Source organism: Streptomyces sp. NPDC028308 (assembly GCF_055565855.1).
The window spans coordinates 340,109-453,058 of record NZ_JBVHTO010000010.1; the positions used below are offsets into that span (position 1 = coordinate 340,109).

Consider the following 112,950-nt stretch of genomic DNA (forward strand, 5'->3'; position numbering starts at 1 on the left):
CCCAGCACAAGCTCGTCGTCGACTACTCGACCGGCATGCGCAAGAAGATCGGCCTGGCCTGCGCCCTGCTGCACAATCCCGAAGTGCTCTTCCTGGACGAGCCGTTCGAGGGTGTCGACCCGGTGTCCGCGCAGATCATCCGGGGCGTCCTGGAGCGCTTCACCGCCTCCGGCGCCACCGTCGTCTTCTCCTCCCACGTCATGGAGCTCGTCGAGTCGCTGTGCGACTGGGTGGCGGTGCTGGCGGCCGGGCGGATCCGTGCGCACGGCCCGCTGGCCGAGGTCCGCGGTGACGCCCCCTCGCTCCAGCACGCCTTCCTCGAACTCGTCGGCGCGCACGGCCGGGACGCCGGGTCCGACCTCGACTGGCTGGGCGGCGGCGCGCGATGAGCACGACCGCCTCCACGGAAAAATCCGCGGGATCTCCGGCGGGCGGCGCGCCCGCCGTCCCCGTCACCGCCGTCTTCGTACGCCTCAAGCTGTCGCTGCTGCGCAACGGGCTGCGGCAGTCCGCGGGACGACGGGCCGCGTACGTCACCTCGACCGTCCTCGTGCTCCTCGTCGCCGCGCTCCAGCTGATCGGCCTGATCGCCCTGCGCGGGGACGCCCACGCCGCCACCGTCACCGTCGTGCTGACCGCCGTCCTCGCGCTCGGCTGGGCCGTGATGCCGCTGTTCTTCCCCAGTGGCGACGAGACCCTCGACCCCACCCGGCTGGTGATGCTGCCGCTGCGCCCCCGGCCCCTGGTGCGGGCCCTGCTCGCGGCCTCGCTGGTCGGCATCGGGCCGCTGTTCACGCTCTGCCTGCTCGTCGGCTCCGTGATCGCCGTCGCGCACGGCCCGGCGGCCCAGGTCACCGCGGTGGTGGCCGTGCCGCTCGCCCTGCTCGTCTGCGTGGCCCTCGCACGGACCGTCGCGGCCGCCAACATCCGGCTGCTGACCAGCCGCCGGGGACGCGACCTCGCGGTGCTCAGCGGGCTGGTCGTCGCCGTCGGCGCGCAGCTCGTCAACTTCGGCGCGCAGCGGCTCGGTTCGGCGGGCGGGCTCTCCGCGCTTGACCCGGCGGGCGAGGTGCTGGCCTGGGTGCCGCCCGCCTCGGCGATCGGCGCGGTGGACGCCGTGAGCGAGGGGTCGTACGGCGTCGCGGTCGCCCGGCTGCTGCTCGGCGTGGCCGCACTGGCGGGGCTGCTGGCCTTCTGGTCACGGAGCCTGACCCGGCTGATGACCTCGCCGGACGGCTCGACGCTCCAGGCGGCCGAGCCCGCCGCCCGGGAGCGCGGGACGAACAGGCTGCTCCGGCTGCTGCCCACGGGGCGCACCGGGACGGTCATGGAGCGGAGCCTGCGCTACGTGTGGCGGGACCCGAAGACCAAGGCGGCCTGGGTGACCTCGCTCGCCATCGGGCTGATCGTGCCGGTGTTCAACGCCCTCCAGGGCACCGGCTCGGTGTACTTCGCGTGCTTCGCGGCCGGGATGCTCGGCATCCTGATGTACAACCAGTTCGGGCAGGACACGTCCGCGTTCTGGATGGTCGCGATGACGATCTCGTCCTCCCGGGACGCGTACGCGGAGCTGCGGGGGCGGGCGCTGGCGCTGCTGGTGATCACGCTGCCCTACGCGACCCTCGTGACCGTCCTGACGACCGCGATGCTCGGCGACTGGCCCCGGCTGCCGGAGGTGCTCGGGCTGTCCTTCGCGCTGCTCGGGTCGATGCTGGCGACCGGTGCCTGGTCGTCGGCCCGCTTCCCCTACTCGATCCCGCAGGAGGGCTACAAGAACGTGGCCCCGGGCCAGGCGGGGCTGGCCTGGATCTCGATCTTCGGCGGGATGGTCGCCGCCGCGCTGCTGTGCGCCCCGGTCATCGCCCTGACGATCTGGCTGAACGTGGCGGCGGACGCCGACGCGTGGACGTGGCTGCTGCTGCCGGTGGGCGCGGGGTACGGGACGCTGATCACGCTGCTCGGCCTGCGCCTGGCGGCACCGCGCATCGCACGGCGGCTGCCGGAGATCCTGACGGCGGTGAGCAAGGGCTGAGCCCACGGGCGGGCGGGACGGCGGTGGGTCCCGCCCCCGGGGCCGCCGGGTGCGAGGGCCGCCGGGGTGCCGGGCCGGCTTGCGGGGTGCCGGACCGGCTTGCGTGATGCCGACCGCGGGCGTGGCACCGGACGGCGGGCGTGATGCCGAACTGGCAGGCGTGATGCCGAAGCGGCAGGCGCGGTGCCGACCAGGGACGTGGTACCGGACGGCAGGCGGGATGCCGGACGGCAGGCGTGACGCCGGACGGCAGGCGTGACGCCGGACGGCAGGCGCGGCGCCGGACGGCGGGCGTGAGGTCAGCCGGGGAGGCTGTGCGCCCGGGGGCGCAATCGTTCCCCGGGGGCGCTCACTTGGTCAGGACGCTGTCCATGAACGGCTCGATCGCGGCGCGCCAGGCGTCCGGCTGGTCGTAGTGCACGAGGTGCCCGGCGTCGGCGACCTCCGCGTACTGGCCGCGGGGCAGGACGCGGACCATCTCCTGGGACTCCGCGCGGCCCAGCTCGCCGTCCAGGCCGCGGACGACCAGGGCGGGGCACTGCACCTGGGTCAACTCCTCCCAGTGCGCGTCGTACACCCAGGTCTCCCGGGACTTGAGCATCTGCTCCGGTTCGAAGACGGGGCGCCAGCCGTCCGCCGACTCGGACATCACCTCGGCGTAGAACTCCCCGCGGGCCGGGTTCGGGCGCTCCACCCAGGGGTCGTCCTCGCCGAACCACTTGCGGACGTCGGCGAGCGTGGCGAACGGAACCGGCCAGGCCTTGAACCAGTCCTCCCACTCCCGCTGCGAGGCACCGCCGAGGGCCGAGGCCCGCATGTCGCAGATGACCAGTCCGCAGACCAGGTCGGGGCGGCGGGCGGCGAGCTGCCAGGCGGTGAGGGCTCCCATGGCGTGGCCGATGACGACGGCCGGGGCGAGGCCCAGCTGTTCGAGAGCGGCCTCGGCGTCCTCGACGTAGGCCTCACGCGTGTAGAAGCCCTCCGGCGGCTTGTCGCTCTGTCCGTGGCCGCGCTGATCGAGCGCCACGGCGCGGTGCCGCTCGGAGAGCCAGCGGGCGGTCGACGCCCAGTGCGAGGCACGGCCCATCAGGCCGTGCAGTAACAGCACGCCGGGGCCGCGTTCGGCGCGCTCCCCCGGTGCCCGCCCGGGGCCGCCCTGCGCGGGCACGGTCCGGGCCGGCTCGGCGGCCCGCGCCGGATCACCCTTGGGAGGGTCGCCGAACTCCCAGGCCGCGAGCCGTACGCCGCCTGCTCCGGTCACGTCGATGCGCCGCACCATAGGTCCTGGCACCCCCCTGGCTCGCTCGGACCGCTCGCTCCCGCCGGTCCACTCTCGTACCGCTGGTCGTCCCGCTGCTCCTGCTGGGTCCTGCCGTCGCACACTGTTCACGTCGTGATCGCACACCCGCTCGTACAGCGCGCGTCACCGAGAGATCGTCACCCCCACGCTATCGAATAGGGATTCGAAAATACGGGTCCGGGCGCCAACACCCCTCGTTCGAGTGACCTCTCTCAGGGATTGACCGCCGCTGCCGAGGGGAGATCTTCAACGGGGAACGGACCGCTCGGGGAAAAGGGTCCGGAGGGGATGACCCTGGGAGCTCGGGGCTCCGGGTCAGCACAGGGGAGGACAGGCCCCGGCGCCACTCGGCGCCGGGGCCCTCTCCACGTCTGCGGCACATCTCCCGCCCCCTCCCCGGCCCGCGTGACATCGCTGTCGGACGACGGCCAAGAGCCCCTCGGTCATATGCCTCACGCGACAGCGTCGCACGCAAACCGTCGCGGCGCTGCGATTCGGCGCACTGGATCTCGAAATCGACGGGATCCACACCGTGCCACAACTGCCCCTGCGGTCGCGGGAGTTGACACCCGGCCGGGGCCCGGGTACCGGCGTCGGGGAGGTCAGCGCTTGGCGACGAACACGTGGGAGGCCACGTCCGCCTCCAGCTCCGCGGCCTCGCCGCCGCTGCCGACCAGGACCCCGCCGGGCGACTCCGTGACGCTCACGACCGAGCCGGGCTGCACGCCCGCGCGCCGCAGCGTGTACATCAGCTGCGCGTCCGTCTGGATGGGCTCGCCGATCCGCCGGACGACGACGGTCTTGCCGTCCGCGCCCGGGTCCAGGTCGGCCAGCGACACCATGCCGGCGTCCAGGAAGGGGTCGGCGCCGTCCTTCTCGCCCAGCTCCTCCAGGCCCGGGATCGGGTTCCCGTACGGGGACTCGGTGGGGTGGCGCAGCAGTTCCAGGACGCGGCGCTCGACCGCCTCGCTCATCACGTGCTCCCAGCGGCAGGCCTCGGCGTGCACCTGCTCCCACTCCAGACCGATCACGTCGACGAGCAGACACTCCGCGAGCCGGTGCTTGCGCATCACGCGGGTGGCGAGGCGCCGGCCCTCCTCGGTGAGCTCCAGGTGCCGGTCGCTGGCCACGGCAACCAGGCCGTCGCGCTCCATCCGCGCCACCGTCTGGCTGACCGTCGGTCCGCTCTGGTCGAGCCGCTCGGCGATCCGGGCGCGCATGGGGACCACACCTTCCTCCTCCAGCTCCAGGATGGTGCGGAGATACATCTCCGTGGTGTCGATCAGTCCGGACATACGTGCCCCTTGATTGCTCTGCCGGGAACTGGACCGCTCTCCGGCGCGTGCGCTGGCCCTGGACCCAATTCTGACGCATCGCGCTGACAACCGTGCCGCGCCCGGACAACCGCGCACCGGCCGGTGCCCCGCGCCCGCCCCGGCGCCGGGCGCGCGGGCCGTATTGACAGGGCACTGGTCCAGACCGCAACGTGATCCGCGACACGACGGGAGCGGGGTCCTGCCGGGCCTGGCGGTCACCCGGTCCCGGGCGGCCGCCGCACCGGTCGTGCCGCCACCGACGCGAATCGAAGGGGCTTCGCCGATGAGCGAGAGCAAGCTGGCCGGGCAGTTCTTCGACGCCGCCATCGGCCTGCTCCAGCGGGTCCGGGACGAGGAGGCCGACGCCGTCGCCGCGGCGGGCACGCTCGTCGCCGACACCGTCGCCGCGGGGGGCCGGCTGTTCGCCTTCGGCGCCGGGCACTCCTCGCTCGCCGCGCAGGACGTCGTCTACCGCGCGGGCGGCCTCGCCCTGATGAACCTGCTGGCGGTGCCCGGGGTCGTCGGCGTCGACGTCATGCCCGCCACGCTCGGTTCCGCGCTGGAGCGCGTCGACGGCCTCGCGAGCGCCGTCCTGGACTCAAGCCCGGCGCGCTCCGGCGACCTCCTGGTGATCGTCTCCCTGTCCGGACGCAACGCGCTCCCCGTCGAGATGGCGATGAACGCCCGCGCCCTCGGCCTCAAGGTCGTCGGCGTCACGTCGGTCGCCTACGCCTCCGAGACCAAGTCGCGGCACGTCTCGGGGACGTACCTCAAGGACCACTGCGACATCGTGCTCGACTCGAAGATCGCGGTCGGCGACGCCGAGCTGACGGTGGACGCCATCCCGGCGCCCTTCGCGCCCGCCTCGACGGTGGTCACCTCCGCGCTCCTCCAGGCGGTGATGGCGACGGCGGCCGGCGCCCTGGCCGAGCGCGGCATCGAGCCCCCGCTGCTGCGCTCGGGCAACGTCGACGGCGGCCACGAGTGGAACGGCCGCGTGCTGAGCGAGTACGGGGACCGGATCTTCTACCGGCACTGACGGAGCGGCCGCCGGACGGCTCCCAGGCGTGTCCGTGCGCGGACACGCCCTAGGGGGCGTCCAGCAGGTCCGCGAGGTCCAGGAGTGCGGCGATGCGGACGGCCACGTCCTCCGCGTATGTCGCGTCGGCGCGCTCGAACTGGCTGCGCCCGGCGCCCCGCAGGAACGTGACGACGCCCAGCGTGCGGCCCCGGCTGCGCAGCACCGCGCACAGGGCGTGGACGGCGTCCGCGGGCCACTGCCGGCCGACGGCCCAGTCGCGGGCCTTCTCCGGCGCTGCGGTCCCCGCACTGGCCCGCACCGACCCGGAGCGCTCCACGCACTGCAGCGCCGGATGGCTCTCCGCATACCGGACGGGGATGCCGGCCTTCCCGGCGGGCAGGCTCGGCCCGGGCGCCCCGGCGGGCGTCGCCGCGTCCCGCACTAGCCGCACCGGACCCTCGCCGTCGGCCACCGGGCCGCCCGCGACCCGGTCGATGAGGGCGTGGTCGGCGAACCCGGCGAGCGCGAAGTCCAGATGGACGGTGGCCGCCTCGGCCGGGTCCTCGCACTCCGCGGCGGCCCGCCCGGCCCGGTGCAGCTGGTTGGCGCGGAACCGCAGCTGGGCGGCCTCCTGTTCCGTCTGCTTGGCCTCGGTGACGTCCTGGAAGAGCCAGCCGACCCCGAGCGGGACCGGCTCCTCGGCGAGCGGCGAGGCCAGCCGCAGGAACCCGCTGCGCCAGCAGCGCCGCTTCTCGCCCTCCGCGGTGCGCACGCTCACCCACATCTCGGCGGGCGCGGGCGGGGCGCCCTCCGCGAGCACGTGCGTCAGCGCGCTCTCCAGCTCCTCGACGCCCTGGGCGAGCAGTTCGCCGAGGGGTCGGCCGAGGACGGAGGTGCGTCCGATGCCGAGGGCCCGGGCGGCGTGGGCGTTGACCACGGCGGGCCGCAGGTCGGCGTCCACGAGCACGACGCCCCAGCTGGCGTCGTCAAAGAGGGCCTCGCTCAGGGCGATGGAGCGCTCCAGGTCGATCTGGGTGTGCACCTCGCTGAAGGCGCAGTAGACGCCGGCGGGCTTGCCGTCGGGGCCGCGGACGGCCGCGGACTGCGTCCGTACGAGGACCCGGCCGCCGTCCTTGGTGACCAGGGCGAACTCGTGGACCTGACGGCCCGGGGCCTCCATCGCGGACATCAGCCGTTCCGCGACCTCCGCCGCGTCCGCGGTCCGCACGGCCCACCCGGCGAACCCGCGCCGGCCGACGGCCTCGGCCGCGGTCCAGCCGAGGATGCGCTCGGCCTCGCGGTTCCAGTGCGTGACGACGCCGTCGGCGTCGAAGGCGCACAGCGCCGCGTCCATCCCGTCCAGCAGCGCGGCAAGAAGATCCGAACCGTCGTGCTCGGGCTCCTCGGGCCCCAGCTCGTCGGTGGTCCCACTACGCCGGGAAGCACTCACCTGAACCCCCTGCAGGCTGCGTCCGCACGTACGGCGCGTCGGTTCGCTCACTCGTCATCATTCAACTGGAACGTGACTCAGCCCACACCACGTTCCCCGAAGTTCGGACGAAATCGTTGTAGGGCGAATCTCCGTCTCCGGTCCTCGGCGGCCCCGTGCCGCGCACATTCCATGGTCCCTCGCCTGCCCGCGATGCCCAACCGCAGGCGTGGCGAAAAACCGGTTGAGCCGCGCGGTGCGGGTTCCTAGGCTGGGCGCACGCTGAGAAAGGAGGTGATCCGGCAGATGTATGAAACCCGGACGAGCGAGGTGGCTGCGGGCTAGCGGCCCGCCACCCCATGCAGTTGCGGTGCCGGACCAGCGCGTGAACGCAGCGTGCAGCCGGCCGAATTTCCACGCAGTCACCCGACCCGCGGGCTCGCCGGTACGTCCGGCCGGCCTCCTCGCCAGGCGCGAGGGGACCAGAGCCCGCGGGTCGCCTGCGTGTACGGGCACGGGCGCCGCGCATCGCGGAGGGCGGACGTGACGCGCGTCACGTCCGGACCGGGCCGGGCGCAGTAGTCTGGCCCCATGGTTCCGCTCGTACGACGCCGCCACGTGGACTACGTCCGCGTCACGAGCACGGGCTGTCGACGGTCCTTCTGACCCCGGCCCCGCGTCGTCCCCCGGTTCTCCTCCCGGGACCGCGCGCCTCTCCTTCTCCTCGCCCACCCGGCACCCGCGGCCCCGCCACACCCCCGGCGGTGCCCGGGGACCCGTAGACCCCTGCGGACACTCCCATGACGAACGCCGCGACGAATCCGTCGTACCAGCAGCTCCCGATCATCGATCTCTCGGCCGCGGGCCGCGGCCCCCAGGCCCGTGCGCTGCTGCACGCGCAGCTGCACAGCGCCGCCCACGACGTGGGCTTCTTCCAGCTCGTCGGGCACGGGGTGACCGAGGCCGAGACCTCCGCCCTGCTCGGCGCCATGCGCCGGTTCTTCGCCCTCCCGGAGGCCGACCGGCTGGCCCTGGACAACGTCAACTCCCCGCACTTCCGCGGCTACACCCGCACCGGGGACGAGCGGACGGGCGGCGGCCGGGACTGGCGCGACCAGCTCGACATCGGGCCCGAGCGGCCCGCCCGCGCACCCGCGCCGGGCGAACCCGCCTACTGGTGGCTGGAGGGCCCCAACCAGTGGCCGGCCGCGCTGCCCGAACTGCGCACCGCGGCGCTCGCCTGGATCGACCGGCTCTCCTCCGTCGCGGCGCGGCTCCTGCGCGAGCTGCTGACCGCCATCGGGGCGCCAGGCGACTTCTACGAGCCGGTCTTCGGGGAGCGGGCCCATCCGCATCTGAAGCTGGTGCGCTACCCGGGCAGCGCGGGCGACGGCGCCGACCAGGGGGTGGGCGCGCACAAGGACTACGGGTTCCTGACGCTGCTGCTCCAGGACGAGGTGGGCGGGCTCCAGGTGCAGCGCGGGGACGGGCTGTTCCACGACGTGCCGCCGATCCCGGGGGCGTTCGTCGTGAACCTCGGGGAGCTGCTGGAGGTGGCGACGAACGGGTACCTGGTGGCGACGAACCACCGGGTGGTGAGCCCGCCCGGGGCCACCGAGCGGTTCTCGGTGCCGTTCTTCTACAACCCGCGGCTGGACGCGCGGGTGGAGCCGCTGCCGTTCCCGCACGCGGCCGCCGCGCCGGGCGTCACGAGCGACCCGGCCAACCCGCTCTTCGCGGAGTACGGGCGCAACGAGCTGAAGGGCAAGCTCCGGGCGCATCCGCTGGTCGCCGCCCGCCACCACGCGGAGCTGCTCGTGCCCGCGTGACGGCGGCCGGCGTACGCGGCCCGGGTCAGGACGCGATGTCCCCGTAGCCGGCGATCTCCTGGGGGCCGCGCGAGCCGGGGCCCACGTAGCGCGCCGACGGGCGGACGAGCCGGCCGGTGCGCTTCTGCTCCAGGATGTGCGCCGACCAGCCCGCGGTGCGGGCGCACGTGAACATCGAGGTGAACATGTGCGCCGGCACCTCGGCGAAGTCCAGGACGATGGCCGCCCAGAACTCGACGTTGGTGGCCAGCACCCGGTCGGGGCGGCGGGCGTGCAGCTCGGCGAGGGCGGCCTTCTCCAGGGCCTCGGCGATCTCGAAGCGGGGGGCGCCGAGTTCGCGCGCGGTGCGGCGCAGGACGCGGGCGCGGGGGTCCTCGGCGCGGTAGACGCGGTGGCCGAAGCCCATCAGGCGCTCGCCCTTGTCGAGGGCCCGCTTGACGAAGGCCTCGGCGTCGCCGGTGCGCTCGATCTCCTCGATCATGCCGAGGACGCGGGAGGGGGCGCCGCCGTGCAGCGGTCCCGACATCGCGCCCACCGCGCCGGACAGCGCCGCGGCGACGTCCGCGCCGGTGGAGGCGATGACGCGGGCGGTGAAGGTGGAGGCGTTCATGCCGTGCTCGGCGGCGGAGGTCCAGTAGGCGTCGACGGCGGCCACGTGCTTGGGGTCGGGCTCGCCGCGCCAGCGGATCATGAACCGCTCGACGACGGACTGGGCCTTGTCGATCTCGCTCTGCGGGACCATGGGCAGTCCCTGGCCGCGGGCCGACTGGGCGACGTACGACAGGGCCATCACGGCGGCGCGGGCGAGGTCGTCGCGGGCCTGTCGCTCATCGATGTCCAGGAGCGGTTTGAGGCCCCAGACCGGGGCGAGCATGGCGAGCGCGGACTGCACGTCGACGCGGATGTCGCCGGAGTGGACCGGGATCGGGAAGGGCTCGGCGGGCGGCAGTCCGGGGTTGAAGGCGCCGTCGACGAGGAGGCCCCAGACGTTCCCGAAGGAGACGTGGCCGACCAGGTCCTCGATGTCGACGCCCCGGTAGCGGAGTGCGCCGCCCTCCTTGTCCGGTTCGGCGATCTCCGTCTCGAAAGCGACGACTCCCTCAAGCCCGGGTACGAAGTCGGACATCAGGCGGCTCCTCGTGATGGGTACGGCAGACGGTGTGCGGGGTTCGGCGACCGGTGCCGGACGGTGGCGGGGCTGGTCCCGGTCCGGTTCCACGTCCGTGTACCGAAGACTCGTGCAGGACTGCCCGAAAGTCTGCGGCGGCTCGCGGTCCGAAGCGGTCACCCCGGTGATGCCCCGTGCGGTCGGCGGTCACCCAACCGGAACGGCAGCAGCACGATATCCCCGGGTGCCACCTTTGGGGAGGGTCCGCGGCACTCAGTGCCACACAGTGACGAAGCGCACCCCTCCGGGAGCGCGGGCGCATACGGCAGGATGGCCGCGTGACCGACCGCCTCCCGGATGAATCCGCCGCCGAGCCCCTCGTCCAGCGCGCGGCACGGGCCGCCGAGCCCGTCGCCGGGGAACCGGCCCCCGACCCCGCCGCGATGCGCGCGCACTACCGCGCGGAGGGCCTCGCCGAGCCGGACCTCGCGCCCCACCCGATGGACCAGTTCGCCCGCTGGTTCGGGCAGGCGGCCCAGGCCGCCGTCCAGGGCATGGTGTACGAGCCGAACGCGATGATCGTCTCCACGGCCGACGCGGAGGGCCGCCCCAGCTCGCGCACGGTGCTGCTGAAGCAGTACGACGAGCAGGGCTTCGTCTTCTACACCAACTACGACTCCCGCAAGGCGCGGGAGCTGGCCGCGAACCCGTACGTCTCGCTGCTGTTCCCCTGGCATCCGATGGCCCGCCAGGTGATCGTGCGGGGAGTGGCACGGCGCACCGGACGCGACGAGACGGCGGCCTACTTCCGCACCCGCCCGCACGGCTCCCAGCTCGGCGCCTGGGCCAGCGCGCAGTCCTCGGTGATCTCCTCACGCGAGGAACTCGACGCCTCCTACGAGGAGTTGAGCGCCCGCTATCCGGAGGGCGAGCGGGTGCCGGTGCCGCCGCACTGGGGCGGTTTCCGGGTCGCCCCGCAGTCGGTGGAGTTCTGGCAGGGCCGCGAGAACCGGCTGCACGACCGGCTCCGGTACGAGGCGGAGCCGGACGGCGGCTGGCGGGTGGAGCGGCTCAGCCCGTGACCCCGTGCGTGGCGGTCCGTGCCGTCAGCCGAGCGCCTCGTCGAGGAGCGCCCCCCACTGCGCGACGACCCGCTCGCGGCGCGCGCCGTCGTCCGTGAGCAAGTTCGCCAGGCCCAGTCCGCGGGCCATGTCGAGCAGCCCCTGGACGCTCTCGCGGACGCCGGGGCGGGACTCGTCCGCGCCCAGCAGGTCGACGGCGATGCGGTGGGTCTCGCGGCCCACGCGGCCCTCCAGCTCGGTGACGCGGGGGCGCAGCTGCTCCTCGTCGGAGGCGGCGACCCACAGGTGCAGGGCGGCGCGGAAGAGGGGGCCGGTGTAGAGGTCGACGAGGGCCGCGACGACGGCACGGCGGTCGGCGGCACCCTCCGGGAAGAGGGCGCGCAGGGCCGTGGAGCGCTCCTCGGCGACGTACTCGACGGCGGCGGTGAACAGGTCCTCGCGGGTGGGGAAGTGGTGCTGGGCCGCGCCGCGGGACACCCCGGCGCGCTCGGCGACGACGGAGACGGTGGAGCCCGCCCAGCCGCGTTCGGCGAGGCAGGCCACGGCGGCCGCCAGGAGCCGCTGCCGGGTGGCCCGGCTGCGGTCCTGCTTGGGGGCGCGGTCGACGCCGTTCGCGGTCACGGCACCCGCTTCGGGGCGCGGCCGGCGCCGGTCGTCGCGGTCACAGCACCCATGCGGGATCCCGTCGTTCCAGAAAGGCCGTCATCCCTTCGCGGGCGCCGGCGGAGGCGAACAGCCGTGCCGAGAGCGCGGTCAGCGCGGCGCTGTCCCGGTCGAAGGTCTCCAGCACCCTAGCCGTGAGCAGCCGCTTCGTCTCGGCCAGGGCCTCGGGCGACGCTCTGCGCAGGCCGTCCAGGATCGGTGCGAGGGCCTCGTCGACGTCCTGCGCGGCCTCGGTGAGCAGACCGCCGCGCGCCGCCTCGGCCGCGCCGAAGCGCTCGCCGGTGAGGTAGTGGCGGGCGGCGGCGCGCGGGTCCAGGCGGGGCAGCAGCGGCATGGAGATGACGGCTGGCGCGACCCCGATGCGCACCTCCGAGAAGGCGAAGGTCGCCTCGGGTCCGGCGACCGCGATGTCGCAGGCGCCCACCAGTCCGAGCCCGCCCGCGCGTACGTGGCCGGTGACGCGGGCGACGACGGGCCTGGGCAGCTCCACGACCTGGCGGAGCAGCGCCACGAAGGCGCCGGGGTCCGGCGGCTGCCTGAGGTCGGCGCCGGCGCTGAAGGTGTTCCCGGTGTGGGTGAGGACGACGGCCCGTACGGCGGGGTCCTCGCCGCAGGCGGTCAGGGCGTCGGCGAGGGCGGCGACCAGTGCGGCCGACAGCGCGTTGCGGTTGCCCGGCGAGTCAAGGGCGAGGGTGGCGACGCCCCGCTCGTCGGTGCGGACGACCGGCGTCACGACTCCTCCCGCGGCGCGCGCAGTTCCCGGCGCAGGATCTTGCCGGAGGCGGCCCGCGGCACGCCCTCGACGAAGGTCACCCCGCGCACCCGCTTGTAGGGGGCGACGCGCTCGGCGACGTACATCATGACCTCGCCCGCGGAGAGGTCCGGCGCGGTGGGCTGGCGCACCACGTAGGCGTGCGGGACCTCGTTGTTGTCGTCGTCGTAGACGCCGACGACGGCGGCGTCGGCTATGCCGGGGTGGGTCAGCAGCAGGGCCTCCAGTTCGGCGGGGGCGACCTGGAAGCCCTTGTACTTGATGAGCTCCTTGACGCGGTCCACGACGAACAGCCAGCCGTCGCCGTCCACGTGGCCCACGTCGCCGGTGCGCAGCCAGCCGTCCGCGTCGATCATCGCGGCGGTGGCGTCGGGCCGCCCGAGGTAGCCCTTCATCACCTGGGGGCCGCGGATGGCGATCTCGCCCGGTTCGCCGACGCCGAGGTCCTTGTCCGGGTCGTCCAGGGACAGGATCCGCATCTCGGTGCCCGCGATGAGCTTGCCGACCGTCCCAGGGGGCGGGTCCACGGCGTCCAGGGGGACGACGTGGGTGCCGGGCGACAGTTCCGTCATGCCGTAGGCCTGGCCGACCGGCGGGAGGCCGAGGCGGCGGGAGCAGGCGGCCGCGAGGGCGGCGTCCAGGGGCGCCGCGGCGGAGATGACGTAGCGCAGCGACGACAGGTCGTAGCGCGCGACCGCCGGGTGCTTGGCGAGGGCGAGGACGATCGGCGGGGCCACGTACAGGCCGGTGATGCGGTGCTCCTGGATGGCGGCGAGGAAGGTGTCGAGGTCGAAGCGGGGCAGCACGACGACGGTGGCGCCCTGCCGCAGCGGGGCGTTCATGAGGGCGGTCAGCCCGTAGATGTGGAAGAACGGCAGCACGGCGAGGATGCGGTCGCCGGGGCCCATCGGCAGGGTCGGCGCGAGCTGCGCGAGGTTGGTGGCGATGGACCGGTGGGTGAGCATCACGCCCTTGGGGACGCCGGTGGTGCCCGAGGAGTACGGGAGCGCGGCGACGTCCTCGGCGGGGTCGATGTCGATGCGCGGTTCCGGGGCGGTGGAGCCGAGCATGTCGATGAGCGAGCGGTGGCCGGGCGCGCTGTCGCAGACGAAGATCTCGCGCACGCCGCCCGCCTGTGCGGCCGCCGCGCGGGCGGTCTCCAGGAGCGGTGACACGGTGACGATCCAGCGGGCCCCGCAGTCCCGCAGCTGCTTGGCGAACTCCCCGGCCGTGGCGAGCGGATGGACGGTGGTGACCGAGGCGCCGGCGCGGGTGGCGGCGTAGAAAGCGGTCGGGAAGGCGACGGTGTTCGGGCTGTGCAGGGCCAGCACGTCGCCCTTGGTGACGCCCGCCTCGGCGAACGCGGCGGCGAGCCTGCGGTGGAGGCGGTCCACCTGCTCGTAGGTGAGGGTCGTGCCGTCCACGCCGTCGACGAGCGCGGGGGTGTCACCGCGCTCGGCCGCCCGGCCCAGCACGGCCTCGTGGATGGGGAGTTCGACGGCCGGGACGTCTGCGTACTCGCTGCGGAACACGGTTCCTCCTAGTACGACTTGGGCAGGCCCAGGGTCTGGTGGGAGACGTAGTTCAGGATCATCTCCCGGCTCACCGGCGCGATACGGGCCACGCGCGAGGCCGTGATGAGCGAGGCGAGGCCGAACTCGCGGGTGAGGCCGTTCCCGCCGAGGGTGTGCACGGCCTGGTCGACGGCCTTCACGCAGGCTTCCGCCGCCGCGTACTTGGCCATGTTGGCGGCCTCCCCGGCGCCGATGTCGTCCCCGGCGTCGTACAGGTGGGCCGCCTTCTGCATCATCAGGCGGGCCAGCTCGATGTCGATGTGGGCCTGCGCGAGCGGGTGGGCGACGGCCTGGTGGGCGCCGATGGGCTGCTTCCACACCGTGCGCTCACGGGCGTACTCGACGGCCCGGGCGAGCGCGAAGCGGCCCATGCCCAGCGCGAAGGCGGCCGTCATGACGCGTTCGGGGTTGAGCCCGGCGAACAGCTGGAGCAGCCCGGCGTCCTCGTCGCCGACCAGCGCTTCGGCGGGCAGCCGCACGTCGTCGAGGGTCAGCTCGAACTGCTTCTCCGCGCTCTGGAGTTCCATGTCGATCTGCCTGCGGCCGAAGCCCTCGGCGTCGCGCGGGACGATGAACAGGCAGGGCTTGAGGCGGCCGGTGCGGGAGTCCTCGGTGCGTCCCACGACGAGGGTGGCGTCGGCGATGTCGACGCCGGAGATGAACACCTTGCGGCCGGTCAGCAGCCAGTCGGCGCCGTCCCGGCGGGCGGTGGTGGTGATCCGGTGCGAGTTGGAACCGGCGTCGGGCTCGGTGATGCCGAACGCCATCGTGCGGGTGCCGTCCGCGAGGCCCGGGAGCCACTCCCGCTTCTGCGCGTCGGTGCCGAAGCGGGCGATCACCGTGCCGCAGATGGCGGGCGAGACGACCAGCATCAGCAACGGGCAGCCGGCCGCGCCGAGTTCCTCCAGGACGATGGAGAGTTCGGCTATGCCGCCGCCCCCGCCGCCGTACTCCTCGGGGAGGTTGACGCCGAGGTAGCCGAGTTTGCCCGCGTCGGCCCAGAGTTCGGTGGGGTGGTCGCCCTCCGCCAGGGTGCGGGTGAGGTAGGCGCGGCCGTAGCGTTTGCCGAGGGCGGCGACGGCGGAGCGCAGGGCACGGTGCTCTTCGGTTTCGAGGGTGACGCTCATGCGGTCTGTTCCTCCTGGACGACGGCGAGCAGGGTGCCGACCTCGACCTGGCGGCCGGGGGCGGCGTGCAGGGCGGTGAGCGTGCCCGAGACGGGCGCCGAGACGCGGTGTTCCATCTTCATCGCCTCCAGCCACAGCAGCGGCTGTCCGGCCTCGACGGCGGAGCCCTCGGCCAGGCCCTCGGCCACGCGGACGACGGTCCCGGGCATCGGGGCCAGCAGGGACCCGGGGGCGCGGTCCGCGACCGGGTCGGGGAAGCGGGGCAGGGCGGTGAGCACGGTGGCGCCGACGTGGATCCGGTCGCCGTAGCGGTCGACGGGGAACTTCCGCCGTACGCCGTCGATCTCCAGGACGACGAGGGCGGCGTCGGCGTGGACGACGCGCACACCCTCGGCGGTCAGGCCGTCGCGGGTGTGGTGGTAGCGGACCTCGTGCTCGGTGCCGTCCATCAGGTACCGCCTGGTCTGCGGCTGCGAGGGCAGGTTGCGCCAGCCGCCGAAGCGGGAGCGGCCGTGGGCGTCGGCGAGCGCGGCGGCGAGCGGCGCGTACGGCTCCGGGACGGCCCCGGTGAGGCCGTCCAGGTGCCGGCCGAAGAACCCGGTGTCCATACGCCCGCTGGTGAACTCGGGGTGCCGCAGGGACCGTACGAGCAGGTCCCGGTTGGTGACCGGGCCGTGCACCAGGGCCCGTTCCAGAGCGCCGGCGAGCCTGCGGACCGCCTCCGCGCGGGTGGGGGCGTGGGCGATCACCTTGGCGAGCATCGGGTCGTAGTGGACGCCGATCTCGTCGCCGTCGGTGAAGCCGGTGTCGAGCCGGACGCCGTCCGGGACGGCGAGGCGGTGCAGGGTGCCGGTCTGCGGGGCCCAGTCGCGGGCCGGGTCCTCGGCGTAGAGGCGGGCCTCGACGGCGTGGCCGCGCGCGGCGGGCGGCTCGGGTTCCAGGGCGGCGCCCTCGGCGACCTGGATCTGCAGGGCCACCAGGTCGACGCCGAACACCGCCTCGGTGACGGGGTGTTCGACCTGGAGGCGGGTGTTCATCTCCAGGAAGTGCGCCCGGCCGTCCGCGACCAGGAACTCGACCGTGCCGGCGCCGGTGTAGTCGACCGCGCGGGCCGCGTGCACCGCCGACCCGTGCAGTTCCGCGACGAGTTCGGGGGCGAGCCCGGGGGCGGGCGCCTCCTCGACGACCTTCTGGTGGCGCCGCTGGAGGGAGCAGTCCCGGGTGCCCAGCGCCCACACCGTGCCGTGCGTGTCGGCGAGGATCTGCACCTCGACGTGCCGGCCGCCCTCCAGGTACGGCTCCACGAACACCTCGCCGTCCCCGAACGCGCTCAGGGCCTCGGCGCGCGCGGCCGTCAACTCGGCCTCCAAGGCGGCGAGTTCGCGGACGACGCGCATACCGCGTCCGCCGCCGCCCGCCGCCGCCTTGACGAGCACCGGCAGGTCGTCCCCGGTGACGCGCTCCAGGGGCTCCAGCCCCATCAGCTTCTTGGCGCGCGTCTTGGACGCCATCGCCTCGATCGCCTCGGGCGGCGGGCCGATCCACACCAGGCCCGCGCCGGTCACCGCCCGCGCGAAGTCCGCGTTCTCGGACAGGAAGCCGTACCCGGGGTGCACGGCGTCCGCCCCGGCGTCCAGGGCGGCCTTCACGATCAGGTCGCCGCGCAGGTACGTGTCCGCCGGCGCCGCGCCCGGCAGCCGTACCGCCGCGTCCGCCTCGCGTACGTGCAGGGCGTTCGCGTCGGCGTCGGAGTGCACCGCGACGGTCCGGATGCCCAGCTCCCGGCAGGTGCGGAAGACACGGCAGGCGATCTCGCCGCGGTTGGCGACGAGGACTGAAGTGATCACTCGGGGGGACCTCACATCCGTCATGGCCGTCACATCCGGAAGACGCCGAAGCCGCCGCGCGCGCCCTCGTAGGGCGCCGTGTGGATCGCGGACAGGCACAGGCCGAGCACGGTGCGGGTGTCGCGCGGGTCGATGACCCCGTCGTCGTACAGCCGCCCGGACAGGAACATCGGCAGGGACTCCGACTCGATCTGCTGCTCCACCATCGCGCGCAGCGCCGCGTCGGCCTCGTCGTCGTAGGGCTGCCCCTTGGCCGCCGCCGACTGCCGGGCGACGATCGACAGGACGCCCGCGAGCTGCTGGGGGCCCATGACGGCGGACTTGGCGCTGGGCCAGGCGAACAGGAAGCGCGGGTCGTACGCCCGCCCGCACATCCCGTAGTGCCCGGCCCCGTACGAGGCGCCCATCAGCACGGACAGGTGCGGGACGCGGCTGTTGGAGACGGCGTTGATCATCATCGCGCCGTGCTTGATGATGCCGCCCTGCTCGTACTCCTTGCCGACCATGTAGCCGGTGGTGTTGTGCAGGAACAGCAGCGGGATGTCGCGCTGGTTGGCGAGCTGGATGAACTGGGCGGCCTTCTGCGACTCCTGGCTGAACAGGACGCCCTGGGCGTTGGCGAGGATGCCGATCGGGTAGCCGTGCAGGCTCGCCCAGCCGGTCGTCAGGCTGGTCCCGTACAGCGGCTTGAACTCGTCGAAGTCGGAGCCGTCGACGATGCGGGCGATGACCTCGCGCGGGTCGAAGGGGTGCCTGAGGTCGCCGGGGACGATGCCGAGCAGTTCCTCGGGGTCGTACTTCGGCGGGGCGGCCGGACCCGGATCGGGGTACGCCTTGCGGTGGTTGAGGCGGGCGACCACACGCCGGGCCTGCCGCAGCGCGTCCCGCTCGTCGACGGCGAAGTGGTCCGCGAGTCCGGACACGCGCGCGTGCATCTCGGCGCCCCCGAGCGACTCGTCGTCGCTCTCCTCGCCGGTGGCCATCTTGACCAGGGGCGGGCCGCCGAGGAACACCTTCGCCCGCTCCTTGACCATGATCACGTGGTCGGACATGCCGGGGACGTAGGCGCCGCCCGCGGTCGAGTTGCCGAAGACGACCGCGACGGTCGGGATGCCGGCCGCGGAGAGCCGCGTGATGTCGCGGAAGATCGCGCCGCCGGGGATGAAGATCTCCTTCTGCGACGGCAGGTCGGCGCCGCCGGACTCCACCAGGCTGACGCAGGGCAGCCGGTTGGCGAGCGCGATGTCGTTCGCCCGCAGCGCCTTCTTCAGGCTCCAGGGGTTGCTGGCGCCGCCGCGCACGGTCGGGTCGTTCGCGGTGATCAGGCACTCGACCCCCTCGACGACCCCGATCCCGGTGACGAGGGAGGCGCCCACCGTGTAGTCGCTGCCCCAGGCCGCGAGCGGCGACAGCTCCAGGAACGGCGTGTCCGGGTCGAGCAGCAGCTCGATGCGCTCCCGGGCGAGCAGCTTGCCGCGTCCCCGGTGCCGGGCCACGTACTTCTCGCCGCCGCCCGCGAGGGCCTTCGCGTGCTCGGTGTCGAGCTCGGCGAGCCGGGCGAGCATGGCCGCGCGGTTCGCCCGGTGGTCCGGGTCGGTGATGTCCAGGGCGGACGGGATGACCGTCACAGCAGGGCCTCCGGTATGTCCAGGTGGCGGGCGCGCAGCCATTCGCCGAGGCCCTTGGCCTGCGGGTCGAAGCGGGCCTGCGAGGCGACGCCCTCGCCGAGGATCCCCTCGACGACGAAGTTGAGGGCGCGCAGGTTCGGCAGTACGTGGCGTACGACGGTCAACGGGGCGGTCTCCGGGAGGAGTTCGCGCAGCCGGCCGGCGGTGAGGGTGTGCGCGAGCCACGGCCAGGCGGCCTCGTCGCGCGCCCACACGCCGATGTTGGCGTGGCCGCCCTTGTCTCCGCTGCGGGCTCCGGCGACCAGGCCGAGCGGGGCGCGGCGGACCGGGGCGTCCGCCAGGGGCGGGTCCGGCAGCGGCGGCTCGGGCGGCGTCTCCAGGGCGAGGCTGTCCGCGGGCGGCGCGACCGCGATCCGGCGTCCGTCGTCGAGGACGGCCACGTGGTCCACGGCCGCCCGGTCGACGTACACGTCCTCGAAGACCCCGTAGGGCGCGCCCTTCCCCGGCGGTGCCAGGACGTGGAAGCCCGGGTAGCTCGCCAGTGCCAGCTCCACGGCCGCCGCGCCGAGCGTCCGCCCCACGGCGTCCTGTCCGGGGTCCCGTACGACGAGCCGGAGCAGGGCGCTCGCCGTCTCCTCGGTCGCCGCGTCGGGGTGGTCGGTGCGGGCGAGGTCCCAGCGCACCTCGGCGGGACGGGACCCGGCGGCGTCCAGCGCGGCCTCCATCTGGTCCCGGACGAGCGCCGCCTTCCGCTCGATGTCGAGGCCCGTCAGCACGAAGACGACCTCGTTGCGGAAGCCGCCGAGCCGGTTCAGTCCGACCTTGAGGGCGGGCGGCGGCGCCTCCCCGCGCACGCCGTCGATCCGCACCCGGTCCGGGCCGTCCTGGGTCAGCCGCACGCTGTCGAGCCGGGCGGTGACGTCCGGTCCCGCGTACCGGGCGCCCGAGGTCTCGTAGAGCAGCTGCGCGGTGACCGTGCCGACGTCCACGACCCCGCCGGTGCCGTCGTGCTTGGTGATCACGGCGGTGCCGTCCGCGTGGAGTTCGGCGAGCGGGAAGCCGGGGTGGCGGAGCAGGGCCGGGTCGAGCTCGGCGAAGAACGCGTAGTTGCCGCCGGTCGCCTGCGCGCCGCACTCCAGGACGTGCCCGGCGACGACGGCGCCCGCGAGCCGGTCGTGGTCGTCCGGCGCCCATCCGAAGTGCGCGACGGCGGGCCCGGTGACCAGCGCCGCGTCGGTGACCCGGCCGGTGACCACGACGTCCGCGCCCTCGCGCAGGCAGGCGGCGATCCCGCCGCCGCCGAGGTAGGCGTGCGCTGCCAGGCTCCCCGGGTACCGCGCGGCGAGGTCGTCGCCCTCGACGTGGGCGACCCGGACGGGGACGCCGAGCCGCGCGGCCAGCTCCCGTACGGCGGAGGCGAGTCCGGCCGGGTTCAGGCCGCCCGCGTTGGCGACGATCCGCACGCCCTTGTCGTGGGCCAGTCCGAGGCACTCCTCCAGCTGCCGCAGGAAGGTCTTGGCGTACCCGAGCGAGGGATCGCGCAACCGGTCGCGGCCCAGGATGAGCATGGTCAGCTCGGCGAGGTAGTCGCCGGTCAGGACGTCCAGCGGGCCGCCGGTGAGCATCTCGCGCAGGGCGCCGAAGCGGTCGCCGTAGAAGCCGGAGGCGTTGCCGATCCGCAGGGGGGCGGGCGGCGGGGTCACGGGGTCCCGCCCTTCGCCGGTCGTCCGCCGCCGGGCGGTCCCGCGAAGGCCTGCGCGATGTCGAGCCAGCGCTCGGCGTCGGCGCCCTCGGCACGTACGGCGAGGTCGGCGCGGTGGGCCCGCTGGGTGACCAGCAGGCAGAAGTCGAGCGCGGGTCCGGTGACCCGCTGCCGGGCGTCCTCGGGCCCGTACGTCCACAGCTCCCCGGACGGCGCGACGACCTCGACCCGGAACTCCTCCGGCGGCACCGCCAGCCCGCGAACCCCGAACGCGAAGTCCCTCGCCCGTACGCCGATCCGGACCACGTGCCGCAGCCGGTCCGTGGGAGCGCGGACCACGCCCAGCGCGTCGGCGACGTCCTGCCCGTGCGCCCAGGTCTCCATCAGGCGTCCGGTGGCCATGGAGGCGGCCGACATGGGGGGCCCGTACCAGGGGAAGCGGGTGCCGGCGGGTGCCGCGCGCAGGGCGTCTTCGAGCGCCGCGCGTCCCTGCCGCCACCCGGCGAGCAGCCGGTCGGGCGGCAGTGCGGCTCCCGCGTCCGCACCCTCGTCGACGAAGCTGTCGGGGGCCGCCAGCGCCTTCTCGACCTCGGCCGCGAAGGCCGGCGCGTCGGTCACGGCCAGCACGGCGGAGTGGTCCGTCCAGGCGAGATGCGCGATCTGGTGGGCGACGCTCCAGCCGGCGGCGGGCGTGGCGAGGGCCCACTGGCCCGCGTCCAACTCCCCCACCAGCCGGTCGAGTTCCTCGCTCTCCCGGTGCAGATCGTCAATCACGGACGACGGATCGGACACGATGCGCTCCCCTCGGGGACGACGGCGTGCAGGGAGCATGGCAGCGGCACCAGAAACAATCAAGCGTGCTTGCATTAATTCGTTCGAGGCGGGTGCGGGTGCCGCGCGGGGTGCGTGCGGTTTGCCACGTGCCGGAGGACGCGCGGGACGTGCGGGGTTCGCCGCGTACGGGGGACGCGTGTTGCACGCGGGACCTGCGGGGTTCGCCGCGCGCGGGGGACGCGTGTTGCGTGCGGGGCATGTGGAGCGCGCGGGGCGCGCAGGTACGGCCAGCTCGTCCGGTACGCCGACCGCGCCGAGGCGTGGGACGGCCGCGCTCCCCGTCTCACGCCTCCTCGGTGACGGGGAGGGCGGAACGGGGAGCGCGGCTGCGGGGCTGGGCCGTGGGGGCGCGGTCGTGGGGCGATCCGGTGGTCAGCGCCCCGGGGTGCGGATGCCGGTCAGGAGGGTTCCAGGCCCTTGGCCTTGCCCCGGCCCACCTGGGTCCGTACGGCGCCCATGCTCGCGGCGATGACGAGGGCGATGGCGAGCGCCTCGAAGAGGGAGAGCGCCTGGTCCAGGACCAGGAACCCGGCGGTGGCCGCTACGGCCGGCTCCAGGCTCATCAGGATCGCGAAGGTGGAGGCGGGCAGGCGGCGCAGCGCGAGCAGTTCGAGGGTGTACGGCAGGACGGAGGACAGGATCGCCACGCACGCGCCCAGCGCGACGGTGGTCGGCACCAGGAGGTCGGAGCCGGACTCGGCGATGCCCAGCGGCAGGAACAGCACCGCCGCGACCACCATGGCGAGCGCCAGCCCGTCGGCCTGCGGGAAGCGACGGCCGGTGCGCGCGCTGAAGACGATGTACGCGGCCCACATGGCGCCCGCGCCCAGCGCGAAGGCGACGCCGGCCGGGTCCAGGCTGGTGAAGCCTCCGCCGCCGAGCAGGAAGACGCCGGCGAGGGCGAGTCCGGCCCAGACGAGGTTGATCGCGCGGCGGGAGGCGAGCACGGACAGGGCGAGCGGGCCGAGCACCTCCAGGGTGACGGCGGGGCCGAGCGGGATGCGGGCGACCGACTGGTAGAACAGCCCGTTCATCGCGGCCATGGCGATGCCGAAGACGACGACGGTGCCCCAGTCCGCGCGCGAGTGTCCGCGCAGTTTGGGCCGGCACACCGCGAGCAGCACGATCGCGGCGACGACGAGCCGCAGGGTCACGACGCCGAGCGCTCCGGCGCGGGGCATCAGGCTCACCGCGAGGGCGCCGCCGAACTGCACGGAGATCCCGCCCGCGAGGACCAGGCCGACGGGCGCGAGGGCGCCGCGGCCCCGGCTGCCGCCCTCGGTCGCGGACCCGGCGGCCGCGGCGAGGGACGGCTCGCTCGCCGTCGTGGCCGCGGCGACCACGGAAGGCTGGTCGGCGCTGGGGAGAGTCACGGGGGCCGTCCAAGGGATCGATCGGTGAGCGTGCATCACGCTGAACTTTCAAGTCCAGAGTAATGGACTCCGTCAGGGTTGTGAACCTCTTTTGCAGCTTACGACTCGGTGCGACACGTCACCTCCGAGCCTCGGCGGTTTCCGTCCGCCCGGCGCCCCCCGGTCGACCGGCTCTCCCCGGGGCCTCCTTCCCGGCGCCGGGCCGGCCGACCGGCGCTCCCCTGCACGCACGGGCGCGCGGCCCGAGTACCCGCCCAGGCGGGCAGCGCCCACAGGCGGGGATGCGGGTGCGAACGCAGACGGAGCTTCCCTGCGGAGGGCCGGCAGCACCCGCGCCCACGGCTCTCCTCCGCCGGTCCAGCACCGCGGGCGCCGCCCCTGCGGGCGCCTGCGGCCAGAAGCAGCACCCTCGGGGCCCGACGGGGGCGAGCGGGCGGGCGCGGACGCCCCGGGGCTTCCGCGCGGGAACCGGCAGCACCCGCGCGCCCGGGAGGCCCCCCTCCGGCCCGCCCCCTTCCGGCCTCCGGCCCGCCCCAGGCCGCGTCGGTCAGCGGACGCCGGGCGTCGCGTCCGGCGGTCCGTCCGGAGCGGCCGGGGTGTCGTCCGGCCCGGTCAGGGTGTCGTCCGGTCCCCTCGGGGTGTCGTCCAAGGCGTCCGCCAGCACCTCCGCGAGGTGTCTGCCCCGGCGCCCCGCGAGCTGGTCGAGCTGGGTGCGGCAGGAGTAGCCGTCCGCGAGGACCACCGCGTCCTCGGGGGCCGACCGCACGGCGGGCAGCAGCCGCTCCTCCGCGCAGGCCGCCGACACCTCGTAGTGGCCCTTCTCGAAGCCGAAGTTGCCGGCCAGGCCGCAGCAGCCACCCGTCAGGGTGCCGGTCAGCCCGGCCGCCTCGCGCAGCCGCCGCTCCGCCGCGTCGCCGAGGACGGCGTGCTGGTGGCAGTGGGTCTGGCCGACGGCCGGACGGTCGACGCGGGGCGGACTCCAGTGCGGCGCGTGCCGTTCGAGGGCCTCGGCGAAGGTGACCACGGCCGTCGCCAGCCGGGCGGCGCGGGGGTCGTCGTGGAGGAGTTCCGGGAGGTCGGTGCGCAGGGCGGCGGCGCAGCTCGGCTCCAGGACGACCACGGGCAGCCCGGCATCCAGGACCGGTTCCATCAGGTCCAGGGTGCGCCGCTGCACCGCGCGGGCGTGGTCGAGCTGGCCGGTGGAGACGTACGTCAGGCCGCAGCACACCCGCCCCGGGCGGCGTCCGGCGAATGTGCCCGGGCGGATCGGCCCCCGTGTCCTCCCGTCCCCGACCGGGGACGCCTTCGGCCGCACCCCCGGCGGGAGCACGACGGTGAGTCCGGCCGCCTCCAGGACGCGTACGGCGGCCCGGCCCACGGCGGGCGAGAGGTGCTCGGTGAAGGTGTCGGGCCACAGGACGACGGTGTCCAGCCCGGCGCCGGGCAGCGGCTCGCGCCCCTCCCGGACGAGGTCCCGCGCCCGGTCGCCGAACCGGCGCGACCACCAGCGGCTGAACGGCACCGGGGCCACCCGGGGCAGCCGCCGCTCGGGGGCGATGCCGCCGAGCCGCTTGGCGAGGGCCGCGAACGGCCGTACGGCGGCGAGGGAGTTGACGAGGCGGGCCGTGCGGGTGCGGGCGACGAGTTCCAGCCATACCGGCAGCCGGCCCATCGCGTAGTGCGCCGCCGGACGCCTGCGCCCGGCGTAGTGGTGGTGCAGGAACTCCGCCTTGTACGTGGCCACGTCGACGCCGACCGGGCAGTCGCTGCGGCATCCCCGGCAGGACAGGCACAGGTCCAGCGCGTCCCTGACCTCCGTGGAGCGCCAGCCGTCCGTCACGATCTCGCCGGCCAGCATCTCGTGCAGCAGCCGGGCCCGTCCGCGCGTGGAGTGCTCCTCCTCCCCCGTCACCCGGTACGAGGGGCACATCACCCCGGGACCCGGCTCCTGCGCGCGGCACTTGGCGACGCCCACGCAGCGCCGTACGGCCGCCCGGAAGTCCCCGCCGTCCGCCGGGTACCCGAAGGCCACGTCCACCGGCTCGCGCGGCAGCACCGCGAAGCGCAGGTTCCCGTCCAGCGGGCGGGGGCGCACCAGCATCCCGGGGTTGAGCAGGTCGTCCGGGTCCCAGACGGCCTTCGTCCGCTCGAACAGCGCGACCATCTCGTGGCCGTACATCCTCGGCAGCAGCTCCGCCCGCGCCTGCCCGTCCCCGTGCTCGCCCGACAGCGAGCCGCCGTGGGACACGACCAGCTCCGCCACCTCCTCGGAGAAGCGCCGGAAGCGGGCCACCCCGGCGCTCGTCAGCAGGTCGAAGTCGATACGCACGTGGATGCAGCCGTCGCCGAAGTGGCCGTAGGGCGTGCCCCGCAGCCCATGGGCCGCGAGCAGGCCGCGGAAGTCCCGCAGGTACGCGCCGAGCCTGGCCGGTGGCACCGCGCAGTCCTCCCAGCCGGGCCAGGCCTCGCCGCCGCCCGCCGTCCGGGTCGCCGTGCCGCTCGCGTCCTCGCGGATGCGCCACAGGGCGCGCTGCCCGGCCGGGTCGGTGACCACGAGGGCGTCCAGGACGTCCGCGGCCCGCACGATCGCGTCGGCCCGCGCGCGGGCCTCCCGCGGGTCCGCGCCGCCGGTCTCCACGAACAGCCAGGCCCCGCCCCGGGGCAGCCCCGCCTCCGAGCGCACCAGGTCGGCGGCCATGCCCTCCACGGTCAGCGGCCCGTACGGCAGCAGGCCCGCGGCGGCCTCCGCGGCCGCGCTCTCGTCCGCGTACGCGAGGACGGCGAGCGCCCGGGCGCGCGGCGCCTCCACCAGGCCGACGACCGCTTCGGTGAGGACGCCGAGCGTGCCCTCGGAGCCGCAGAAGGAGCGGGCGACGTCCGCGCCCCGCTCGGGGAGCAGAGCGTCCAGCGCGTAGCCGGAGATGCGGCGCGGCAGGTCGGGGAAGCCGGTGCGCAGCCGGGCCCGCTCCGCCTCCACGAGCGGGCGCAGTCCGTCGGGGGCGCCCGCCCAGTCGCGGCCGGGGCGCAGCGCCCGGCCGCGGGCCGTGAGGACGGACAGCTCGCGCACGTTGTCCGCCGTCGTCCCCCAGGCGACGGAGTGCGCGCCGCACGAGTTGTTGCCGATCATGCCGCCGAGGGTGCAGCGGCTGTGGGTCGAGGGGTCCGGGCCGAAGCGGAGGCCGTGCGGGGCCGCCGCCTCCTGGAGCCGGTCGAGGACGAGGCCCGGCTGGACGACGGCCGTGCGGGCCTCGGGGTCCAGGGCGAGGAGGCGGTTCATGTGCCGGGTGAAGTCGAGGACGACGCCGCTCCCGGTCGCCTGCCCGGCGATGGACGTGCCGCCGCCCCGGGGCACGACGGGCACGCCGTGGGCGCGGCACACGGACAGGGCGGCCGCCACGTCGTCGGCGTCCCTCGGGGCGACGACTCCCAGCGGTACGCGGCGGTAGTTGGACGCGTCCATGGTGTTCAGCGCGCGTGCCGTGGCGTCGAAGGAGACCTCGCCGCGTACGGCCGCGGCCAGCGCCTGCCGCAGCTCTCCCGGGTCCGCCGCGTCCGGTCCGCCGGGACCCCCCGGTCCCTGTCCCGCGGGACCCTTCCCGCCCTGCCGCCCGAGCTCCGTCATGTCTCCAGGATGCCTCCGGCCACCGCCCGCGGCCGGGCGCCGCGCGCCGTGCGGACGCCCCGCGCGCGCCGCGTGCCCGCCCGCGCATGCCACGAACCCGTCGAAATGCGGCCGGATTCCGAGACCAGAAACGGAACCTTCCCAATTCGATCACGAACTCTCATATAGTGACCGGCTGTTGGGCATCAGGTGTCGCTTCACGCGCAGAACAAGACTCTCGCCCAGAACACGACCGAGGCCCCGACCGAGGACACGATTCATGACCGCGCCCCTCCCCCCAGGCGATCGGCCCACCTTCCGCACGGTCGCGCCCGCCCCGCTGCTCACCGCCGCGCTCTCCGCCCTCGTGGTCGTCGGCGCGGTCGTCCTCGCCCCGGACTCCGTGCGCACGCCCCTCGCCTGGGGCGCCGGCGCGGGCGCCGTCCTGCTGTGCGCGGCCGTCGCCGTGGCCACCCGCGCCGCGCAGACGGCCAAGGTGCTGCGCCGCCGTATCGACGCCGTGACGGCGGACACCGGCCGGCTGCTGCACGAACGGGCGCGGCAGGCCGAGGAGTTCGCGCAGGAGCGCGGGCGCCTGGCCGGCGAGCTCGCCCAGGACCGCGCCCGGCTCGCCGAGGACGCGGCACGCGAACGGGTGCGCCTGACCGAGGAGTTCGCGCAGGAACGCGCGCGGCTCACCGAGGAGTCCGACCGTGAGCGCCGCCGGCTCACCGAGGACCGGGCCCGGCTCGCCGAGGAGAACGCCCGCCTCGCGGAGCGCGCCCGGCAGGCCGAGAACGCCCGCGACGCCGCCGTCTCCGCCACCGCCAACGCGGCCGGCCGGATGCAGGCCCTGGCCACCGGCATGCTCGCCGACCTGCGGGCGATGGAGGAGCGGCACTCCGACGAGGAGGTCCTCACCGACCTGCTGCACCTCGACCACCGCACCGCGCAGGCGGGCCGTCTCGCCGACTCCGTCGCGGTCCTCGCGGGCGCCCGCTCCGGACGCCGCTGGGCCCGCCCGATCCCGATGGAGTCCATCCTGCGCGGCGCGATGGGCCGTATCAGCGGCTACCAGCGCGTGCGGGTGCACTCCGCGAGCGAGGCCGCCGTCTCCGGCCACGCCGCCGAGGGCGTCATGCACGCGCTCGCCGAACTCCTCGACAACGCCGCCAACTTCTCGCCGCCGACCGCCGAGGTGCACGTCTACGTCGAGGAGGTGCCGGCCGGTGTCATCGTCTCCGTCGAGGACAGCGGCCTGGTGATGGGCGACGTCCAGCTGCGCCGCGCCGAGAGCGCCGTGTCCGGCGAGGTCGCCGGACTGGGCGGGCTCACCGGCACCCGGCTCGGACTCGCGGTGGTCGGCCGGCTGGCCCGCAAGCACGGGCTCAAGGTGTCCTTCCGGCCGTCCGCGCGCGGCGGCACCGGCGTCCTGGTGCTCATCCCGCAGGACCTCCTGACGCCCCAGGCCGCCCCCGCCGGCGCCCGCCCGGCGGCCCTCGCCGGGTCCGCGGCGCAGGACGCACCGGCCACGACCCCGGCCCACGCACCGGCGGCCATCACCCCGGCCGCGTCCGGGAGCGACGGGTCCGCGGAGCAGCCCCCGGCCCGGCCCCCGGTGTCGTACGCCGCCGCCCGCGCCGGCGCGGACCTCGACCCGGACCCGCTGCCCACCCACGAGTCGCCCCGCGCCGGACAGGACACCGGGGCCGGCGCCACCGGGGGGCTGCCCAAGCGCCGCCGGGGCCGCACCCTCGCCGCCGCCGAGCGCCGCGCCCAGGGTGCGCACGGCCACGGCCGGACCGACCGCGAGATGCCGTCCGCCGACGACACCAAGGCCCGCGTCGCCCGCTTCGGCAGCTTCCGCCAGGCGGTCCGCGGCACGGCCGGGGACCCGGGCTCCGCGCCGGGCGCCGCACCCGCCGACCACACCGCCGGCGACACCGGCCGCGCCCGGACCGGCCACGGGGACGCCCCCGTGGCCGCCCGCCCGGAGCCGGCCCGCTCCGCCCCCACCGACCCCGAAGAGGCCGTACGGGACTCCGCGCCCGCAGCGGCCGACGCCCCCGCCAGCCCCTCACACGCGCACTCCCCCTCGCACCCGGAAGGCGACACCACTCCATGACCGGCACCACCACCGCCGACGAGAAGCTCACCTGGCTCATCGAGGGCCTGCTGGAGCGCACCCCGGGAGCCCGGCACGCGCTCGTGCTCTCCCGCGACGGCCTGAAGCTGTGCCGTACGCCGGAGCTCTCCGTCGACCAGGCCGACCAGCTCGCCGCGATCGCCGCGGGCATCCAGTCGCTGTCCCACGGCGCCTCCGTCGAGTTCGGCGACGGCAGCGGCGGCGTGCGCTCGGCGATGGCCGAGTTCTACGGCGGCGTCCTGTTCATCGTGGAGGCCGGCGAGGGCGCGCACCTCGCCGTGGTCACCGGTGAGGACGCCGACGCCGGGCTGGTCGGGCACAACATGAGCGAACTCGTGGAGCAACTCGGCGAACACCTGAGCGCGCAGCCGCGTACGTCATGAGCCGCCCCGGCAGGGACGACGCCCCCGACCGGCTCTACACCCTCACCGGAGGGCGCACCCGGTCCGGGCCGGACACCCCGTTCGACCTGGTGACGCTGGTGGTCGCCGAGTGCGATCCGGTCACGGGCATGCAGTCCGAGCACGCCGCGATCCTGCGGCTGACCGACCGGCCCACGGCGGTCGTGGAGGTCGCCGCCGAGCTGCGGCTGCCGGTGAGCATCACCCGCATCCTGCTCTCCGACCTCCTCGCGGCGGGCCGCATCAGCGCCCGCCACCCGCAGAAGGACGCTCTACCCGATCCCGACATCCTGGAGCAGGTGCTCGTTGGACTCCGTAACCTCTGACGCGCGGACCCCCCTCGGGGCCACCGCCGACAACGGCCTGAAGATCGTGGTCGTGGGCGGCTTCGGCGTCGGCAAGACCACCCTGGTCCGCTCGGTCAGCGAGATCCGTCCCCTCAACACCGAGGAGACGATGACCCAGGCCGGCGAGGCCGTCGACGACATCAGCGAGGTGCGCGGCAAGTCCGCGACCACCGTCGCCTTCGACTTCGGCCGGATCACCCTCGACGCGCACAACGTGCTCTACCTGTTCGGCGCGCCCGGCCAGGAGCGCTTCTGGTTCCTGTGGGACCGGCTGTTCGCCGGCACGCTCGGCGCGGTCGTCCTCGTGGACACCCGGCGCATCGACGACTCCTGGTACGCCATCGACCGCCTGGAGCACCACGGCACGCCGTTCATCGTCGCCTGCAACGACTTCGGCGGCCCGGCCCACACCCCCGCCCAGATCCGCGAGGCCCTCGACCTCGACCCGCACGTCCCGCTGCTCGACTGCGACGCCCGTTCCCGCGCGTCCAGCAAGCACGTGCTGATCACCCTCGTCGAGCACATCCAGACCCTGTACGCGTCCCGGCCGGCCGGCGGCGCCGTCCCCGCCGCCCGGACCCCCGACGACACCCTGCAATCCCCGGAGTTGGCCCTGTGACCTCCGCCCCCGTGCCCCTGAGCGGGCCCAGGTTCCAGACCGAACCCGCGGCGCTGTACCGGGAGATGCGGCGCGAGCACGGCGCCGTGACCCCGGTGGTCCTCGACGGGGACATACCGGCGTGGCTGGTGCTCGGCTACCGCGAACTGCACCAGGTCACCGGCGACCCGGCGCTGTTCAGCCGGGACTCCGACCTGTGGAACCAGTGGGACCGCGTCCCCGACGACTGGCCGCTGCTGCCGATGATCGGGCGCAAGCAGCCCTCGATCCTCTACACCGTCGGCGAGCGCCACCGCGAGCGCGCCGCGATGATCAGCAACGCGCTCGAGGGCGTCGACCCCTTCGAACTGCGCGCCCACGCCGAGAAGTTCGCCGACGAGCTGATCGACGCGGTCTGCGCCAAGGGCGAGACGGACATCATCGGCGACTACGCGGCGCTGCTGCCGGTGCGCGTGCTGGCCCGGCTGTACGGCTTCTCCGACGAGGAGGGCCCCGGCCTGGTCACCGCCCTGAACGACATGATCAACGGGCGGGAGGGCGCGCTGGCGGGACAGCAGCACCTCGCCTCCTCGATGGCGCGGCTGCTCGCCGAGCGCAAGGCCGAGCCCGCGCACGACGTGGTCTCCCGCATGCTCGCGGACCCCTCCGGGTTCACGGACGAGGAGATCATGCAGGACCTGATGGTCATGATGGCCGCGGGCCACCAGCCGACGGCGGACTGGATCGGCAACTCGCTGCGCCTGATGCTGACCGACGAGCGCTTCGCCGCCTCCCTCTTCGGCGGCCGCAACAGCGTCGCCGAGGCCATGAACGAGGTCCTGTGGGAGGACACCCCCACCCAGAACGTGGCGGGCCGCTGGGCCTCCCGCGACACCCAGCTCGGCGGGCGCCGCATCCGCGCGGGCGACCTGCTGCTGCTCGGGCTCCAGGGGGCCAACTCCGACCCGCAGGTGCGCACCGACGGTTCCGCCCTGACCGGCGGCAACAACGCCCACTTCTCCTTCGGCCACGGCGAACACCGCTGCCCGTTCCCGGCCCAGGAGGTCGCCGAGGTCATCGCGCGCACCGGCATCGAGGTCGTCCTGGACCGGCTGCCGGACATCGACCTCGCCGTCCCGGCGGACGCCCTCGCGCGCCGCCCCTCGCCCTGGCTGCGCGGTCTCACCGAGCTGCCCGTGCGGTTCACCCCGACCCCGGCCCTTGGAGGCACGCCCGCATGACCACCCAGACGAGTCCGGCCGACGCCGAGACCACGCGGATCGCCCTGGACCCCTTCGTCACCGACCTCGACGCGGAGAGCGCCCGGCTGCGCGAGGCGGGGCCGCTGGCCGCCGTGGAGCTGCCCGGCGGCGTCCCGGTGTGGGCGGTCACGCACCACGCGGAGGCCCGCGCGCTGCTGACGGACCCGCGGCTGGTGAAGGACATCAACGTCTGGGGCGCCTGGCAGCGCGGCGAGATAGCCCCGGACTGGCCGCTGATCGGGCTCGCCAACCCCGGCCGCTCCATGCTCACCGTGGACGGCGCCGAGCACCGGCGGATGCGCACGCTGGTCGCGCAGGCCCTGACGCCCCGCCGCGTGGAGCGGATGCGCGGGCGGATCGCCGAGCTGACCGAGGGGCTCCTCGACGGGCTGGCCGGCGCCGGTGACGAGCCCGTCGACCTGAAGGCCGCGTTCGCCTACCCGCTGCCGATGTACGTCGTCGCCGACCTGATGGGCATCGACGAGGCCGAACTGCCGCGGCTCAAGGTGCTGTTCGAGAAGTTCTTCTCCACGCAGACCCCGCCCGCCGAGGTCATCGCCACGCTGACCGAGCTGGCCGGGATCATGGCGCAGACGGTCGCCGCCAAGCGCGAGAACCCGGGCGACGACCTGACCAGCGCGCTGATCCTCGCCTCGGAGGACGGCGACCACCTCGCCGACGAGGAGATCGTCTCCACCCTCCAGCTGATGGTCGCCGCGGGTCACGAGACGACGATCTCCCTGATCGTCAACGCGGTGGTGAACCTGTCCACCCACCCGGAGCAGCGCGCGCTCGTCCTCTCCGGTGAAGCCGACTGGTCCGCCGTCGTGGAGGAGACCCTGCGCCACTCGACGCCGACCTCACACGTCCTGATCCGGTTCGCGACGGAGGACGTGCCCGTGGGCGACAAGGTGATCCCGGCGGGCGACGCGCTCATCGTGTCCTACGGCGCCATCGGCCGCGACGAGCAGGCGCACGGCCCCACCGCGGGCGAGTTCGACATCACCCGCACGTCCGCGAACCGGCACATCTCCTTCGGGCACGGGCCGCACGTGTGCCCGGGCGCCGCGCTCTCCCGTCTGGAGGCGGGCGTCGCCCTGCCCGCCCTCTACGAGCGCTTCCCCGCCCTCGACCTGGCGGTCCCGGCGAGCGAACTCCGCAACAAGCCGGTGGTGACCCAGAACGACCTGTTCGAACTGCCGGTGCGCCTGCGCGCGAACTGACCCTCCTGCCGCCTTACGCCGGACGGGGATCGCGACCCGTCCGGCCTACGGCCGGCCGCCGTCTCACCCGACGGACGACGTTTCACCCAGGTTTCCGTGAACGGCTAGGCTCCGCTCGTGGCTGAGATCCAGATTCCCTCCGACATCAAGCCCGCCGACGGCCGTTTCGGCGCGGGTCCCTCCAAGGTGCGGACAGAGGCGCTGGACGCCCTGGCCGCCACCGGCAGTTCGCTGCTGGGCACCTCCCACCGCCAGGCTCCGGTCAAGAACCTGGTCGGCAAGGTCCGCGAGGGCGTGAGCGCGCTGTTCTCGCTGCCCGAGGGCTACGAGGTCGTCCTCGGCAACGGCGGCTCCACCGCGTTCTGGGACGTCGCGACGCACGGCCTGATCGAGAACAAGTCGCAGCACCTGAGCTTCGGCGAGTTCTCCTCCAAGTTCGCGAAGGCGGCGAAGCTCGCCCCGTGGCTGGCCGAGCCCACCGTGATCACCAGCGACCCGGGCACGCACCCCGAGCCGTCCGCCGAAGCGGGCGTGGACGTGTACGCGTTCACCCACAACGAGACCTCCACCGGTGTCGCCGCCCCGATCAAGCGGGTCGCGGGCGCCGACGAGGGCTCCCTGGTGCTGGTGGACGCCACCAGCGGCGCCGGCGGCCTGCCCGTCGACATCACCGAGACGGACGTCTACTACTTCGCCCCGCAGAAGTCCTTCGCCTCCGACGGCGGCCTGTGGATCGGCGTCTTCTCCCCCGCCGCGATCGAGCGCGCCGAGCGCGTCCACGCGAGCGGACGGCACGTGCCGGAGTTCTTCTCGCTGCCCACGGCGATCGACAACTCCCGCAAGAACCAGACGTACAACACCCCGGCGCTGACCACCCTGTTCCTGCTGAACGAGCAGCTGGAGTGGATCAACGGCCAGGGCGGGCTCGACTGGTCGGCGGCCCGTACGAAGGACTCCGCCGGCCGGCTGTACGGCTGGGCCGACGACTCCAAGTACGCCACCCCGTTCGTCACCGACCCGGCCAAGCGCTCGCAGGTCATCGGCACGATCGACTTCGCGGACGAGATCGACGCGGCCGCCGTCGCCAAGGTGCTGCGCGCCAACGGCATCGTGGACACCGAGCCCTACCGCAAGCTCGGCCGCAACCAGCTGCGCGTCGCCATGTTCCCGGCGATCGACCCGGCGGACGTCGAGGCGCTGACGAAGTGCGTCGACTACGTCATCGAGAAGCTGTAACCGCCTTACGTACGACGGCGAAGGGCGCCCGGTGATCACCGGGCGCCCTTCGCGTTCCCGGGGCGGCCCGTTCAGGCGCGCTGCGTCCAGTCCTGGTCCAGGCGGTCGGCGAGGCCGGCGGCGGCGAACGCGGCCTCCAGCTCGTCGCGGCCCTCGGTGAAGTGCGCCCAGCTGTCGTGGTGGACGGGCACGACGCGCCCGGCGTCCAGGATGCGTGCGGCCTCGGCCGCCTGCGCGCTGTCCAGGACGAGCAGTCCGCCGTCGAAGAGCACGGGGAAGCGAGGGGCTCCGGCGAACAGGATGGCGGTGTCGACCGGGGCGAAGCGTCCGGCGATGTCCCGGACGGCGTCCAGCGAGGCGTTGTCGCCGCTGACGTAGACGGTCGGCAGGCCCTCGCCGGTCAGGACGAAGCCGACGACCTGGCCGGTGAGGGGTTCGACGTCCTCGCGCCTGCCCGGGCCGTGGATCGCGGGCACGCCGGTGACGGTGACCGTGCCCCCGTCCGGCCGCTCCAGCTCGACCGACTCGAAGTCGGCCAGACCCCTGGCCCCGCCCCCGAGGCGCTCGCCGCCGCCGGGGGTGGTGAGGGTGAGGGGGACGTCGGCGAGGAGGGCCCGGCCGGACCTGTCCAGGTTGTCGGCGTGCTCGTCGTGGGAGAGCAGGACGACGTCGACGGGGCCGAGGTCGGCGGGGGCGGCGGTGGAGGGGGCCGTCTTGGTCAGGGTCGGCCCGTGGGACGGGTAGTCGCCGGCGCCGTCGAAGGTCGGGTCGGTCAGGAAGCGCAGGCCGCCGTACTCGAACAGGGCGGTCGGGCCGCCGAACGTACGGACCGGGAACTGCGCGGTGTCGTGCCGGGACATGTCCACACCCTCATTCCTCACGGATAATCTCGTCAGTTTCCGTGATGAAGACTAGGCCGACGTCACGGAAAAACACAAGCGCTACCATGAGAGCCATGCGGAAGTCCCCGGCCACCGAGATCGCACAGGCGACCCTGCCCCCGGCCCCGGGCGCCGAGCGGTACCGCAGCCTGGACTTCGCCGACACCGCGGCGACCCTGCCCGGCGACCAGAGCTACGACGTGCTCGCCACCCCCGAGTCCGCGCGGCACTGGCTCGTCACCGGCGACCTGGCCACGCCGGACGTGCGGTTGTACGAGATGTGCTCCCAGCGCATGCGCACCCTGCGGGCACACGTACGGAACCTCTTCGCGGCACGCGTCGACGACGCCCCCGTGCCCGAGGAGTCCTTGCGGGCGGTGAACGAAGCACTCACGGCCCTGCCCACCGCACCTCTGCTCGCCCGGGAGGGCGCCACGGGACTGCGCCGCGTCCAGGCCCACCCCACCGACCAGGCCGTCAACCACGCGCTGGCGACCCTCGCCGCCGACGCCGCCGACCTGCTCACCGGCCCGGACGCGGACCTCCTCGCCGCCTGCGGCTCCGCCCCCTGCGACCGCTTCCTCCTTCGGACCCACGGCCGGCGCCACTGGTGCTCCACGCGCTGCGGCGACCGCGCCCGCGCCGCCCGCGCCTACGCCCGGCGCGGCGGCACCTCGGCCTGAGGCGGATCACCGCGCCGCCCTCCGGGAGGGGCGCGGTGGAGCGTCCCGCCCTACCGGCCGGTGCCTCCGGGCCCGCCGGGAGCACGATCGCACCGGTCTCCCGCGGCGCACGCCCTCGCCCCGCGCGTCAGTTCACGCGGGCGCCCGCGGAGCGGTGTGCTATCCCCGTCGGCGCAGCCGCAGGCCCCCGAAGACGGCGACAGCCGCGATCGCCACGACGACGAGTGCGCCGGTGCCGACCTTCGTGCCGCCGACCGGACCCCCGCCCCCGTCGCTGTGCCCGCTCGCCGAACCCCCGCCCCCCGACGGGGACTTGCCGTCGCCGGACCCCGGTACGCTCCCCGCCTGGACGGTGCTCCGCTCCCCCTCGGTCCCGTACAACAGCTCGGACCCGTCGGCGGTGTAGGTGACGGACTCGCCCTGCCCCTGGAGCGGCACGTCCAGCCGCGCCTGCCGCTCGGGCTTCCCGCCGTTCCAGCGGTAGGCGATGCCACCGAGGTAGCCGCGCACGGCGAGTTGGCGGCCGTCCGGGGAGAACGCCCCGTCGGTGGTCCACAGGCCGATGTCGGCGATGCGCCGGAAGACGTTCGTGCCGGAGGCCGAGAGCCGCGCGGGCGCCTCGTAGAGGCCGCCCCCGTCCTCGTTCTTCGAGACGATGTACACGCGCCCGGTCTTGGGGTGCACCATCATCGCCTCCGCGTCCCGGGGACCGTCGGCGTACTTCACGACGTACTGGGTGGCACGGACGGTCTGGTCGGCCAGCTTCTTCGGCTCGGGCAGCCTGTAGAGCCACACGTGGTCCCACCGGCCGCCGAAGTTGTCGCCGATGTCGCCGACCCAGATCTCGTTGCCCGGCCCGATGGAGACGGCCTCGACGTCACGGGGCGAGCCGATGCCGCTCAGCGTGACGGTGGCGACCGTCTTCCCGGTCCGGCTGTCGACCGCGTACAGGTACGGGCCGTCGTCGCTGTCGTTGTGGGTCCAGTAGACGCCGGGGTGCTGACGCGAGGCGGCGAGCCCGCTGGACTCGGTGATCCGCGGGTCCTCGATGGTGAACCCCCCGTCGTCGGCGGCCGCCGGTGCGGCCGGCCCCACGGCGAGCAGGGCTCCGGAGGCGGCGAGCAGGGCCGCGGCGAGGAAGGAGAAGGGTCGGCGCATGCGCCAAGCCTGCCATCCACGCCCGCCGTTCAGCTCGGGTGGCCATCCTCACACCCCAACCGCCGCGGTGATCCACCATGATGAGCGGATGCTCAGGTTCATGCCCGTCGGCGATTCGATGACGATCGGAAGCCCGGGCGAACACACATGGCGCTACCGGATGTGGCAGCACCTGCGCGCGGCGCACGGGGGACCCTTCCACATCGTCGGCCCGCGCGAGGCCCTGTACGACCCGGCGACCGGCACGCCCGGCTCGTACGCGTACGCGGACCCCGACTTCCCCCGCGCCCACCTGGCCGGCTGGGGCGAGGGCTGGCTGCACATGGCGCCGCTCATCCGGGAGGCGGTGAACACGCACCGGGCCGACGTCCTGCTGGTCTCCCTCGGCCTGATCGACCTCGGCTTCTACACGAACGCGGAGCAGACGGCCGGGAACGTGCGGCTCTTCGTCGCCGAGGCCCGGGCGGCGAACCCGCGCATACGCATGGCGCTCCTGCCGGTGATACCCAACGTGCGCGCGGAGTCGGACGCGCCGTTCGCCGCCGAGGTCGCCTCCTTCAACGAGCTGCTCGCCAAGGCCGTCGCCGACCTCGGCGAGCCCCGCTCCCCCCTGCTGCTGGCGTCCCCGCCCGCCTCGTACGACATCCACCTCGACACCTACGACGGCACCCATCCGAACGCGAGCGGCGAACACAAGATCGCGGAAGGGTTCGCGGACGCGCTGCACCAGGCCTGGGGGCTCGGCGGGCCGTACGCCGTCACCGCCTGACCGGCCGCCCCGCCGGGCGCGGCGCGGGCCCATGGTGACCGTGCGTCACCGAGACCACCGTCGCCTTCGGCGGGGACGTGGAGCTGACCGTGGGCGGCACCCGCCTCGTCCTCGCGAGCGGTGCCTTCCCGCGCGACTGAACGCGCCGTCCGCCCGGCCACCTCTTGCCTGGAGCGCACTCCAGCGCGTTGGCTTGGGACCCATGAAGTACACGCAGCTCGGACGCACGGGACTCAAGGTCAGCCGGCTCGTCCTCGGCACCATGAACTTCGGCCCGCAGACCGACGAGGCCGGCAGTCACGCCATCATGGACGCGGCCCTGGACGCGGGGATCAACTACTTCGACACCGCCAACGTCTACGGGTGGGGCGAGAACAAGGGCCGCACCGAGGAGATCATCGGCAGCTGGTTCGCTCAGGGCGGCGACCGGCGCGACAAGGTCGTACTCGCCACCAAGGTGTACGGGAACATGGCGGCGGACGGCGACGCCTGGCCCAACCACGACAAGCTCTCCGCGGTCAACATCCGCCGGGCCGTCGACGCGAGCCTCAAGCGGCTCCGGACCGACTACATCGACGTCTACCAGTTCCACCACGTCGACCGCAGCACTCCCTTCGAGGAGATCTGGCAGGCGATCGACACGCTCGTGGCACAGGGCAAGATCCTGTACGCGGGCTCCTCCAACTTCCCCGGCTACAAGATCGCCCAGGCCAACGAGAGCGCCGCGCGCCGCGGCAGCTACGGCCTGGTCAGCGAGCAGTGCCTCTACAACCTGGCCGAGCGCCGGGCCGAGATGGAGGTCATCCCGGCCGCGCGGGAGTACGGGCTCGGGGTCATCCCCTGGTCGCCGCTGCACGGCGGACTGCTCGGCGGAGTGATCAGGAAGGAGACGGCGGGCGGGCGCCGGGCCGGCGGCCGGTCCGCGGACGCGCTGGCCAACACGGCGGTACGCGCCCAGATCCAGTCGTACGAGGACCTGCTCGACAAGCACGGCCTGGAACCGGGCGAGACGGCGCTGGCCTGGCTGCTGAGCCGTCCCGGCGTCACCGGGCCCATCGTCGGCCCGCGGACGGCCGAGCAGCTCGACTCGGCGCTGCGTGCCGTCGAGCTGGAGCTGTCCGAGGAGGTGCTGGCGTCCCTGGACGAGATCTTCCCGGGGCCGGGCCCCTCTCCCGAGGCGTTCGCCTGGTAGTCGGTCCGGGGCCCCTCGGGAGCCTGAGCAGCGGGCTCCCGGGGCACGGCACGTCCGGCGGCGGCGGTCTATCCGACCGCCGCCGCCACAGCCACGACGACGAACATCAGCACGAGCACACCGGCCATGATCCGGTTTCGGGTCTTCGGGTCCACAGGGTCGAGGTTAACCGGCCGGCCGCGACGCGCACCGGCCGCCCGTCCCCGCGGGGCCGCCGCGCCTCAGGCGGACGGGCCGTCCGCGCCCAGCGGCCACCGCTCCACGGTCTCGTAGCGCGGCTGCTCCCCCGGCACCCCCGAGACCGGCAGATTGCTCCGGACGAGGCTCAGTTCGCCGACGGTCCACTCCCGCCCGGCGAAGGCGTCCAGGGCGCTCACGCAGGGACCGAGGTCGGCGGTGCCGCGACTGCGGGCCACCGTCAGATGCGGCCGGTACCCGCGGTGCTCCTCCGTCGGCAGGCCGGCCTTCCTGGCCGCCGCCTCGGCGCGCTCGGCCAGCAGCCGCAGCGCGCCGACGTCGCCCGCGGCGCCCGTCCACAACGCCCGCCCGCCGAAGTGGCCGCCGCCGCGCAGGGCCAGCGGGAACGGCGGGGTGCGTTTCGCGGCGCGCGCCAGCCGGCCGGACAGCTCCGGCACGCTCTCGTCCGCCACCTCACCGTAGAAGGCGAGGGTGAAGTGCCAGCCGGGGCGGCCGGTCCAGCGCAGCGCGTCCGCGCCGGGCAGCCGCCGCAGGCCGTCCACGGCGGCGGCGAGTTCACGGACCGCCTCCTCGGGGGGCAGCACGGCGGCGAAGAGTCTCATGGCGTCACCCTTCCAGGGAACGGGCCGCCGGGCGAGCGGCCCTGGCCGTCCCGGCGCCGGGACGGGGGAGGCCGTATCCGCGAAGTCCCGCCTGTTCCGCCTTCCGGACGGACGACGGGACCTCGCGGACAGGCCCTGCGAGGTCACGCGGCGGCGGTCAGCCGCTCCCGGGGCACGAAGCGGACCTGCGGGTGGCCGCGGTGCCAGCCGACGGACAGCCGCAGTCCGCCGACGCGGGCCAGCACCAGTCCCACGGTGGCCGCGGCGAGCGCCGACACCAGACCGCCGAGCGCGAAGCCGATGCGCGGTCCGTAGGCGTCGGTGACCCAGCCGACCAGGGGCGCGCCCAGCGGCGTACCGCCCATGAAGACCATCATGAACAGCGCCATGACCCGGCCGCGCATGGCGGGGTCGGTGGCCATCTGGACCGAGGTGTTCGCGGTGACGTTGACGGTCAGGCCGAAGATGCCGATCGGGACCATGAGCAGGGAGAACAGCCACAGGGACGGCGCGAGGGCCGCCACCGTCTCCAGCAGCCCGAAGGCCAGGGCCGCGCCGATCAGCACGCGCAGCCGGGCGGTGCCGCGGCGGGCGGCGAGCAGCGCGCCGGCCAGCGAGCCGAGGGCCATCAGCGTGTTGAAGAGGCTGTACGCGCCGGCGCCCGCGTGGAAGACGTCGTCGGCGTAGGCGGAGAGCCAGACCGGGAAGTTGAAGCCGAAGGTGCCGATGAAGCCGACGAGGACGATCGGCCAGATCAGCTCGGGGCGGCTCGCCACGTAGTGCAGGCCCTCGCGGAGCTGGCCCTTGCCGCGCGGGGTGCGCCGGGCCTGGTGGAGGTCGCGGCCGCGCATGAGCAGCAGGCTCGCGATCGGCGCGACGAAGGACAGGCCGTTGCAGAGGAACGCCCAGCCGGTGCCGACCCCGGTGATCATCAGGCCCGCGACGGCGGGGCCGACCAGCCGGGCGGACTGGAAGTTCGCGGAGTTCAGGCTGACCGCGTTCTGCAGCTGGCCGGGGCCGACCATCTCGGCGACGAAGGACTGACGGGCCGGGTTGTCGACGACGGTCGCGAGGCCGACGGCGAAGGCCGCGACGTAGACGTGCCAGACCTGGACGTGTCCGGAGAGGGTCAGGAAGGCGAGGGCGAGGCCGGTGAGGCCCATGGCCGTCTGGGTGGCCAGGAGGGTCGGCCGCTTGGGCAGCCGGTCGACCAGGACGCCGCCGTACAGCCCGAAGAGGAGCATCGGCAGGAACTGCAGCGCGGTGGTGATGCCGACCGCGGCTGAGGAGCCGGTCAGGCTGAGCACCAGCCAGTCCTGGGCGATGCGCTGCATCCAGGTGCCGGTGTTGGAGACGACCTGCCCGGTGAAGAACAGGCGGTAGTTGCGGATCCTCAGCGAGCTGAACATCGACGACCGGGCGGTCGGGGGGTCGGGCGGGGTGTCGGGGGTGGCTGGTGCGGGGGCGGAGTCTGCTCCGGGTCCCGAACTCAACAGCGTTCGCCTCCTACAGCGGGTTCGTACGGTGTCCTCCGGCGGCGGCCGCCGGTCACAGGTGCGCGAGCTTCTCCAGGACGGGAGCGGCGGCACGGAGCTTCGCGCGCTCGTCCTCGTCGAGGGCCGCGACCAGTCCGGCCAGCCACGCGTTCCGCCGGCGGCGGCTCTCCTCGAGCATGGCCTCGGCCTGCTCGGTCTGCGTGACGACCTTCTGGCGCCGGTCCTCGGGGTGCGGCTCCAGCCTGACCAGTCCCTTGGCCTCCAGCAGCGCCACGATGCGGGTCATCGAGGGCGGCTGGACGTGCTCCTTGCGGGCCAGCTCACCCGGGGTGGCCGAGCCGCAGCGGGCGAGGGTGCCCAGCACCGACATCTCGGTGGGGCTCAGCGACTCGTCGACCCGCTGGTGCTTGAGCCGGCGGGACAGGCGCATCACGGCGGAGCGCAGGGAGTTCACGGCGGCAGCGTCGTCGCCATGGGTGAGGTCAGGCATGTTCTTTAGCGTAACTCATTACTCTGACTAAAGACCACCTGGATGCCCGTGAAGCGGACCACTGAACCCATGAGTCACTCATTCGAGTGAGCCGGGCACGGAAAGCCACCCCCGGCCGCCCGGAGTCCCGCGACCCTCGTCGGCATGGGGACCAGTGTGCTCAGCCTGCGCATAGACGGGGAGCTGCTCAACCGGCTCCGACACCACGCCGCCAGAAGAGGGATGAGCGTCCAGGACTACGTGGTCCGGACGCTCGTTCGCGACGACTTCGACGAGCGGTTCCAGACCGCGGTCGAGGAGACCGAGAAGTTCTACGGGGTCACGTGACCCGGGTGCCGTACGGGACGGGTCACGTGACCGCGTCGCCGCACGGGAACGGGGTCGCGCTGACCCCGTCGCCGCACGGCGCCGGGCGGATCAGGTCAGGCCCAGCGCCGGCATCAGGTAGTAGAAGCCGAACACCGCCGCCACGACATACATCGCCACCGGGATCTCCCGGGCCCGGCCGACCGCGAGGCGCAGCACCACGAAGGTGATGAAGCCCATGCCGATGCCGTTGGTGATCGAGTACGTGAACGGCATCATCAGCATGGTCACGAACGCCGGGACCGCGATCGTGTAGTCCGCCCAGTCGATGTCCTTGACCGAGTGGGACATGATCAGGAAGCCGACCGCGAGCAGCGCCGGGGTCGCCGCCTGGGACGGGACCATCGTGGCGATCGGCGTGAGGAAGAGCGCCACGGCGAACAGCGCGCCGGTGACGACGTTCGCGAAGCCGGTGCGCGCGCCCTCGCCGACGCCGGCCGTGGACTCCACGAAGCAGGTGGTGGCCGAGGAGGAGCTGGCGCCGCCGGCGGCGACCGCGATGCCGTCGACGAAGAGGACCTTGTTGATGCCCGGCATGTTGCCCTGGGCGTCGGTCAGCTTGGCCTCGTCGCTGACGCCCATGATCGTGCCCATCGCGTCGAAGAAGCACGACAGCAGGACCGTGAAGACGAACAGCACGCCGGTCAGCACGCCGACCTTGCCGAAGCCGCCGAAGAGGCTGACCTGGCCGACCAGGCCGAAGTCCGGGGTGGCCACGGGGTTGCCCGGCCACTTCGGGGTGGTCAGACCCCAGGACGGGATCGTGGCGACGGCCTCGATGACGACCGCGAAGACGGTCATGGCGACGATCGAGATGAGGATCGCGCCCGGCACCTTGCGCACGATCAGCGCGAGGGTGAGCAGCGCGCCGAGGACGAAGACCAGGACGGGCCAGCCGTTGAGGTGGCCGTCGGCGCCGAGCTGGAGCGGCACGGTGGTGTGCGCGGCGTCGGGGATGCGCGAGACGAAGCCGGAGTCCACCAGGCCGATGAGCATGATGAACAGGCCGATGCCGATCGAGATGCCCTTGCGCAGGCCGAGCGGCACCGCGTTCATCACGCGCTCGCGCAGACCGGTGGCCACCAGCAGCATCACGACGAAGCCCGCGAGGACCACCATGCCCATGGCGTCCGGCCACGACATGCGGGGCGCGAGCTGGAGGGCGACGACCGTGTTGACGCCGAGTCCGGCGGCGAGCGCGATCGGCACGTTGCCGATGACGCCCATGAGCAGCGTGGTGAAGGCCGCGGTCAGGGCGGTGGCGGTGACCAGCTGGCCGTTGTCGAGCTGGTGCCCGTACATGTCCTTCGCGCTGCCCAGGATGATCGGGTTCAGCACGATGATGTAGGCCATCGCGAAGAAGGTGGCGAGTCCGCCGCGGACCTCGCGCCCCAGGGTCGAGCCCCGTTCGGAGATCTTGAAGTAGCGGTCGAGAGCCCCGTCGGCGGGCCGCGGGGACGGCTGCTTTTCCGGAGCGGGGGCCGTGGTGGCCGAGGAGGACATGCGGGACCTCATACGTGCGGGGCCCGGAGGGGCCAGGACGGGCGCCGGGCGGTGAGCGGGCCCCGCTCGGGCGGGGCCGAGCCTGGGGAGGTGCGCGGCGGAACATGATCGAGTCTGGCCGTCAGATGATCACCGGAAGGTTTCATCGACGTTTCCGTTGGAGTTTCGTACGAACAGAAAGAGCCAGCATCAAGCGGTTTCAGTATGAACATATGAGGCCGAAATCGCTATCTCCGCGCGTAGACCCTTGGTATACGGCGGAAGCGGCCCTTCCGCCACCACCCGCCGACCGCGCCGGACGGGCCCGCCCACCGTGCTCGTAAGCTGTGCCCATGGCGAAGTGGACCCCCAAGCACGAGGCGCCGGAGCCCCTGGAGGGCCCCGTCGTCGCCACCATCACGGGCGGCACGATCCTCTGGTTCGTCCTCTTCCTGGTGCAGCTCCCCTTCTACGGCTGGTTCGACGACCACGGGCACACCTGGTGGGTGTGGACCTGCCTGGCCGGAGCCGGCCTCGGCCTCATCGGCATCTGGTACGTCCGCAAGCGCGACGCGGCGATCCGGCGCGAGGCCGCGACCCGGGGCGCCGCTCCCGCGGAGTGAGGAGAGCGCGCCTCCACCCACGGCAGCACTCGGGGCCGCCCCCGTCCTCCCCTGGTCGGATCTTTGGCGCACTCAGCGGGTGAAGCCGTATATCCGCACGTACCGTCGAATCCATGACGCACATCGACGCGGGCGCCGAACTCGATCCTGTGCATCCCGTGCCCATGCCCGGACGGGCACGCGGCCTCACCGCCGCCGAGGTGGCCGAGCGGGTCGCGCGCGGCCAGGTGAACGACGTCCCCGTCCGCAGCAGCCGCTCCCTGCGCGAGATCGTCCGGGCCAACGTCTTCACCCGGTTCAACGCGATCATCGGCCTGCTCTGGCTCGTCATGCTGTTCGTGGCGCCGTTCCAGGACAGCCTCTTCGGCTACGTGATCATCGCCAACACCGGGATCGGCATCATCCAGGAGTGGCGGGCGAAGAAGACCCTGGACTCCCTCGCCGTCATCGGCGAGGCGAGACCGACCGTCCGCCGCGACGGAGTGGCCTCCGCACTCAGCACCTCGGAGATCGTGCTGGGCGACGTGATCGAGATCGGGCCCGGCGACAAGATCGTCGTGGACGGCACCTGCGCCGAGGCCGAGGGCCTGGAGATCGACGAGTCACTGCTCACCGGCGAGGCCGACCCCGTGGTCAAGCACGCCGGCGACGAGGTGATGTCGGGCAGCTTCGTCGTCGCGGGCGGCGGCGCCTTCACCGCGACCAAGGTCGGCCGGGAGGCCTACGCGGCCCAGCTCGCCGAGGAGGCCTCCCGCTTCACGCTCGTCCACTCCGAGCTGCGCTCCGGCATCTCCACCATCCTCAAGTACGTCACCTGGATGATGATCCCGACGGCGCTCGGGCTCGTCGTCAGCCAGCTCGTGGTCAAGCAGAACGACTTCAAGGACTCCATCGCGCGCACGGTCGGCGGCATCGTGCCCATGGTCCCCGAGGGACTCGTCCTGCTCACCTCCGTCGCCTTCGCGATCGGCGTCATCCGGCTCGGCCGCAAACAGTGCCTCGTCCAGGAACTGCCGGCCATCGAGGGCCTCGCACGCGTCGACACCGTCTGCCTGGACAAGACGGGCACCCTCACCGAGGGCGGCATGGACGTCACCGAGCTGCGCCCCCTGGGCGGCAGCGACGAGACCTACGTACGCAAGGTCCTCGGCGCCCTCGGCGAGTCCGACCCGCGCCCCAACGCCTCCCTCCAGGCGATCGTCGCCGCCTACCCCGACAGCGACGACTGGCGCTGCACCGAGTCGCTGCCGTTCTCCTCGGCCCGCAAGTACAGCGGGGCCACCTTCAGCGAGGGCGACGGCGAGAGCAGCACCTGGCTGCTCGGCGCCCCCGACGTGCTGCTCTCCCCCGGCGACCCGGCGCTCGCCGAGACCGACCGGCTGAACGAACAGGGGCTGCGGGTGCTGCTGCTCGTACGCGCCTCCCGCGACCTGGAGGACCCCCGGGTCACCGAGGACGTGCGGCCGACCGCCCTGGTCGTCCTGGAGCAGCGGCTGCGCCCCGACGCGGCGGACACCCTGCGCTACTTCGAGCGGCAGGACGTACGCGCCAAGGTGATCTCCGGCGACAACGCGGTGGCGGTCGGCGCGGTGGCCGCCAAGCTGGGGCTCGACGGCGGGACCGTGGACGCGCGCCGGCTCCCCGAGGACCGGGAGAAGATGGCGGAGGCGATCGACGGGGCGACCGTGTTCGGACGGGTCACCCCGCGGCAGAAGCGCGAGATGGTGGGCGCCCTCCAGTCACGCGGCCACACCGTGGCGATGACCGGGGACGGCGTGAACGACGTGCTGGCCCTCAAGGACGCCGACATCGGGGTGAGCATGGGCTCGGGGTCGGAGGCGACCCGGGCGGTGGCGCAGATCGTGCTGCTCGACAACAGCTTCGCGACGCTGCCCTCGGTCGTCGCGGAGGGCCGCCGGGTCATCGGCAACATCACCCGCGTCGCCACCCTGTTCCTGGTGAAGACGGTCTACTCGGTGCTGCTGGCGGTGCTGGTCGTGTGCTGGCAGGTCGAGTACCCGTTCCTGCCGCGCCATCTGACCCTGCTCTCCACCCTGACGATCGGCGTCCCGGCGTTCTTCCTCGCCCTCGCCCCGAACAAGGAGCGCGCCAGACCCCACTTCGTGCGGCGCGTGATGCGCTACTCCATCCCGGGCGGCGTACTGGCCGGCGTGGCCACCTTCGTGACGTACCTGATGGCCCGTCACTACTACCGCGGGGAAGGCGCGTTGGACGCGGAGACGAGCGTGGCGACGCTGACGCTCTTCCTGATCTCCATGTGGGTCCTGGCGATCATCGCCCGGCCGTACACCTGGTGGCGGGTCTGCCTGGTGGCGGCGATGGCGGGGGCGTTCGTGCTGGTGCTGGCCGTGCCCGCGCTCCAGCACTTCTTCGCGCTGAAGCTGGTGGGCTCGGTGATGCCGTGGTTCGCCGTGGGGGTCGCGGCGGTGGCGGCGGTCGTCCTGGAACTCCTGTGGAAGTGGGTCGACCGCCGCTTCCCCGCCTGACCTCGGCGCGGCTCCCTTACGGGAGACGGGAATTACTGCACGTCGACGAAGTCACCGGTGGCCTTGACGGCCGGGGTGGTCGAGGTGCCCGCGAAGCTGTAGCGGAAGTAGCCGTCGGTGGCGGCGGTGACGGTCGTCTTCAGGCTGCCCGTGGAGGACGAGGTCACCGACTTGACGGTGTTGTAGGTGTCCGTGCCCTTCTTGCGGAACTGCAGCTGCACGGACTGGCTGGTGTAGCCCTTGTACGTGTGCGTCTCCCAGTTGGCGCGGGTCAGGGCACCGGTGACCGTGATGGTCCGGCCCTTCTTGACCGGCTCCGGAGAGGCGTTGACGGTGAGCTTGGAGTAGCGCTGGAGCTTCGTGGTGGTCAGGGCGTCCTGGTCCACGTAGCCGACCTTGCTCCAGTCGGCGTTCTCGTCGTCCGGGTTCACGCCGTTGAAGGCGACGGCGTAGCCGATGGCCTTCCAGGTGGCGGCGTCGGAGTTGGTCAGCTCGACGTCCGGGTAGATGTCGATGGTGCCCGTGCAGGTGGCGGTGGTGGTGGACGTCGCGGTGCAGTACGGCCAGTCGTCGCCGACCAGGACGTTGGTCGGGTCGTCGTAGGAGCCGCGGTAGATCTCGACGTCCATCAGGAAGTCGTCGGCGGTGATGTCGACGTCGGCGCCGTGCGTGACGGTGTAGGTGACCGGCGCGGTGACCTGCTTGCTGGTGCCGGCGACGATCGGCTTGCCGCCGTTGACCTTCACGTCGGAGAACGAGAGGTCGAGGGTGTACGGCTCGCCGTCCTCGCCGGTGGACCCGGTGTACGCGGCGTTGCCGGAGTCGGCCTGGCGCGCGACCTGCGTGGCCTTCAGCAGGTCGTCGTGGTCGAACGAGGGGCCGCTCGCCTGTGCTGCGGGCACGGCGAGGGCGGAGAGGGCCAGGGCGCCGGAGACGGCGGCCACGGTGGCTCGTATGCGCATGCGTTCCCCATGTGGAGAAAGGGGCCCTGCGGTTGTCGTCATCACGCGGGGCCCACGTCGGTGAGAGTCTGTTGACTCCGGTGATCAGATTCGCGGGGGCGGCGAATGGTTGTACGCCGGGTGAAGTTTTTGTGCGCGCATTACCAAGATCACAGAAAGCGGCCCCGACGGCGGGCGGGGCGGCACGACCGTCGTCGTGCCGCCCCGCCCGCCGGACGCTCAGTCGAACCAGCGGTCGCGGGCCAACTCGTCCGTGCGGGACGGGTCTTCGAGCAGCGCGGCGACCTCGAAGCGGCGCGGCCACTGCCGGGCCGCCCAGGCGAGTCCGGCCGCGACACCCTCCAGGGTGGACGCGTGCAGCACGCCGTCCCGGGTGCGGCGCCAGTCCAGTTCGGTGCCGTCGACCACCAGCTCCTCGTGCTCGACGTACGTCGCCGGGACCGAAGGGCCAAGCAGCACCCGCACCGGCTCCGGCACCTCGTGCTCGACGCCCTCCGACGTCACCTCGCCGGTCACCGACTCGCTCAGCCGCCGCACCTGGAACAGCTCGGCGAGCTCGGCGGCCCGCGCCGGCCGCACCGGAAGCAGCGGCACGCCGGCCGTGAAGGGCAGCAGATCGGGCGAGTCGACGACCACGGCGTCCGCCGCGTCCACGACCGCCACCCGCCCGTCGACCACGGCCCGCAGCTCCTCCGGCAGGGTCACCTTCTCCGGGTCCAGCTCGGCCAGGGCCCCGTACAGGGCGTGCAGCTGGGCCGCCGACACCTCGCGCGCGGGGTCGGCCAGCCGGTCGAGCAGCTCGGCCGCGCCGCCCGGCTCGTCCAGCAGGGCGGCCACCGACGTCCGTACGCCCAGGGCCCGCAGGACCTGCTCGTCCTCGAACCCGCTCGCGTCCGCCTCGTCGTACAGCCCGTGCAGCAGCGGGTCGCCGCCAGCCGCCCGCAGCCCCGCGGGACGGCGCCCGTCGAGCACCGGGTGCCCGCGCAGCCACCAGGCGGTGTACGGCCGGACGATCTCGTGGGTGCCGTCCGGCAGCAGGACGCGCACCGGCTGGGTCAGCGCGTCCCGCAACGGCGGCTGCGACAGCATCGCCAGCGCCTGCGGCCAGCGCTCGTCGTCCACCAGGTCCAGATCCCGTACGGCGACGATCTCCGTGGCGACGGGCGGCACCGGCGTGTCCGGCAACTGGTCCAGGACGTCCTCGCACCACACGTCCACGGCGTCCAGCAGCCCGGCGTCGTCCGGCTCCGCGAAGTCGCCGTCACGCGGCTCCAGTTCGTCCGGGTCCAGGACGACGTCGGTGGCACGCACCAGGGCGAAACCGGCGAGCACCCCGCACGCGGCCAGCGGCTGCTCCCCCCAGCGCTCGGCGAACTCGGCGTCAACGTGCGCGAGTTCCCCCTCACGCATGACCTGCGCGAACGGGCTGCCGGGCAGCACCAGTTCACCGGCGGGGGCGAGTTCGCCGTCCTCGTCGGGCAGGGCGAGGGCGCCCAGCCACGGCTCCTCGCCGGGATCGAGGGCGGCGTCGCGCACCAGCGCCAGCACCGTCTCGGCGAGCTCCTCGGCGTCCGGGCCCTCCTGGTCCCAGCCCCCCTCGTCGTCCAGCGACGCGGCCACGGCGGCCCGCACCTGCGGGGTCGTGAGCACGGCGCGCGGTGTGGCGGGCAGCGCGCCGAGCTTCTCCAGCAGCGGATGCGCGGCCTCTGGGTGAGCCACCTTCAGCCCGAGCCGGGCCAGCGCCTCCGGCGCCGCCTGCGGGCCGTCGCCGGACGGCAGGAGCACCTGGCGGGGCCCGATGGTCGTCCGGCCGTCCGCGAGCGGCACGGGAAGCCCCGAGAGCCGGTCCGGGTCGACGCCCGCGAGGCTGTCGTAGAGCCGCCGCCACCAGCCGGGCTCCTTCTCCAGCCCCGCCAGCCGGTCCACCGCCTCGGTGAGCGGCACCCGGGCCACGCCCAGCGTGCGCAGCTCCACCCGGCGTTCCAGTCCGGCCGGCAGCAGGCTGGGCAGCACCTCGGCGAGCACGCGGACGGTGTCGGCGCCGGCGCCCTCCACGACCTCGGCGTCCCGGGGGCGCAGTGCGACGGCCGGCGCGGTGATCTCCTCGGCACCGGCCCAGTCGGCGGGAGCGTCGGTGACCTCCGCCTCGGCCGCGGGCGGCAGGAAGGCGGTACGCGGCAGCCGGTCGAGGATCGCCTGCCGCAGGGCCCCGTCCAGCTCGCCCTTGCCGAGCGGACCCGGCACCAGGTCGATGATCCCGGGGCCCACCGGGCGCCAGGCGGCGAGGAGTTCGGCGTAGGCGTCCGCCGCCCGCTCCACCAGGAAGGCGGTCAGCGGACCGGGGGCTGCGTGCCGCCGGGTGGTGTCCAGCGGCAGGGAGGCGATGAGCAGCGCGGGCACCCCGAGGGGCTCGTCGCTGGGCGTCGGGGCGTGCACGACGGGACTGGTCCGGGGTCGGGCCGGACCGCCGTCGTCGCCGACCGGAACGGCCCAGGTCACCGACCAGAACGGACGCAGCCGCTCCTCGACGGGACGGTCCGCGAGGAGCGCGGGCTCCAGGTCGCCGTGCCGGGAGGCGGTACGCCAGCGGGTGGTGCCGTCGCGGGAGTCCTCGACGGTGACCCCGTCGTCGTCGGAGCGGCGCCGCAGCGTACGGACTTCACCGTCGCCGGACTCGACGACGACCTCCTCCAGGCCCGGCAGGGCGAGCAGCAGCGCGTCGTCGACGTCCCGCAGGAGCCGCTCGGCGAGGTCCGCGGCGGCGGCGTCCCGCAGCGGCAGCACGACGACGGTGTCGTACGGGTCGGGGGCGGAGCCCTCGGCGGCGAACGGGAGCCGCAGCAGCGGCACATGGCCGTCCCGGCGGCGGATCTCGTCACCCAGACCGGGGCTGTGCCGGGCGGTCTCCTCCGCCAGCTCGCGGGCCTCGGCGAGGGACCAGCGGACCCCGCCGTGCCGGCCGAGGACGGCGGGCTCGTCGGTCACGGCCAGCACGGCCGCGAAACCGACGCCGAAGCGGCCGACGGCCGTGTCACGGGCGTCCCGCTTGGCGGAGGCGCGCAGCGTGGAGAGCGATTCGACGCCGGTCGCGTCGAGCGGGGCGCCGGTGTTCGCGGCGGCGAGCACGCCGTCCCGGAGGGTGAGCCGCAGGCGGCCCGGCACTCCGGCCCTGGCCGCGGCGTCGGCGGCGTTCTGCGCGAGCTCGACGACGAGTCTGTCCCGGTAGCCGCCGAGGGCCAGGTCTTCCTCGGCGTTGGCGTCCTCCCGGAACCGGGCCGGGCTGGTCGCCCAGGCATCCAGCACTCCGCGCCGCAGACGCGCCGTCCCGAACGGGTCCGCGCCCTCGGCTGCCGGCCGCACGAACTTGCTCACGGTTCACTCTCCCTCTCGTGTGGCGCTGCCGCGAGCGCTAGCGCCTGTCTGACAATTCCCGTCTGCCTCGCGACCCTCCGGGCGGCGACGGGAATTGTCGGACAGGCCCTAGGCCGGCCACGGCACGAAGGTACCGTGACCGCGGCTTTCCCCGGCCCGCCGCCCCAGCCCCCTGCCCGGGCCCCACACCCCCAAGCAACCCCCGGCCCCACGACACACCACCCCCACACGTCCCCCGCACAACCCGCCCCGGCCAAGCCCCTCCCCAGCCACCGAGCGCAGCACCAACGGGGCCGCCCACGTGGGGCACCCAGCACCCCAGCCGAACCGCCGTACCCGGCGAGCACAGGGCACCGCCCACGAAGGCCCACTCACCCCACGTACATCCAGCACCCGGTGCTTGGACTGGGGTCGGGGTGGGACGGCGAACCCGGCGCCTACGGGTTACCGCCTGCGCCCACCCGTGCCGCCCCAGCGGCACGATTGCCCGCAGCTGGAGGGGCGCCGCCCTTCACCGCACGTATGCCCGCACCGGAGCCACCGGCCCCGAGCCCCCGCGGCTCAGCCCCCACGGCCCGCAGTCGCCCTCCGGCGGAAGGGGCCGTGCCGGTACATCAAATGGCCGTCGAGACGGGGACGTACGCAACCGAGGAACGCTGGTGACGGACGCCCACAACAACTACCGACGGCCGGATGTACCGGCACGGCCCCGCCCCACCCACCGAACCGACAGCGCCCGACGCCCACTGGACCCAGCAAGCGTCGGCGAAACCTACGAGTGCCCCAGCTCCGCCGAGGTCTCGTCCTCCGTCGCCGGGACGGAGCCCGAGTCAGGGGCCGGCCGCAGCGGGAAGGGGTCCACCCTCGTCTCGTCGATCACCGGCGGAGCCGGCCGCGGCGGCTTCGGCATCACCGCGGCCTCCGAATGCCCCCCACACCCGTACGCCAACGACACGACCCGCCCGTCCGCCGGCGAGAACTCATTCGCACACACCCCGAACGCCTGACCGAGCGAGCCCCCGATCCGGTTCAGGAAGCCACAGCTGACGCACGCAGCCGGAGCCGCCTGCGCCATCGCCGTCTTGGGCCCGTAGGCCTCCTCCCACCGGTCCGCCGCGGTGTGCAGCCCGTACCGCGACAGCACCCGCGCCCGCCGCAGCCCCAGCTCCTCCGCCACGGAGGCGATCGAACCCCGCGAAGGAGCCACCGGCAGGCGCGCGGGCCCCTCGCCCGCGACCTCCGCGTCCTCCGCCTCGACCAGCTCGGCCATCTCCTCCGACACGGCGGAGTTCGGCAGCGGCTCGTCCTCGCCGGTGAACCCGGGCTCCAGCCGCAGGTCGTCCGCCTCGGTGGGCAGCAGGTCCCCCGGACCCATGTCCCCGGGCCGCAACCGCTCGCTCCACGGCACCCACTCGGGCGCGAGCAACGCGTCCGCCCCCGGCAGCAGCACCGTCTCGTCGAGGGTCACGACCTTGGCCCGGGAGGCACGGGCGACGGTGACGGCCCAGCGCCAGCCCCGGTAACCGAATTCCTTGCACTCGAAGAAGTGCGTGACAACGCGGTCCCCCTCGGAGACCAGCCCCACGTGCTCACCGACGACGCCGGGTGCGGCGGCCTCCTCGGCGGCGGCACGGGCGAGACCCACGGCCTCGGCGCACAGACGGTCGGGGGTGCGGCTTCGCGTTGTCGCGCTCACAGGTATCGCTTCTCTCCTACGCCGTCTCACGGGTGCGCCGGTACCCGGCGGGGGAGCGGACGGAGCGGACCGAAGGGCCGCGTCGACGTCCGCGCCCGATCGCGCTCGGGCGCACCTACGCCATCCATTCTGCGGGATGGCCGAGAGGCGCGCGGCCGAGAACAACCGCCGCAGGCGCGCTACGCACGCTACCTTCTCCCGGCCCCTGGGCCCACACCGGCGTGCGGCCGGGTTGGCCCCGGGCCGCTCCCGGCGCGCGTCCGCACCCCGCTCCCCCACCACCCCGCGCCGCCACATCCCACGCATATCGCCCCCGCGGAGAGCTCCCGCACACCGCCGTACAGGCCCATACGCGCGGTAACCGCGCTACCTTCGCCGTTCTCGGGGCACTATGACGGGGTGGCAGCCGCGAGGTCGCCCCAGGGCACCACCGGTACCGGTGGTTCCAGGGGCAGTATCCGAAGTGGCGGATCGGGCCGGATGAGCGGGTCCGTCCGCGCGGTCGGCCGTGCCCTGCACTTCCCGGTGACCGGCACGGCACGGGGAATCCGCAAGGCGACCCACGCGCACGGCGCGGGCGAGTCCGGCCTCGGCAAGCTGATCGAACTGCACGCGGTCAACGGCGCCGGCGACGTCATGATCACCGTCGCGCTGGCCTCGACGGTGTTCTTCTCCGTCCCCACGGACGAGGCCCGTGGCCGCGTCGCCCTCTACCTCGCCATCACGATGGCCCCCTTCACACTGCTCGCGCCGGTGATCGGCCCCCTGCTGGACCGGCTGCCGCACGGCCGCCGGGCGGCGATGGCGGGCGCGATGCTGGCCCGGGCGCTGCTCGCGCTGCTGCTGTCCGGCGCCGTGGTGACGGGCGGTATCGAGCTGTACCCGGCGGCACTCGGGGTGCTGGTCTCCTCGAAGGCGTACGGCGTGGTGCGCAGCGCCGTGGTGCCCCGGCTCCTGCCACCCGGCTTCTCGCTGGTGAAGGCGAACTCCCGGGTCACCCTGGGCGGACTCCTCGCCACCGGTGTCGCCGCGCCGATCGGAGCGGGCCTCCAGGCGGTGGGACCGCGCTGGCCGCTCTACGGAGCCTTCGTGATCTTCGTGGCGGGGATGTTCCTGTCGTTCTCGCTGCCGCCCAAGGTGGACTCGGCGAGAGGCGAGGACAAGGCACTGCTGGCCGCGGACGAGCAGCACCTGCACGGACCGCACCTGCGCAAGGACACGCGCCGCCCGGGACTGCGCACGGTCGGTACGGCCGTCACGCACGCCCTCGCCGCCAACGCGTCCCTGCGCTGCCTGTCCGGGTTCCTGATCTTCTTCCTGGCGTTCCTGCTGCGCGAGCATCCGCTGACCGGCGAGAGCGCGGCCGTCTCGCTGGGGATCGTGGGCGTGTCGGCGGGCGCGGGCAACGCGCTGGGCACGGCGGTCGGAGCCTGGCTGAAATCCCGCGCTCCCGAGATCATCATCGTGACCGTCGTCGCGTTCGTGCTCGGGGCGGCGATCACCGCGGCGGTGTTCTTCGGGGCGGTCCTGGTGGCCTGCCTGGCCGCGGTGGCCGGCTTCGCTCAGGCCCTCGCCAAGCTGTCCCTGGACGCGCTGATCCAGCGGGACGTCCCGGAACTGGTCCGTACGTCGGCGTTCGCGCGCTCCGAGACGCTGCTCCAGGTGGCGTGGGTGATCGGCGGGGCGATCGGCATCATGCTGCCGCTGAACGGCACCCTCGGGCTCAGCGTGGCAGCCACGATCGTCGCCGTCGGCTGGCTCACGACGGTACGGGGCCTGCTCCGCACGGCCCGGCACCCGGGCTCCCGCCAGCGCCTCTCCTGACCCCACGACGCCACCCCGCACACCGCCGTCATCACCCCGGGCCGCACAGCCCCTCCGCCCCCACCACAGCCGCCCCAGAGCCCCCGCACTCCGTCACCACCCCCTGACGCGACGGCCCCCACGCCACGACCACCCCGGACACACCGCCCCAGCCCACCGTCACCGCCCCCACCCCGGACACACCGCCCCAGCCCGCCGCCACCGCCCCGGGACACGCCAGCGCCGAACACCGCCGCACCTCACCTCCCCCGGGCCAAAGGCCCCCAGACACCACGCCCCCGCACCCGCCTCACCGCGCCCCCGCCCCACCCAGGACCAGGCGGCCCCGCCGCCACCCCCGGGAGAGGCCCGCACCGCCGCCTGGCCGCACCCCGCGGCACGCCGCACCCCACGTGGGGGGACCGGTGGGCCTGCCCGATAGCCTTCGGCCATGACCTCCCTGCGTTCCTCTGCGCGCCGCCGTCGCGCCGTCGCCGCTGTCGGCGCCGTTTCCGCCGGGCTTCTCGCCCTGTCCGCCTGTGACAAGCCGACGCCGCTGGCCACCGTCACGGTGGGCAAGAACTCGGTGAGTTCCGAGACCGACTGCTACAACGACGGCAAGTCCCTCAAGACCTCCGAGCTTGCGGACTGCCTGAAGTCCAAGGACATCAAGTCGATCAAGGTCGACCCCGACGAGACCGTCCGGTTCGGCGTCGACCCGGACATCGCCGACGAGGGCTGGACGATCCTCATGAACGGCCGCCCGCTCACCGACTCCAGCAAGAAGACGTACCGCACGATCCCCGGCAGCGTGTTCTTCAACGCCGAGTACGGCGCCAGCGGCGACTCGACCCTCATCTCCGTCCGCGAGGGCGACGAGAAGGCCGCGACCGGCCTGTGGTCGTTCAAGCTGAAGAAGGACGCCTGATCACGTCCCCCGCCGAACTCCCGGGCACGGCTCGCACGCGTGTCCTCGTGGCCACCGCGGTACCCGCCGAACGGGACGCGGTGGCCCGGGCGTTCACACGCCCGGGCCGGGACACACACCTGCACGACGTCCCGCTCCCCGGCGTGACCCTGCGCCGGGCACCGGGCCACGACCTGCTCGCCGCGGGCGTCGGCCCCGCCCTCGCCTCGGCCGCCACCGCCACCGCGCTCACCACGGCCGCCCTCGACGGAGCCCCGTACGACCTGGTCGTCTCCGCGGGCATCGGCGGCGGCTTCCAGCCCGGCGCGCCCGTCGGCTCGCTCGTCGTCGCCGACGAGATCACCGCCGCGGACCTGGGCGCGGACACCGCCGACGGCTTCGTCCCCGTCACCGCCCTCGGCTTCGGAACCGTCACCCACCACCCCCCGAGATCACTCGTACGAGACCTCGCCGCGGCCACCGGAGCGGCCCTCGGGACGGTCCTCACCGTCTCCACGGTCACCGGCACGGCCGCCCGCGCCGCTGAACTGCGCGACCGTCACCCCCACGCCCTCGCCGAGGCGATGGAGGGCTTCGGCGTCGCCGAGGCGGCCGCCCTGCACGGCGTGCCCGTGCTGGAGATCCGCGCGGTCTCCAACCCCGTCGGCCCGCGCGACCGCGCCGCCTGGCGCATCGGGGACGCCCTCGCCGCCCTCACGGAGGCCTTCGGGAAGCTCGCGCCCGTACTGGAGAGTTGGAACCGACATGACCGCAGCCACTGAAGCAGCCACCGCGTCCGCCGCGCCCGTGCGGATCGCGTACTCGCCCTGCCCCAACGACACCTTCGTCTTCGACGCCTGGGCCCACGGCCGCGTCCCGGACGCGCCGCCGCTCGACGTGACCTTCGCGGACATCGACATCACCAACGGCATGGCCGAACGCGGCGAGTCCGACGTGCTCAAGGTGTCGTACGCCGTGCTGCCCTACGTGCTCGACGAGTACGCGCTGCTGCCCTGCGGCGGCGCGCTCGGACGGGGCTGCGGCCCGCTGGTGCTGACCCGCGAGCCGGGGGCGGACCTCACCGGCCGCACGGTCGCCGTACCCAGCGAGCGCTCGACGGCGTACCTGCTGTTCCGCCTGTGGGCCGCGGACACGCTGCCCGACGGGGTCGGCGAGATCGTCGTCATGCCGTTCCACGAGATCATGCCGGCCGTACGGGACGGACGGGTCGACGCGGGACTGGTCATCCACGAGGCCCGCTTCACGTACGGGAACTACGGGCTGCACAAGCTCGCCGACATGGGCGAGCACTGGGAGCGGACCACGGGTCTGCCGATCCCGCTGGGCGCGATCATCGCCAAGCGGTCACTGGGCGAGGAGCGGCTCAAGCGTCTCGCCGAGTCGGCCCGCGCCTCGGTCCGCGCCGCCTGGGACGACCCGGAGGCCTCCCGCGGCTACGTCCTGGAACACGCCCAGGAGATGGACCCGGCCGTCGCGGACCAGCACATCGGCCTGTACGTCAACGAGTTCACGGCGGATCTGGGCGAGGACGGCTACGCCGCGGTCCGCGGGCTGCTCACCCGCGCGGCGGCCGAGGGACTGGTACCGCCCCTCGGCCCGGACGCGCTGAACTTCCCCTGAAACGGCGGCTTGCGGTCGGCTAGACGTCGAGCTGGTCGGCGACCGCCCGCAGCAGACCGGCGATCTTGTGACCGGAGGCCTTGTCGGGGTAGCGGCCCTTCTCCAGCATCGGCGTGATGTTCTCCAGGAGGGTCGTCAGGTCCTGGACGATGGAGGCCAGTTCGTCCGGCTTGCGGCGCTGTGCGGCCGCGACGGAGGGGGTGGGGTCCAGGATCGTCACCGAGAGCGCCTGGTCGCCGCGCTGGCCGGCGACGACGCCGAACTCCACGCGCTGACCCGGCTTGAGAGCATCGACTCCGGCGGGCAGGACCGAGGAATGGACGAAGACGTCGCCGCCGTCGTCGCGGGAGAGAAAGCCGAAGCCCTTCTCACTGTTGAACCACTTGACCTTGCCCGTTGGCACGTCTGTCCTCGTCCTCGTACTCGTCGGGAACTGCACGGAAAATCACCGGTGACAACTGCGCGGGCAACTGCCCGGAAACTGCCCCGGATAGCACTACAGCGGGTCGTCGGACCCGCCGGTACCAAGGCTAATGGTCCGGGAGCCGGTGACAAGACGTCGCCGGATGGTTCCTTCGCGCTGGGAACTACCCTGGTCGGGTGCGTGACAAAACCCAACCGAATTCCGCGGAGCCCGGTGACTGGCTGATCCGTGCCGGTGCCGTCGTCTTCTTCGTCGGGGCGGTGGCCACTCTGGTCACGGTGGCCCCGCTGCTGCTCGACACGACGCCTTTTCCGACGTACATGTTCGGTCTGAGCATGCTGATGGGCGTCGGCTTCCTGCTGGCCGGAGCCGGGGTGTTCCAGTCGCTGGCGGCGGGCCGCCGAAGGGCGCGCGCCTCCCGGTCGTAGCGGGGACGCCCCGGGTTCCCGGCGGAACGCGGCGCGAACCCGCCGCCGGGCCGCCCGCTCAGCCGGCGGTGTGGCCCCTCAGCCATGCCGGGAACTCGGTGAGGTCGGCGAGGACGACGTCCGCTCCTGCCGCGGTCAGCTCCGCCGCGTCGCAGGGGCCGGTGGCGACGGCCACGGAGTACGCGTCCGCCCGGCGGGCGCCCCGGATGTCGCCGGTGTGGTCGCCGACGTAGACGCTCGCCCCGTGCTCACGCAGCGCGGCGGCCTTCTGCTCGGCCCAGAGGTTGCCCACCACCGCGTCGGCGTCGATGCGCAGGTGCTCCAGGTGGAGTTTGGCGTTGGGCTCCCACTTGGCGGTGACGACGACGGCGCGGCCACCCGCCGAGCGCACCGCCTCGACGGCCTCCCGGGCGCCGGGCATCGCGAGGGAACCGGTGATGGCGTGTGTGGGGTACATCTCCCGGTAGAGGTCTGCCATGGCGGCGACCTCTTCGGCCGGGAACCAGTTCGCCAGTTCGTCCTCCAGCGGCGGGCCGAGCCGGGTGACGACCAGGTCGCAGTCGATGTACGCCCCGGTCCGCGCGGAAAGCGCCCGGTAGCAGGCGTGGATGCCGGGGCGGGAGTCGATCAGGGTCATGTCGAGGTCGAAGCCGACGGTCGGCGCGCGCGAAGTCATACGGGCCATTGTGCCGAGCCCTCCGGACCGGGCCGCCGGATGTCCCGCCGGCCGGCTCGTCCGGGCCTCAGGAGGGCTGGGCCGGCCGGGCCGGTTGTGACGTCCGGGGGTGGTCGTTCGGATCGGGTCGGCTGGATCGGGTCGGCCTGATCCGGACGGCAGGACCTAGCGGGGGCGGCGGGAGCGCCAGGTGAGGTAGAGGGCCGAGGCGACGGCGGCGCCGCGGACGACCCAGGGCCAGGTCTCGGCCATCGCGTCGCTCAGGTGGCCCTCGGCGACGGGGTCGCCCCAACGACCCTCGGTACGGCCCCACAGCCAGACGAGTCCGGCGGTGGCGGCGAGCCCGGGGAGCACCAGGGCCGCCCACTTGGCCTCGGCGGGGGTGAGGCGGCGTGAGGTGTAGGCGATGAGCCAGCCGAGGCCGAGGGCGATCCAGTTGCCGAGGGCGGCGCCCGCGACGAGAAGGGCGGCGGCGAGCAGCAGGAGCGGGTTGCTCCGGCCGCCGCCGGGCCGGGCGCCGAGCCGGGCGCCGCCGAGGCGGGGCAGCAGTCGTCGGCGGCGGGCGGGGGCGGCTTCGACGGTCTCGCCTGTCGGGGCGGGGGCCTGGGCGGGTACGGCGGGGGGTGTGCCGGCGGCGGGGGGTTCCGGTTCGCGGGGCGGGGGTTTGAGTATCTCGGGGATCTCGACTCCGCCGACGAATCCGGGGACGCTCTCGCCGGGGCCGAAGGTGTTGGCGTCCACGCGCCACCAGTCCGGCTGGTCGGCGGTGTCGCCGAGTTCGTGGGTGCCGGCGAGGTGGGGTGGGGAGGGGATGTCGCGGGGCGACTGCGCGGGTTCGGGTTCCGCGGGGCGCGGCCGTGGGACGGCGCGGCGCAGGCCCCGGGGGCGGTCGTCCGCCGGGCGGTCCCGGCGGTCGCGGGTGCGCTGGACGGGGACGGCGGCGCGGGTCTCGGGGCCGTCGGGCGGGGTGCTCGCGCCGGGTGTGGTGTCGGCGGCGGTGGCGACGACGTCGTCGGGGGAGCCGAGGCGGGTGAGGATGCGGCGGACGGAGGCCGGGCTGTCGACGGGGGCCTTGGCGCGGCGCCGGTCGATCTCGGCGCGCAGCTCGGAGACCAGCCGCATCCGTGTCGCGGACGGCAGTTGGCGCTGCTGGGCCAGGTCTCCGACCCGGCTCAAATAGTCGAAGACGAGCTGGTCGCTCTCGATCCCCACGAAGTCCCCTCCGGGGCGCGTGCGTTGTGTGTCCCGCGCACCCGACGGTACCGGGTGTGCCGCCTCGGCCGCCTGTTCGCGTCCCGTCGCCGTGCGCTCGCCGCCGGGAAGCCGCCGTCCCCGCCGTCCCCTCGCGGTGCGCTCGCCGCCGGGGAGAGGCCGTCCCCGCCGTCCCGTCCCGGTGCTCTCGCCGCCGGGAAGCCGCCGTCCCCGTCGTCCCCTCGCGGTGCGCTCGGCGCCGGGAAGGGGCCGTCCCCGTCGTCCTCGTGGTGGGGTGGCGCGCCGGTCGCCGGGGCGCCACGCGGGTGCGGGAGGGGGTTCGGGGTGCCCGGTGGCGGGCGTTCGGGGGTGCCGTGGGCGGGTCCGGGGTGTCGTCCGGTGTGGGACGGGACGGGGCGGCGGGGGGCGTAACCGCTACCGTTGGCCGGATGAGCACCGAGGAGCAGCCCACGACGGAGTCCGCGCCCGCGGGGAACGCACCGCGCTCCCTGGCGGAGGCCCTCCGTGCGCGGGACGACGCCTCCCTGTCCGCGCTGCTGCGTGCCCGTCCGGATCTCATCACGCCGGTGCCCACCGATCTCACGCAGCTGGCGACGCGGGCGGGTACGCGTGCCTCGGTCGTACGTGCCCTGGAGCGGCTGGACCGGTTCGCGCTGCAGACGGCGGAGGCGCTGGCGGTGGCGCCGGAGCCGGCGGCGTACGGGGATCTGCTCGGGCTGATGGCGGGCGACGACCGTGACCCGGTGACGGCCGGTGCGCTCCCGCAGGCGCTGGGGACGCTCCGCGAGCAGGCGTTGGTGTGGGGCGGGGACGACCGGCTGCGGCTGGTGCGCACCGCGCGTGAGCTGCTGGCGCCGTCCGCGCAGCATCCGTCGCCGACGGGGCTCGGGCCGACGGTCGCGGAGGCGACGGCGGGGATGTCGCCGGGGCGTATCCAGGAGATCGTGACGGCGGCCGGGCTGGCGACGACGCACGACTCCGTGTCGGCGGTGGCGGCGTTGACGGAGCTGTTCACGGACCGGGGGCGGATGTCGGCGCTGCTCGACGAGGTCCCGGCCGATTCGCTGGAGGTGCTGTCGCGGCTGGTCTGGGGTCCGCCGTACGGACAGGTGACCGCGGATCCGGCGCCCCGGCTGCGGCTGCTGCTGGACCGGGGGCTGCTGCTGCCGACCGCGCCCGGGACGGTCGTCCTGCCGCGGGAGGTCGCGCTGCATCTGCGGGCGGGGCGTGCGCACCGGGAGACGCGGCCGTTGCCGCCGGCGGTCGAGGCGGCGGCAACTCACCGTCCGTCGATGGTGGACGCGACGGCGGCGGGGCAGGCGTACACGGCGCTGGCGACCGTCGAGGAGCTGCTGAAGGACTGGGACGAGGGCGGTCCGGCGGTGCTGCGGGCGGGCGGTCTGAGCGTGCGTGACCTGAAGCGGACGGCGGTGGCGCTGGACGTGCCTGAGCCGGTGGCGGCGTTTTGGGTGGAGCTGGCGTACGCGGCGGGGCTGCTGGCGTCGGACGGTGATCCCGACGAGCGGTACGCGGCCACGCCGGCGTACGACGAGTGGCTGGAGCTGCCGGCGGCCGAGCGCTGGGCGCGGCTGGCGACGGCGTGGCTGGCGGCGACCCGGACGGCCGGTCTGGTGGGCGGGCGGGACGCGAAGGACCGTACGCTCTCGGCGCTGGGCCCGGGTCTGGACCGTTCGGCTGCGCCCGAGGTCAGGCAGCGGGTGCTGGCGCTTCTCGGCACGCTGCCCGAGGGTGCCTCGCCTGATGCGGGTTCGCTGCTGGCCCGTCTCCAGTGGGAGCGGCCGCTGCGCGGTGCCCGGCCGGCGGCGGACGACGATCTGCGGACCCGGCTGGCGCGGTGGACGCTGTCGGAGGCGGAGTCGCTCGGTGTCACCGGGCGGGGGGCGCTGTCGTCGCACGGGCGGGCGCTGCTCGGGCTGCCCGCCGCGGACTCCGGGGACGGCGGGGGCGGCGGGGACGCCGGGCACTCCGAGGACGGTGAGCCGTCGGGTCCGGGTGACCGGCTTCCGGTTCACCGGCGCCGTCCGGCGGGAGCCGGGGTGCCGGCGGTGCGTACGGCGGCCGAGCGGGCCGCGGACGCCGAGCTGGCCGCGCGGCTGCTGGCGCCGTTGCTGCCGGAGCCGCTGGACCACGTCCTGCTCCAGGCGGATCTGACGGCGGTGGCGCCGGGGCCGCTGCGCCGTCCGCTGGCGGACATGCTGGGGGTGCTGGCGGACGTGGAGTCCAAGGGCGGCGCGACGGTGTACCGGTTCACGCCGGGGTCGGTGCGGCGGGCGCTGGACGCGGGCCGGGCGGCGTCGGACCTGCACGCGTTCCTGGCCGAGCACTCGCGCACGCCGGTGCCGCAGCCGCTGGCCTATCTGATCGACGACGTGGCGCGCCGCCACGGTCATCTGCGGATCGGTGCGGCGTCGGCGTACGTGCGGTGCGACGACGACGCGCTGCTGAACGAGATCCTCGCGGACAAGCGCTCGGCCGGTCTGCGGCTGCGTCGGCTGGCGCCGACCGTGCTGGCGGCGCAGGCGGATCCGGCGGCGCTGCTGGAGGGGCTGCGGGCGATGGGGTTCGCGCCGGCGGCCGAGTCCGCGGAGGGCGATGTGCTGATCACGCGTGCGCATGCCCGCCGCACGCCGCCGCGGTCGGCTCCCGAGCCGGTCCCCGAGGGTCCGCCGGTACCGGACGCGACGTTGCTGGGTGCCGCGATCCGGGCCGTCCGCGCCGGTGACCTGGCGTCGACGGCTCCGCGCAGGACCCCTGCGGACGCCGACCCGGGGGCGGCCGGTGAGCTGCCCCGCACGAGCGCCGCCGAGACGCTGGCGACCATGCAGGCCGCCGTCCTGACCGGGGAGAGCCTGTGGATCGGGTACGTGAACGCGGAGGGCGCCGCCAGTCAGCGCGTCATCGCCCCCGTCCGGGTGGAGGGGGGTTTCGTGACGGCGTACGACCACACGGCGGACGAGGTGCGCACCTATCCGCTGCACCGGGTCACGGGTGTCGCGGAGCTGGCGGACGAGCGGCCCTGACGGCGGCCTCGACCTGATCGGACCCGGGTACGGCACACTGGACGTTTGGCCGCACGCCTCGGATGCGGGCCGGGACCGGAAAGGGCACTCGCGTGAACGGACCCCTCATCGTCCAGTCGGACAAGACCCTGCTCCTCGAGGTCGACCACGAGCGGGCGGACGACTGCCGTCGGGCGATCGCTCCGTTCGCGGAGCTGGAGCGGGCTCCGGAGCACATCCACACCTACCGGCTGACGCCGCTCGGGCTGTGGAACGCGCGCGCGGCGGGCCACGACGCGGAGCAGGTCGTGGACGCGCTGGTGGAGTACAGCCGCTATCCGGTGCCGCACGCGCTGCTGGTGGACATCGCCGAGACGATGGACCGCTACGGGCGGCTGACGCTCAGCAAGCATCCGGCGCACGGGCTGGTCCTGACGACGACCGACCGGCCGGTGCTGGAGGAGATCCTGCGGTCGAAGCGGGTCGCGCCGCTGGTCGGTGCCCGGCTGGACGCCGACACCGTCGCCGTGCACCCCTCCGAGCGCGGGCAGATCAAGCAGACGCTGCTGAAGCTGGGCTGGCCGGCGGAGGACCTCGCCGGGTACGTCGACGGCGAGGCGCATCCGATCGAGCTGGCGGAGGACGGCTGGGCGCTGCGGCCGTACCAGAAGCAGGCCGTGGAGAACTTCTGGCACGGCGGCTCGGGTGTGGTCGTGCTCCCCTGTGGCGCGGGCAAGACGCTGGTGGGCGCCGGGTCCATGGCCCAGGCCAAGGCGACCACGCTGATCCTCGTCACGAACACCGTCTCGGCCCGCCAGTGGAAGCACGAGCTGGTGAAGCGGACGTCGCTGACGGAGGAGGAGATCGGCGAGTACAGCGGTACGCGCAAGGAGATCCGGCCGGTCACCATCGCGACGTACCAGGTGCTGACGACCCGGCGGAAGGGTGTGTATCCGCACCTGGAGCTGTTCGACTCGCGGGACTGGGGGCTGATCGTCTACGACGAGGTGCACCTGCTGCCGGCGCCCGTGTTCAAGTTCACCGCCGACCTCCAGGCGCGCCGCCGGCTCGGGCTGACCGCCACCCTGGTCCGGGAGGACGGCCGGGAGTCGGACGTCTTCTCGCTGATCGGGCCGAAGCGGTTCGACGCGCCGTGGAAGGAGATCGAGGCGCAGGGGTACATCGCGCCCGCCGACTGCGTGGAGGTGCGGGTCAATCTGACCGACTCCGAGCGGCTCGCGTACGCCACGGCGGAGACCGAGGAGAAGTACCGGTTCTGTGCGACCACCGCGACCAAGCGGAAGGTCACGGAGGCGCTTGTCCGCAAGTTCGCCGGGCAGCAGATCCTCGTCATCGGCCAGTACATCGACCAGCTCGACGAGCTGGGCGAGCACCTCGACGCGCCGGTCATCAAGGGCGAGACGTCGAACGCGCAGCGCGAGAAGCTCTTCGAGTCTTTCCGGCAGGGCGAGATCAGCGTGCTGGTGGTGTCGAAGGTCGCGAACTTCTCGATCGACCTGCCGGAGGCCACGGTCGCCATCCAGGTGTCGGGCACCTTCGGGTCGCGGCAGGAGGAGGCGCAGCGCCTGGGGCGTGTGCTGCGGCCGAAGGCCGACGGCCACCAGGCGCACTTCTACTCGGTCGTGGCCCGCGACACCATCGACCAGGACTTCGCGGCGCACCGCCAGCGGTTCCTGGCGGAGCAGGGGTACGCGTACCGGATCGTGGACGCGGACGAGCTGCTCGCGGACAGCTGACGCGGTTCAGGGCGCCGTTCAGGGCCCCGTTCAGGGCGCGGGCAGGGTGAGCACCAGGAACAGCACGGTCACCGGCGGCAGCAGTGCGCCGCAGGCGGCCCAGGCCCGGGTGCCCGCCCAGCGTCGCTTCCAGGGCAGCGCCCACGACGCCACCAGGAACACGGTGCTGAAGGGGCCGCCGAAGTAGAGCAGCCACCCGATCACGGCCAGGGAGTCCATGAGGGCCGGGGAGCAGTGGTCGGGGCCGCAGCTGTCCGTGGCCATGAAGGACAGGCCGCCGAGGGCGAGTGCGGCCGGGCCGAGCAGCAGCAGGAGCACGGAGGCCGTGACGGGCGCCAGCCAGGCCCGGCGGTGCGGTTCATCCGCCGGAGGCGGGGTCGTTCGTGGCCGTTCATCCGCCGGAGGCGGGGTCGTTCGCGGCGGTTCATCCGCCGGGAGCGGGGTCGTTCGCGGCTGCGCGGTGGGCCGGGACGCGAGGTGCGGTGTCGTCATGCCCGCATTGGATCGTCCCGCGCGGTGCCGGCACACCGGCGCGGATACTCAGCGGGTACGGGGCGTCGTACTCAACCGGTGCGGGGGTGCGGCGCCGGGTGCGGTGCGGGGCCGCCGCCCCGGCCGCGGCCAGGAGGGCCGCCGCCAGCAGGGGGTACGGCGACGCCGCGAGCTGCTGCCACCAGGGCAGGTGCAGGTCCAGGTCGCCCTCGTGCGGGACCAGCCACAGGGTGCGCGCCGTGAAGACGGCCGTCGCCAGCGCGGCGAGGCCGGTGCGGCCCTCGGCGAGCAGGAACGCGAGGAGCGGTACGCACCACACCCAGTGGTGCGACCAGCTGACCGGCGAGACCAGCAGCGCGGTGGCGGCCGTCGCCAGGACGCCGAGGCGGGTGTCGGTGGCGCGGCACGCGAGCCGGAGGCCGGCGCAGGCGGCGGGCACCGCCACGAGTGCCCAGGCCGCGCCCGGGGCGGGGTCGCCGAGGGCCCGTGCGAGGAGCCCCTGGAGCGACTGGTTGTCGACGATCCACACCTTGCCGATCCGGCCGGTCTCGAGGAGGCGGCGGGTCCAGAAGTCGACGCTCGCGGCGGGCAGTACGACGGCGCCGAGCAGGACGGTGCCGAGGAACGACGTCAGCGCGGTCAGCCCGTCCCGGGACCGGGCCCCGGGGAGGGTGGGAGGGCGCCGGCTCCGGGTGAACAGGAGGTACGCGACGAAGAGGACGGGGGTCAGTTTCACCCCCGCCGCGATGCCCACGGCGATCCCCCGGCCCCGGGCGCCCTGCGGGCGGCTCAGGTCCCACAGGACGAGGCAGGCGAGGGCGAGGTTGATCTGCCCGAACAGCACGGTCTGGAAGACGGGTTCGAGCCACAGGGCGAGGGCGGTGGCGGTGCACACCCGGGAGGTGCCGGCGGGCAGACCGGCGAAGCGGCAGGAGAGTCTGACGAGGAGCGCCAGCAGCGCGGTGTTGCCCGCGACGAAGGCCGCCTTGAGGGCGAGCGGTGGGAGCCAGGCCGTGGGCACGAACAGGAGCGCCGCGAACGGGGGGTACGTGGCGGGCAGCCGCCATTCGGTGACCGTGAAGCCGTACAGGTCCCTGCCGGTGACGACGGCCGCGCCCTCGGCCCGGTAGACGAGGGCGTCCGCCATGGGGGCGCGCTGGAGGACGCACAGCGCGACGAAGGCGGTGAGGGAGAGGGCGAACAGCGTGCCCGCCGCGGCGGGGGTCGCGGCCAGTGCACGGAGGGTCACGTTCCGTCGGGTCACCCAGGGACCCTAGTGTCCGCGCGGGTCGGGACGGGGGCGCGGCGCACGGGGTACGTCCGGGCAGGCAGGCAGGCGGGCGCGGCGTCCGGTGGGCGTCGGGCGCGGTGGGGCCGGTGGGTGGGTCGGGGCCGTGCCGGTACATCCGGCCGTCGGTAGTTGTTGTGGGCGTCCGTCACCAGCGTTCCTCGGTCGGGTACGTCCCCGTCTCGACGGCCATTTGATGTACCGGCACGGCCCCTTCGGTCGCAGGGCGACTGCGGGCCGTGGGGGCTGAGCTGCGGGGGCGCGGGCCCGAGGGCTCCGGTGCGGGCCGGTGGGCGGCGCCACCTGGCGGACGGGCGTGCGGCGAGGGGTGGCGCCCACCCACCCGGCTGGCGCCGGCGGGCCGCCCGCCCCAGCTGCGGGCAATCGTGCCGCTGCGGCGGCACGGGTGGGCGCAGGCGGCTCCCCGTTCGCGCCGGGCTCGCCGACCCACCTCGACGCCGGCCCAAGTGCTGGGTGCTGATGCGGGTCAGGGGGAGTGGGCCTGCGCGGGCGGCACCCCCTGGCGCCGGGCTCGCCGACTCGCCTCGACGTCACCGCAGCGCCGGCGCTGGATGTACGTGGGTGAGGGGGCTCACCCGGACGGTGCACCGTTGGTACCCCGCAGGGAGGCGGGGCCAGTCAGCGGCGGTGGACGCCGGCTTCCTCGCCGTATTCGCCGAGCAGGACGACGCCGACGGCGGCGGTCGCGAAGACCTTGACGGCGCGCAGGGCGTCGCCGAGACGATGCCGATGGTGGCCGCTGTCGAGCGCGGTCGCACCACTCGGCGGGACGCGGTGGGGTGTGAAGGTCGCTGCACTCATGCTTCCATCATGGAATCCGGACACAGCGGATACGTCGGTCTTCCGATGTAACCTCGGCGCCCTTTGCCTACGCCTGCGGGCCGCGCCCTCTCCCCCTCGGGAGTGACCCGGGCGCCCGGTACCCCTAAGGAAACTCGGGGTCGCGACCCCGAAATCGGCTGGCACCCGCCACCCGTCTTCACCTAGGATCTCCGCTCTTGCCCGCCTCCCTTCACGGAGTGCCGCCGTCCGGACGGAAACCGGACGGCAGACCACCAGCGACGCAGCCCGTTCCCCGGAGGCAACACCCGTGTCCCCCATGCCCGAAGAAACCGACGATCCCCTCGTCCGCGAACGGTCGCACCTCGCGGAGTCCCGTGCGGCGCTGCGCGCCATGCGGGAGGACGTGGAGTCGCTCGACATCAAGGACGTCACCGCGAACTGGGTGAACGCGGTGGTCCTGCAGAACCAGATCGACCAGCGCATCGCGGCCCTCGCCGACCTCAGCCACACCCCGCTGTTCTTCGGCCGCCTCGACTACCTCCACGCCCCCGGCGCCGACCGGGCCGAGGGCGCGGAGGGCGAGCGGTTCTACATCGGGCGCCGGCACGTGCACGACGCCGACGGGGACCCCATGGTCATCGACTGGCGCGCCCCGGTGTCCCAGCCGTTCTACCGGGCCTCCAAGAAGGACCCGATGGACGTGGCGCTGCGCCGCCGCTTCGGTTACACGGGCGGCGACCTCACGGCGTACGAGGACGAGCACCTCTCCGACCCCGCCGAGGCCGCGGCCACCAGCAAGCTGCTCCAGCAGGAGATCGAGCGGCCGCGTGTCGGCCCGATGCGCGACATCGTGGCGACCATCCAGCCCGAGCAGGACGAGATCGTCCGCGCGGGCCTCTCCGGTTCCGTGTGCGTGCAGGGCGGCCCCGGCACCGGGAAGACGGCGGTGGGTCTGCACCGGGTCGCGTACCTGCTGTACGCGCACCGGGACCGGCTCGCCCGCACCGGCACCCTGGTGATCGGGCCGAACCGGTCCTTCCTGCACTACATCGAGCAGGTCCTGCCGGCGCTGGGCGAGCTGGAGGTCCGGCAGGCCACGGTCGACGACCTGGTGGCCCATGTGGAGGTGCGCGGCACGGACGACGCCACGGCCGCCGTCGTGAAGGGCGACGCGCGGATGGCCGAGGTGCTGCGCAGGGCCGTCCGCTCGCACGTCACGCCGCCCGCCGAGCCGGTCGTGGTGGTGCGCGGCTCCCGGCGCTGGCGCGTCCCGGTGTACGAACTGGAGGAGATCGTCCGGGAACTGACGGAGCGTGACATCCGGTACGGCGCCGCGGGCGAGGCGTTGCCGCAGCGCATCGCGCACGCCGTCCTCGTGCAGATGGAGCGGGCGGGCGAGGCCCCGGACGACCGGGTGCAGGACGCCGTCGCCCGCAACAGCGCCGTCAAGGCGGCGGTCAAGGCGATCTGGCCGCCCGTCGACCCGGCGAAGCTGGTCCTGCGGCTGCTGTCCGACGCGGACTTCCTCGCCGCGCACGCCGGTGGGCTCCTCGACGAGGAGGAGCAGAAGGCGATCCTCTGGGCGAAGCCGGTGCGCAGCGTGAAGAGCGCCAAGTGGTCCGCCGCGGACGCCGTGCTGATCGACGAGGCGACCGATCTCGTCCGGCGCACGCACTCGCTGGGGCACGTGGTGCTCGACGAGGCGCAGGACCTGTCGCCCATGCAGTACCGGGCGGTCGGGCGGCGCTGCACCACCGGTTCGGCGACCGTGCTCGGCGACCTCGCGCAGGGGACGACGCCCTGGGCGACGCGGAGCTGGGAGGAGGCGCTCGCGCACCTGGGCAAGACCGAGGCCGTCGTGGAGGAGCTGACGGCCGGTTTCCGTGTCCCCACCGACGTGATCACGTACGCGTCCCGGCTGTTGCCGTACATCGCGCCGGGGCTGACGCCCGTGGCGTCGGTGCGGGAGAACCCGGGGTCCTTCGAGGTGCGGGAGGTCGGCGCCGTCGAGGACGTGGTCGCCGCCTGCGCCGAGTCGCTGCGCCGGGAGGGGTCGATCGGCCTGATCGCCGCCGACGCCCGGGTCCCGGCGCTGGCGGAGGCGCTGGCGGCGGCCGGGATCCCCTGCCTGGACCCGGGTGAGGAGACCACCGCGGACGCCCGGCTCACCCTCGTGCCGGCCTCGCTGGCCAAGGGCCTGGAGTACGACTACGTGGTGCTGGACGAGCCGCGGGCCGTGGTCGACGGCGAGCCCGACGAACGCACCGGCCTGCGCCGCCTGTACGTGGCCCTGACCCGAGCCGTCTCGGGCCTCATCGTCACCCACACGGCCCCCCTGCCACCCCAACTCGACTGAATCCGCCGGGCAACAAGCGCTCAGGTGCCCCGTCCGGCGGCCGGGTACGGCCGCCGCCGACATCGGTCGCCTTCCGGCCCGTTGCCGCCCGGCGGCCAGGTGCAGCGGACACGCGATTGGCGGCCGGACACCACGGACCCCGCCCACCCGTGGACCGGGCCCGGCGGACTGCCGTAAACCGGCCGGGCGGAGCCGGCTCCCGCCTGGTGTCCGGGCCACGGCCGCCGCCAACACCGGTCGCCTTCCGGCCAGTTACCGGACGGCGGCCAGGTGCAGCGGACACGCGAGTGGCGGCCGGACGCCATTGACTTCCGCCCACCCATGGACGGGGTCCGGCAGGCGGCCGGGTACGGCCGCCGCCGACATCGGTCGCCTTCCGGCGCCTTGCCGGTGCGTCCGTGTCCCCTCCGTCCCCCGGCGTACCGGCGCCCCGGGCGTCGGCGCTCGGGGCGGCAACCGGCATGCCCGCAGGAGGCGGTGACGTCCGGTCAGGTTTCCCGTCCGGCCGGGGTCACGCGTCCAGGGCCGTCCGCCACTCGCGGACCGCCTCCGCGGCGACCGGGGCCGTCCAGCCGCCGGGGCGGGCCGCTCCGCCGATGTGGAAGGCGTCCACGCCGGCCGCGCGCAGCCGGGGCACGTGGTCGAGGCGGAGGCCGCCGCCGACGAGGACCTGCGGCTCGTAGCCGGGTTCGCCGCGGCGGGCCGCCTCCGCGAGGAGGGTGGGCAGTCCGTCGTCGACGCCGTCGGCGGAGCCGGCCGTCAGATAGGCGTCCAGGCCCGGCAGGTCGGCGAGCTGCTTGCGCAGGGCGTCGCGGTCGGCGGCCCGGTCGATCGCGCGGTGGAACGTCCACCGGCATCCGTCCAGCTCGGCGGCGATCCGCTCCACGACGGCGAGGTCCGGGCCGCCCTGCTCGTCCAGGAAGCCGAGGACGAACTCCTCGGCGCCGGCGGCCCGCATCTCCCGCGCGGTCGCGACGAGCGCGGCGGTCCCCTCGGCGCCGCCCGCCGCGAAGCCGTCCGCCAGCCGCAGCATCACGCGCAGCGAGATGTCGACGGCGGCGCGGATCCCGGCGAACGTCTCCAAGGCGGGGGTGAGCCCGTCGGCGGCCATGTCGGTGACCAGTTCGAGGCGGTCGGCGCCTCCCGCCTGGGCGGCGACGGCGTCCTCGACGTCGAGGGCGATCACCTCCAGGACCGCACGCTTGCTCATAGGACCTCTTCCCTTGGGCGGCTACAGGTCTAGTCCAATCCAAGACTACGCCCGTAGCGCGTGCGCCCGCGAGAAGATCGCGCGAGTGGCGGGCGGCCGCCACCCGCTTCACGCGGTCAGTTCCCGAAGACGTTCAGCTCCGCCTCGGCCGCCCCGGCGAGTTCGTACCGCGTGCCCACCAGGGGGCGGCCCGCGTACAGCCGTACGAGGGTGGGCGCGTCCCCGATGTACCGGGCCGGCGGGCGGGTGCCCGAGGGGCGCCCGAGCCGCAGCGGCTCGTCCAGGCCGTCGAGGTCGGCGTGCAGGGGGACGTGGTCCCGCTCCCGGGTGACCCGGGAAAGCAGCGCGAGGGCGTACGGCAGGCCCTCGCCCCCGTACGCCCCCGGCTCCCCGAACGCCTCGCGCACGTCCCCGGCGTGTACCCACTCGCCGAGCGCGACCGCGTCGAGGACGCCGCCGGCCCGGGCGATCACCGGTCCCGCCTCCGTCATCCCCCGCTCCAGCTCGTCCACGATCCGCTCCACCGGCAGCCCGTCCCGCTCGGCGATGTCCCGGTCGTTGGCCTCGGGCTCGAACACCCCCTTCTCGAAACGGCGCTCCACCACCCGGGTCAGCACGGCCCCGCAGTGCGCGAGCACGTGCCGCACGGTCCACCCGGGGCAGGCGGTGCGCAGCGCGAAGTCCGCCTCGGGGCGGGCCCGCAGCAGCGGGATCAGCAGGTCACGTTCGGTGCGGAGCAACCGCCCGGGCAGTTCCGGGTCCCGTACGTCCGACACGTCTGGCACGTCCGCGAGAGTCATGCCCACCAAAGTAGGGGTCGGCGGCGCCCGCTGGGGGTGCCGGGGACAATGGCGGGCATGGCACAGGACGAGACGGGGACGGCGCGGCGGCATCCCGCGCACGAGGACCTGGTACGGCGCTGGGCGGCGGCGGTCGCGGCGGCCCGCACACCGGACCCCGGGGCGGCGGACCCCTCTCCCCGCCCGTACGCCGAGGACCTGCTCCGCCGCTGGGCCGAGCCGCAGCGGCGCTACCACACCACCGACCACCTCCTGGCGGTCCTGGACCGCATCGACGTCCTGGAGGAGTACGCCGGTGATCCGGCCGCGGTGCGGCTGGCGGCGTGGTTCCACGACGCGGTCTACCTGCCGGACCGCTCGACGAACGAGGAGCGCTCCGCCCGGCTCGCCGAACGGGCGCTGCCGGAGCTGGGCGTCGACGGGGCCCGTACCGCCGAGGTCGCCCGGCTCGTCCGCCTCACCGTCGGCCACGACCCCGGCGAGGGCGACGCGAACGGCGCCGTCCTGTGCGACGCCGACCTCGCGGTGCTGGCCTCGCCCCCGGACGCGTACGCCGCGTACGCGGCCGCCGTCCGCGAGGAGTACGCCTTCGTCCCCCCGGACGCCTTCCGCGCGGGCCGGGCCGACGTCCTGCGGCACCTGCTGGACCTGCCCCGGCTGTTCCGCACCCCGTACGGCGCGCAGGCGTGGGAGGAGCGGGCCCGCGGGAACCTGCGAGAGGAGCTGGCGGCGCTCACCGCGTGAGGGCCGCCCCGCGCCTCCGGGTCACCGCGTGGCCGGGTCCGGCCGGGAATGCGCTCCGGCCGCCGGTCGTTGCACCCTGATATGCCCGCACCCGTCGATCGCCCCCGCATGCCCTTGGCCATCTACATACTCGGGCTCTCCGTCTTCGCGCTCGGCACGAGCGAGTTCATGCTGTCCGGGCTGCTCCCGCCCATCGCCGACGACATGGGCGTCACGATCCCGCAGGCGGGACTGCTCATCTCGGCGTTCGCGATCGGCATGGTGGTGGGCGCGCCGCTGCTGGCCGTGGCGACGCTGCGGCTGCCGCGCCGCACCACGCTGCTCGCGCTGATCACGGTGTTCGGCCTCGGCCAGGTCGCGGGCGCGCTGGCCCCGACGTACGGGGTGCTCTTCGCGTCGAGGGTGGTGAGCGCGCTGGCCTGCGCCGGTTTCTGGGCGGTGGGCGCCGCGGTGGCCGTCGCGATGGTCCCGGCGACGGCGCGGGCCCGTGCCCTGGCGGTGATGATCGGCGGGCTGTCGATCGCGAACGTCCTCGGTGTCCCGGCCGGCGCCTTCCTCGGCGAGCACCTGGGCTGGCGGTCGGCGTTCTGGGCCGTGGGCGCGGCCTCCGCAGTCGCCCTGGCCGGGGTGGCCACGCTGATCCCGCGCATCCCGCTGCCGGACGAGAAGCCGCGGCTCAAGCGGGAACTGCGTATCTACCGCGATCCCCAGGTGCTGCTCTCGGTCACCGTCACCGCGCTGGCGGCGGGCGGTGTCTTCTGCGCGTTCAGCTACCTCGCCCCGCTCCTGACGGACGTGGCCGGTCTCGACGACGGCTGGGTGCCGACGGTGCTGGCGCTGTTCGGCGTCGGCGCGCTGATCGGGACGACGATCGGCGGGCGCTTCGCCGACGCGCACCTCTTCGGTGTGCTGGTCAGCGGCATCACGGCCTCGACGGTCGTCCTCGCCGCGCTCGCCCTCCTCGGCCAGTACGCCGTCGCCGCGGTCGTCCTGTCCTTCGTCCTCGGCGTCACCTGCTTCTACACGGCACCGGCGCTGAACTCCCGGATGTTCGACGTCGCGAGTGCCGCCCCCACCCTGGCCGGTGCCACCGTGACGGCCTCCTTCAACCTGGGCAACACCGGCGGGCCCTGGCTCGGCGGCACGGTGATCGACGCGGGCCTCGGCTACGCCGCCACGGCGTGGGCTGGCGCCGCGCTGACGGTGGCCGGACTCGCGGTGGTGCTCGTCTCCCTGCGGCTGCACCGGCGCACCCGGGCCTCCCGCGTGGTCGCCGGGGCCGGTTCGGCGCCGCATCCGGTCCGCACCGAGGTGTGAGGCACCCGCCGCTCCGGCGGGGCCTGCGGACGTCTCAGCGGGGTCCCGCCCACTTCTTGCGCCTGCGCAGTCCGGAGCCGTACAGCAGCCGGACGACCTCACGGCTGCCGACCTCGACCGCGCCCGCCCGCACGGCGTCCGGGTAGCGGTGCGCGGGGATGTCGTAGTGGTCCCGCTCGAAGGCGCGCCGCGGGACGCCCAACTCCTCGGCGAAGGCGTGCAGTTCCTCGTACGAGACGTCGCTGACGAGGTGGGACCACATCCGCCCGTGCCCGGGCCAGTTGGGCGGGTCGATGTACACCGTCACGACGAGGGCTTCCCGGCGGCGGGGCCCAGCGAACCGACGGAGGCGACCTTCACCCCCGCCTTGTGGCAGACCCAGTGCGGGTCGGGCCCCAACTCGGGCTCCACGTCGAGCGCGTGCGGGTCGCCCGAGCCGCAGACCGGGCACAGCGGCCACCGGCCGTGCCGGTCCAGCAGGGCGTCCTGGACGTCCTGCGCGACGAGTCCCGCCACGTAGCCCGCGCCCTCCGGCCACTGCTCGACCCACCAGCGGCGCTGCGCCACCGACTCCTCGACGAGGGAGACGACGTCCGCCTGGGCGACCTCGCCCGCTATCAGGTCGGCGAGCACGAGCGCGCGCGCCGCGTGCAGCGCCTGCTCCAGGGGGCTGATGGGGTCCATGCACCTATTGTGCGCACCCTTGACCGTATGCCCCAAAGGAAAATATCTTTCATTGGTGACCCATGACGTGAAGGAAATTTTCGCCGGGGAGGCTCCGCCCGCCCCCGCCGCCCTCGCGGCCAAGGTGCGCACGCTGGCCCCGTCGATGACGCGCTCCATGCAGCGCGTCGCCGAGGCCGTCGCCGGCGACCCGGCCGGCTGCGCGGCCCTCACGGTCACCGGCCTCGCCGAACTCACCGGCACCAGCGAGGCGACGGTGGTCCGCACCGCCCGCCTCCTCGGCTACCCGGGGTACCGGGACCTGCGGCTCGCGCTCGCCGGTCTGGCCGCCCAGCAGCAGTCCGGGCGGGCGCCCGCCGTCACCGCGGACATCGCGGTCGACGACCCGATCGCCGACGTCGTCGCCAAACTCGCCTACGACGAGCAGCAGACGCTCGCCGACACCGCGGCCGGACTCGACACGGTCCAGCTCGGTGCCGCCGTCACCGCGCTCGCCGCCGCCCGCCGCGTCGACATCTACGGCGTCGGCGCGTCCGGCCTGGTCGCCCAGGACCTCGCCCAGAAGCTGCTGCGCATCGGGCTCATAGCCCACCCGCACAGCGACCCGCACCTCGCCGTCACCAACGCGGTGCAGCTGCGCGCCAAGGACGTGGCGATAGCCATCACGCACTCGGGCTCCACCGGCGACGTCATCGAGCCCCTGCGGGTCGCCTTCGAGCACGGGGCCACGACGGTCGCGATCACCGGCCGCCCGGACGGACCCGTCACGCAGTACGCGGACCACATCCTCACCACCTCCACGGCCCGCGAGAGCGAGCTGCGGCCCGCCGCGATGTCCTCCCGCACGAGCCAACTGCTCGTCGTGGACTGTCTGTTCGTGGGGGTCGCCCAGCGGACCTACGAGACCGCGGCGCCCGCGCTCTCCGCCTCCTACGAGGCGCTGGCCCACCGCCACAGCCCGCGCGGCTCGCACCGCTGACCGCGACCGGCCCGCCCATCCCCGTAGCTCCGACGACGCATCCACGGAACGCGCGCACGCCCCGCCCGTACGCGCGGAAAGCACCGGAAAGAGCCGCTCCACATGACCTCCACCGCCGACGCCTCCTCCAACCACCGCGACCTGCGCGACGACGACCGCGCCCCGGGTGACGCCGACCCCCGCGACCCGGACGGGGGCGACGACTACCGCGGTCTGCGCGCGCAGTTGGAGACCCTGACCACCGAGGCGTTCCGCCCCGAGCTGTCCGAGATCGACCGGCTGCCGACGCTCGAGATCGCCCGCCTGATGAACGGCGAGGACGCCTCCGTGCCCGCCGCGGTCGCGGACCGGCTGCCGCTCGTCGCCGAGGCCATCGACGCCATCGCGGAGCGGATGTCCCGCGGCGGCCGGCTGATCTACGCGGGCGCGGGCACGGCCGGCCGGCTCGGCGTGCTGGACGCCTCCGAGTGCCCGCCCACGTTCAACACCGACCCCGCGCAGGTCGTCGGCCTGATCGCGGGCGGCCCGAGCGCGATGGTCACCTCCGTCGAGGGCGCGGAGGACTCCCGGGAGCTCGCCGCGGCCGATCTGGACGCCCTGGCCCTGACCGCCGACGACACCGTGGTCGGCGTCTCCGCCTCGGGCCGCACCCCGTACGCCGTCGGCGCCGTCGAGCACGCCCGCGCCCGGGGCGCGCTGACGGTGGGCCTGTCGTGCAACGCGGACAGCGCGCTCGCCGCCGCCGCGGACCACGGCATCGAGATCGTGGTGGGCCCCGAGCTGCTGACCGGCTCCACCCGGCTGAAGGCGGGCACCGCCCAGAAGCTCGTCCTGAACATGCTCTCGACGATCACGATGATCCGTCTCGGCAAGACGTACGGGAACCTGATGGTCGACGTCCGCGCCTCGAACGAGAAGCTCCGGGCGCGCTCCCGCCGCATCGTCGCGCTGGCGACCGGCGCCTCGGACGAGGAGATCGAGTCGGCGCTCGCCGCCACGGACGGTGAGGTCAAGACCGCGATCCTGACGATCCTCGGCGAGGTCGACGCCGCGACGGCCGCCCGTCTCCTCGACACCAGCGACGGTCACCTGAGGGCCGCCCTGCGGGCCAACCACGACTGAGCACGGCCGCCCGGACGGCCCGGCACCGCGAGGTCCCGGGCCGTGCGGGGCGGGCGCCGGGTGACGGCGCTCAGCGTGCCGCGCGGGCCGCCACGGCACGGGCGGGGCACCATGGGCGTCAGGCGCCGTCCCTCCCGCACAGCAAGGCCCGCATGAGCACTGAAGCCACCCCCCGTGCCACCGCCGCCGCGATCCTCCCCCTCGTCGGGGGCGCCGCGAACGTCGTGTCCGTGGCCCACTGCATGACCCGGCTGCGGCTCGGCCTGCGGGACCGGACGCGGGTGCGGGAGGACGCCCTGCGGGCGCTGCCCGCCGTCCTCGGCGTGGTGGACGACGACACGTACCAGATCGTCCTCGGCCCGGGCGCGGTCGCCCGGATCACCCCGGAGTTCGAGGCGCTCGTCGCCGCCGCCCCCACGGCCGCCGACACCCTGGAGAGCCGCGGGGCCCGGCTCAGGGCCGCCCGCCGGGAACGCAACGCGACACCGTTCAAGCTGCTGCTGCGCCGCGTCGCGAACATCTTCGTCCCGCTGATCCCGGCGCTGATCGGCTGCGGCGTCATCGCGGGCCTCAACGGCCTGCTCGTGAATCTCGGCCTGCTCGCCTCCCTCACGCCCGCCCTCACCGCGGTCGCCTCCGGGTTCATGGCGCTCATCGCCGTCTTCGTCGGCCTCAACACCGCGAAGGAGTTCGGCGGCACCCCCGTCCTCGGCGGCGCCGTCGCGGCGATCGTCGTGTACGCGGGCGTCGCCAAGGTGACCGTCTTCGGCACCACGCTCGCGCCGGGCCAGGGCGGCGTCCTCGGCGCACTGGCCGCGGCGCTCCTCGCGACGTACGTCGAGAAGTGGTGCCGCGGCCGGGTCCCGGACGCCCTCGACGTGCTGCTCACCCCGACCGTCACCGTGCTCGTGGCCGGCCTCGTCACCGTCTACGGGCTGATGTACGCGGCCGGCGAGGTCTCCGCGGCGATCGGCACGGGCGCGGACTGGCTCCTCGGCCACACCGGCGCCTTCGCCGGACTGGTGCTCGGCGGCCTGTTCCTCCCGCTGGTGATGCTCGGCCTGCACCAGGCGCTGATCCCGATCCACACGACCCTCATCGAGCAGCAGGGCTACACCGTCCTGCTGCCCATCCTGGCCATGGCGGGCGCGGGCCAGGTCGGCGCCGCCCTGGCGGTCTACGTCCGGCTGCGCCACGACCACGCCCTGCGCACGACGATCCGGTCGGCGCTCCCCGCGGGCCTGCTGGGGGTGGGCGAGCCGCTCATCTACGGCGTCTCGCTGCCCCTCGGGCGCCCGTTCGTGACGGCCTGCGCGGGCGGCGCGGCGGGCGGCGCGTTCGTCGGGTTCTTCTCGATGGTCGGCGACACGGTCGGCTCGACCGCGATCGGCCCGTCGGGCTGGGCCCTGTTCCCCCTCCTCTCCGGCAACCGGAGCCTGACCCTCACCGCCGCCGTCTACGCGGGCGGCCTCCTCACGGGCTACCTGGTCGGCTTCGCCGCGACGTACTTCTTCGGCCTCGGCTCCGTCGAACGGCCGGCCGGGGCCCCGGCGGACACAGCGGCGGATACAGCGGCGGACACGGCGGCGGCCCCGCGCTGACCGGCCCGGCCCGCGCTGTCGGCGGCGTGTGCGATTCTCGTAGGACAGCACTCCGCCCCGGGAGGGACACCGCACGCCCATGAACCACGCACAGCTGACCGCCCTGGGCCGCGCGCTGCGGCTGCTGGGCGAGCACGGCGAGGCGCTCGGCGCCGACAGCCCCGACGCGAAGCTGCACGAGGTCAAGGCCGACCTGAAGCGGGCCCTGGACCTGCTGGAGGAGACCGTCACCACGGCGGTGCCCACCACGCGCTGCGCCGAGCACCCGACCGGGCCGGTGGACGAGGGCGCCGTCGACCTGTGCCTGCTGTGCGAGACCCGGCGCCGGGCCGCCCGCCGCTCCGAGGTCAACGGCTCCTTCGCGCACGGCCGCCCCGGCGGACCCGACGACTCCCCCGACCGCACCCAGTCCCGCTACGGCGTCCGCGCCGACCGCCCCCAGCCCCAGCAGCGCTGGCTGCCGGAGGTGTGGAACGGCCAGGCATGGCAGCTGTGCGGCACCCCCCGCCGCGACCGCCACGAGGCCGAGCGCTACCTCGCCGCCGAGCGCAGGTCCCCCCGCCCCGGGATGGCCTACCGCCTGGTCCACGAGTTCACCGACTACGAGGTCCTGCGGATCTGGGGCACCCCCGTCAAGATCGACATCGAGCCGATGGGGAACCTGTAGGCGGACCGGGAGCGGACGGGGGCCGTCCCGGCTCCGGCCCCCTTCCGCGCGGTCACGGCAGGCGCGCCTCCGCGTTGAGCCGCCGCACCCGCGCCCGCAGCACCTCCCCCGGCGGGGCCTCCGCCAGCGCCTCCGGCGGGCAGTCCCACTCCCGCCCGCCGCCGGGCGGCCGCAGCTGTACGAGGCCGCCCTCGTGTCCCATCACCCGGCCGAGCCGGCCGTCGCGCGTGTCGATCGCGTACTCCTCGCTCACGCGCCACCGCCCTCGTCGGCGGTGCCGCGGCCGCGGAGCACGGCGGCCAGCTTCCGCGCGGTGCCCACGTTGCACCGGCCGAGCGCGACCAGGGCGAACGGCTCGTCGCTCGCGCCGCTCACCGGATCGATCCGCAGCGACGGCAGCACCACGCCGACTCCGGCCAGCGCCGCCCGCAACTCCGCCACGATCTCCTCCGTCGGCCGTACGTGTGTACCCGGTGTCATCTCCATCGGAGCGTTCCCTCCACGCTGAGTGTTCGTGTTCGGTACTCAGCGTGGTCGGGGGCCCCTAACCTGGCCAGAGACGGCGTCTCAACAACCCAGGCTGTGTGACAGGGAGTTGCCATGCCCGGACCGAAGGACCTCGACCCCGCGTCCTCGCCCCGCGCCATGATCGGGGCGGAGTTGCGGCACGCCCGCGAGAACGCGGGCCTCAGCCAGGCCGAGCTGGGCGAACCGCTCTTCGTGAGCGGTTCGTTCATCGGCCAGCTGGAGGCCGGGACACGGCGGCTGCACCTCGAATACGCCGTCCAGATAGACGAGATCCTCGGGACCAAGGGGTTCTTCGAGCGCAACTGCCGGGCGCTGGCCAGGTCCCGGTACCCGGACCACTTCGCCGAGGCGGCGGAGGCAGAGACGATCGCAACGTCGATCAGGCACTACATCCCGCTGCTCATCCCCGGCCTTTTACAGACCCCGGCATACGCCGAGGCGCTGTTCCGCAGCTACCGGCCGACGCTTCCGGACGCTCAGATCGAGGAGTTGGTGGCTACCCGGATGGAGCGGACCCGGCTCCTCGACGATCCAACAACGCCGTTGTTGTGGGTGGTCCTGGACGAGGCGGCGCTCCGACGCCCGATCGGTGGGCCGGCGGCGATGGCAGAGGCTCTGCGCCACATCGCGGACTTGGCGCGCCGCAGCCGGATCATCATGCAGGTACTGCCGTTCGACGCCGGTGCCCATGCCGGCTTGGGCGGCTCGCTGAAGCTCATGGAGTTCGATGACGCATCCCCTCTGTGCTTCGTTGAAGGAATCGACATGGGGAAACTGGAGGACGACCCGGCAGCCGTGGCCCGGCACAGCCTCACCTTCAGCCTCCTCCAGGCGACGGCACTGGCGCCTGCGGCTTCGCTGGCCCTGATCGAGACCTTGGCCCATGATTACGAGCATGGAGAACAACACCCATGAGTACGAACTGAGTTCGGTCACATGGCACAAGTCCAGCTACAGCAACGGTGCCGGTGGCGACTGCCTCGAAGTCGCCGATGGTCACCCCACACTGGTCCCCGTGCGGGACTCGAAGAACCTCGGCCCGGTGATCGCCTTCGGCGTCTCCGCGTGGGCGGTGTTTGTCGGGCACGTCGGCGCCGACGGCTGACCGGAGCGGGACCCAAAAAAAGAGGGGGCGGCGCCCGCGTCACGGCAGGCACCGCCCCTCGATACGGGCGGGGTCAGCTCAGCGAGCCGAGCGCCGCCGCGTCGTACGCCTTCAGCTCGTCGTAGCGGCCGGCCAGGACCTTCGCCGCCCACTCCGGGTCCTGGAGCAGCGCGCGGCCGATCGCGACGAGGTCGAACTCGTCGCGCTCCAGCCGGTCGAGCAGGTCGTCGATGCCGCGGACCGAGGAGCCCTCGCCCTGGAAGGCCTTGAGGAACTCGCCGTCCAGGCCGACCGAGCCGACGGAGATGGCGGGCTTGCCGGTGAGCTTCTTCGTCCAGCCGGCGAGGTTCAGGTCGGACCCGTCGAACTCGGGCACCCAGTAGCGGCGCGTGGAGGCGTGGAAGGCGTCCACGCCGGCCGCGGCGAGCGGGGCGAGGATGGCCTCCAGCTCCTCCGGGGTCTCGGCGAGGCGGGCGTCGTAGTCCTGCTGCTTCCACTGCGAGTAGCGGAACAGGACGGGGAACTCGGGCGAGACGGCGTCCCGGACCGCGGCGACGATCTCCGCTGCGAACTTCGCACGGGCCACCGGGTCGCCGCCGTACGCGTCGGTGCGCCGGTTGGTGCCGGACCACAGGAACTGGTCGAGCAGGTAGCCATGGGCGCCGTGCAGCTCGACGCCGTCGAAGCCGATGCGCTCGGCGTCCGCGGCTGCCTTGGCGAACGCCTCGATGACGTCGTCGATGTCCTGCTGGGTCATGGCCTTGCCCTTGGGCTCGGCGCCGGCGGTGTGGATGCCGGAGGGGCCGACCGCGGGGGCGTCGGCGAAGGGCGGCTCGCCCGCCCGGCGGACCATGCCGATGTGCCACAGCTGCGGCACGATCGTGCCGCCGGCCGCGTGCACGGCGTCGGCGACCTTCGTCCACCCCGCGAGCTGCTCCTCGCCGTGGAAGCGCGGCACGCTGTCGCTCTGGCCGGCGGACTCGTGGCCGACGTAGGTGCCCTCGGTGACGATGAGGCCCACGCCCGCGGCGGCGCGCCGCGCGTAGTAGCCGACCACGTCCTCACCGGGTACACCGCCCGGCGAGAACTGCCGGGTCATCGGTGCCATCACGATCCGGTTCGGGACGGTCAGGCCGTTCAGGGACACGGGTCGGGAAAGGATCTCGGCTGCGCGGGACGCGGCGTCGGCTGTCACGTGAGGGCTCCTCGGGGCGGGGAAGACGGACATTCCGGTGGGTATGTGCACGTGCATTGACCCACCCTCTCGACAACGGTCCCCGGCGCCGCGGCATTCCGTGTCCTCGCCGTGCCGCGGTGTGATCCCGGCCACGTGGGCGGGGGCTCCCGCCCCGGAAACGCCCGAGGGCGGCACCCCCGGGAAGGGGTGCCGCCCTCGGAAAGGACGAGCCTGATCCGGAAGGATCAGAAGTCCATGTCACCGCCCGGCATGCCGCCCGGGGCGCCGCCGGCGGCGGCCTTCTCGGGCTTGTCGGCGATGACGGCCTCGGTGGTGAGGAACAGCGCGGCGATGGACGCGGCGTTCTGCAGGGCAGAGCGCGTGACCTTCGCCGGGTCGATGATGCCCTCGGCGATCATGTCCACGTACTCACCGGTCGCGGCGTTGAGACCGTGGCCGACGGGCAGGTTGCGGACCTTCTCGACGATGACGCCACCCTCGAGACCGCCGTTGACGGCGATCTGCTTGAGCGGGGCCTCCAGGGCGAGCTTCACGGCGTTGGCGCCGGTCGCCTCGTCACCCGTCAGTTCCAGCTTCTCGAAGACCGAGGAGGCCTGGAGCAGGGCCACGCCACCACCGGCGACGATGCCCTCCTCGACGGCCGCCTTCGCGTTGCGAACGGCGTCCTCGATGCGGTGCTTGCGCTCCTTGAGCTCGACCTCCGTGGCGGCACCGGCCTTGATGACGGCCACGCCGCCGGCCAGCTTCGCCAGACGCTCCTGGAGCTTCTCGCGGTCGTAGTCCGAGTCGGAGTTCTCGATCTCGGCGCGGATCTGGTTGACCCGGCCGGCGACCTGGTCGGCGGAGCCGGCGCCGTCGACGATCGTGGTCTCGTCCTTGGTGATGACGACCTTGCGGGCGCGGCCGAGCAGGTCGATGCCCGCGTTCTCCAGCTTGAGGCCGACCTCCTCGGAGATGACCTCGCCGCCCGTGAGGATGGCGATGTCGCCGAGCATGGCCTTGCGGCGGTCACCGAAGCCCGGGGCCTTGACGGCGACGGACTTGAAGGTGCCACGGATCTTGTTGACGACCAGGGTCGACAGGGCCTCGCCCTCGACGTCCTCGGCGATGATCAGCAGCGGCTTGCCGGACTGCATGACCTTCTCGAGGAGCGGCAGCAGGTCCTTGACGTTGCTGATCTTCGAGTTGGCGATCAGGATGTACGGGTCGTCGAGGACGGCCTCCATACGCTCCATGTCGGTGGCGAAGTACGCCGAGATGTAGCCCTTGTCGAAGCGCATACCCTCGGTGAGCTCCAGCTCCAGACCGAAGGTCTGGGACTCCTCGACGGTGATGACGCCTTCCTTGCCGACCTTGTCCATCGCCTCGGCGATGAGCTCGCCGATCTGGGTGTCGGCGGCGGAGATGGAGGCCGTCGAAGCGATCTGCTCCTTGGTCTCGACATCCTTCGCCTGCTCCAGCAGGGCACCGGAGACGGCCTCGACGGCCTTCTCGATACCGCGCTTGAGAGCCATCGGGTTGGCGCCGGCGGCGACGTTGCGAAGGCCCTCGCGGACCAGCGCCTGGGCCAGGACGGTCGCGGTCGTCGTGCCGTCACCGGCTACGTCGTCCGTCTTCTTCGCGACTTCCTTGACCAGCTCGGCGCCGATCTTCTCGTACGGGTCCTCGAGCTCGATCTCCTTGGCGATGGAAACACCATCGTTGGTGATCGTGGGGGCGCCCCACTTCTTCTCGAGGACGACGTTGCGACCCTTGGGACCAAGGGTGACCTTGACGGCGTCGGCGAGCTGGTTCATCCCGCGCTCGAGACCGCGCCGTGCCTCCTCGTCGAACGCGATGATCTTGGCCATGTGAAGTGGTCCTCCCGGACTGGGGTGGATTGCTCCGGACCGCGCTGGCGCCCGCGACGGACGGCCTGCCTGCCTCGTGGTTCCTTGCCCCACATGGCCTGCGGGCCTCACCGACCCGGTCCTTCGTTGTCACTCTCACCTTCAGAGTGCTAACGCCAATGATTAGCACTCGACCCCCGAGAGTGCAAGGTGCTCCTCCCCAGCGAGCCCTATCGAGGGGGCGCGCGGAGCGCGTCGCGGCTGCCCTGCGAGCGCCTGCGCGGCCCCGAGCCACCCCCTCCGCGTCCGGAGCGGCGGGGACCCCGGCCGCTCCCGGGAACGCCCGAGGGGCCCGTACCCCTGATGGGATACGGGCCCCTCGACGTGAGTGAGTGCGTGCGTCGGTGGCCGATCGCGCCGAGATCAGACGGCGAGTTTGACCATGTCCGCCTGCGGACCCTTCTGGCCCTGCGAGATCTCGAACTCCACTCGCTGACCCTCTTCAAGGGTGCGGTAGCCGTCCATCTGAATCGCGCTGTAATGCACGAAGACGTCCGCACCACCGTCGACCGCGATGAAGCCGTACCCCTTCTCCGCGTTGAACCACTTGACGGTGCCCTGAGCCATGCCTAACTCCCCTATTACTGGCCCTTGCACAGATCCACACTTCGCGGATCCGGGTCAGACCTCACCCCCCAACGGTTGGGGGTGTGCGCCGGAACGCGTCGACCGCGGCTGAATGTATCTGTCCAACTGCCGTCTGCAACAGGTCAATCGGACGAGAATTCCGGGCATCGGCGATCGGCCGTATGTGGAGAATTCACACATATTCAGGGCAAGTCGGGCCCCGTAAATGCCGTAAAAGGCTCAAAAATGCCGGGTACATTGGCTGCTTCTTATCGGGCACCGGGTCGGTGTTCATATGCACCCGGCATGGAAAGCGAAGCGGCTTCCCCAACTGTACCGCGCTCAACCATGCAGAATTGCCCCCTCCGTTTCTCTCACGGAGAGGGCAATCCGGTTGAACGGTGCGTCGTCAGCAGCCGCCGGCCACGGCCGGGATGATCGAGACGCCGGCGCCGTCGGGCGTCGCCGTCTCCAGGCCCTGCTCGAAACGCACGTCGTCGTCGTTCACGTACACGTTCACGAAGCGGCGCAGCTTGCCCTGGTCGTCCAGGACGCGCGCGGCGATGCCCGTGTGGTTCTTCTCCAGGTCCGAGATGACCTCGGCGAGGGTCGCGCCCTCCGCCGGGACCTCGGCCTTGCCGCCCGTGTAGGTGCGCAGGATCGTGGGGATGCGAACGTTGACGCTCATGATGCGAGGCCAGCCTCTCGGAAGGAGTCCAGGTTCGGGCGGATGGTCGCGGTCAGACCGGTCCCGGCCACCGCGTCGAGGGTCTTGAGGCCGTCACCGGTGTTGAGGACGACCGTGGTCAGCGCCGGGTCCAGGGCGCCGCTCTCGATCAGCTTCTTCGTGACGCCCACGGTCACCCCGCCCGCCGTCTCGGCGAAGATGCCCTCGGTGCGCGCCAGCAGCTTGATCGCGTCGACGATCTGGCCGTCGTCGACATCCTCCACCGCGCCGCCCGTCCGGCGCGCGATGTCGAGGACGTACGGCCCGTCGGCCGGGTTGCCGATGGCGAGCGACTTGGCGATCGTGTCCGGCTTCTGCGGCCGCACGACGTCGTGCCCCGCCTTGTAGGCCACCGACACCGGCGAGCAGCCCTCGGCCTGGGCGCCGAAGATCTTGTACGGCCTGTCCTCGACCAGCCCGAGCCTGATCAGCTCCTGGAGGCCCTTGTCGATCTTCGTGAGCTGCGAGCCGGACGCGATCGGCACGACGAGCTGGTCCGGCAGCCGCCAGCCGAGCTGCTCGCAGATCTCGTACGCGAGGGTCTTCGAGCCCTCCGCGTAGTACGGCCGCAGGTTGACGTTGACGAAGCCCCAGCCCTCGCCGGCCGGGTCGCCGATGAGCTCGGAGCAGAAGCGGTTGACGTCGTCGTAGTTGCCCTCGATGCCGACGAGCTCGCCGCCGTAGACCGCGGCCATGACGATCTTGCCCTGCTCCAGGTCGTGCGGGATGAACACGCAGGAGCGGAAGCCGGCCCGGGCGGCGGCGGCACCGACGGCGCCGGCCAGGTTCCCGGTGGAGGAGCAGGAGAGCGTGGTGAAGCCGAAGGCGCGGGCGGCCTCCAGGGCCTGCGCGACGACGCGGTCCTTGAAGGAGTGCGTCGGGTTGCCGGAGTCGTCCTTGACGAACAGCTTGCCGGCCTCGACACCAAGCTCGCGGGCGAGGTTGTCGGCCTGCACGAGCTTGGTCCAGCCCGGGTTGATGTTCGGCTTGTCGGCGACGTCGGCCGGGACGGGCAGCAGGGGCGCGTAGCGCCAGATGTTCGCGGGTCCCGCCTCGATGCGCTTGCGGAGGTCCTCGGTGTCGTAGTCCGAGAAGTCGTAGGCGATCTCCAGCGGGCCGAAACACTCCTCGCAGGCGAAGACCGGGCCGAGCGGCACGCGGTGTCCGCACTCGCGGCAGGAGAGGGCGGCGGCGGGGCCGAGATCGACGGAGTCCGCGGCGGAGGGGGAGTTCGTGGTGCTTGCAACTGTCTGCGCAGCCATGGAGGCGAGGCCCTTTCTCCTCATCTTCCTCACGGCGCACTTCGCCGTGAGACGGATTTGGCACCTTCCCTAGCCGGGAGCCTCGCGACGCTGATCGGCGATGATCAGGACGAGACCGGCTGGAGGGTTGCCGGGGCTTCAACGGGCCGTATCCCTCTGCCCCTCTGGATGAGCGGTGTTCAGTTGTTGATCTGCGCGCGGTTCCCGGATCAGGACATGCGATGGTCATCCGCGTTGTTCAAGACTGTAACCGACGGCCAGGACAGTTGAGATAGTCGTCCGAACCGCGAGATGGATCACACCCCGGGTGGGCGTGTGAGCAGACAGTGAGGAGCCGCAGACCGTGCTGGAAGAAGTCGAGCGCTGGCTGAGCACCCGCTCCTGGTCCGTCACCGATCGTCCGCTGCACCGGCTGATGGCCGCGAAACGCGCCGCGGGCTCGACGGTCAGCGTCGTGCTGCCCGCGCTGAACGAGGAAGAGACCGTCGGCGAGATCGTCGCCGTCATCCGCCACGACCTCATGCGGCAGGTCCCGCTCGTCGACGAGATCGTCGTCGTCGACTCGGGCTCGACCGACCGCACCTCGGCGGTCGCCGCCGCGGCGGGCGCCCGGGTGGTGCACCGGGACGAGATACTGCCGCGCCTGCCGGCCGTCCCCGGCAAAGGCGAGGTCCTGTGGCGGTCACTGCTCGTGACGAGCGGGGACATCGTCTGCTTCGTCGACGCGGACCTGAAGGAGTTCTCGTCCGACTTCGTCACCGGGATCGTGGGCCCGCTGCTCACCGATCCGGGCGTCGATCTCGTCAAGGCCATGTACGACCGGCCGCTGACCGTGTCCGACGGGTCCGCCGCCGGCACGACCGCCGCGGGCCAGGGCGGCCGGGTCACGGAGCTGATGGCGCGCCCGCTGCTGAACATGCACTGGCCGCAGCTCGCGGGCTTCGTGCAGCCGCTGGGCGGTGAGTACGCGGCCCGCCGGTCCCTGCTGGAGCGGCTGCCGTTCCCCGTCGGGTACGGCGTCGAGCTCGGCATGCTGGTCGACGCGCTGCACCTGGTGGGCCTGGACGCGCTCGCGCAGGTCGACGTGGGGGTGCGCAGGCACCGCCACCAGGACGGGCAGGCGCTCGGCCGGATGGCGGCGGCGATCTACCGCACCGCGCAGCTCCGGCTGGCCCGCGGCCATCTGATCCGCCCGGCGCTCACCCAGTTCGAGCGGGGCGACGACGGCTTCGAGCCGCGCACCTACTCGGTGGACACCGAGGAGCGGCCCCCGATGACGGAGATCTCCGAGTACCGCTCACGCAGAGTGGCGTGAGACCGCTCCCGGAGTGACGGGCCGTGACGGGTTCCGGCGGTCGTATACGGCCGGTACCCGTCAGGTCCGTACGTTTGAGCGGTTCCGACCCGGGCTAAGTTGAGGCTTATGGCTTCCACGCACGGTGACCACCAGATCCTTGTCGCGTCCAACCGCGGACCGGTCTCCTACGAGGTACGCGAGGACGGCTCGCTCCACGCCCGGCGCGGCGGGGGCGGACTGGTCTCGGGGCTCTCGGCGATCGGACCGGACGCGGGCGCCCTGTGGGTGTGCGCGGCCCTCGGCGACGGGGACCGCGAGGCGGTGCGGCGCGGGGTCGGCGAGGACGGCGTGCGGATGCTCGACATCGACGCCGAGGTGCACGCGGACGCGTACAACGGCATCGCGAACTCGGTGCTCTGGTTCGTCCACCACATGCTGTACCAGACGCCCCTGGAGCCGGTCTTCGACGCGGAGTTCCGGCGCCAGTGGGCGTCGTACGAGGCGTACAACCGGGCCTTCGCGAAGGCGCTGGCGGAGTCCGCGGCCACCGGCGCCTCGGTCCTGGTGCAGGACTACCACCTGACGCTGGTGCCCGGGATGCTCCGCGAGCTGCGGCCGGACCTGCTCATCGGGCACTCCTCGCACACCCCGTGGGCGCCCGTCGACTACTTCCGGATGCTGCCCGACGACATCGCGGACCAGGTGCTGCGCGGGATGCTGGGCGCGGACCGGCTGGGCTTCCTGACCCGGCGCTGGGCGGACGCGTTCACCGCGTGCTGCGCGGAGCTGGCCGGCGGGGTCGGCGACACCCGGATCGGGGTGCACGGCCTGGGCGCGGACGCGGACTTCCTGCGGGCGCGCTCGCACGAGGCGGACGTGGACGACCGGATGGCGGCGCTGCGGGAGCAGATCGGCACGTCTCCCGAGGGGACGCCGCGGCGGACGGTCGTGCGGGTCGACCGCACCGAGCTGTCGAAGAACATCGTGCGGGGCCTGCTGGCGTACGAGCAGCTGCTCGCGGACCGTCCGGAGTGGCACGAGCGCGTGGTGCACGTCGCCTTCGCCTATCCCTCCCGGCAGGACCTGGCCGTCTACCGGGAGTACACGGCCGAGGTGCAGCGCGTCGCCGACGCGATCAACTCCCGGTTCGGGACGCCGGGCTGGACGCCGGTGGTGCTGCACGTCAAGGACGACTTCGCCCGGTCCCTCGCGGCGTACCGGCTCGCGGACGTGGCGCTGGTCAACCCGATCAGGGACGGCATGAACCTGGTCGCCAAGGAGGTGCCCGTCGTCTCGGACGGGGGGTGCGTCCTGGTGCTCTCCCGGGAGGCGGGGGCGCACGAGGAGCTGGGCGAGGACGCCGTCACGGTGAATCCGTACGACGTGGTGGGCACCGCTCGCGCGCTGCACGAGGCGCTGACGCTGCCGCCGGACGAGCGCGCCACCCGCACCAAGCGGCTGGCCGCCGCGGCGACGGCGCTCCCGCCCGCCCAGTGGTTCCTGGACCAGCTGAACGCCCTGCGGGCCTGAGCCCCGGGCCGTCCGGGGTCCCCGGACGGCTCCCCCGGCGCCCGGCACGGTGGGTCCCGTGCCGGGCGCCGCGGTGTGTCAGACGATCCGGTCCGCCAGGGCGGCGAGGAGTGCGACGACCCCGGCCGGCCCTTCGACCACGAGGTCGGCCCGCTCGGCGAGTTCGGCGACCTCGGAGCTGCCGCTGCACACCAGCAGGCCCGGTACGCCGTCGGAGCGGAGCTTGTCGACGGCGGCGAAGGCGGGCAGGTCGCCCAGGTCGTCCCCGGCGTAGAGGACGGCCTCGGCGCCGGTCTCGCGCACGTACTCGGTGAGGGCGACGCCCTTGTCCACGCCGGGCGGCCGCAGCTCCAGGACCATCCGGCCGGGCTCGACGATCAGGCCGTGCCGGGCGGCCAGCTCCGTGAGCGGGCCGCGCAGGGTCTCGAAGGCGGCCTGCGGGTCGGCGGCGCGGCGCGTGTGCACGGCGACGGCGCGGCCCTTCTCCTCGATCCAGGTGCCCTGCCAGGCGCCGATCTCGTCCAGGAAACCGGGCAGCTCGGCGCGGACCGCGGCGACCCCGGGGTGCGGTGCGGGCGCGTTGACCGTGCCGCTCACCGCGTCCCAGCGCTCGGCGCCGTAGTGCCCGAGGACCACCAGGTGCTCCAGGCCGGGGACGCCCGCGAAGCCGCCGTGGCGGACCGCGACGCCCGCCGGGCGCCCGGTGACGACGGCCACGGACGCCACCTTGGGGGCGAGGGCCGCGAGGGCGGGGACCGCGCCGGGGTGGGCCCTGGCCTGTTCGGGGTCGGGGACGATCGGCGCGAGTGTCCCGTCGAAGTCGAGTGCGATCACGGCCCGGCCGGGCCGTCCCAGGATGGCGTCGAGTCCCTCGCGTCCGGCCGTGGTCACCGGCGTCGGCAGGGAGTCCGTGGAGTCCGCGTTGCTGCCCATACGACGACCCTATCCGGGAGGGGCCGTACGCACGCATGTCTCATCGCGTCAGGTGCGGGCCGCCGGCCTCAGCGCTCCGCGCGGCGGGCCTCGCGGACGCGGCGCAGGCGGTTGACGGTCACCGGGTCGTGGGCGAGCGCCCTCGGGTCGTCGAGCAGGGCGTTGAGGAGCTGGTAGTACCTGACCGGCACGAGACCGAGCTCCTCGCGTATGGCCCGCTCCTTGGCGCCCGGCCCGGGCCAACTCCGGCGCTCGGTCGCGAGGACGGCCCGCTCCCGGGGGGTGAGCTGTTCCATGCCGGCCACGGTAGTACCCGGCACCGACACCGCCGCCCCGGGACGGGCGGCGGCGCGGGGCCCGTAGGTCCTACTCCGCGCTCTCCGCGATGGTCGCCTTGCGCTGGAGTTCGCCGAGGACGGCCGAGGGGCGGCCGCCGGGGCTCACGGCCTTGCCGATCTCCTGCTTGACGGAGGCGGCGACCCCGGCCCAGCTGGTCCGGCCGACCGGGTACAGCTCAGCGGCGGGCAACTGCTCCAGGAAGGGCGCGAGATCGCGGTCGTCCTCGTCGGCGGCCATGGCGTCGGACGCGGAGGTGGTCACCGGCAACAGGTCGTACTCGTGGGAGAAGGCGAGGACGTTCTTGGTGCTGTAGACGTAGTCGAGGAACTCGCCGATCTGGTCGCGGTGGCCGTTCTGCTTGAAGGCCATCATCCAGTCGGCGACGCCCATGGTGGCGCGGCTCCTGCCGTCGACGCCGGGCATCGGCACCATGCCGACCTTCACGCCCTTCTCGGCGGCCGCCCGCATCAGCGTGGGGTGTCCGTTGAGCATGCCGACCTCGCCGCGCGCGAAGGCGGCGAAGGCGTCGGCGCGGTTCAGCTTCGCGGGCGGGGTCGGCCCGGTGAGGCCCTTGTCGACGAGCTCGTCCTTCAGCCAGTCGAAGGTGCTGATGTTCTCCGGGGAGTCGATCAGATAGGTGCCTACGTCCTGGGTGTAGCCGCCGCCCCCGCTCAGCAGCCACTGCATGGTCTCCGCCTGCGCCTCCTCGGGGCCCAGCGGCAGCGCGTAGGGGATCTTGACGCCCTTGGACTTGAGCACCGCCGCGTCGGAGGCGAGCTGGTCCCAGGTCTTCGGCGGGGTGAGTCCGGCCGAGGAGAACAGCTTCTTGTTGTAGAAGAGCAGCCGCGTGGATGCTGCGAAGGGCATGCCGTACTGGATGCGCCGCGTCTCGCCCGCGCTGCTGAGCTGCGGGACGAAGTCGGCCTGGGTCGGTATGGAGAGCAGCTCGTCGGCCTCGTACAGCAGGTCCTTGGCCGCGTAGTCGGCGTACGCGCCGATCTGGGCGAGGTCGGGCGCCTTGCCGGCGTCGACCATCTCCCTGACCTTGCGGTCCACGTCGTTCCACGAGTAGACGCTGACCTCGACGTCGATGCCCGGGTGGCCGGCCTCGAACTTCTTCACCAGCCGGTCCCAGTACTTCTGGGAGCTGTCGGCCGCGGAGGTGCCGTAGTCGGCGGCCACCAGCCGCAGCGTCACGTCCTTCGAGCCGGCCGAGCCACCGCAGCCCGCGAGCGCCGCCGTCATGCCCAGTGCGGACACCACCGCGATCAGTCCTGTCCTACGCCGCTGCACCGCTCGTCCCCACCATGTTGTCTAGTCCTGTTCAAACTTCGGATACAAGGTCTACACCACGTGAGTGGACTAGACCTCTCCAGGGGTAAGGGGCGACACTGTCCCCCGTGAGACATGTCATCGCCCTCGACGTGGGCGGCACCGGAATGAAGGCCGCCCTCGTGGGGGCCGGTGGCGAGCTGCTCCACGAGGCCCGGAGGGCGACCGGCCGCGAGCGCGGCACCGACGCCGTCGTCGGGACGATCCTCGACTTCGCGGCCGAGCTGCGGGCCCACGGCGAGCGGGAGTTCGGCGTGAGCGCCGAGGCCGCCGGGGTCGCCGTCCCCGGCATCGTCGACTCCGCGCGGGGCGTCGCCGTCTACTCCGCCAACCTCGGCTGGCGCGACCTCCCGCTGCGCCGGCTGCTCGGCGAGCGGCTGGACGGCGTACCGGTCGCGCTCGGCCACGACGTGCGCACCGGCGGGCTCGCCGAGGGCCGGATCGGCGCGGGCCGGGGAGCCGACCGCTTCCTGTTCGTGGCGCTGGGCACCGGCATCGCGGGCGCGATTGGCATCGACGGCACGGTCGAGGCGGGCGCGCACGGCTTCGCCGGCGAGATCGGCCACGTCGTCGTACGGCCCGGGGGCGCTCCGTGCCCGTGCGGGCAGCGTGGCTGCCTGGAGCGGTTCGCCTCCGCGGCGGCCGTCAGCGCGGCCTGGGCGCGGGCCTCGGGGAACCCGGAGGCCGACGGGGCGGACTGCGCGCGGGCGGTGGCGGCCGGGGACGCGCGGGCCGCGGCCGTCTGGCAGGAGGCCGTCGACGCGCTCGCCGACGGACTGGTCACCGCGCTGACCCTGCTGGACCCCGGCGTGCTGGTCGTCGGGGGCGGTCTCGCCGAGGCCGGCGAGACCCTGTTCGCCCCGCTGCGGACCGCCCTGGAGCAGCGCGTCACCTTCCAGAAGCTGCCGCCCCTCGTCCCCGCCGCCCTCGGCGACACGGCCGGATGTCTGGGCGCCGGACTGCTGGCCTGGGATCTACTCGAAACCGACATCACCGTCCGCTCGGAGGTAACCACCTGATGGCCCCTAGCAAGGTTCTCGCCGGCGCCCGGGTGGTCCTGCCCACCGGGACCGTGGACGGCGGCCGCGTGATCGTCGACGGCACGCGGATCACCGAGGCCGGTCCCGCCGGGCCGGAGCCCGCCGCGGTCCCCGCGGACGCGGAGCACCTCGACCTGACGGGCCACTGGCTGGTCCCCGGCTTCGTCGACATGCACAACCACGGCGGCGGCGGCGCGTCCTTCACCTCCGGGACCGTCGAGGAGGTCCTCAAGGGCGTCCACACCCACCGGCTGCACGGCACGACCACCCTCGTCGCCTCCACCGTCACCGGCGAGATGGACGGGCTCGCCCAGCGTGCCGGGCTGCTCTCCGAACTGGCCGAGCAGGGCGACATCGCGGGCATCCACTTCGAGGGCCCCTTCATCTCCCCCTGCCGCAAGGGCGCGCACTCCGAGGAGCTGCTGCGCGACCCCGACCCGGCCGAGGTCCGCAAGCTGGTCGACGCGGCGCGCGGCCGGGCCCGGATGGTCACGCTCGCCACCGAACTGCCGGGCGGACTCGACTCCGTACGCCTGCTCGCCGAGCACGGGGTGATCGCGGCCATCGGGCACACCGACGCGACGTACGAGCAGACGCGCGAGGCCATCGACGCGGGCGCCACCGTCGCGACGCACCTGTTCAACGCGATGCCCGTGCTCGGCCACCGCTCCCCCGGCCCGATCGCCGCCCTCCTGGAGGACGAACGGGTCACCGTCGAGCTGATCAACGACGGCACCCATCTGCACCCGGCCGCACTGGAACTGGCGTTCCGTCACGCGGGCGCCGGGCGGGTCGCGTTCATCACCGACGCGATGGACGCGGCCGGCTTCGGCGACGGCCGCTACATGCTCGGCCCGCTGGAGGTCGAGGTGGCGGACGGCGTCGCCCGCCTGGTGGAGGGCGGCTCGATCGCCGGGTCCACCCTCACCCTGGACCGCGCCTTCAGACGGGCGGTGACCGTCGACCGCCTGCCGGTCGAGGACGTCGTCACCGCGCTGTCCGCCAACCCGGCCCGGCTGCTCGGCGTGTACGACCGCACGGGCTCCGTCGAGGCGGGCAAGGACGCCGACCTCGTGGTGCTGGACGCCCGGTTCGCGGTGACGGGCGTGCTGCGCAGGGGCGAATGGGTGGTTCGTCCTCAACTGGGGTGACACGTGCTCCCGTTGGAGCATCCTCTACGCCGGCGGCGGGCCCGTGGGACTGGGCCTGCCGCCGTCGTCTTTGGCATGATCGGGTCTCCGCACGCGGGCAAGCGCGCACTTCACCACGACTCCTGGGGAGGTCGGCCCAGGTGATCCTCACGGTCACGCTGAACACCGCTCTCGACATCACCTATCGCGTACCGGCCCTGCGGCCGCACGCCTCGCACCGGGTCACCGAGGTGAGCGAACGGCCCGGCGGCAAGGGGCTGAACGTGGCCCGCGTGCTCGCCGCCCTCGGCCACCGGGTGACGGCCACCGGCTTCGCGGGCGGCGCCACCGGCGACGTCCTGCGGGAGCGGCTGGCGCGGGTCCCCGGGGTGGTGGACGCGCTGCTGCCGGTGGCGGGCGCGACCCGGCGGACGATAGCCGTGGCGGACACGGCGACGGGCGACACGACCCAGCTGAACGAGCCCGGGCCGGTCATCACCCCGCAGGAGTGGTCCGCCTTCCAGGAGACCTACGCGGCGCTGCTGCCCTCCGTGTCGGCGGTGGCCCTGTGCGGCAGCCTGCCGCCGGGGGTGCCGGTCGGCGCGTACGCGGGGCTCGTCCGGGCGGCCCGCGCGGCGGCGGTCCCGGTCCTCCTCGACACCAGCGGGGAGCCGCTGCGCCGGGGGCTCGCCGCCCGCCCCGACCTCGTCAAGCCGAACGCCGAGGAGCTGGCCGAGCTCACCGGCTCCCACGATCCGGCCCAGGCCACCCGGGACGCCCGCAGACGCGGCGCCCGCACGGTGGTGGCCTCGCTCGGCGCCCGGGGACTGCTCGCGGTGAACGCCGAGGGCCGCTGGCGGGCGGCACCGCCACACCGCGTCCCGGGCAACCCGACCGGCGCGGGCGACTCGGCGGTCGCGGGCCTGCTGTCGGGGCTGGTGGAGCGTCTGGGCTGGCCGGAGCGCCTGGCCCGGGCCGTCGCCCTGTCCGCGGCGACCGTCCTGGCGCCCGCGGCGGGCGAGTTCGACCGGGCGGCGTACGAGGACCTGCTGGGCCGGGTGACGGTGACGCACGAGGCCGCCGCGGCGTAGGAGGTACGCGGGGGCGGCCCGGGCCACAGGGGCGGGGGTCTAGCCCTTCCAGCCCCTCACGAGCCACATCTGGTCGAGGAGGGCGTCGCACTGGTTGCCCTGCTCGCACGAGATCTTGATCGTGTTGGTGCCCTTGTTGAGCTCGACGTAGTTGTAGGTCTTCGTCCAGCCCTTGGCGTAGTCGCCCTCCGGCGCCTGCGCCCAGTTCTTCAGGGCGAGCGGCGTGGTCTGCGGCTTGCCGTTGACCGAGAGGGTGGCGGTGGCGTCCTTGCCGGGCACGCTGTAGCCCGTGTAGACGGTGTACTTGCCGTCCTTCGGGATGCCGTTCACGTTCCAGGTGACGGCGGCGCCGACCTGGTTGAAGTTCGTCACGTAGACGCCGCCGGCCGCCTTGGCGCCCTTGACGTCGGACGCGGTGACGGCGCCGTCCAGGCGCAGCGCCTTGGCGTCGATCGTGGGCAGCTCGCCCTCGTCCTCGGCCTGCGCGCCGGACGACTTGCTGGGCTCGGCGCTCTGCGAGGCCGTCGGGGCCGAGCCGCCGGCCTTGTCGTCCTTCTTGTCGTCCGAGTCGCCGCCGAGCATCACGACGCCGATGCCGACGACCACGGCGGCGACCACCGCGACGGCGCCGATCAGCAGACCCTTGGTGTTGGGGCCGCGGCCCCGCCCGCCGCTGTCGAGGCCGCCCGAGCGGCTGGTGACGGTGGTGGTGCCGGAGGCGGTCGCGGGGGCCCCGTGGTGCGCGTTCTGCTGGCCGTACGCCTGCTGCGGGGCCTGCTGGCCGTACTGCGCGGTGGGGGCCTGCTGGCCGTACTGCGCGGTGGGGGCCTGCTGGCCGTACTGCGCGGTCGGGGCCTGCTGGCCGTACGCGGCCTGCTGCCCGTACTGCCGCTCGCCCACGGCGCGCACCCTGTTGACCGAGCCTGGGTAGCCGTAGCCGCCGCTCGGCGGCTGGGCTCCGGCGGCCTGGCCGTCGGCGTACAGATAGCCGAACGGGTCGTCGTCCTCGGGCGTGCTCGCGCCGTTGTTGCCGGGCGTCATCCCTTGGTACTCCTCAGCGGTGCGGGTCGGATGCGGTACGTGGATGAATGGCGAGCCTACCCGCTCCGAGGGACCCAAACGGGTGACTCAGACCTCACCGACCCACTGACCTGCGTGTTATCCCGCACGCCGATGTTGTTTGGGACGAGACCGTTTCTCTACGTACATCCGCTCGTCAGCGGATTTCAAGACCTCGTCCGCCGTCATCCCGCAGTGTGCCCACCCGATGCCGAAGCTCGCGCCCACCCGGACGGCCCGGCCGTCGACCCTGATGGGCGGGATGATCGCGTTGCGCAGCCGTACCGCGAGGTCCTGGGCGTCGGCCCGGCCGAGGCCGTCGGCGAGGACCACGAACTCGTCGCCGCCGAGCCGCGCGACGGTGTCCCCGTCCCGCACGCCGTTGGTCAGCCGCCGGGCGACCTCCACGAGCACCGCGTCGCCCGCGTTGTGCCCGAAGCGGTCGTTGATCGACTTGAAGCCGTCGAGGTCGCAGAAGAGCACCGCGAGGCCCTTGGTGCCGTCGTCCGTCTCGCCCTCGGGCGCGATGGTGTGGACGTGGTGGTCGAAACCGTCGTACGGGCCCGTCTCGGGACGGAAGTCGAAGCCGTGGCCGTGCCCGTGCGCCTCCTGGTCGAAGGCGGCCGGGTGCTCGGGCGGGTACGCCCCGTACGCCGCGTCCAGCGAGGCGACCGCGCCGGGCGGCAGGGACTGCGGGCGCTGGCAGAGGCGGGCGCCGAGCCGGGATCGCAGCTCGGCCGAGTTCGGCAGGCCGGTCAGCGAGTCGTGCGAGGCGCGGTGGGCGAGCTGGAGCTCGCGGCGCTTGCGCTCCTCGATGTCCTCGACGTGGGTGAGCAGGAAGCGGGGCCCGTCGGCGGCGTCGGCGACGACCGAGTTGCGCAGGCTCACCCAGACGTAGGTGCCGTCGCGGCGTCCGAGGCGCAGCTCGGCCCGGCCGCCCTCGGCGGAGGTCCTGAGCAGGGTGCCGATGTCCTCGGGGTGCACGAGGTCGGAGAAGGAGTAGCGGCGCATCGCGGAGGCGGGGCGGCCGAGGAGCCGGCACAGCGCGTCGTTCGTGCGCAGGATCCGGCCGTGCTGGTCGCCGCCCATCTCGGCGATGGCCATGCCGCTGGGCGCGTACTCGAAGGCCTGGCGGAAGCTCTCCTCGCTGGCGCGCAGGGCCTGCTGCTCGCGCTCCAGGCGGACCAGGGCGCGCTGCATGTTGGCGCGCAGCCGGGCGTTGCTGATGGCTATGGCGGCCTGGAACGCGTACATCTGGAGCGCCTCGCGGCCCCAGGCGCCGGGCCGGCGGCCGTTGCGCGGCCGGTCCACGGAAAGGACGCCGATCAGTTCGCCGCACCGGGCTCCGGAGACGCCGGGGGTGTACATCGGCGCGAAGAGCCGGTCGGAGGGGTGCCACTCGTCCTCGAAGCGGGGCGCCGGGCCGTCCGTGTACCACTGCGGTACGTCGTCCTCGTCGAGGACCCAGCCCTCGGTGTGGGGTATGAACCGCAGGTCGCCCCAGGCCTCGCCCATGGTGAGCCGGCGGTCCCAGGAGTCGCGCGAGCCCACCCGGCCGGTGATGAGGGCCTCGGCGGCGGAGTTCCCGGCGAGGGCGGCCACCACCAGGTCGCCGTCGGGCCGGACGAGGTTGACGGCGGCCAGCTCGTAGCCGAGGCCGTTGACCACGCCGTCGGCGACGGTCTGCAGCGTGTCGGCCAGGCTGCGGGCGGTGTTCATGTCCGCCATCACCTGGTGCAGCTGCCGCAGGGTCGTAAGGCGGACGTACGGCTCCGACTCGGTCTCCATGCGCCCTCCCCCCGAGACCTCGCAGCAACTCCAGGGTTCTCTTCGGCGTGACTCGGCTTACTGCTTGGTAGCTTCACACGCAGCTTCGTACATCGTCCCCGCCACTGAATCACAGCGCGCTGCCCACTCGGTACACAGGGTCAACAAAATATGGCTCCTGTGACTCAAGTCACAGCAGAACATGAGCAATTGCGTGGGCTTTCTGCATTTTCACGGTGCGTTTACTGCGCGCATGACCGGGAAATGTGCACGCGCTGTGAGCATAGGTGTCCATGCGCGACCGCGGGCCGTTCTCCGCGACGGGCGGCGCACTCGGCCCCTGGTCCTAGGACCCGCTTCGGCCGCTGGTCCGATGCGGCCGCACGGGACCGGCGACTAGCGTCTTCCCGTGCTGAAGACTCCCGCCGACCCCGCCCTCTCCCCCCTGTCCGGACCGCCGCCCGCCGGCGGGCATGCTGAGGGGGTGAGCAACGACGAGTTCCGTGCCGTCATGTCCCGGCTGGCCGCGGGCGTGGTCCTGGTGACCGCCCACGAGCCCGCGCTGGACCCCGACGGCCCCGGCGGCGAGGACGTCGGCATGACCGCGACGTCCTTCATGTCCGTGTCCCTGGACCCGCCCCTGGTGCTCGTCGGGTTGCGGGAGGGCTCCCGGATGGACGACCTGCTCGCCGAGCAGCCGAACTGGGCGGTCTCCGTGCTCTCCGAGAGCCAGCGCCATGTCGCGGGCCGCTTCGCCATGAAGGGCCGCATCAGCGACCGCCTGCTGTTCGAGGACATCCCGTACCTGCGCGGCCAGGAGTCGGGCGCGCCGCTGGTCGGCGGCGCGCTGGCCACCCTGGAGTGCCGTACGGAGCAGCGGGTGACCGCGGGCGACCACACCCTCGTCATCGGCCGCGTGCTGACCGCGGCGGTGCCGAGCGCCGACGGCGGCCCGCTGACGTACTTCAAGGGCCGCTACCGGCAGCTCGGTTGACGGCTCGGGGCTGCCCCGCGCCCCCGCGGTGACGGGCCGTCCGGTCCGACGGCGGGCCCGCCGGGAAGGGCGCACCGGACCACCGGCGATCGCGGCCGGCGGTCGGTGTCGGGCCACCGGCGGCCGGTGGTCCGTGCCGGTCAGGGCGTCAACGGGTACGACGTGCGGCCCGAGGCCTCGTCGATCTCGTCGTGCGCCTTGGTCAGCAGCTTCATCGCCAGTTCGTTGAGCGCCCTGGCGCCCGCGACCTCCTCGCCGACCCTCGGCTGGTCGGCGTCGGAGGGGTGGCGGCTCGAGTAGCCGTGCGCCCGTACCTCGCTCCCGTCCGGGAGCCGCACCATGGCGGCCGCCCGCGTGCGGTGGGAGTCCTCCTCGAATTCCAGCTCGACATGCCATCCGACAGCGGTCCGCGCCATCACGATCACCTCCGGAACCCCTGCTTCCAGGATGTGCCCGCGACCCCGTCGGCGCACGGCCTGAGGCGGGGCGGGCGGCCCCGCTCAGCCCCAGTCGCGCCCGGAGCGGCCCCGCTTGGTGTCGGAGCGCTGCTTCTTCTCGCGCAGCCGCCGTTCGTTGATCCCCCGCGGGATGCGGGTGGCGCGGCGGGGGCGGGGCGGCGGCGCGCTCGCCTCGGCGAGCAGCGAGGCCAGCCGGACGGCCGCGGTCTCGCGGTTGCGCCACTGCGAACGGTGCTCGGAGGCGCGCACGCTGATCACGCCGTCGACCAGGCGCCCGGCCAGCCTGTCCAGGGCGCGCTCCTTCCACACCGGCGGCAGCGCCTCGGTCCTGGCGAGGTCGAACCGCAGCTCGACCTGGGAGTCGCTGGTGTTGACGTGCTGTCCACCGGGTCCCGAGGAGCGCGAGAATCGCCACATGAGCTCGGCCTCGGGCAGGGAGACGGAGCCGCGGATGACGTAGGGACCGGACATGGGGTCCATGGTCGCCTGCGCGTGCGGTCCGCGTCACCCGTTTTTCCGACCGGTGCGTCCCTTCGGGTAAAGAAAGTAAAGAGAGCTGGAACCTCAGGTACCCCCCTCGACGTTCATAGGTGTAGCTGTAGCTTCGTGCCCGTACGAAGCCCATACGTACGGGCACCGAGCGCGTACGCAACGAGGGAAGGGACTCCCAACAATGGCTGTAAGCCTGTCCAAGGGTGGCAACGTCTCGCTCACCAAGGAGGCTCCGGGCCTGACCGCCGTCACCGTGGGCCTCGGCTGGGACGTCCGCACCACCACCGGTACCGACTTCGACCTCGACGCCTCGGCCATCGCGGTCAACCCGCAGGGCAAGGTCTACTCGGACGGTCACTTCGTCTTCTTCAACAACAAGCAGACCCCGGACCAGACCATCGTCCACACCGGCGACAACCGCACGGGCGAGGGCGCGGGCGACGACGAGGCGATCAACGTCAACCTGGCGGGCCTCCCCGCCGACGTCGAGAAGATCGTCTTCCCGGTCTCGATCTACGACGCCGAGACCCGCTCGCAGAACTTCGGCCAGGTCCGCAACGCGTACATCCGCATCGTGAACCAGGCCGGTGGCGCGGAGATCGCCCGCTACGACCTGTCCGAGGACGCGGCCACGGAGACCGCCATGGTCTTCGGCGAGCTCTACCGCAACGGCGCCGAGTGGAAGTTCCGCGCGGTCGGCCAGGGCTACGCCTCGGGCCTCGCCGGTATCGCCCAGGACTTCGGCGTCAGCGTCTGATCACGCCATACGCGCAGCGCCCGAAGCCCCCGGCCCCGCGGCCGGGGGCTTCGGCGTCCCCGCGCCGGGTCCGTCCCCAACCCTGGGTCGCGGACACGGCCTGGTCGCGGCGGTACTTTGCCCCCGTGATCCTCGAATCCCTGCGCCTCACCCCCGACCACGACCTGCCGGCCCCGCTCCTCACGGAACTGACCGGCCTCTACGCCTCCAACCGTGACTTCTACGCCCTGAGCGGGGACTTCCCGGACGCGGACGACATCCGCCCGGAGCAGGTCGCGGCGGCGCTCGCCGGGGAGCTGGCCCATCCGGACGTGGAGGTGCTGCTCGCGCGCGGCGCCGGGCGGCTGGTCGGGGTCGCGATCACCCTCGCGCATCATCCGGACCCGGCGGACCCCGACCCGTGGATCGGCCTGCTCCTGGTCGACGCGGGCGAACAGCGCAAGGGGCACGGGCGGACGCTGGCCTCGCTCGTCGAGGACCGGCTGCGCGCGGCGGGCCGCACCGCCGTACGGCTGGCCGTCCTCGACAACAACCCGGGCGCGCTCGCCTTCTGGACCTCCCTCGGTTACGAGGTCATCGGGCACCGCGGGGATCTGCAGCAGGGCCGCCCGTGCGCGGTGCTGCGCAAACCGCTGGCCGACGTCGACGTAACCCGGCCGCGACCTCAGCCGCAGCCGCACTGACGAGGGGGCGGCCGGAGCGCCGCGGGCCGGGCTCCCCGGGTCCGGGTCCCTCAGGCGACCGGCGGTGGGGTGCACCCGTCGCCTGCTCGGCGCACGTGACTCGCCGTGCCGTCGTTACGGTCCGGTCCGGTCCGCTCCCGTCCGTTCCGCTCCGGCCCGGTCCGGTCCGGCTGGGCTCGCCGTGCCGTCCTCACGGGCGGTCCGGCTTCCCCTCCCCGTACAGCCAGTCCCGCCAGATCCCCTCGAAGTCCTTGTCCGGCGCCCGCTTCTCGACGTAGTCCGTGAAGTCCGCGGTGTCGGCGTTGCCGTGCCGGTGGGCGGCGGCCCAGCCCCGGACGAGGTCGCGGAAGGCGGCGTCGCCGACGGTCCGGCGGATCTTGTGCAGGACCATGGCGCCGCGCTCGTAGACCGGGCTGTCGGAGATGTGGGCGGCGTCGGTGGGCCGGGCGGGCGGGAAGGCCCACACCGCCTCGCCGGTCGCCGGGTCGTCGTAGTAGTCGCCCCGGTAGAGGGCGTCGAAGGTCTCCTGCGCCGTGTCGCCTCCGTGGTCCTCCTCCCACAGCCACTCCGCGTAGGTCGCGAACCCCTCGTTGAGCCACATGTCCCGCCAGGACTTCGGGGTGACGGAGTCACCGAACCACTGGTGGGCCAGCTCGTGGACGAGGGTCCCGAGGTCGGGGGCGCCGGGGAAGACGGGCCGGTTCTGCGTCTCCAGGGCGTAGCCCACGTCGTCCGCGTCGTCCACGACCGCGCCGGCGGAGGAGAAGGGGTAGGGGCCGAAGGCGTCCTCCTGCCACGCGAGGATCTCCGGCAGCCGCCGCAGCACCTTCGCGCTCGGCCCGGCCTGCGCGGGGTCGACGGCGACGTACAGCGGCAGTCCGCTCTTCGTCGTCGTGCGCCGGACGTCGTACCGGCCGATCGCGAGGAAGGCCAGATAGCTCGCCATCGGCTCCGCCGTGTGCCAGCGGAAGGTGCGGCGGCCCTTCCCGGCCGTCCCGCTCCTCGGCTCCCCGTTGGACACCGCCCGCAGCCCCGCCGGGACGGTGACCGCCACGTCGTACGCCGCCTTGTCCGAGGGGTGGTGGCTGCCGGGGAACCAGGCCATCGACCCGGTGGGTTCGCCGAGGGCCAGGGCACCGTCGGCCGTCGGCAGCCAGCCCTCCTGCGAGCCGTCCGGATCGGTGACCGTCTCGGGCCTGCCCGAGTAGGCGACCCGCACGTGGAACGTCTCACCCCGGTCGAGGTCGTCGTGCGGGCGCACCGTCAGTTCCTGGCCGGTGCGGCTCCAGCGGGCGCCCCGCCCCTCGACGCTGACCGTGCCGACGTCCAGGCCCTTCAGGTCCAGGTTGAAGGCGCTCAGGTCCTGCGTCGCGCGCGCCGTGATCTCCGCCGTCCCCGTGAGGTCCCCGCGCGCGGGGTCGTAGGAGAGGGTCAGGCCGTAGTGCGTGACGTCGTAGCCTCCGTTGCCCGCCTTCGGGAAGTACGGGTCGCGTACGCCCGAGGTCCCGGGTCTGCCCTCCACCCCGCCGCCGCACGCGGTCAGGAGCAGGGCCGCGGCCAGGGCAAAGGGCACGGAGACGGAAGATCGGGGCACGTCCGTGATCCTACGAGGGCGTGACACCATTCCTTCCGTGCTCGACATCGGCTACGCCCTCTCCAACCGCTTCCCCGACCCCCCGCAGACCGACTACCGCCGCGCGGACGTACGGGCGCTGCGGCACGACCTGTTCTGCGGGGACGTCTACCTCGCCGACACCAAGGCGGACCGGGAGCTGTCCACAGCCTGGGGATGGGTGCCGGTGCTCGACTTCGCCTGGGCGCTGTGCGACATCGTGGAGCAGCTGGACCAGGACCCGCGGGGCAGCCGGGCCTCCCGCCCCCAGCACGCCGAACTCGACTTCACCGAGTCCACCGACCGGATGCTCTTCGAGCGGCGCTTCGGCTGGGTCGACATCGAGGCCGACTGGATGCCCGTCGAGGAGGCGCCGCTGACCTTCTCGCACTCCGAACTGCGCCGCGAGGCCCGCGACTTCCTGCACGACCTGCTCGCCGACCTGACCGACCTGCACGAGGGCCTGGCCGACAACCCGGCCATCTGGACCCTCCAGGCCCGCTTCCCCCGCATCGGCTGAACCCGGCCCGCACCGGTCGCCCCCGGTGGAGGCGGGCCCCGTTCGTCACGCCTGGCCGGGGCCCACCACCCGCAGGCCCAGCTCCGCCGCCAGCAAAGGCGCCAGGTCGAGCAGCTGGGACGGGCTGATCACCGCGCCCGCCAGCCGGTCCACCCCGCGCGCGATGTCCAGCTCCGCCGCCCGCAGATCGACGTCCTTGAGCGTGGCCGCGCTGAAGTCCGCCCCCTTCAGGACGCAGTCGACGAACTCCACGCGCTCCAGTGTGGCGGCGCCGAAGTCGGGCTCGACCAGGACGCATCCCTCGAAGACCACGTCCTTGAGCCGGGCCTTGCGCAGATTCAGGTAGTCGATCTTGCCGCCGCGCACCAGCACCCGCTCCAGCACCGCACCGTGCAGCTGCACGCCCCCGACGCGGGCGTCGAGCAGCTCGACATCGCGCAGCATCGCCCCGGCGAGGTCGGTGCCCACACCGCGGGCGTTCGAGAGGACCGAGTCCAGGAAGCGCGCGTTCGGCAGCCGGGTCTCGTCCAACGCGCAGCCCTTGAGCGCGCAGTCCATGAAGCGGGCGCCCGAGCCGTCCTGCCCGGCGAGGTCGGCGTCCCGGAACTCCAGCCCGTCGTAGTCCCCGTCGGGCTCCAGCGCGCCGTCCGCGAACGCCTCAAGGGGCGGCAGCCGCACCCCGGGGCGCCGCGCCCCCTTCACCGCTCCGCCCGCCCTGCCCGCCCTGCCCGCAGCCCTGTGCACCATCCGCTCATCGTGCACCACCCCACTGACAGCATCCCTGACCTGCCGTTCTCCTCCCGATGTCACATTCCGGGGCCCCGAACCGGTCCTAGTCACGGACCGGGCCGTCCTCGGCCGGCACCGGCCGGGGCCCGGACCGCGACCAGAGGGAGACCCGACCATGCACCGCATCACCGTCATCGGCGGCGGCTTCGCCGGACTCACCGCCGCCATCACCGCCGCCGAGGCCGGCGCCAAGGTCACCGTGTACGAGGCGCACCACACCCTGGGCGGCCGGGCCCGCACCGCCGAGGGCCCCTACCGGACGAACGAGGGACCGCACGCCCTCTACAGCGGCGGCCCGCACTGGACCTGGCTCAGGCAGCGCGACCTCATCGGCCCGCTCGCCCCGCTGCCGCCGCTGGAGGGCGCCCGGCTGCGCCTGCGCCACCGCGGTGTCCTGCGCCGCACCCCGCCCTTCGCCATGCTCAGGCTGCTGCGCCGCACCGCCCGGCAAGCGCCCGTGGACAGCGACTTCCTGACCTGGGCGACCGCCCAGGCGGGCGAGGAGGGCGCCCGGGCCGCCGCGCACTACTCCGCCGTCGCCCTCTTCCACCACGACCCGGGCTCGCTCTCGGCGGCGTTCGTGCAGGAGCGGCTGCGCCGGGCCACCCGGCTGCCCCCGGAGGCGCACTACCCGCGCGGCGGCTGGGCGAGCGTCATCGACCGGATGGCGGCCCGCGCCTGGAACCTCGGCGTACGGGTGGAGACCCTGTCCCGCGTCGACGCCCTCCCCGAGAACCAGGGGCCGGTCGTCGTCGCCACCTCCCTCGACGCCGCGCGGCGGCTCCTCAAGGACGACACGCTCACCTGGACCGGCGGCCGGACCGCCCTGATCGACCTGGCCGTGCGCACCCGCCGCGGTGACGCGTTCGCCGTCTCGGACCTGGACGCGCCCGGCTGGATCGAGCGCTTCACGGCCCAGGACCGCACGCTGGCCCCGGCCGGGGAACAGCTCGTGCAGGGCCAGATCCCGATCGCGCCGCACGAGTCGCGGGCCGACGGCGCCGCACGCGCCGAGGAACTGCTCGACCTCGGGTTCCCGGGCTGGCGGGAGCGTCTGACCTGGCGCCGGGAGGCCGTCGCACGGGGGCGTACGGGGGCGGTGGACCTGCCGGGGACCAGCTGGCGCGACCGGCCCTCGGTGGACCGCGGGGACGGCGTCTACCTGGCCGGCGACCAGGTCGCGGCACCGGGTGTGCTGTCCGAGGTGTCGTTCAACAGCGCCCTCGAAGCCGTGACCCTGGCCCTGCGCATCCGGCAACGCCTTGACCTCAAGCAAGCCTGAGGTTGAAGGCTGGGCACCTCAGGACCCGTGCACGGCCGCGCACTCCCGCGCGGCCCGCACGGGTCACGACCGCACAGCGAGGAGCCCGCCATGCACGCCATACGCCTGCACGCCTTCGGTCCCGCCGAGAACCTCACCTTCGAGCGGACCGCCGATCCCGAACCGGGCCCGGGGCAGGTCCGGATCGCCGTGGCCGCGGCCGGCGTGCACCTGCTCGACACCGCGCTGCGCGAGGGCATGCGGGGACCGGCGCCGCGGCCCGCCGAACTGCCCACGATCCCCGGCCGCGAGGTCGCCGGCGTCGTCGAGTCCCTCGGTGCGGGCGCCCCCGCCGGCCTGCTCGGACGGCGCGTCGTCGCCCACCTCGGCTTCGCCCCCGGCGGCTACGCCGAGCTCGCCGTCACCGACGCCGCCCGGCTCCACGAGATCCCGGAGAACCTGGACTTCGCGGCGGCCGTCGCCATGATCGGCACGGGGCGTACGGCGCTGGGGATCCTCCAGTTCGCGGAGCTGGGGCCCGGTGCCGTGGCCGTGATCCCGGCCGCGGCGGGCGGCATCGGAACCCTGCTCGTGCAGTACGCCAAGCACGCGGGCGCCACGGTGATCGGCCTCGCGGGCGGTCCCGAGAAGGCCGCCCTGGTCCGCGCGAACGGCGCCGACCTGGCCGTCGACTACCGGGACGGCGCGTGGCCGGAGCGGGTCCGCGCCCACCTGGGCGACCGCGCGGCCACCGTGGTCCTGGACGGCGTCGGCGGCGATGTCGCCCGTGCCGCCGTCGGCCTGCTCGCGCCCGGCGGCCGGCACCTCGTCTTCGGCTGGTCCGCCGAGGGCGTCCGGGACGGCGGCCCCCACCTCGTGGACGGGGTGTCGACGCAAGTCCTCGGCCCCGTCATGTTCGAAAAGGCGGGCGGCCCAGACCCGCTGCGCACCCTGGAGGAGCGCGCCCTCGCCGAGGCCGCGGCCGGGCGGCTGACCCCCGCCGTGCAGCGCTTCCCCCTCGCGCGGGCCGCCGACGCCCACCGCGCCCTGGAGTCCCGGCGCACCGTCGGCAAGGTGGTCCTGGAACCCTGAACGGCCGCCCGCCCCCGGAGATGCGACGAGGTCCGCTTCATGGTGTTCTGGGCGGATGACTGTCCCCCACACAGGTGAACACGTGGGCGCCGATCCCCGCCGCTGGTGGGCTCTGGTGGTCATCGCGCTCGCCCAGCTGATGGTGGTCCTGGACGCGACGATCGTGAACATCGCGCTGCCGTCGGCCCAGAGCGATCTGCACATCTCCGACGGCGACCGCCAGTGGGTCGTCACGGCCTACACGCTGGCCTTCGGCGGACTGCTGCTGCTGGGTGGCCGAATCGCCGACCTCGTCGGACGCAAACGTACCTTCGTCATCGGTCTGATCGGCTTCGCCGCCGCCTCCGCGCTCGGCGGCGCGGCCACCGGATCCGCGATGCTCTTCGGCGCCCGCGCGCTGCAGGGCGCCTTCGCCGCCCTCCTCGCCCCGTCGGCGCTGTCCCTCCTGACGACCACCTTCACCGACCCGAAGGAGCGCGGAAAGGCTTTCGGGATCTACGGAGCGCTGGCGGGCAGCGGATCCGCGATCGGGTTCATCGCGGGCGGGCTGCTGACCGAGTACCTGGACTGGCGCTGGTGCCTGTACGTCAACATCCCCATCGCCGTGCTCGCGGTGGTCGGTGCGTTCGCGCTCCTGCACGACCGGCCGGGCCGCGCCGGTGCCCGGCTCGACGTGCCCGGCGCGGTGCTGGGCTGCGGCGGCCTCGTCGCCATCGTGTACGGGTTCAGCGAGGCGCAGCCGCGCGGCTGGACGGACCCGCTGGTGCTCGGCCTGTTCGCGGCGGGGATCGCCCTGCTCGTGGCCTTCGTGTGGTGGCAGGCGAGGGCACCCCAGCCGCTGCTGCCGCTGCACATCGTCAAGGACCGCAACCGCGCGGGCTGCTTCCTGACCATGGGACTCGCCGTCATCGGCCTGTTCGGGCTGTTCCTGTTCCTGACCTACTACCTGCAGGGCGTCCTCGGCTACTCCCCCGTGAAGGCGGGCCTGTCGTTCCTGCCGCTGACGGCCGCCATCATCGTCGGTTCGACCCAGATCTCGGCCCGCCTGATGAACCGCCTCGCGCCGCGCATGCTGATGGTCCCCGGCATGGTCCTCGCCTCGGCCGGCATGGTGCTCCTGACCCGGCTCGAGGTCGGCTCCTCGTACGCGAGCCATCTCCTGCCCGCCATGCTGCTGATGGGCCTCGGCATGGGTCTCACCTTCATGCCGGTCTTCGCCACCGCCACCGCCGGGATCGCCCCGCACGACGCCGGAGTGACCTCCGCCACCGTCAACACCGCCCAGCAGGTAGGCGGTTCCATCGGCACGGCACTGCTCAACACCATCGCCACCACCAGCAGCGCGGCGTACATCACCGCGCATCTGCGCGACCCCTCGCGAAAGGAGCTGGTGACGCAGGAGGGCATCGTGCACGGCTACACGGTGGCCATCTGGTGGGCCGCCGGGATCATGCTGCTGGCGGGCCTGATCGCGGGCCTGATGGTGACGGTGCGGGCTCCCCGGCACGCGCCCGCGCAGCACTCGGTGCCGGAGTCAGTCCCGTGAGCCGAGCCTCGTGAGCGACTCGTCCGTCAGCCGGTACACGCTCCACTCGTCCTGCGGGCGGGCGCCCAGCGACTCGTAGAACTCGACGGCGGGGCGGTTCCAGTTCAGCACCGCCCACTCCAGCCGCTCGTAGCCGCGCTCGACGCAGATCCGCGCCAGCTCGGTGAGCAGCGCCCTGCCGTGGCCGCCGCGGCGCGCCTCCGGGCGTACGTACAGGTCCTCCAGGTAGATCCCGTGCACCCCGCGCCAGGTGGAGAAGTTCAGGAACCACAGCGCGAACCCGACGGGCTCGCCCGCCTCCTCGGCGACGAGCCCGAACACGGCGGGTCGCTCCCCGAACAGCGCCTCGCGCAGCTGCTCCTCGGTGGCCCGGGCCTCGTGCGCCGCCTTCTCGTACTCGGCCAGCTCACGGATCATCGCGTGGATGACGGGGACGTCGGCGGGGGTCGCGGTACGAATCATGCGGGCAGGCTACGTGAGTGTCCCGGCGGTCCGCCGCGGGGTGCCCGCGGGGGCTTCCGGACGGCCTCCGAGCAGCGAAAGAGCACGAAATCCGAAGGAGACACCGGCGTCCCGCAGGGGTTAGCGTCCGGGCCATGAGCAGCAAGCCCGCGAGCAGCGCAGGAAGCACGGCCGCCACGGTGAACGGCGGCATCTCGTTCTGGTACGCGCAGGACGGTCTCCCCGGCCCGCGCGAGCCCCTGCCCGGGGACGCGTCGGCCGACGTCGTCATCGTCGGCGGCGGGTACACGGGGCTGTGGACCGCGTACTACCTGAAGAAGGCGGCCCCCTTCCTGCGCATCACCGTCCTGGAACAGAAGTTCTGCGGCTACGGGGCCTCGGGGCGCAACGGCGGCTGGCTCTACAACGGCATCGCGGGCCGCGACCGGTACGCGAAACTGCACGGCCACGACGCGGCCGTACGGCTTCAGCAGGCGATGAACGAGACCGTCGGCGAGGTCGTCAGGGTCGCCGCGGAGGAGGGCGTCGAGGCCGACATCCACCAGGGCGGCGTCCTCGAAGTGGCGTACACACCCGCTCAGTTGGCCCGGCTGAAGGACTTCCACGCCACCGAGCTGTCCTACGGCGAGAAGGACCGCGAGCTGTACGGCGCCCGCGAGACCGCCGAGCGGATCCGGGTCGCGGACGCGGTCGGCTCCGCCTGGACCCCGCACGGCGCCCGGCTGCACCCGGTGAAGCTGGTCAAGGGGCTGGCCGCGGCCGTCGAGGCGCTCGGCGTCACCATCCACGAGCAGACGCCCGTGACCGAGATCCGCCCCAAGCACGCGGTGACCCCGTACGGCACGGTCCGCGCGCCCTACGTCCTGCGCTGCACGGAGGGCTTCACCGCCTCCCTGAAGGGCCAGCGCCGGACCTGGCTGCCCATGAACTCGTCGATGATCGCGACGGAGCCGCTGACCGCCGCCCAGTGGGAGTCCGTCGGCTGGGAGGGCCGCGAGACGCTCGGCGACATGGCGCACGCCTACATGTACGCCCAGCGCACCGCCGACGGACGCATCGCGCTCGGCGGGCGCGGGGTGCCGTACCGCTTCGGCTCGCGCACCGACAACGACGGCCGTACGCAGCCAGCGACCGTGGAGGCGCTGCGCGAGATCCTCGTGCGTCTCTTCCCGTCGCTGGCGGGAGTGCGGGTGGAGCACGCCTGGTCCGGTGTCCTCGGCGTCCCGCGCGACTGGTGCGCCACGGTCACCCTGGACCGCTCCACCGGCCTCGGCTGGGCGGGCGGTTACGTCGGTTCGGGCGTCGCGACCGCCAACCTCGCCGCCCGCACGCTGCGCGACCTCGTCCAGTACGACTCCGGCCAGGCGGGCCCCACCGACCTGACCGCCCTGCCGTGGGTGGGCCACCGGGTGCGCAAGTGGGAGCCGGAGCCCTTCCGTTTCGTCGGCGTCCACGGCATGTACGCGACCTACCGCACCGCGGACCGGCGTGAGCTGGTCACGCACGCCGCGCGGTCCTCGCGGCTGGCGCGGCTGGCGGACCGGGTGGCCGGCCGCCACTGACGGGCCCTCACCCCGCGTCGCAGGCACCGCCGACGACGCGGGGGACGATCACGTGGTGCAGCGGCTGGATCGCCGTGAAGTACAGGCGTCCGGCGGGGCGGTGGAAGCGTACGGCCGTGGTGCAGACGCCCTCCGTGCCGGTGCCGGAGGCGGCCGGGCGGACCGCGAACGACGTCCGGAAGTCCAGGTGCTTGTCGTCGTCCCCGCACAGGACCTCGTCGTCGCCGACCGTCAGCAGCCGGAACGGCCCCATCTTCAGGCCCGGTTCGATCCGGATGTGCTCGGGGGCGACGCGCCGCTGCCGCTGGAGGCCGAAGGGCGCCATCACCCGGTCGCGCACCCCGATCAGCCGGTGCACCCACTCCGGGGTGCCCAGGAAGACGGCGCGGGTGAAGTCGACCGCGGTGGTGCCGGGCGGCAGGTCCACGGCCACCGCGTCCACGTGGTCGCAGCCGCCGAGGCTCTCCCGGGCCGCGTCGAGCACGGGCGTGGCGTGCCTGCGTACGTTCCCAGCGGCCATGTCGCCGCCCCCTTCTCCAGTACGGTCCCGGCCGGCTCCCGGGCACGGTCGCCATGGTCCTCCCCATGCCGTCGGGCCGGCGTCAGGTGTGCGCGGGCGCCCCGAGGACCTCGCTGGGGCGCAGCGCGGTCATCACGCTGTCGACCGTGAGGACGGGTCTGCCGTCGGCGGTCGAGGTGGCGCCCTCGAAGATCCACGTCCCGGCGAGCGCCCGGCTGATCGTCACCTCGTGGCGCAGCACGTCGCCGGGCAGGACCTCGCCCACGACCTCGATGCCGGACATGCCGCCGAACAGGGCTACCTGCCCGGCCAGTTCCTCCGGGGCCCGGTCCCAGGCGGCGAGCAGGGCCGCGCTCTGGCACCACGACTCGATGAGCAGCGCCGCCGGATACCCGTACCCGGAGTCGGCCGTCTCGTCGGGAAGGTCCCGGTACCAGGGCTCGTTGCACGTCACCGCCTTCCGCGTGACGACGCGCCGGCCGGGCTCGACGGCGAGGACCCGGTCCACGAGCAGCGCGGGATAGCGGTGCGGGATGAGCCGCTTCAGCACGGCCACCCCGTGGGAGGCGCCCGGGGCGGTGTCGGCGCCCGCCGCCGGTGCCCGGGGTGCGGGGGCCGGGTCCGGCCGCCCGGCGTCGCGGTACCGCAGCCGCAGCGTCGCGCTCTTGCCGCGCGCGGTCCGGCAGACGGCCCGCACGTCCCGCACCCCGTCCGCGGCGGCGACGGCGGCCTCGACGGTCAGGGTGTCGCCGGGCAGCACGGGGGACAGGAACCGCACGGACCTGATGCCCGCGAGTACCGGCGTCCCGCCGCCGGTGTCCCGGGCGTGCCGGAGCACCGCGTGGTGCACGGCGTCCAGGGCGAACACACCGGGCAGGAGCGGGAAGCCCGGGTAGTGGCCCGCGAAGACCGGCGCCGCCGGGTCCGCGGGGAACGTCATCTCGATGCCGTCGCCGTCCCGTCTCACGACGGACGACCTGGGCATCAGCTCGATGGAGTGCACTCGGTTCCTCTTCCTCGGGTCCTCGAAGTCCAGGGGGTCCTGGGGCCGGTCCGCGTTCCGCGGGGTCCGCGGGCCGCTACAGGGCGATCCGGGTGCGGACGACGAGCCCCTCGGGCCCGAGCACCGCCTTGACGTCCAGCAGCCGGTCGGAGTCGGAGTAACTGAGCCGGACGCCCAGCGCCTGGAGCGCGGAGGCCCCCGGCCGGCCGTCCGTGCCCAGGGAGCGCAGCTGGTGCCGGGCCGCCGCCACGGCGTGGTGGCCGCCGCCCGCGACCAGCAGTCGGCGCAGTCCCTGCGGTGCGGCCAGCCCGCGCAGCCAGGCGAGCAGCGGGCCCATGGCGTCCTGCTCGCGCAGATAGACGTTGCGGGGGTGGTCCGCGCACTCGGCGTCCTCGGAGGCGGGGACCCGGCAGCGGTAGTAGGGCTCGCCGTTGTTCCAGGTGCCCTGCATCAGCCGGTTGCAGCGTCCGCAGCGCAGCAGCCCGCGCAGCGCGTACGGCTTCGGCGGCTCGACGTCGCACTCCCCGGTGCGCTTCCTGCGCTTGGCGAACACGGCGTGGACCTGCTCGAAGACGTCGGACGCGATCAACTGCCGCCCCCCGGCGGCGTCGTCGGCGAGGCCCTCGGGCGCATTCCGGCCCGCGTAGCGGGGGTTGAGGAGGATGGCCCGCACCGTGCTCTTGGACCAGCCGGACGCCGGGCGGGTCGCACTCGCGGCCGCCGGGCCGGGGCTCGGGACGCCGTCGGTGTTCAGGCCCTCGGCGATGCTCTGCAGGCTCCGGCCGTCGAGGCACTCGTGGAAAATGCGGCGCACGACCGGTGCCGTGTGCTCGTCCGGGACGAGTAGCTGCCGTTGTCCGGTGCCGTCGAGGACGACGGCCGTACGGAATCCGTAGGGCGGGCGTCCACGCCCGCGGGACAGTTTCCGCAGCGGATACGAGTTCGTCGGCGCGGAAATCGAATGGGACGGATTTTCTCCCCGGATATCCGCGCAGGGGCGGGCCGGTATATGCGATTTCATCAAGCTTCCCCGTTGATTCTTGCCGGCCGTTCACTCGCGACGGCATGCCCGCGCCGCCGCACGGCGGCACCCCGGAAAAGGGAGCGCCGCGTGCGGTCGTTCCGCGCGGATGAGTGAGTGCCGTCTCGGCACGGCCGGGCCGGGGCCGCCTCGTCGCGGCCGGGCCCGGCCCGGGTGAATGGCCGTGGTCCCCCAGCGGGCCGCGTGCGGGAGAGTCCCGCCTCGCGAGCGCCGCTCGAACTGCTCTCAAGCTATGCCCGGGTCCCGGAGCGGGACAACGGCCTGGCCGGTTGCTGACGGCCGGGCCCCGTGGTTCCCGGCGGGGCCGGCCGGAAGTGGCAGCTTGCTGAGCCCTCAGCCGTGCCCGGCGCGGCCCCCGTCCGCCCCGCGGTCCCCTCTGAGCAGCCCCATCTCGGCCGCGCGGACCCCCGCCTGGAAACGGGAGCCGGCGCCCAGTACCCGCATGATCTCGGCCACGTGCCTGCGGTAGGTGCGCACGGAGATCGACAGCGCCCGGGCCGCGGCGTCGTCGGTGTACCCCTCGCACAGACAGCGCAGGATGTCCTGCGGGACCTGCCGGCGCAGCTGTTCCTCGGCGAGCGGCACCCCGCGCTCCCAGGCGTCGGTGAACAGCGCGTTGAGCGCGTCCACGACGGCGGGCGCCCGGACCAGCGCGATGTGCCGCGGGCCCTCGTTGCCCGTGCCCTCCGAGCGGGTGAGCACGTTCTCCGCGTCGATGACGATCGCGCCGGTGAGCGCGGCGTCGCCGAGTCTGACCTCGATGCCCGGCCGGCGCCGCTGGAGTTCGGCGAGCCGTCCGCGGTCCGCCGTCGCCTGCGAGTCCAGCACGCGTACGCGCACCCCGTCCGGCACCTCGCCTGCCAGTTGCGACAGCACGTGTATACGCAGCCGGGCCGCCGAACGGTCCGACGGCACCAGGACGTTCACGCTGTGCTTCGCCTCGCCGAGCAGGCGCTGCAACGCTCCGAGCGCCGCCCGGGCGCTCTCGGCCGTCACCAGCAGCGACCTGCTGTCCGGGGACGGACGCTGTCCCCGCGAGACGATCGATTCGATACGGTCACGGATCTCCAGGAGCGCCTGCTCGGCGTCGCTTGAAATGTGCGAGAACTCTACCCCCGCACTGTCGAACAGACCTGAATTCGCTAGTGTTTCCCCATTGGACATACATCCCCCGTTACGACCCCGCACGATTTTTCTCTCGGTGCGGGATCATCCCCCGAAAAAGCTGGTCAAAAGCTTCCAGAATTCTCTTTCGGGAGTCTACCTATAGCAACTCTCAGCGTCAACGAACAGCAGTTAGGTGAGAATTGAACCTTATTTCGTCGACAGAATGTCGAGAAGAACCCGTCAGCCCCCGGCCGGGGTTTCGCCCGGCTCGCCGCCCCGCGCCCCGCGTCTGACGAGTCCGGCGACGACGGCGTGGTGAAAGGGCTCGATCGCCCGGAAGTAGAGGCGGCCCGCCCTGCGGTGAAAGCGGACGACGGTCGTGCACACGGCCTCGGG

Annotated in this window: 102 protein-coding genes and 1 riboswitch (2 of these 103 only partly in view); of the genes, 47 read left to right on the forward strand and 55 right to left on the reverse strand. The window is 73.7% G+C overall.

Annotated features, from left to right (window positions below):
• Both ACZ4VA_RS24575 and ACZ4VA_RS24580 read left to right on the forward strand, forming a co-directional pair.
• On the forward strand, positions 1-389 hold the end of the coding sequence (locus ACZ4VA_RS24575) for an ABC transporter ATP-binding protein (RefSeq protein WP_355785820.1). It extends 403 nt beyond the left edge of the window; 389 of the gene's 792 nt are visible here — the last part of the coding sequence; its start codon lies off the left edge, out of view; its stop codon occupies positions 387-389.
• Complete coding sequence (locus tag ACZ4VA_RS24580) at positions 386-2,032, forward strand: transporter (protein WP_355785823.1); 1,647 nt, start codon at positions 386-388, stop codon at positions 2,030-2,032. Before ACZ4VA_RS24575 ends, ACZ4VA_RS24580 begins: the two co-directional genes overlap by 4 nt.
• Positions 2,033-2,381: 349 nt before the next feature.
• On the opposite strand, the gene ACZ4VA_RS24585 is transcribed toward ACZ4VA_RS24580, so the two are convergent.
• The gene (locus ACZ4VA_RS24585; protein ID WP_356174259.1) at positions 2,382-3,311 is read right to left on the reverse strand and encodes an alpha/beta fold hydrolase; all 930 of its coding nucleotides are present in this window, start codon (positions 3,309-3,311) and stop codon (positions 2,382-2,384) included.
• Positions 3,312-3,934: 623 nt separating this feature from the next.
• Positions 3,935-4,627 (reverse strand): metal-dependent transcriptional regulator, encoded by a 693-nt coding sequence (locus ACZ4VA_RS24590; RefSeq protein WP_355779356.1) that lies wholly within the window; start codon positions 4,625-4,627, stop codon positions 3,935-3,937.
• A 304-nt stretch (positions 4,628-4,931) separates the two neighbouring features.
• On the opposite strand from ACZ4VA_RS24590, the gene ACZ4VA_RS24595 reads away from it, so the two are divergent.
• On the forward strand, positions 4,932-5,687 hold the full coding sequence (locus ACZ4VA_RS24595) for an SIS domain-containing protein (protein ID WP_355779359.1): 756 nt from the start codon (positions 4,932-4,934) through the stop codon (positions 5,685-5,687).
• Between the two features lie 49 nt (positions 5,688-5,736).
• Here the strand turns inward: ACZ4VA_RS24595 and ACZ4VA_RS24600 are convergent, their stop codons facing one another.
• Positions 5,737-7,119 carry a PAS domain-containing protein gene (locus ACZ4VA_RS24600; protein WP_355779362.1) on the reverse strand — a complete coding sequence of 461 codons (1,383 nt, stop codon included), beginning with the start codon at positions 7,117-7,119 and terminating at the stop codon, positions 5,737-5,739.
• Positions 7,120-7,898: 779 nt separating this feature from the next.
• On the opposite strand from ACZ4VA_RS24600, the gene ACZ4VA_RS24605 reads away from it, so the two are divergent.
• Positions 7,899-8,927, forward strand: coding sequence for an isopenicillin N synthase family dioxygenase (locus tag ACZ4VA_RS24605; RefSeq protein ID WP_356174264.1), 1,029 nt, complete (start codon positions 7,899-7,901; stop codon positions 8,925-8,927).
• A 25-nt stretch (positions 8,928-8,952) separates the two neighbouring features.
• Here ACZ4VA_RS24605 and ACZ4VA_RS24610 read toward each other — a convergent pair whose 3' ends face one another.
• Positions 8,953-10,053 carry a citrate synthase 2 gene (locus ACZ4VA_RS24610; protein ID WP_356174267.1) on the reverse strand — a complete coding sequence of 367 codons (1,101 nt, stop codon included), beginning with the start codon at positions 10,051-10,053 and terminating at the stop codon, positions 8,953-8,955.
• 425 nt (positions 10,054-10,478) lie between these two features.
• Between ACZ4VA_RS24610 and pdxH the strand changes: the two genes are divergently transcribed.
• Entirely contained in the window at positions 10,479-11,117 is a 639-nt protein-coding gene (gene pdxH, locus ACZ4VA_RS24615) for a pyridoxamine 5'-phosphate oxidase (protein WP_355781283.1), read from the forward strand.
• A 24-nt stretch (positions 11,118-11,141) separates the two neighbouring features.
• On the opposite strand, the gene ACZ4VA_RS24620 is transcribed toward pdxH, so the two are convergent.
• The 10 genes from ACZ4VA_RS24620 to ACZ4VA_RS24665 form a co-directional block, all read right to left on the reverse strand.
• Entirely contained in the window at positions 11,142-11,738 is a 597-nt protein-coding gene (locus ACZ4VA_RS24620) for a TetR/AcrR family transcriptional regulator (RefSeq protein WP_452921329.1), read from the reverse strand.
• 40 nt (positions 11,739-11,778) lie between these two features.
• Positions 11,779-12,513, reverse strand: a complete 735-nt coding sequence (locus ACZ4VA_RS24625; RefSeq protein WP_389390864.1) for an enoyl-CoA hydratase family protein — start codon at positions 12,511-12,513, stop codon at positions 11,779-11,781.
• On the reverse strand, positions 12,510-14,084 hold the full coding sequence (locus tag ACZ4VA_RS24630) for a 4-coumarate--CoA ligase family protein (RefSeq protein ID WP_468082521.1): 1,575 nt from the start codon (positions 14,082-14,084) through the stop codon (positions 12,510-12,512). Before ACZ4VA_RS24630 ends, ACZ4VA_RS24625 begins: the two co-directional genes overlap by 4 nt.
• Positions 14,085-14,092: 8 nt before the next feature.
• Positions 14,093-15,253, reverse strand: coding sequence for an acyl-CoA dehydrogenase family protein (locus tag ACZ4VA_RS24635; protein ID WP_468082522.1), 1,161 nt, complete (start codon positions 15,251-15,253; stop codon positions 14,093-14,095).
• A complete protein-coding gene (locus ACZ4VA_RS24640; protein ID WP_468082523.1) occupies positions 15,250-17,100 on the reverse strand; it encodes an acetyl/propionyl/methylcrotonyl-CoA carboxylase subunit alpha in 1,851 nt (616 codons plus the stop codon). The genes ACZ4VA_RS24635 and ACZ4VA_RS24640 overlap by 4 nt, the downstream gene beginning before the upstream one ends.
• A gap of 29 nt (positions 17,101-17,129) precedes the next feature.
• Positions 17,130-18,728: an acyl-CoA carboxylase subunit beta gene (locus tag ACZ4VA_RS24645; RefSeq protein WP_468082524.1), complete on the reverse strand. Its 1,599-nt coding sequence runs from the start codon at positions 18,726-18,728 to the stop codon at positions 17,130-17,132.
• Positions 18,725-20,431, reverse strand: a complete 1,707-nt coding sequence (locus ACZ4VA_RS24650; RefSeq protein WP_468082525.1) for an acyclic terpene utilization AtuA family protein — start codon at positions 20,429-20,431, stop codon at positions 18,725-18,727. Before ACZ4VA_RS24650 ends, ACZ4VA_RS24645 begins: the two co-directional genes overlap by 4 nt.
• Positions 20,428-21,222: a TIGR03084 family metal-binding protein gene (locus tag ACZ4VA_RS24655; protein ID WP_468082526.1), complete on the reverse strand. Its 795-nt coding sequence runs from the start codon at positions 21,220-21,222 to the stop codon at positions 20,428-20,430. The genes ACZ4VA_RS24650 and ACZ4VA_RS24655 overlap by 4 nt, the downstream gene beginning before the upstream one ends.
• 440 nt (positions 21,223-21,662) lie before the next feature.
• Positions 21,663-22,637: an EamA family transporter gene (locus ACZ4VA_RS24660; RefSeq protein WP_468082527.1), complete on the reverse strand. Its 975-nt coding sequence runs from the start codon at positions 22,635-22,637 to the stop codon at positions 21,663-21,665.
• 547 nt (positions 22,638-23,184) lie between these two features.
• Positions 23,185-26,259 (reverse strand): FAD-binding and (Fe-S)-binding domain-containing protein, encoded by a 3,075-nt coding sequence (locus ACZ4VA_RS24665; RefSeq protein WP_468082528.1) that lies wholly within the window; start codon positions 26,257-26,259, stop codon positions 23,185-23,187.
• Positions 26,260-26,518: 259 nt separating this feature from the next.
• On the opposite strand from ACZ4VA_RS24665, the gene ACZ4VA_RS24670 reads away from it, so the two are divergent.
• The 7 genes from ACZ4VA_RS24670 (at position 26,519) to serC (ending at position 33,451) form a co-directional block, all read left to right on the forward strand.
• A complete protein-coding gene (locus ACZ4VA_RS24670; protein ID WP_452921315.1) occupies positions 26,519-28,363 on the forward strand; it encodes a sensor histidine kinase in 1,845 nt (614 codons plus the stop codon).
• On the forward strand, positions 28,360-28,767 hold the full coding sequence (locus ACZ4VA_RS24675) for a roadblock/LC7 domain-containing protein (protein ID WP_121402281.1): 408 nt from the start codon (positions 28,360-28,362) through the stop codon (positions 28,765-28,767). Before ACZ4VA_RS24670 ends, ACZ4VA_RS24675 begins: the two co-directional genes overlap by 4 nt.
• Positions 28,764-29,111: a DUF742 domain-containing protein gene (locus ACZ4VA_RS24680; protein WP_355789268.1), complete on the forward strand. Its 348-nt coding sequence runs from the start codon at positions 28,764-28,766 to the stop codon at positions 29,109-29,111. The genes ACZ4VA_RS24675 and ACZ4VA_RS24680 overlap by 4 nt, the downstream gene beginning before the upstream one ends.
• Positions 29,092-29,751 carry a GTP-binding protein gene (locus ACZ4VA_RS24685; RefSeq protein WP_355789265.1) on the forward strand — a complete coding sequence of 220 codons (660 nt, stop codon included), beginning with the start codon at positions 29,092-29,094 and terminating at the stop codon, positions 29,749-29,751. Before ACZ4VA_RS24680 ends, ACZ4VA_RS24685 begins: the two co-directional genes overlap by 20 nt.
• Positions 29,748-30,971 carry a cytochrome P450 gene (locus ACZ4VA_RS24690; protein WP_355789262.1) on the forward strand — a complete coding sequence of 408 codons (1,224 nt, stop codon included), beginning with the start codon at positions 29,748-29,750 and terminating at the stop codon, positions 30,969-30,971. The genes ACZ4VA_RS24685 and ACZ4VA_RS24690 overlap by 4 nt, the downstream gene beginning before the upstream one ends.
• Entirely contained in the window at positions 30,968-32,215 is a 1,248-nt protein-coding gene (locus tag ACZ4VA_RS24695; RefSeq protein ID WP_468082529.1) for a cytochrome P450 family protein, read from the forward strand. Before ACZ4VA_RS24690 ends, ACZ4VA_RS24695 begins: the two co-directional genes overlap by 4 nt.
• 117 nt (positions 32,216-32,332) lie before the next feature.
• Positions 32,333-33,451, forward strand: a complete 1,119-nt coding sequence (gene serC / locus ACZ4VA_RS24700; protein ID WP_355789256.1) for a phosphoserine transaminase — start codon at positions 32,333-32,335, stop codon at positions 33,449-33,451.
• 71 nt (positions 33,452-33,522) lie between these two features.
• Here serC and ACZ4VA_RS24705 read toward each other — a convergent pair whose 3' ends face one another.
• Positions 33,523-34,311 (reverse strand): MBL fold metallo-hydrolase, encoded by a 789-nt coding sequence (locus tag ACZ4VA_RS24705; RefSeq protein WP_356174294.1) that lies wholly within the window; start codon positions 34,309-34,311, stop codon positions 33,523-33,525.
• 86 nt (positions 34,312-34,397) lie between these two features.
• Between ACZ4VA_RS24705 and ACZ4VA_RS24710 the strand changes: the two genes are divergently transcribed.
• Positions 34,398-35,015 (forward strand): ABATE domain-containing protein, encoded by a 618-nt coding sequence (locus ACZ4VA_RS24710; RefSeq protein ID WP_388905019.1) that lies wholly within the window; start codon positions 34,398-34,400, stop codon positions 35,013-35,015.
• A gap of 159 nt (positions 35,016-35,174) precedes the next feature.
• Here the strand turns inward: ACZ4VA_RS24710 and ACZ4VA_RS24715 are convergent, their stop codons facing one another.
• On the reverse strand, positions 35,175-36,173 hold the full coding sequence (locus ACZ4VA_RS24715) for a YncE family protein (RefSeq protein ID WP_452921307.1): 999 nt from the start codon (positions 36,171-36,173) through the stop codon (positions 35,175-35,177).
• 88 nt (positions 36,174-36,261) lie between these two features.
• On the opposite strand from ACZ4VA_RS24715, the gene ACZ4VA_RS24720 reads away from it, so the two are divergent.
• Complete coding sequence (locus tag ACZ4VA_RS24720) at positions 36,262-36,942, forward strand: SGNH/GDSL hydrolase family protein (RefSeq protein ID WP_355793962.1); 681 nt, start codon at positions 36,262-36,264, stop codon at positions 36,940-36,942.
• A 202-nt stretch (positions 36,943-37,144) separates the two neighbouring features.
• On the forward strand, positions 37,145-38,134 hold the full coding sequence (locus ACZ4VA_RS24725; RefSeq protein ID WP_356174303.1) for an aldo/keto reductase: 990 nt from the start codon (positions 37,145-37,147) through the stop codon (positions 38,132-38,134).
• Positions 38,135-38,355: 221 nt separating this feature from the next.
• On the opposite strand, the gene thpR is transcribed toward ACZ4VA_RS24725, so the two are convergent.
• From thpR to ACZ4VA_RS24740, 3 genes are all read right to left on the reverse strand, one after another.
• The gene (gene thpR, locus ACZ4VA_RS24730) at positions 38,356-38,934 is read right to left on the reverse strand and encodes an RNA 2',3'-cyclic phosphodiesterase (protein WP_356174306.1); all 579 of its coding nucleotides are present in this window, start codon (positions 38,932-38,934) and stop codon (positions 38,356-38,358) included.
• Between the two features lie 143 nt (positions 38,935-39,077).
• Positions 39,078-40,427 carry an MFS transporter gene (locus tag ACZ4VA_RS24735; RefSeq protein ID WP_355779957.1) on the reverse strand — a complete coding sequence of 450 codons (1,350 nt, stop codon included), beginning with the start codon at positions 40,425-40,427 and terminating at the stop codon, positions 39,078-39,080.
• Positions 40,428-40,482: 55 nt separating this feature from the next.
• The gene (locus ACZ4VA_RS24740; protein WP_355779954.1) at positions 40,483-40,920 is read right to left on the reverse strand and encodes a MarR family winged helix-turn-helix transcriptional regulator; all 438 of its coding nucleotides are present in this window, start codon (positions 40,918-40,920) and stop codon (positions 40,483-40,485) included.
• Positions 40,921-41,064: 144 nt separating this feature from the next.
• On the opposite strand from ACZ4VA_RS24740, the gene ACZ4VA_RS24745 reads away from it, so the two are divergent.
• Positions 41,065-41,247 (forward strand): ribbon-helix-helix protein, CopG family, encoded by a 183-nt coding sequence (locus ACZ4VA_RS24745; RefSeq protein ID WP_355779951.1) that lies wholly within the window; start codon positions 41,065-41,067, stop codon positions 41,245-41,247.
• 90 nt (positions 41,248-41,337) lie between these two features.
• On the opposite strand, the gene ACZ4VA_RS24750 is transcribed toward ACZ4VA_RS24745, so the two are convergent.
• On the reverse strand, positions 41,338-42,789 hold the full coding sequence (locus tag ACZ4VA_RS24750; protein ID WP_355779948.1) for an NCS2 family permease: 1,452 nt from the start codon (positions 42,787-42,789) through the stop codon (positions 41,338-41,340).
• Positions 42,790-43,121: 332 nt separating this feature from the next.
• Here ACZ4VA_RS24750 and ACZ4VA_RS24755 point away from each other — a divergent pair, with 332 nt between their 5' ends.
• Together ACZ4VA_RS24755 and ACZ4VA_RS24760 are read left to right on the forward strand one after the other, a co-directional pair.
• A complete protein-coding gene (locus ACZ4VA_RS24755) occupies positions 43,122-43,391 on the forward strand; it encodes a DUF2530 domain-containing protein (protein WP_355779945.1) in 270 nt (89 codons plus the stop codon).
• Positions 43,392-43,504: 113 nt separating this feature from the next.
• Positions 43,505-45,898: an HAD-IC family P-type ATPase gene (locus ACZ4VA_RS24760; RefSeq protein WP_356174313.1), complete on the forward strand. Its 2,394-nt coding sequence runs from the start codon at positions 43,505-43,507 to the stop codon at positions 45,896-45,898.
• 32 nt (positions 45,899-45,930) lie between these two features.
• Here the strand turns inward: ACZ4VA_RS24760 and ACZ4VA_RS24765 are convergent, their stop codons facing one another.
• From ACZ4VA_RS24765 to ACZ4VA_RS24775, 3 genes are all read right to left on the reverse strand, one after another.
• On the reverse strand, positions 45,931-46,860 hold the full coding sequence (locus ACZ4VA_RS24765; RefSeq protein WP_355779940.1) for a hypothetical protein: 930 nt from the start codon (positions 46,858-46,860) through the stop codon (positions 45,931-45,933).
• A 219-nt stretch (positions 46,861-47,079) separates the two neighbouring features.
• Positions 47,080-50,232 (reverse strand): sacsin N-terminal ATP-binding-like domain-containing protein, encoded by a 3,153-nt coding sequence (locus tag ACZ4VA_RS24770; RefSeq protein ID WP_468082530.1) that lies wholly within the window; start codon positions 50,230-50,232, stop codon positions 47,080-47,082.
• A gap of 772 nt (positions 50,233-51,004) precedes the next feature.
• Positions 51,005-51,928 carry a DUF3027 domain-containing protein gene (locus ACZ4VA_RS24775; protein WP_355791929.1) on the reverse strand — a complete coding sequence of 308 codons (924 nt, stop codon included), beginning with the start codon at positions 51,926-51,928 and terminating at the stop codon, positions 51,005-51,007.
• A gap of 399 nt (positions 51,929-52,327) precedes the next feature.
• Here ACZ4VA_RS24775 and ACZ4VA_RS24780 point away from each other — a divergent pair, with 399 nt between their 5' ends.
• The 4 genes from ACZ4VA_RS24780 to ACZ4VA_RS24795 all read left to right on the forward strand — a co-directional run bounded on the left by ACZ4VA_RS24780 (position 52,328) and on the right by ACZ4VA_RS24795 (position 56,279).
• A complete protein-coding gene (locus ACZ4VA_RS24780) occupies positions 52,328-53,752 on the forward strand; it encodes an MFS transporter (protein WP_355791927.1) in 1,425 nt (474 codons plus the stop codon).
• A 430-nt stretch (positions 53,753-54,182) separates the two neighbouring features.
• The gene (locus ACZ4VA_RS24785; protein ID WP_356239280.1) at positions 54,183-54,659 is read left to right on the forward strand and encodes a DUF2771 domain-containing protein; all 477 of its coding nucleotides are present in this window, start codon (positions 54,183-54,185) and stop codon (positions 54,657-54,659) included.
• Positions 54,629-55,420, forward strand: a complete 792-nt coding sequence (locus ACZ4VA_RS24790; protein ID WP_388905020.1) for a futalosine hydrolase — start codon at positions 54,629-54,631, stop codon at positions 55,418-55,420. Before ACZ4VA_RS24785 ends, ACZ4VA_RS24790 begins: the two co-directional genes overlap by 31 nt.
• Complete coding sequence (locus ACZ4VA_RS24795; protein WP_355792645.1) at positions 55,404-56,279, forward strand: 1,4-dihydroxy-6-naphthoate synthase; 876 nt, start codon at positions 55,404-55,406, stop codon at positions 56,277-56,279. Before ACZ4VA_RS24790 ends, ACZ4VA_RS24795 begins: the two co-directional genes overlap by 17 nt.
• Before the next feature lie 19 nt (positions 56,280-56,298).
• Here ACZ4VA_RS24795 and ACZ4VA_RS24800 read toward each other — a convergent pair whose 3' ends face one another.
• Positions 56,299-56,682, reverse strand: a complete 384-nt coding sequence (locus ACZ4VA_RS24800; protein WP_121402260.1) for a cold-shock protein — start codon at positions 56,680-56,682, stop codon at positions 56,299-56,301.
• 197 nt (positions 56,683-56,879) lie between these two features.
• Here ACZ4VA_RS24800 and ACZ4VA_RS24805 point away from each other — a divergent pair, with 197 nt between their 5' ends.
• A complete protein-coding gene (locus tag ACZ4VA_RS24805) occupies positions 56,880-57,131 on the forward strand; it encodes a hypothetical protein (protein ID WP_355792641.1) in 252 nt (83 codons plus the stop codon).
• Between the two features lie 58 nt (positions 57,132-57,189).
• Here ACZ4VA_RS24805 and ACZ4VA_RS24810 read toward each other — a convergent pair whose 3' ends face one another.
• A complete protein-coding gene (locus tag ACZ4VA_RS24810; RefSeq protein ID WP_355792638.1) occupies positions 57,190-57,816 on the reverse strand; it encodes an HAD family hydrolase in 627 nt (208 codons plus the stop codon).
• A gap of 156 nt (positions 57,817-57,972) precedes the next feature.
• A complete protein-coding gene (locus ACZ4VA_RS24815) occupies positions 57,973-59,019 on the reverse strand; it encodes a hypothetical protein (RefSeq protein WP_468082531.1) in 1,047 nt (348 codons plus the stop codon).
• A gap of 428 nt (positions 59,020-59,447) precedes the next feature.
• On the opposite strand from ACZ4VA_RS24815, the gene ACZ4VA_RS24820 reads away from it, so the two are divergent.
• Both ACZ4VA_RS24820 and ACZ4VA_RS24825 read left to right on the forward strand, forming a co-directional pair.
• Positions 59,448-62,060 (forward strand): helicase-associated domain-containing protein, encoded by a 2,613-nt coding sequence (locus ACZ4VA_RS24820; RefSeq protein WP_356239274.1) that lies wholly within the window; start codon positions 59,448-59,450, stop codon positions 62,058-62,060.
• Positions 62,061-62,152: 92 nt separating this feature from the next.
• Positions 62,153-63,796, forward strand: a complete 1,644-nt coding sequence (locus ACZ4VA_RS24825; RefSeq protein ID WP_355790565.1) for a DNA repair helicase XPB — start codon at positions 62,153-62,155, stop codon at positions 63,794-63,796.
• A 30-nt stretch (positions 63,797-63,826) separates the two neighbouring features.
• Here the strand turns inward: ACZ4VA_RS24825 and ACZ4VA_RS24830 are convergent, their stop codons facing one another.
• The 3 genes from ACZ4VA_RS24830 to ACZ4VA_RS24840 form a co-directional block, all read right to left on the reverse strand.
• On the reverse strand, positions 63,827-64,114 hold the full coding sequence (locus ACZ4VA_RS24830) for a hypothetical protein (protein ID WP_356239271.1): 288 nt from the start codon (positions 64,112-64,114) through the stop codon (positions 63,827-63,829).
• 106 nt (positions 64,115-64,220) lie between these two features.
• Positions 64,221-65,552 carry a glycosyltransferase 87 family protein gene (locus ACZ4VA_RS24835; protein ID WP_468082532.1) on the reverse strand — a complete coding sequence of 444 codons (1,332 nt, stop codon included), beginning with the start codon at positions 65,550-65,552 and terminating at the stop codon, positions 64,221-64,223.
• A gap of 663 nt (positions 65,553-66,215) precedes the next feature.
• Entirely contained in the window at positions 66,216-66,398 is a 183-nt protein-coding gene (locus tag ACZ4VA_RS24840; protein ID WP_356174508.1) for a hypothetical protein, read from the reverse strand.
• Positions 66,399-66,696: 298 nt separating this feature from the next.
• Here ACZ4VA_RS24840 and ACZ4VA_RS24845 point away from each other — a divergent pair, with 298 nt between their 5' ends.
• Entirely contained in the window at positions 66,697-68,736 is a 2,040-nt protein-coding gene (locus ACZ4VA_RS24845; protein ID WP_468082533.1) for a HelD family protein, read from the forward strand.
• Positions 68,737-69,247: 511 nt separating this feature from the next.
• Here ACZ4VA_RS24845 and ACZ4VA_RS24850 read toward each other — a convergent pair.
• Both ACZ4VA_RS24850 and ACZ4VA_RS24855 read right to left on the reverse strand, forming a co-directional pair.
• Complete coding sequence (locus ACZ4VA_RS24850; RefSeq protein ID WP_468082534.1) at positions 69,248-69,946, reverse strand: copper homeostasis protein CutC; 699 nt, start codon at positions 69,944-69,946, stop codon at positions 69,248-69,250.
• Positions 69,947-70,062: 116 nt separating this feature from the next.
• The gene (locus ACZ4VA_RS24855) at positions 70,063-70,746 is read right to left on the reverse strand and encodes a maleylpyruvate isomerase family mycothiol-dependent enzyme (RefSeq protein WP_356174514.1); all 684 of its coding nucleotides are present in this window, start codon (positions 70,744-70,746) and stop codon (positions 70,063-70,065) included.
• Positions 70,747-70,803: 57 nt separating this feature from the next.
• Here ACZ4VA_RS24855 and ACZ4VA_RS24860 point away from each other — a divergent pair, with 57 nt between their 5' ends.
• On the forward strand, positions 70,804-71,490 hold the full coding sequence (locus ACZ4VA_RS24860; RefSeq protein WP_355781938.1) for an HD domain-containing protein: 687 nt from the start codon (positions 70,804-70,806) through the stop codon (positions 71,488-71,490).
• A gap of 108 nt (positions 71,491-71,598) precedes the next feature.
• Positions 71,599-72,807 (forward strand): Cmx/CmrA family chloramphenicol efflux MFS transporter, encoded by a 1,209-nt coding sequence (locus ACZ4VA_RS24865; protein WP_468082535.1) that lies wholly within the window; start codon positions 71,599-71,601, stop codon positions 72,805-72,807.
• Between the two features lie 34 nt (positions 72,808-72,841).
• Here the strand turns inward: ACZ4VA_RS24865 and ACZ4VA_RS24870 are convergent, their stop codons facing one another.
• Both ACZ4VA_RS24870 and ACZ4VA_RS24875 read right to left on the reverse strand, forming a co-directional pair.
• Positions 72,842-73,114 (reverse strand): DUF4031 domain-containing protein, encoded by a 273-nt coding sequence (locus ACZ4VA_RS24870; RefSeq protein ID WP_355781933.1) that lies wholly within the window; start codon positions 73,112-73,114, stop codon positions 72,842-72,844.
• Entirely contained in the window at positions 73,111-73,491 is a 381-nt protein-coding gene (locus tag ACZ4VA_RS24875; RefSeq protein WP_355781930.1) for a hypothetical protein, read from the reverse strand. The genes ACZ4VA_RS24870 and ACZ4VA_RS24875 overlap by 4 nt, the downstream gene beginning before the upstream one ends.
• A gap of 55 nt (positions 73,492-73,546) precedes the next feature.
• Between ACZ4VA_RS24875 and ACZ4VA_RS24880 the strand changes: the two genes are divergently transcribed.
• The 4 genes from ACZ4VA_RS24880 to ACZ4VA_RS24895 all read left to right on the forward strand — a co-directional run bounded on the left by ACZ4VA_RS24880 (position 73,547) and on the right by ACZ4VA_RS24895 (position 77,860).
• Positions 73,547-74,470 (forward strand): MurR/RpiR family transcriptional regulator, encoded by a 924-nt coding sequence (locus ACZ4VA_RS24880; RefSeq protein ID WP_355781927.1) that lies wholly within the window; start codon positions 73,547-73,549, stop codon positions 74,468-74,470.
• Between the two features lie 102 nt (positions 74,471-74,572).
• Positions 74,573-75,592, forward strand: a complete 1,020-nt coding sequence (gene murQ, locus ACZ4VA_RS24885) for an N-acetylmuramic acid 6-phosphate etherase (protein ID WP_355781924.1) — start codon at positions 74,573-74,575, stop codon at positions 75,590-75,592.
• Between the two features lie 152 nt (positions 75,593-75,744).
• A complete protein-coding gene (locus tag ACZ4VA_RS24890; RefSeq protein ID WP_389390883.1) occupies positions 75,745-77,193 on the forward strand; it encodes a PTS transporter subunit EIIC in 1,449 nt (482 codons plus the stop codon).
• A 79-nt stretch (positions 77,194-77,272) separates the two neighbouring features.
• Positions 77,273-77,860, forward strand: a complete 588-nt coding sequence (locus tag ACZ4VA_RS24895) for a hypothetical protein (protein ID WP_355781918.1) — start codon at positions 77,273-77,275, stop codon at positions 77,858-77,860.
• Positions 77,861-77,912: 52 nt separating this feature from the next.
• Here the strand turns inward: ACZ4VA_RS24895 and ACZ4VA_RS24900 are convergent, their stop codons facing one another.
• Together ACZ4VA_RS24900 and ACZ4VA_RS24905 are read right to left on the reverse strand one after the other, a co-directional pair.
• The gene (locus ACZ4VA_RS24900; protein WP_355781947.1) at positions 77,913-78,113 is read right to left on the reverse strand and encodes a hypothetical protein; all 201 of its coding nucleotides are present in this window, start codon (positions 78,111-78,113) and stop codon (positions 77,913-77,915) included.
• A complete protein-coding gene (locus ACZ4VA_RS24905; RefSeq protein WP_468082536.1) occupies positions 78,110-78,346 on the reverse strand; it encodes a hypothetical protein in 237 nt (78 codons plus the stop codon). Before ACZ4VA_RS24905 ends, ACZ4VA_RS24900 begins: the two co-directional genes overlap by 4 nt.
• Before the next feature lie 114 nt (positions 78,347-78,460).
• Between ACZ4VA_RS24905 and ACZ4VA_RS24910 the strand changes: the two genes are divergently transcribed.
• On the forward strand, positions 78,461-79,303 hold the full coding sequence (locus ACZ4VA_RS24910) for a helix-turn-helix domain-containing protein (protein WP_468082537.1): 843 nt from the start codon (positions 78,461-78,463) through the stop codon (positions 79,301-79,303).
• Positions 79,284-79,493 carry a DUF397 domain-containing protein gene (locus tag ACZ4VA_RS24915; protein WP_356174524.1) on the forward strand — a complete coding sequence of 70 codons (210 nt, stop codon included), beginning with the start codon at positions 79,284-79,286 and terminating at the stop codon, positions 79,491-79,493. Before ACZ4VA_RS24910 ends, ACZ4VA_RS24915 begins: the two co-directional genes overlap by 20 nt.
• Before the next feature lie 73 nt (positions 79,494-79,566).
• On the opposite strand, the gene ACZ4VA_RS24920 is transcribed toward ACZ4VA_RS24915, so the two are convergent.
• The 5 genes from ACZ4VA_RS24920 to thrC all read right to left on the reverse strand — a co-directional run bounded on the left by ACZ4VA_RS24920 (position 79,567) and on the right by thrC (position 85,136).
• Complete coding sequence (locus tag ACZ4VA_RS24920) at positions 79,567-80,688, reverse strand: NADH:flavin oxidoreductase (RefSeq protein WP_356174527.1); 1,122 nt, start codon at positions 80,686-80,688, stop codon at positions 79,567-79,569.
• A gap of 227 nt (positions 80,689-80,915) precedes the next feature.
• Positions 80,916-82,541: a chaperonin GroEL gene (groL, locus tag ACZ4VA_RS24925; protein WP_355783845.1), complete on the reverse strand. Its 1,626-nt coding sequence runs from the start codon at positions 82,539-82,541 to the stop codon at positions 80,916-80,918.
• Between the two features lie 402 nt (positions 82,542-82,943).
• Positions 82,944-83,147, reverse strand: coding sequence for a cold-shock protein (locus ACZ4VA_RS24930; protein WP_005315736.1), 204 nt, complete (start codon positions 83,145-83,147; stop codon positions 82,944-82,946).
• Between the two features lie 409 nt (positions 83,148-83,556).
• Positions 83,557-83,835: a MoaD/ThiS family protein gene (locus ACZ4VA_RS24935; protein WP_355783842.1), complete on the reverse strand. Its 279-nt coding sequence runs from the start codon at positions 83,833-83,835 to the stop codon at positions 83,557-83,559.
• Positions 83,832-85,136: a threonine synthase gene (thrC, locus tag ACZ4VA_RS24940; protein WP_355783839.1), complete on the reverse strand. Its 1,305-nt coding sequence runs from the start codon at positions 85,134-85,136 to the stop codon at positions 83,832-83,834. The genes ACZ4VA_RS24935 and thrC overlap by 4 nt, the downstream gene beginning before the upstream one ends.
• A gap of 17 nt (positions 85,137-85,153) precedes the next feature.
• A riboswitch (SAM riboswitch) is annotated at positions 85,154-85,311 on the reverse strand.
• Positions 85,312-85,479: 168 nt separating this feature from the next.
• Between thrC and ACZ4VA_RS24945 the strand changes: the two genes are divergently transcribed.
• Together ACZ4VA_RS24945 and ACZ4VA_RS24950 are read left to right on the forward strand one after the other, a co-directional pair.
• Positions 85,480-86,451 carry a glucosyl-3-phosphoglycerate synthase gene (locus ACZ4VA_RS24945; protein ID WP_355783836.1) on the forward strand — a complete coding sequence of 324 codons (972 nt, stop codon included), beginning with the start codon at positions 85,480-85,482 and terminating at the stop codon, positions 86,449-86,451.
• A gap of 108 nt (positions 86,452-86,559) precedes the next feature.
• The gene (locus tag ACZ4VA_RS24950; RefSeq protein WP_468082538.1) at positions 86,560-87,963 is read left to right on the forward strand and encodes an alpha,alpha-trehalose-phosphate synthase (UDP-forming); all 1,404 of its coding nucleotides are present in this window, start codon (positions 86,560-86,562) and stop codon (positions 87,961-87,963) included.
• Between the two features lie 78 nt (positions 87,964-88,041).
• Here ACZ4VA_RS24950 and otsB read toward each other — a convergent pair whose 3' ends face one another.
• The 3 genes from otsB to ACZ4VA_RS24965 all read right to left on the reverse strand — a co-directional run bounded on the left by otsB (position 88,042) and on the right by ACZ4VA_RS24965 (position 90,528).
• On the reverse strand, positions 88,042-88,896 hold the full coding sequence (otsB, locus tag ACZ4VA_RS24955) for a trehalose-phosphatase (protein WP_356174534.1): 855 nt from the start codon (positions 88,894-88,896) through the stop codon (positions 88,042-88,044).
• 68 nt (positions 88,897-88,964) lie between these two features.
• Positions 88,965-89,192, reverse strand: coding sequence for a DUF3263 domain-containing protein (locus tag ACZ4VA_RS24960; RefSeq protein WP_355794351.1), 228 nt, complete (start codon positions 89,190-89,192; stop codon positions 88,965-88,967).
• A 70-nt stretch (positions 89,193-89,262) separates the two neighbouring features.
• On the reverse strand, positions 89,263-90,528 hold the full coding sequence (locus ACZ4VA_RS24965) for an ABC transporter substrate-binding protein (protein ID WP_452924099.1): 1,266 nt from the start codon (positions 90,526-90,528) through the stop codon (positions 89,263-89,265).
• A 107-nt stretch (positions 90,529-90,635) separates the two neighbouring features.
• On the opposite strand from ACZ4VA_RS24965, the gene ACZ4VA_RS24970 reads away from it, so the two are divergent.
• The 3 genes from ACZ4VA_RS24970 to ACZ4VA_RS24980 all read left to right on the forward strand — a co-directional run bounded on the left by ACZ4VA_RS24970 (position 90,636) and on the right by ACZ4VA_RS24980 (position 93,828).
• Complete coding sequence (locus tag ACZ4VA_RS24970; protein WP_388905024.1) at positions 90,636-91,586, forward strand: ROK family protein; 951 nt, start codon at positions 90,636-90,638, stop codon at positions 91,584-91,586.
• Positions 91,586-92,758 carry an N-acetylglucosamine-6-phosphate deacetylase gene (gene nagA / locus ACZ4VA_RS24975; RefSeq protein WP_355787752.1) on the forward strand — a complete coding sequence of 391 codons (1,173 nt, stop codon included), beginning with the start codon at positions 91,586-91,588 and terminating at the stop codon, positions 92,756-92,758. The genes ACZ4VA_RS24970 and nagA overlap by 1 nt, the downstream gene beginning before the upstream one ends.
• 140 nt (positions 92,759-92,898) lie before the next feature.
• On the forward strand, positions 92,899-93,828 hold the full coding sequence (locus ACZ4VA_RS24980) for a 1-phosphofructokinase family hexose kinase (protein ID WP_356174542.1): 930 nt from the start codon (positions 92,899-92,901) through the stop codon (positions 93,826-93,828).
• Positions 93,829-93,867: 39 nt separating this feature from the next.
• On the opposite strand, the gene ACZ4VA_RS24985 is transcribed toward ACZ4VA_RS24980, so the two are convergent.
• Complete coding sequence (locus ACZ4VA_RS24985; protein ID WP_356174545.1) at positions 93,868-94,869, reverse strand: CBM35 domain-containing protein; 1,002 nt, start codon at positions 94,867-94,869, stop codon at positions 93,868-93,870.
• A gap of 117 nt (positions 94,870-94,986) precedes the next feature.
• Positions 94,987-96,675, reverse strand: coding sequence for a diguanylate cyclase CdgB (gene cdgB, locus ACZ4VA_RS24990; RefSeq protein ID WP_355787948.1), 1,689 nt, complete (start codon positions 96,673-96,675; stop codon positions 94,987-94,989).
• A 388-nt stretch (positions 96,676-97,063) separates the two neighbouring features.
• Here cdgB and ACZ4VA_RS24995 point away from each other — a divergent pair, with 388 nt between their 5' ends.
• Complete coding sequence (locus tag ACZ4VA_RS24995; protein ID WP_355787951.1) at positions 97,064-97,648, forward strand: flavin reductase family protein; 585 nt, start codon at positions 97,064-97,066, stop codon at positions 97,646-97,648.
• A gap of 140 nt (positions 97,649-97,788) precedes the next feature.
• On the opposite strand, the gene ACZ4VA_RS25000 is transcribed toward ACZ4VA_RS24995, so the two are convergent.
• Positions 97,789-98,064, reverse strand: a complete 276-nt coding sequence (locus ACZ4VA_RS25000) for a DUF1876 domain-containing protein (RefSeq protein ID WP_355787954.1) — start codon at positions 98,062-98,064, stop codon at positions 97,789-97,791.
• Positions 98,065-98,148: 84 nt separating this feature from the next.
• Entirely contained in the window at positions 98,149-98,586 is a 438-nt protein-coding gene (gene arfB / locus ACZ4VA_RS25005; protein WP_355787957.1) for an alternative ribosome rescue aminoacyl-tRNA hydrolase ArfB, read from the reverse strand.
• Between the two features lie 193 nt (positions 98,587-98,779).
• Between arfB and ACZ4VA_RS25010 the strand changes: the two genes are divergently transcribed.
• Complete coding sequence (locus tag ACZ4VA_RS25010; RefSeq protein WP_355787959.1) at positions 98,780-99,355, forward strand: TerD family protein; 576 nt, start codon at positions 98,780-98,782, stop codon at positions 99,353-99,355.
• 125 nt (positions 99,356-99,480) lie between these two features.
• Positions 99,481-100,038, forward strand: a complete 558-nt coding sequence (locus tag ACZ4VA_RS25015; protein ID WP_468082539.1) for a GNAT family N-acetyltransferase — start codon at positions 99,481-99,483, stop codon at positions 100,036-100,038.
• Between the two features lie 190 nt (positions 100,039-100,228).
• Here the strand turns inward: ACZ4VA_RS25015 and ACZ4VA_RS25020 are convergent, their stop codons facing one another.
• Entirely contained in the window at positions 100,229-101,662 is a 1,434-nt protein-coding gene (locus ACZ4VA_RS25020) for a M1 family metallopeptidase (RefSeq protein WP_356174574.1), read from the reverse strand.
• A gap of 7 nt (positions 101,663-101,669) precedes the next feature.
• On the opposite strand from ACZ4VA_RS25020, the gene ACZ4VA_RS25025 reads away from it, so the two are divergent.
• Positions 101,670-102,170 carry a hypothetical protein gene (locus ACZ4VA_RS25025; protein WP_355793203.1) on the forward strand — a complete coding sequence of 167 codons (501 nt, stop codon included), beginning with the start codon at positions 101,670-101,672 and terminating at the stop codon, positions 102,168-102,170.
• Between the two features lie 45 nt (positions 102,171-102,215).
• Here ACZ4VA_RS25025 and ACZ4VA_RS25030 read toward each other — a convergent pair whose 3' ends face one another.
• The gene (locus ACZ4VA_RS25030) at positions 102,216-102,917 is read right to left on the reverse strand and encodes a pentapeptide repeat-containing protein (protein WP_355793205.1); all 702 of its coding nucleotides are present in this window, start codon (positions 102,915-102,917) and stop codon (positions 102,216-102,218) included.
• A gap of 157 nt (positions 102,918-103,074) precedes the next feature.
• Between ACZ4VA_RS25030 and ACZ4VA_RS25035 the strand changes: the two genes are divergently transcribed.
• The 3 genes from ACZ4VA_RS25035 (at position 103,075) to ACZ4VA_RS25045 (ending at position 106,858) form a co-directional block, all read left to right on the forward strand.
• Positions 103,075-104,241 carry an FAD-dependent oxidoreductase gene (locus ACZ4VA_RS25035; protein ID WP_355788325.1) on the forward strand — a complete coding sequence of 389 codons (1,167 nt, stop codon included), beginning with the start codon at positions 103,075-103,077 and terminating at the stop codon, positions 104,239-104,241.
• Positions 104,242-104,331: 90 nt separating this feature from the next.
• Positions 104,332-105,312 carry a zinc-binding dehydrogenase gene (locus ACZ4VA_RS25040; RefSeq protein ID WP_356174557.1) on the forward strand — a complete coding sequence of 327 codons (981 nt, stop codon included), beginning with the start codon at positions 104,332-104,334 and terminating at the stop codon, positions 105,310-105,312.
• Positions 105,313-105,367: 55 nt separating this feature from the next.
• A complete protein-coding gene (locus ACZ4VA_RS25045; protein ID WP_468082540.1) occupies positions 105,368-106,858 on the forward strand; it encodes an MFS transporter in 1,491 nt (496 codons plus the stop codon).
• On the opposite strand, the gene ACZ4VA_RS25050 is transcribed toward ACZ4VA_RS25045, so the two are convergent.
• Positions 106,847-107,320 (reverse strand): GNAT family N-acetyltransferase, encoded by a 474-nt coding sequence (locus ACZ4VA_RS25050; RefSeq protein WP_355788320.1) that lies wholly within the window; start codon positions 107,318-107,320, stop codon positions 106,847-106,849. The genes ACZ4VA_RS25045 and ACZ4VA_RS25050 overlap by 12 nt on opposite strands.
• A gap of 134 nt (positions 107,321-107,454) precedes the next feature.
• Between ACZ4VA_RS25050 and ACZ4VA_RS25055 the strand changes: the two genes are divergently transcribed.
• A complete protein-coding gene (locus tag ACZ4VA_RS25055) occupies positions 107,455-108,882 on the forward strand; it encodes an NAD(P)/FAD-dependent oxidoreductase (protein ID WP_468082541.1) in 1,428 nt (475 codons plus the stop codon).
• Between the two features lie 7 nt (positions 108,883-108,889).
• Here the strand turns inward: ACZ4VA_RS25055 and ACZ4VA_RS25060 are convergent, their stop codons facing one another.
• From ACZ4VA_RS25060 to ACZ4VA_RS25080, 5 genes are all read right to left on the reverse strand, one after another.
• Positions 108,890-109,402 (reverse strand): DUF2867 domain-containing protein, encoded by a 513-nt coding sequence (locus ACZ4VA_RS25060; RefSeq protein WP_468082542.1) that lies wholly within the window; start codon positions 109,400-109,402, stop codon positions 108,890-108,892.
• Between the two features lie 82 nt (positions 109,403-109,484).
• Positions 109,485-110,405: a 3-hydroxyacyl-ACP dehydratase FabZ family protein gene (locus ACZ4VA_RS25065; RefSeq protein ID WP_356244350.1), complete on the reverse strand. Its 921-nt coding sequence runs from the start codon at positions 110,403-110,405 to the stop codon at positions 109,485-109,487.
• A gap of 76 nt (positions 110,406-110,481) precedes the next feature.
• Positions 110,482-111,426, reverse strand: coding sequence for a recombinase family protein (locus ACZ4VA_RS25070; protein WP_468082543.1), 945 nt, complete (start codon positions 111,424-111,426; stop codon positions 110,482-110,484).
• 354 nt (positions 111,427-111,780) lie between these two features.
• A complete protein-coding gene (locus ACZ4VA_RS25075; RefSeq protein ID WP_389390895.1) occupies positions 111,781-112,443 on the reverse strand; it encodes a helix-turn-helix transcriptional regulator in 663 nt (220 codons plus the stop codon).
• 351 nt (positions 112,444-112,794) lie between these two features.
• Positions 112,795-112,950, reverse strand: the final stretch of a protein-coding gene (locus tag ACZ4VA_RS25080; RefSeq protein ID WP_356174571.1) for a DUF2867 domain-containing protein. Its footprint extends 372 nt past the window's final position; only the last 156 of its 528 coding nucleotides appear in the window; its start codon lies beyond the right edge, outside the window; it ends in the stop codon at positions 112,795-112,797.

Coding starts and splice junctions, on each gene's coding strand:
- ACZ4VA_RS24580 (WP_355785823.1), top strand. CDS start 386: ATGAGCACGACCGCCTCCACGGAAAAATCCGCGGGATCTCCGGCGGGC.
- ACZ4VA_RS24585 (WP_356174259.1), bottom strand. CDS start 3,311: ATGGTGCGGCGCATCGACGTGACCGGAGCAGGCGGCGTACGGCTCGCG.
- ACZ4VA_RS24590 (WP_355779356.1), bottom strand. CDS start 4,627: ATGTCCGGACTGATCGACACCACGGAGATGTATCTCCGCACCATCCTG.
- ACZ4VA_RS24595 (WP_355779359.1), top strand. CDS start 4,932: ATGAGCGAGAGCAAGCTGGCCGGGCAGTTCTTCGACGCCGCCATCGGC.
- ACZ4VA_RS24605 (WP_356174264.1), top strand. CDS start 7,899: ATGACGAACGCCGCGACGAATCCGTCGTACCAGCAGCTCCCGATCATC.
- ACZ4VA_RS24610 (WP_356174267.1), bottom strand. CDS start 10,053: ATGTCCGACTTCGTACCCGGGCTTGAGGGAGTCGTCGCTTTCGAGACG.
- pdxH (WP_355781283.1), top strand. CDS start 10,479: ATGCGCGCGCACTACCGCGCGGAGGGCCTCGCCGAGCCGGACCTCGCG.
- ACZ4VA_RS24635 (WP_468082522.1), bottom strand. CDS start 15,253: ATGAGCGTCACCCTCGAAACCGAAGAGCACCGTGCCCTGCGCTCCGCC.
- ACZ4VA_RS24665 (WP_468082528.1), bottom strand. CDS start 26,259: ATGACGGAGCTCGGGCGGCAGGGCGGGAAGGGTCCCGCGGGACAGGGA.
- ACZ4VA_RS24670 (WP_452921315.1), top strand. CDS start 26,519: ATGACCGCGCCCCTCCCCCCAGGCGATCGGCCCACCTTCCGCACGGTC.
- ACZ4VA_RS24675 (WP_121402281.1), top strand. CDS start 28,360: ATGACCGGCACCACCACCGCCGACGAGAAGCTCACCTGGCTCATCGAG.
- ACZ4VA_RS24680 (WP_355789268.1), top strand. CDS start 28,764: ATGAGCCGCCCCGGCAGGGACGACGCCCCCGACCGGCTCTACACCCTC.
- ACZ4VA_RS24695 (WP_468082529.1), top strand. CDS start 30,968: ATGACCACCCAGACGAGTCCGGCCGACGCCGAGACCACGCGGATCGCC.
- ACZ4VA_RS24705 (WP_356174294.1), bottom strand. CDS start 34,311: ATGTCCCGGCACGACACCGCGCAGTTCCCGGTCCGTACGTTCGGCGGC.
- ACZ4VA_RS24710 (WP_388905019.1), top strand. CDS start 34,398: ATGAGAGCCATGCGGAAGTCCCCGGCCACCGAGATCGCACAGGCGACC.
- ACZ4VA_RS24715 (WP_452921307.1), bottom strand. CDS start 36,173: ATGCGCCGACCCTTCTCCTTCCTCGCCGCGGCCCTGCTCGCCGCCTCC.
- ACZ4VA_RS24720 (WP_355793962.1), top strand. CDS start 36,262: ATGCTCAGGTTCATGCCCGTCGGCGATTCGATGACGATCGGAAGCCCG.
- ACZ4VA_RS24725 (WP_356174303.1), top strand. CDS start 37,145: ATGAAGTACACGCAGCTCGGACGCACGGGACTCAAGGTCAGCCGGCTC.
- thpR (WP_356174306.1), bottom strand. CDS start 38,934: ATGAGACTCTTCGCCGCCGTGCTGCCCCCCGAGGAGGCGGTCCGTGAA.
- ACZ4VA_RS24740 (WP_355779954.1), bottom strand. CDS start 40,920: ATGCCTGACCTCACCCATGGCGACGACGCTGCCGCCGTGAACTCCCTG.
- ACZ4VA_RS24745 (WP_355779951.1), top strand. CDS start 41,065: ATGGGGACCAGTGTGCTCAGCCTGCGCATAGACGGGGAGCTGCTCAAC.
- ACZ4VA_RS24750 (WP_355779948.1), bottom strand. CDS start 42,789: ATGTCCTCCTCGGCCACCACGGCCCCCGCTCCGGAAAAGCAGCCGTCC.
- ACZ4VA_RS24755 (WP_355779945.1), top strand. CDS start 43,122: ATGGCGAAGTGGACCCCCAAGCACGAGGCGCCGGAGCCCCTGGAGGGC.
- ACZ4VA_RS24760 (WP_356174313.1), top strand. CDS start 43,505: ATGACGCACATCGACGCGGGCGCCGAACTCGATCCTGTGCATCCCGTG.
- ACZ4VA_RS24765 (WP_355779940.1), bottom strand. CDS start 46,860: ATGCGCATACGAGCCACCGTGGCCGCCGTCTCCGGCGCCCTGGCCCTC.
- ACZ4VA_RS24785 (WP_356239280.1), top strand. CDS start 54,183: ATGACCTCCCTGCGTTCCTCTGCGCGCCGCCGTCGCGCCGTCGCCGCT.
- ACZ4VA_RS24795 (WP_355792645.1), top strand. CDS start 55,404: ATGACCGCAGCCACTGAAGCAGCCACCGCGTCCGCCGCGCCCGTGCGG.
- ACZ4VA_RS24810 (WP_355792638.1), bottom strand. CDS start 57,816: ATGGCCCGTATGACTTCGCGCGCGCCGACCGTCGGCTTCGACCTCGAC.
- ACZ4VA_RS24820 (WP_356239274.1), top strand. CDS start 59,448: ATGAGCACCGAGGAGCAGCCCACGACGGAGTCCGCGCCCGCGGGGAAC.
- ACZ4VA_RS24840 (WP_356174508.1), bottom strand. CDS start 66,398: ATGAGTGCAGCGACCTTCACACCCCACCGCGTCCCGCCGAGTGGTGCG.
- ACZ4VA_RS24845 (WP_468082533.1), top strand. CDS start 66,697: ATGCCCGAAGAAACCGACGATCCCCTCGTCCGCGAACGGTCGCACCTC.
- ACZ4VA_RS24850 (WP_468082534.1), bottom strand. CDS start 69,946: ATGAGCAAGCGTGCGGTCCTGGAGGTGATCGCCCTCGACGTCGAGGAC.
- ACZ4VA_RS24855 (WP_356174514.1), bottom strand. CDS start 70,746: ATGACTCTCGCGGACGTGCCAGACGTGTCGGACGTACGGGACCCGGAA.
- ACZ4VA_RS24860 (WP_355781938.1), top strand. CDS start 70,804: ATGGCACAGGACGAGACGGGGACGGCGCGGCGGCATCCCGCGCACGAG.
- ACZ4VA_RS24865 (WP_468082535.1), top strand. CDS start 71,599: ATGCCCTTGGCCATCTACATACTCGGGCTCTCCGTCTTCGCGCTCGGC.
- ACZ4VA_RS24875 (WP_355781930.1), bottom strand. CDS start 73,491: ATGGACCCCATCAGCCCCCTGGAGCAGGCGCTGCACGCGGCGCGCGCG.
- murQ (WP_355781924.1), top strand. CDS start 74,573: ATGACCTCCACCGCCGACGCCTCCTCCAACCACCGCGACCTGCGCGAC.
- ACZ4VA_RS24890 (WP_389390883.1), top strand. CDS start 75,745: ATGAGCACTGAAGCCACCCCCCGTGCCACCGCCGCCGCGATCCTCCCC.
- ACZ4VA_RS24895 (WP_355781918.1), top strand. CDS start 77,273: ATGAACCACGCACAGCTGACCGCCCTGGGCCGCGCGCTGCGGCTGCTG.
- ACZ4VA_RS24905 (WP_468082536.1), bottom strand. CDS start 78,346: ATGGAGATGACACCGGGTACACACGTACGGCCGACGGAGGAGATCGTG.
- ACZ4VA_RS24910 (WP_468082537.1), top strand. CDS start 78,461: ATGCCCGGACCGAAGGACCTCGACCCCGCGTCCTCGCCCCGCGCCATG.
- ACZ4VA_RS24915 (WP_356174524.1), top strand. CDS start 79,284: ATGGAGAACAACACCCATGAGTACGAACTGAGTTCGGTCACATGGCAC.
- groL (WP_355783845.1), bottom strand. CDS start 82,541: ATGGCCAAGATCATCGCGTTCGACGAGGAGGCACGGCGCGGTCTCGAG.
- ACZ4VA_RS24930 (WP_005315736.1), bottom strand. CDS start 83,147: ATGGCTCAGGGCACCGTCAAGTGGTTCAACGCGGAGAAGGGGTACGGC.
- ACZ4VA_RS24935 (WP_355783842.1), bottom strand. CDS start 83,835: ATGAGCGTCAACGTTCGCATCCCCACGATCCTGCGCACCTACACGGGC.
- thrC (WP_355783839.1), bottom strand. CDS start 85,136: ATGGCTGCGCAGACAGTTGCAAGCACCACGAACTCCCCCTCCGCCGCG.
- ACZ4VA_RS24950 (WP_468082538.1), top strand. CDS start 86,560: ATGGCTTCCACGCACGGTGACCACCAGATCCTTGTCGCGTCCAACCGC.
- otsB (WP_356174534.1), bottom strand. CDS start 88,896: ATGGGCAGCAACGCGGACTCCACGGACTCCCTGCCGACGCCGGTGACC.
- ACZ4VA_RS24960 (WP_355794351.1), bottom strand. CDS start 89,192: ATGGAACAGCTCACCCCCCGGGAGCGGGCCGTCCTCGCGACCGAGCGC.
- nagA (WP_355787752.1), top strand. CDS start 91,586: ATGGCCCCTAGCAAGGTTCTCGCCGGCGCCCGGGTGGTCCTGCCCACC.
- ACZ4VA_RS24985 (WP_356174545.1), bottom strand. CDS start 94,869: ATGACGCCCGGCAACAACGGCGCGAGCACGCCCGAGGACGACGACCCG.
- cdgB (WP_355787948.1), bottom strand. CDS start 96,675: ATGGAGACCGAGTCGGAGCCGTACGTCCGCCTTACGACCCTGCGGCAG.
- ACZ4VA_RS25000 (WP_355787954.1), bottom strand. CDS start 98,064: ATGGCGCGGACCGCTGTCGGATGGCATGTCGAGCTGGAATTCGAGGAG.
- arfB (WP_355787957.1), bottom strand. CDS start 98,586: ATGGACCCCATGTCCGGTCCCTACGTCATCCGCGGCTCCGTCTCCCTG.
- ACZ4VA_RS25010 (WP_355787959.1), top strand. CDS start 98,780: ATGGCTGTAAGCCTGTCCAAGGGTGGCAACGTCTCGCTCACCAAGGAG.
- ACZ4VA_RS25020 (WP_356174574.1), bottom strand. CDS start 101,662: ATGGTGTCACGCCCTCGTAGGATCACGGACGTGCCCCGATCTTCCGTC.
- ACZ4VA_RS25030 (WP_355793205.1), bottom strand. CDS start 102,917: ATGGTGCACAGGGCTGCGGGCAGGGCGGGCAGGGCGGGCGGAGCGGTG.
- ACZ4VA_RS25035 (WP_355788325.1), top strand. CDS start 103,075: ATGCACCGCATCACCGTCATCGGCGGCGGCTTCGCCGGACTCACCGCC.
- ACZ4VA_RS25040 (WP_356174557.1), top strand. CDS start 104,332: ATGCACGCCATACGCCTGCACGCCTTCGGTCCCGCCGAGAACCTCACC.
- ACZ4VA_RS25045 (WP_468082540.1), top strand. CDS start 105,368: ATGACTGTCCCCCACACAGGTGAACACGTGGGCGCCGATCCCCGCCGC.
- ACZ4VA_RS25050 (WP_355788320.1), bottom strand. CDS start 107,320: ATGATTCGTACCGCGACCCCCGCCGACGTCCCCGTCATCCACGCGATG.
- ACZ4VA_RS25055 (WP_468082541.1), top strand. CDS start 107,455: ATGAGCAGCAAGCCCGCGAGCAGCGCAGGAAGCACGGCCGCCACGGTG.
- ACZ4VA_RS25060 (WP_468082542.1), bottom strand. CDS start 109,402: ATGGCCGCTGGGAACGTACGCAGGCACGCCACGCCCGTGCTCGACGCG.
- ACZ4VA_RS25070 (WP_468082543.1), bottom strand. CDS start 111,426: ATGAAATCGCATATACCGGCCCGCCCCTGCGCGGATATCCGGGGAGAA.